This window comes from Polaribacter sp. Hel1_33_96 (assembly GCF_002846595.1).
In the GTDB taxonomy this organism is placed as follows: domain Bacteria; phylum Bacteroidota; class Bacteroidia; order Flavobacteriales; family Flavobacteriaceae; genus Polaribacter.
Map to the genome: position 1 here is coordinate 857,501 of NZ_PJMV01000001.1, position 115,343 is coordinate 972,843.

Here is a 115,343-nt window from a genome sequence, read left to right on the forward strand (position 1 = left end):
ATGAAAATATTTTAAAACGTAATGTTTTGTTATAAATATTTTTTTTGATATTGTAGTAAAGAATATACGCTGGAAATTATTTAATTTAAAAATTACCTTTTTTAAGCAATTTTTATGAATAAATCCATTTTTATAGTAAGTATGATTATCTCTTCAGTTTTTCTCTAGATGACTTGGGAATAAAGTTTTTTTAAAAATAGAAGTAAACACAAATTTTATTTTTTTAAACCTTATTTGGTTTTAAGAATTAAGGAATATTTAAGTATTTGTGAGTTTGTAAAGAAATTTTCCATTTTGGGTTTTTCATTACATATTCAACAATTTGAACTGTCATTTTTTCTTTTTTACTCCATTCAGGTTGCAAAAACAATTGACATTTTTCATCAACTTTAGCAGCTTGTTCTTCAGCAAATTCAAAATCAGATTTGTTATGAATTATCATTTTTAGCTCATCCGCCTCAGGATAAACTTCAGCTAAAGGTAATTTTGTCTTTTTTGGAGATAGACAGAACCAATCCCATTTTCCAGAAAAAGAATATGCTCCAGAAGTTTCTATATGTGTTTTTATGTTGTTTTTTTGAAGTAAATTTGTAATATAATCCATGGACCACATTAAGGGCTCCCCTCCAGTAATAACAACTGTATTCGCATATTTCTTTACATTCTCAACAATAGTATTTGCAAGTGTAGGAGGATGTAAATCTGCGTTCCAACTTTCTTTCACATCACACCAATGGCAACCAACATCACAACCTCCAACTCTTATAAAATAAGCTGCAGTGCCTGTATGAGAACCTTCACCTTGAATTGTATAGAACTCTTCCATTAATGGAAGCATTATGCCTTTGTTTACTAAATCTTTTGTTTCTTTATTCATCTACATTAAAGTCAACCAAAAAGGTTTTTAAAAGATGCAAAGGTAGTTTTTTGATTATCAAGAATAAAATGAATAATAAATTAATTCTATTTGCTTAAAAATCAATGAAATTATGTAAATTTGCACTCCTTTTTACGAGAACAGATTTATAAAAGGAATTAAACAAAACAATTTATAAAAACAACTCTTTTTGTTTTTATCGTTAAAAGTCTGAAAAACAATAAGATACAAAATTAATTTTCAGAAATGTCTGAAGAAACAAAAAACACTGAAGAGCAAGTAGTTGCTACTGAAGTACAAGAAACAACGACTCCAGTTGTAGATCCGAAACAATTTTTAGCTGATTTTAACTGGCACAAATACGAACAAGGTATTGAAGCTGTTGATGAAGAAAAATTAAAAGCATTTGAAAATGCATTAGAAGGAACTGTAGGTTTCGTAAACGAACGTGATGTAATTGAAGGAACTGTAATTAGAATTACAGACAGAGATGCAATTATTGACATCAATTCTAAATCTGAAGGAGTTATTTCTTTAAACGAATTTCGTTACAATCAAGGTTTAGCTGAAGGAGATACTGTAGAAGTATTAGTTGATAAGAGAGAAGATTCTTCTGGTCAATTGGTATTGTCTCACAAAAAAGCAAGAGTAATCAAAGCTTGGGAGCGTGTTAACAATGCTCATGAAACTGGTGAAGTAGTTAATGGTTTCGTTAAGTGTAGAACTAGAGGTGGTATGATTGTAGATGTTTTCGGAATCGAAGCATTTTTACCAGGATCTCAAATTGACGTTAAGCCAATTAGAGATTACGATCAATATGTAGAGAAGACAATGGAATTCAAAGTTGTGAAAATCAATCACGAATTTAAAAATGTTGTTGTATCTCATAAAGCACTTATTGAAGCGGATATTGAATTACAGAAAAAAGAAATTATTGGTCAATTAGAAAAAGGACAAGTATTAGAAGGTATTGTTAAAAATATTACTTCTTATGGTGTCTTTGTTGATTTAGGTGGTGTTGATGGATTGGTACATATTACTGATTTATCTTGGTCAAGAATCAATCATCCAAATGAGGTTGTAGAATTAGATCAAAAATTAAACGTTGTAATTTTAGATTTTGATGATAATAAATCTAGAATTCAATTAGGATTGAAACAATTATCTGCACATCCTTGGGAAGCTTTAAACTCTGAATTAAAAATTGGAGATAAAGTTACTGGTGAAGTTGTTGTTTTAGCTGATTATGGAGCATTCGTTGAAGTAGAGCAAGGAGTAGAAGGGTTAATTCATGTTTCTGAAATGTCTTGGTCAACTCATTTACGTTCTGCACAAGATTTCGTAAAAGTTGGAGATAAAGTTGAAGCTCAAATTTTAACTTTAGACAGAGAAGACCGTAAAATGTCTTTAGGTATTAAACAATTACATCCAGATCCTTGGACAGATATTACAACTAAATATCCTGTTGGTTCAACTCATACAGGTACTGTAAGAAATTACACGAACTTTGGTGTATTTGTTGAGTTAGAAGAAGGAATCGATGGTTTAGTTTATATCTCTGATTTATCTTGGACGAAGAAAATTAAGCATCCATCAGATTTTGTTACTGTTGGTGATAAATTAGAAGTTCAAGTTTTAGAATTAGATGTAGAGAACAGAAAGTTAAATTTAGGTCATAAGCAAACGCAAGATAATCCTTGGGATGCTCATGAAGCTACTTATGCTATCGGTTCTACGCATGAAGGAGTTGTGAAAGAAAAGAATGATAAAGGGGCAGTTGTAACTTTTGCTGATGGAGTAGAAGGTTTTGCACCAAGTAGATTCTTAGAAAAAGAAGATGGTACTAAATTAGGAAAAGGGGAAACACTTAAGTTTGTAGTTTTAGAATTCTCTAAAGAATACAGAAGAGTTGTTGTATCTCATACATCTATCTTTAAAGAGCAAGAAAAAAGAAATGTGAAAGTTGCCGTTAAAAAAGCAGCTGAAGCAGAAAAAACTACTTTAGGAGACATAGGTGGTCTTGCAGATTTAAAAAAGAAAATGGAAGCTGGTAACAAAAAGAAATAATAATTTCTTAACTAGTTGTTCTTTCTGCGAAGAAAGAAATCCATAATACTTAAAAAGCCATTGCTATTTGCAATGGCTTTTTTTATTGTTCAATCGTTTTATAAATTTTATTTCAGTGTATTAGAATTTAGTAAAAACACTGCGTTTGCTAAAAAGAGTTTTCCATTATGCCAAAAAGATCTAAATAAAGGATTGTCTACCATATAAACAATACTTCCACGTCCTTTTTGTTCTTCTCCAAACAATAACGATTCTGGAATATTTTTAATAGCTCTACTGCCAGCATAGCCAGAAACATTTTCTGTGTCTTTATCAAAGTAAGCAACATTTATGCCATTTTCTAAATAGTTAAATGATGTTCCACTTAATTTTAAAGAAAAATAATCACTTTTATATCCAAAAGCTAGAGGATGAGTTACATCAACTTTACTTTTAAATATTGCCCCAGTAATAAGATTTTGAATATTCTTTCTTTCTTGATCAGCATAAGGAATTAAATTATATTTGGTAGAATCTTTTTTAGACTCTTTACTCTTTATAGAATATCCTTTTTTATCAGCAAAACTATTTAAAGCATTTCCAATCACAATTAATGTTCCACCAGCACTTACAAAAGTTGATAATTTATCTAAGGTAGTTTTATGTAAAACATTACTGTAATATCCATTTGGGATAATTATAACATCATACTTGGAAAAGTTCGTTTTACTAAAATAATCTGAATTTAAAATAGTGAGAGGGTATTTTAATTCTGTTTCAAAAAAGTGCCAAATTTCTCCAAAACTTAGAGATGAAGCTCCTTTGCCCGAAAGTAATGCAATCTTCTGTTTGTTAATGGGCTTTACACTATAAGAGCCAAAATCTAATCCAGAATCTACAAAACCTGTAGCAACTGGTTGAATTTTTCTTTGATGTTTATTAGCAATTTTGTTCAATTTTTCATCAAAGTCAGTAGTTCTATTATCATTTCTTAAAATGATTAAAGTTCCAGGGTCATAAGTTTTCCCTTCTAAAGAAAATATTTTTTCAGAAAAACGAGGCGTTATATTTTGTTGCAACAAAGCCCCTAAAAAAGTAGCATCTTCTAAACTATTCCACTTAGAAATGTAGGCATATGCGCTTTTATCTATAGTATTTGTTATACTTTTTACGGTTTTAGATTCAATAGAACTCACTTTTGTTTTTGATGCAATCGCATCAAAACCATGGGCATAAGGTAAGGACCAAGCTGTAATATCATAAGTTAGGGAGTCTGATAATTTAGCTTTAGGCTCAAACAAAACATTTACCATTTTTCCTTTTGGCTGATTGGTATGAATCACTAAATCACCATCAGAAGTTGTAAATTTCTCCTCTTTTTCTGTATTATAACGGTATCCTTTTATAGTTCCTTTGATGGCATATTCGTATTTAATTTCATGAGTATCTAATAGATCTATTAAACGATTTATTTTATCTTCATTATCATTTTTTAAAACAAAACTTTTGTATTCTAAATTTTTATTCTTGAAGAATTTTTTAAATTCTGAATTTAATTTTTCTGCATTTCTTGATGAAATTTCTACGGTTGATAACCCTGTTGTCATATGATGAAGTGCTCTGTCTTTTAATGTTAAAACTTCACCCTCATCAGTCTGTATTCCTAAACCAGCTCTTCCATGACCAGCTTGTTCATAGGTCATTCCAATTGCACCCATAAAAGTAGGGTAGGTGTCTCCATAACTAGGATATAGCAAATCAAAACTTTCTTTTGTAAAATACAGCCAACCTTCTTTGTCAAAATAATTAGCATGATTTTTTCCTATTTGAGTTTGAAAATCACGCTGCCAATCTGTAATAATTTCATGAAAAGGTTCTGCAGCTGGGGCAAAATAGTAAGGGCTATTAATCCCTTGCTCATGAAAATCTACATGAATATGTGGCATCCATTTGTTATAAATTTTTATTCTTTGCTGAGTTTCAATTTGAGTGGCCCAAGCCCAATCTCTATTCAAATCAAATAAATAATGATTTGGTCTTCCTCCCGGCCATGGTTCATGATGTTCTTTTGCATCTTGAGTAATATTAAATGGCGTACTTTTTACCTGATTAAACCAATTTACATATCGGTCTCTTCCATCTGGATTTATACACGGGTCCATTATAATTACTGTATTTTCCAACCAAGATTTTTTAGCAGTAACCAATTCGTATATGGTTAACATTGAGGCCTCTGTGCTAGAAGCTTCATTTCCATGAACATTATAACTTAACCAAACAATTGCAGTTTTGTTATCGGAATTTCCATTTATAATTCCAGTTTGAGAAAGGTTTGTTTTTCTAATATTTTCTAAATTATTAATGTTTTCTTGGGATGAAATATAACTTAAATACAAAGGCCTATGTTCATTAGTTTCTCCATATTTTTCCAGTTTAACATTAGATAATGTATTGCTAACATATTTAAAATATTCTACAACTTTATGATGTCTTGTAAATCGACTGCCAATTTCATAACCTAAAAACTCGGAAGGAGATTTTATGTTTTGCGATAAAATGTTTCCAAAAGTTAGAAAAGCAATTAATAAAAGTGATTTAATTTTCATGAATTAAGTTTTGATTGTTACCAAAAATAAGAAATAAATTTTATTAAATTAACCTCAATTTTTTGAAGCACGTTAAAAATTTGTTAGATTAAATTTGAGGTAACAAAGTGCCATCAAAATTTAGTATTTTTGATGCATGGCAATAAACGATAGTGATTGTAAAATCACAGAAGCAACCATCAACTATAAGGAGCATTGGAATACTGCTTATCTTATTAATAAGAGAGAAAATTTGGGTTGGTATGAAGAAAAATCATTACCAACGTTATCATTAATCAAAGAAACAGGATTGCCTAAAAATGCTACAATTTTAAATGTAGGATCCGGCTCTTCAATTTTAGTTGATAATTTATTAGAACAAGGATTTTCTAATATTATAGCGAATGATTTATCAGATGAATCATTAAAATTATTAAAGAATAAGTATCAAAAAAATAATAAGATTAAATTTATTGTTGATGATTTATTGAATCCGTCAAAATTGAATGAATTGCAAAATATTGATTTATGGAATGATAGAGCTGTTTTACATTTTTTTTTAGAAAAAGAGCAAATAATTTCCTATTTTAAATTATTAAAGAAGGTTGTAAAACCTGAAGGATTTGTTATTATTTCTGTTTTTGCAAAAAATGGAGCTGAAAAATGCTGTGGCTTGCCACTGAAAAGGTATAATGTGAAAATGTTGGAGAATGAATTAGGAAATGATTTTGTGCTTAAAAAAAGTTTTAACTATACATTTATAAATCCTTCTGGTAATCAAAGGCCTTATATTTATGCGTTATTTCAAAGAAAAAGTTAAAATGAAAACAACACAAATTCCTTTTCAAAAGACAGGTTTTTTCTCAAAAATGATGCATCATTATTTAGAAAAAAACGAAAACATAAAACCATTCTACAACAATTTCCCTGATATTTCTGGATTTCATAATCAAATTGAAGAAAAGCAAAAATCATACAACTTACAAACAAGATTAACATTGGTTGATGCTTTGCAAAAACAATATGCATCTTTTAAAATTTCAGGAAATACCTCTGAAAACATTGAATTGTTAAAACAACAAAATACGTACACAATTTCAACTGGTCATCAATTAAATTTATTTACTGGTCCCTTATATTTTCTTTATAAAATTATTTCTACTATTAATTTATGTGAAGAATTAGCAGAAAAATTTTCTGACCAAAATTTTGTTCCCATGTATTGGATGGCATCAGAAGATCATGATTTTGACGAAATCAATTATTTTAATTTTGGTGGAAAAAAAGTAACTTGGAATCGTAAAGATGGAGGCGCAGTAGGACGTTTTTCTACGGATGGATTAGAAGATGTTTTTGAAGTGTTTTCTAATCATTTAGGAAATTCTAAAAATGCGAAATACTTAAAAAATCTTTTTTCTGAAGGATATTTAAAGCATAATAATTTATCAGATGCAACTCGTTTTATTGCGAATGAATTATTTAAAGAATATGGTTTAGTAATTATTGATGGAGACGATACTAAATTAAAACAGTTATTTAATCCTTTTGTAAAAGAAGAATTACAAAATAATACTTCATTTAAGGAAGTTTCCGAAACGATTCTAGAATTGGAAAGGAATTACAAAATTCAGGTAAATCCGAGAGAAATTAACTTATTTTATTTAGGGAATGAATTTAGAGAACGTATTGTTTTTGAAGACGATGTATATAAAGTAAATAATACTGATATCATTTTTTCGAGAGCTGAAATTTTAGCAGAAGTTGATAAAAATCCAACAGCATTTTCTCCAAATGTAATTATGAGACCTTTGTATCAAGAAGTGATTTTGCCTAATCTATGTTATATTGGTGGAGGAGGAGAAATGGCATATTGGTTTGAATTAAAAACATATTTTGAGAAAGTAAAGATTCCTTTTCCTATTTTGCTATTGCGAAATTCTGTGCAAGTTGTCTCAGAAAAACAATCAAAAAAATTGGAAAAACTAAATATTTCATTTGAAGAAATGTTTTTAAATCAGCATGACTTATTATCTAAAAAGGTCAGAGAAAATTCAGAAATAAAAATTGAATTTACTGAGAAAATTCAGTTTTTGATAAATCAATTTTCAGAACTAAAGGAGATTGCTGAAAAAACGGATGTTTCTTTTTTGAATGCTGTAAATGCGCAAGAGAGAAAACAGGTTAAAGGTCTAGAAAATTTAGATAAACGTTTATGGAAGGCTGAAAAAAGAAGGCAAAAGGATTTAGTTAATAGAATAACAGCACTGCAGAATGAACTTTTACCAAACCAAAGTTTAGAAGAACGTCAACGTAATTTTTCTGAATATTATTTGGAGTATGGTTCATCATTTTTAAAAGCAATGAAAGGTGCTTTAATATCTTTACAATTAGAGTTTACAATAATAGAATTATAATGAAAGAAAAAGGTTTACATCCAAAAAATAAGTTTAACAAAGGTTATGATTTTGATGCTTTAATTGTTGAAAATCCGTTATTGAAAGAGTTTGTGTTAGAAAATAAATTTGGTTCTATAAGTATTGATTTTTCAAATCCAAATGCAGTAAAAGAACTCAATAAAGCATTATTGTTTTCTTAAGATAAACTGAATCTTTGGAATTTCTCTGATGAAAACTTATGTCCGCCAATTCCCGGGCGATTAGACTATATCCTTCATTTATCAGATTTGCTTTCAAAAGAAAAAGATATAAAAATTTTAGATATAGGGACTGGGGCAACTTGTATTTATCCTTTATTAGGTGTTGCAGAATTTAATTGGAATTTTATTGCCACCGATATTGATTTAGACTCTTTAGACTCTGCACAAGATATTATTGATGATAACAATTTAGATGCTAATATTAAGCTTCGCCAGCAATTTGATGAACAACAAATTTTAAAAGGAATTTTAGAAGAAGACGATTTTTTTTCTGCTACGATGTGTAATCCTCCTTTTTACAAATCTGCTGAAGAGGCACGGGGTGCAAATAGAAGAAAATCAAGAAATTTAGGGAATAATGCGGTTAGAAATTTCTCTGGAAACAATAATGAATTGTGGTATAAAGGCGGAGAAAAGGTCTTTTTACATAATTATTTATATGAAAGTTCGCTGTTTTCTAATAAAAGTAAATGGTTCACAAGTTTGGTTTCTAAAAAGGAAAATGTAGAAAGTTTACAAAATTCATCTAAGAAATTAGGTGCAGAAGAGTTTAAGGTAATTAATATGAATCAAGGAAACAAAGTTACGAGAATTGTTTGTTGGAGGTTTTAATTTCACTTTTAACTTCGAAAAATAGAAAACAATATTCTTGAAGACTTTACGATAATTGGTTTATTCGTTGGTCATTTTATATGATATAAATAATACTTAGTTAAAAACTATGTCCTTTATTTTATGCTTTTTACATACAAAATGTAAAATGGTGTATACCAACATATGCACAAAGACTAAACATATAAAAGCATATAAAGGAACTCCAAAAATTTGATAAGGCCAATAATACGTCCAAACTCCCAGGTAAATGGTAATAACTTCACCAAAAGCAGGAAGTATCAAGGCCAAAATAATTGCTAAAAGTATTTTATTTTTTTGTGTTTGATTCGATAATAGAGGAATTAAATTTCTTTCTAATTTATACAAATAATGAAAAGCAAGCATCCACGCAAATGGCAACCACAAGGGCAACGCTCTTGTAACTTCATGATATTCCCAATAACCATTCGTTACTCCCCAAGTTTCGCCAACAATTCCTCCAAAACCAGTAAGCATCATGCCAATTAAAAGCAACCAATTTTTGTTCTTTTTTGGTTTTATAATTTCTTTATAAATATTGTGTACAATTTTCAGAAATAACAGAATAGCAATAATCAAATCATATCTTTTTAAGGTACCAATTAAAATACCTGCAATTATGAGTTTTATAAGTGCTTTTAAAATTTCTTTGAAGAATATATTTTTATTGGTTATCACAATTTAGAATTTTTTCAAAAATAAAAAAACCGAAACGATTTGTTTCGGTTTTAAGGTATTCTTTTTTTATTTTAAAGATTTGGAATCACCAATTCTTGACCCGGATGAATTACATCTGGATTTTTTAAGATATTTGTATTCGCATCATAAATTGCTGTATATTTCATTGCATTTCCATAATAATGCTTTGCAATCTTCCCTAATGTATCGCCACTTTTTACGGTGTGATTTGCAAATATTGTTGTGTCTTCAACAGAAATATCTGCAATTATATCGGTCGGATTATCACCACCAATTTCTTTTATTTTATCCCAAATTAAATTTTTTTCGTACTGATTTTTTGCGGTTCCAGCAACATGTAAAATTCCATCTACCTCTTTTACATTGCCATTTTTAATTTCTAATTCTTGACCTAAGTCTAGAACATTTTGATATTTTTCTTTCATTTTTTTTTTTTTTTAATTAACACTATTATCTGACAGTTTGAATGTCATCTATATAATATCCTTGCTGCGTAAGATCTCCATCTACGGATCCAGCTAATTTGGCTTTTCTTCTTTCTAGATATATTTCTTCGTAATCTTTTGTGTAATGTGCAGATGTAACTATACTTACATCGAATTTAACAGAACTAAAGATATCTTTTTCTGTATTTGCAACAATGGTAATATAAAATTCTACATAACCGATATTTTTAGAACTATCATAGTCCACGGTAATAAAGCCAATTTCATCTTTACCAATAGAGGCCGAAGGGAAATCTATTTCTATACAGCCGCAAGACGCTTGAACATCATAAATAATTAAAGGTTGGTTACCTCTGTTGTAAATTTCATATACTGCTGTTAATTCTGATCCACGCAATATTGGGTAGTAATGACGATCTGGATTTATAATTTCCATTTTAGTTCTTTCCACGTTCTCTATACTTGGTTTTCTTAAATCACAAGAAAAAGAAATTATGGATATTAATAAAAGAAAATATATATTTTTCATTAATGTAAATTTAAACTTTTTTAATTAAATATGATTTCATCACAAGCTAAAGCATTTTTTCCAGCAACATTACTTCTACTAATTTTAACGATAAAAGTATCTGGTAATTGTTCATCATCAAATTTTGAGGGCAGATTGATTGACATTTCTTTTGTAGCCAAATTTGTTTTATCTACCAATGGATTTAATTTTTTAATTAACTTATAATTGGTGTCTAATATTTCAATTACACTAGGGTAATAAATAGCATGCTTTGTATCTTGTAAAAAAGAGAACGTAATTTTTTTTGATCCTTTAATATGTTTTTTTTCAATTTTTAAAGTTAAATTATCTATCGAGCAAATATGCCAATTGGTGTTGTAATCTTTGAAACCAAAAGTGCCATTATTTAAAACCGATATATTGGTGTAATCTTCATCTAAATTTGATAAAATTTCAAAGGGTTTTTTATAGAAATAATGCTTTCTTTTATGATATTTATAAATAGTCTCTTTCCAACTTTTAATGTAATCATCTATTGGATATTTTAATTCATTATATGTTTTTATATTAACAGATTTGCTAAAACTTTTTAATTTATCTAGCATTATTCCAGCTTCGTTTTTTACAATTATTTCTTCATTATTATTGATAGTCGCAAAGCCGTATGTGCCTATTCCATAAACTCTCATCACTTCTAATTTTAAAAAAGTAAGAGCAGTTGCAATCTTTCGAAAGTCGATATCATACTTATTTCTTTCAGTATTCGAGTCGAATTCATCGTAAAAACTAAAGAAGACTTTTGGATTTAAATATTTTTTGACGGTTTTGTTAATACCACTATAAATAGCTAATTCTTCTTTATTGATAAAAAAAGAATCGGTTATAAATGAATAATAAGCGGTTAAGGCACTCGCCAATTTATTTGGAAATTTTTCGTGAAAATACGTATAGATTGCCTGATCTACATTAATATCAGTATTCCATAAAAGTTTGGAAAATATGGTTGATTTTAAATCTTGAAATGTGCTATATTGATATTCACTACCATGCAAGAAAACGCCTTTAACACCTAACTTTTTATATAGTTTTAAGTTTTTCTGAGTAACTTTTAAAGAAGGGTAAATATCAAAATAATTATCAAAATTAACAGCATAATCCCAAATATATATATTTTCTAAATAATTTTTCCATCGTTTAATAGCTTCCTCAAAGTTTTCTAAATATTGAGTATCTTCTATAGGTATACCTTTTTGAATATCTATGGTACTATAAAAAAGTCCCACATTCTTTTCTGCCTTAAATCGTGGAATTTCTTTAACAGTAAAATACGAAGCTGTGAAAAATGATGACTTTTTATGATTTTTTGCTAGCTTATTTAAAAAGGTAAAGACAGCAGGAGCGGCATCTGTAGTTGTATTTCCAACTGCTTTACAAGAAGCGCATGTGCATACAATGCTGTTATCATTTGGTAGAATCATGTATTTGTTGAGCGCATGATCACTATCGTAAATAGTTTTTACTTTTTCATTGATATACTTAAATAAGCTGTCGCTGGTAAAACAATATTGACTTTCAATTCTTTTTTTACCTACTTTGGCATAAATGGATTGTGGTAAATTATACTCTTTAACAATCTTAGAAATGTTGTGCCCCCAAATCCCCCATTCTAATTCTAAATAATTAGTTTTGTTCCAAGCCCTAAAATTAGGTTTGAAATTTGAGGAGAAGTAAGGTTCTCTGTATTCAAAGTCTGGAGAAGAACAACTACTAAATTTATCGGGAATTTTAAGTTCTATTATACCATTGTTTTCATTTCTTTTGTTATTTTTTTCTTTAAAATTTAAACTCGTGTATTTTCTGAAAAAAGCATTCACTCCAAAAACTAAATTTGCTGCGGTTGTTGCTTGAATAGTAATATTTCTATCTTTTTTATTCAAACAATAACTCTCTTTTTGAGAGGGGTTTACCCGTAAAATAATATAAGTATAATTCTTATTTAAATTATGACTTCGCTCAATATATAAATACTGTCCTGTAATATTTCTGAAATTATTATTAAATTCATTTGCAGCATTACTTAAAAGAATATCTGCAGAAAGAGGAATATTTATTTTAGGATATATTTTTTGTTTTTTAGAGTATAAAGTTTCGTTCTTTTGAGCGTAAGAAAAAAGACACAAAAAAAACATTCCAATATATGTATACTTTTTTAAATTCATTCAGAGTGGCTTTATCTTCAATGTATTAAAAATGAGTAATAAGCGTAAAAGATAAATTATATTGGTTTGTATATACAGCGTTGAAAACCTCAATAGTATTATCGGTATCATTAAAGATTGTGTTTTGGTTACTTTGAAAATTAATCCAAGTTCCATCTACCAATATTGCGGTTCTTGGTGTCATATTATACTTATAACCAGCACCTATCATTACGTTTGTGAAATTTAAAAAGGTATTTGATTGAAATTCTAATTGTTGGTCAAAGGGTGCACTACCACCAGAGGCAATAATGGAAAAATAATCTTTCCTAGCATTCACATTTATTCGTGCTTGTACCATGAAATTAGTATAAAAAAGACTTTCTGAGTAGGTCTTGTTTTGTATAGTAGCGTTACCATCAGGATCAGTAGGACCGGGTTCAGTAAGAATTTTACCAGAATCGGGATCTCTTTCAAAAAATGTAAGACTAGTGTTCATTAAAGACAATCTAGCATTTACCCAAATATCTTCCCAAGTTCTCGCGACTCCTAATTTTAAGGTAAAATAATTTTGATCATTCTGTAATCTATCATAACTTATTCCAACTTGAGCTTCATATCCGTTCTTTAGACCTTTATAGGCATTTGCATACAATTTAAATTTTGGAAAGAATTTCGAACCCAATAAAATACCGGCGTCCCCATAAAGGGTTTCATTAAAAATCCTTGCAAGGTTTGCGCCTACTTGAACACCAACTCCAGACCTTCTGGCCGCATAATTCATATCTGCGCCATAGGTGTTTTTTCCATCAATTCTGCTGTAATTAATGCTTGCTAAAGAAGTATTATAGGCTACAGAATCAGAGGTGGCGTTTAAATAGCTAACCGCTATTTCATTCTTTAGGTTCTCTGCTTTAATGGTCTCTAAAGTCGTATTCCATTCAATTTGTTCGTATGGATTATCTATTTTTCGAAACTTCTGATAATAGTAGGCAGAATCAAACTTCTGTTGCATTTCAAAAACAACTCCTTTTTTATATTTTAAGAAATTATCATTAGGACTTTTTTTAATCTTTTTATTAATGAATTCTAAAGATTCATCATAAGGTTTTTGATTAATATGTAAATTAATCATTCTCATTAAAGAACCTTCATCCTTCGGGTTTAATGCATATGCAGAGTCATAATTAGTTAGCGCCTCATCGACTAAACCCCTTTCTTCTTGATTTCTAGCTCTAAAAAATAAAATTTCTGCTTCAGCATTTTTAATTTTTCGATCATACACATACGTTTTTTTTAGCGTATCTAAAATAGTTAAAGCTTTATCAAATTCTTTATTTTGAGTGTATAAGTCGGTTAGTTTTAGCTTAAAATTTTTGTTTTTAGGATAAAAACTTAAGGCACTTAAACTATAATTAATGCCTTTTGGGTAATCAGGAATGGCAGATGAGGCATTGATAGCCATGTCTAATAAACGCTTATTGTTGTTTTCTCTTGTTAATCCATCTTCCAGTACGGGTAATACTTTACGATATCTTTGTTCTTTCATTAAAAAAGTAGCGTAGGCTTCTACTTGACTAACATAAACTGATGGATATTTTAAGCTTAACGGGTATTTTTGTTCAAGATCTCTTGTAATATTTAAAGCATCATCAAAGAGCTCCATTTTTTGATAAAGTGTAGATTTTCGTAATAAATGATCTGGATTTTCAGAATCTAAACCTATTAATTTATCTATTTGATCTGTGGCTTCATCATATCTTTCTAATGCTAAAAAGATGCCAAAAATTTGTTGTTCAGATTCTTTTATGAAATCTGGAGATGAAGCTAATTCAGTAAAAATGGGAAGAGCAAGATCGTATTGTTTATTGGTTACATGTACTTTTGCTCTGTCATACATTATTTTGTTATACTGAAATGTAATATCAGTATCATTTGGGAATTTTTCATGATTTTCTAATACCTTTTTTTCAAACCTTTCTTTGTCTTTTATAGGTTTGTAAAGCTCCATTTCTTGAATTAATAATTTTTTATTATTCGGATTTTTCTTGATCGCCTTCTTTATAAAATATTCAGCATCTATATCATAACCTTTCCCTAAAGAATTTTTTATGACATAGTCTTGAGACTCTGAATTACCATTTAATTCAACTAACTTTTTATTTACTTCGTAGGCATCATTATATTCATTAAATCCTGCTGACTGTTGCAATAAATATGGCAAAGTTCTAGAATGGATATCTTTAAATGCATTTTTATCTACTTTCTCTTTTATGTAAGAAATTGCTTGTGCATGTCTTCCCAGTTCTTCTAATAAGCCAATCTTTTTTTCTATTAATTCTCTATCATTAGGCATCTCTAATAAAGATCTATTGGTGTATTGCAGAGCAGCATCAGGATTTCCTTTTAACAATTCATTTCTAATAATACCCAAATAGGCCTCTTTATTAGATGGGTTTTCATCTATGATTGTTTTGTAAATTTCATTGGCATTATCGTAGTTTTTCTCTTTAAAAGCTTCACTAGCGTCATCAAGTCTAATATAATTAAATTGTTCTTTTATATCTGTGTCATTTGGGTATAGTTGATATAGTCTTTGTAAAGCCCTTTCTGCTTCTTCAAAGTTTCCCATTTCCTTGTAGATAGTGATTTTTCGCATCCACCAATCTCTGGCGTACGGTGTTATTTCTAATAATTCATTTACAAAACATATTGCATCTGAGTATCTATTGGTTGCTTGTTCTATGTTCACCAAATACTTTAAGATATCAATATTTTTTCTATTTTTTAAATAAACTTGCTTTAAAACATATCTTGCAGTATCGTATCTACCTAATTCTAGGTTGGCTTTTCCTAAAAGAGTTTTTAAATCTAAGTCGTTCGGAGATATTTTTAAACCTCTCCAGCTCATTTTTGCAGCTTTGGTGAAATTTTTATTTGCAATATCATTTTTTGCTTCTTTAAAGTATAAATCCGAAGAATTATAAACTTGAGCAGCCATATTTAATTGCGATAAAACAATTGCAACAAAAATGTAAATAAACTTATTTGTTTTCATAACGAATAACTTTAGTTATTTTATGTTTTAAAAGGTTTAAAATCATCTGTTTCTTTTTTCTTTTTTAAATTTTCGAAAATACTAGATTTGTTTTCTTTTTTATTGTTATTCGGGTTATTTCCATCATTTATGTTGTCTTTATTTTTTTTCTTTTCTCCTTTTCTCTCTTCAGCGGTATCAAAACCTTGTCTAGTCATGGTTCCCCAAGCAAGCTCTCCTGAGGTAAAATAACTAAAATATCCTTCAATAGAAAACAACATAATCATCCAATGATAAAAAAGGGGTTCTAAAAAAGCGGTAATAAATAACGTTAAAACTTCTCTAGTTGTATTGTAATACTTGAAAGTCATTTGATCCCAAATAATTACTATAGACGAAATCATAATCGCAAAAGTATAAGAGTATACAAAATCTAAAGGAGCAAAGTTCCAATTTACATAACCTGTAATAATTAAGAAAACTGCAAAAATAAGACCAAAAGTTTCAATAATTGGTGCCAAAAACTCAAAAAGGAAGATGTAAGGAAACGTTATTAACCCTAATCTTTTATAACTTGGGTTAAATAGAATTTTTCTATGATCATAAAACATTTGGGCTAACCCACTGGCCCATCTTTTGCGTTGGGCACGTAATATTTTAATATTGGGAGGACCCTCTGTCCAACAGCAAGAAAGAGGAATATATCCAATTTTATATTCCATTTTATTATTCATCATGTAAGCAGCCATCCTTGTTAGCATATCCATATCTTCAGCATGAGAATCTGCACCATAACCACCTGCTTTAATAGCAATCTCTTTATTAAACATACCTAATCCACCAGATACATTTGGTACCGAATTGATCAATTCCCACCCCATTTTTCCTAGAAGGTAAGATCTAATATATTCTAATTCTTGAAAACGTGGTATTAATGCTTTTGGAGGTCTTACACGTGTAATAATACCTTCTTCAATTTCACAATTATTAGACATTCTTAAAGTGGCGCCAACAGCAATTACAGTTACCTTAGAGTTTAAAATGGGTTTAATCATTTTAGTTAGTGTATTTCTAGCAAGAATACAATCTACATCTGTGTTTAAGTAATATGGAAATACTGATGCATTTAATCCCGCATTAAAGGCATCTGCTTTTGTGCCACCATTTTCTTTATCAATGACGGTTAAAATTTCATACTTAGGGTTTTGAGATTTAAAAGTTCTCTTGTAGGGTTGAGTTTTAATTTTTTCAACATAGGCAAAAGGAGCTTCAACCAAATCAAATTCTTCAATTAAAAGATCTAGGGTTTTATCTTTACTACCATCATTTACAATAATTACCTCAAAAAGAGGATAGTTTAGGGTTAATAGAGATTTTACATTTATAATAATTGTTTTTTCTTCATTATACGCAGGTGCAATTACTGAAATACCAGGAGCTAATTTTGAACTTAATAACTCTTCATCATCAATATCTGTATTATAGTTTTTATATTTTGTGATGGATATATATGAAAATACAGCTAAAACAAGGTAGCTAAAAATTAATGCAGTAGCATAGAAGAAAATAAAATATTCATAAACTTTTACGAAAATTTCAAACATATTTATTTAAACTTAATTAGAGGGGTTTCAACATGATTTAAAATTGTAAGATCGAAATCTTTCAATGAATTCTTTAAATTTTGAAAAGCTATTTTTCCTTCATAACTATAATTTAGAATTCCTTCAGCAATAATCTTTTTAGTATCTGTGTTATTTGATTCATGAAATATTTCTTGTAAAAATTTTAAAGATTTACCAGTATTAAATTTTCTTATTGTTTTTACGATTGCTACTTGACAAATTTCTGGTTCTGTATAATATCTGTCAATAAGTGTTTGCTCTGTATCTTTGATTTGTAATGCTCCTAAAGTTAATATAGCTTCTGCTCTTACTTCAGCATTTGTATCGTCTAATTTTTCTAATAAAATTTCATCGATACCTTTTTGCTTAAAAAAACCAACCATTTTTATTAAAAAAACCACTAAAGAGTCATTTTTAGAATAATTTATCCACTTCCCTAAACCCTCTAAGTTCCCTCTTTTATTTTGAAGTTTAAGATATTGCATTAATTCAATCTCATCCCATTTTGAAAGGGAACCTTCAATCTCATCAAAAAAACGATATGGATCATTCATACTTAAAGCTAGATATGAATTTCGTGCCTCTCTTCTAATCCTTTTATTTTTACTGTAGGCATAGACCAGTATTTTAGCATCGAATTTATTTAAATTTAAAACGAAAGCTTCTTGAAAGGCATTCATTTTTTCACTATTCGATCGAGAATCAAATTTTTTCTCTAAATGTCCTACAATATTTAATGCATCTATTATTAAAGGATATTTTTCTGATTGTTTTTCTTTATTCTTAAATTCTATTAAAATACCAATACCAATATCTATAGTTTCCTTATTTACTTCTCCTACAATATTTTCAAACTTATCAAATATTTCTTTCTCTGAGAATTTCTTATCGAAAAATAATACTTCTTCAAACAAAGTCTTTATTTCAGGAACATTCTTTTTAAGTTTCTTTTGAATTCTATTGTAATTTCTCCTAATTACATAAATTGTTATTACTAAAACAATTGTTGAAATTATAAAACCCAATGTTAATACAATTGTCATTTGTATTATTAGAGGGTAAGTCTTTATCTTAAAGACAAAAGAAAGAAACCATTCAACAATACTCATTTGTAAAAGCTTGTTTTTATACTAATTTGACCAAGTGAGGGCTTCTCGTGTCTATTTATACGAAAGTAATAAAAAAAAATATCAAATGTATCTTTTTTTCTGTATAACAGCGTATTTTATAGGTGAATGACTTCGTTGTAGGCATCAGCAACTGCTTCCATAACGGCTTCGCTCATTGTTGGGTGTGGGTGAATTGTCTTTAACACTTCATGACCAGTTGTTTCTAATTTACGTCCTAATACTGCTTCTGCAATCATATCTGTAACGCCAGCACCAATCATATGGCAACCTAACCATTCTCCGTATTTTGCATCAAAAATCACCTTTACAAAACCATCAGGAGTTCCTGCTGCTTTTGCTTTTCCTGATGCAGAAAAGGGGAATTTACCAACTTTTAATTCATATCCAGCTTCCTTTGCTTTTGCTTCCGTCATGCCAACAGAGGCAATTTCTGGAGTTGCATAAGTACAGCCAGGTACATTGCCATAATCAATAGATTCTGTATGTAAACCCGCTAATTTTTCTACACAAGTAATTCCTTCGGCCGAAGCAACATGCGCTAAAGCTTGTCCGGGAACCACATCTCCAATAGCATAATACCCAGGAATATTAGTTTGGTAAAAATCGTTTACTAAGATTTTATCTCTATCAACAATAATTCCAACATCTTCTAAACCAATGTTTTCAATATTAGATTTAATTCCCACAGCTGATAATAAAATATCTGCTTTTAAAGTTATTTCTCCTTTCTTCGTTTTTACAGTGGCCACAACACCTTCGCCAGAAGTATCAACAGACTCTACAGAAGAATTTGTCATTACTTTAATTCCAGCTTTTTTTATAGAACGTTCAAATTGTTTCGAAATATCAATATCTTCGACAGGAACTAAATTGGGCATATACTCTACGATAGTTACCTCTGTTCCCATAGTGTTATAGAAATGTGCGAATTCAACTCCAATTGCTCCAGAACCTACAACAATCATAGATTTTGGTTGACTTGGTAATGTCATTGCTTTCCTATATTCAATTACTTTTACACCATCTTGTGGCAAGTTTGGTAACTCTCTTGAACGAGAACCCGTTGCAATAATAATATTGTCTGCAGCATATTCAGTTACTTTTCCATTTTCTGACGTAACATCTACTTTTTTACCCGTTTTAATTTTTCCAAAACCGTTAATTATATCGATTTTATTTTTCTTCATTAAAAAAGCAACCCCTTTGCTCATGCCATCTGCAACACCACGACTTCTTTTAATCACAGCATCAAAATCTTTATCAATAGCTTCCGCTTTTAAACCATAATCATCAACATGTTTTAAATAATCATAAACTTGTGCAGATTTTAACAATGCTTTTGTAGGAATACATCCCCAGTTTAAGCAAATTCCGCCTAAATTTTCTTTTTCTACAATGGCAACTTTAAAGCCTAGTTGAGAAGCTCTAATTCCTGTTACGTATCCTCCAGGTCCACTTCCAATGATAATGATGTCGTATTTCATACTTATATTTTTTTATCTTTTATTTCTTTACTTTATGCGTTCTAGAATTATTTTAGTTTTGTTCTAACTCTAATTTTACTAAAACTGATAATTAAAAAGGATATCCTTTCAATTTCTCGTGCAATTTACTAACTTTTGTTTTTACTTCCAACTATTTTACATTCTCTCAGGAACATCAATTCCTAATAAATAAAATGCTGATTTTATGGTATCTGCGACTTTCTTTGCTAACTGAACTCTAAATATCTTTTTAACTTCATTTTCTTCTCCTAATATGGATACATTTTGATAAAAAGAATTGAATTCTTTTACCAAATCATAGGTGTAATTCGCAACAATCGCTGGAGAATAATTTGTAGCTGCTTGTTGTATAGTTTCAGGATATAACGCTAATTGTTTTAGTAACTCTTTTTCTTTTTCATGTAATTCAATAGTTACAGATTTTGAATAATCAAAAGCTACTTTTCTAATAATAGATTGAATTCTTGCATAGGTGTATTGTATAAAAGGACCTGTGTTTCCTTGGAAATCTACAGAAGATTTCGGGTCGAATAAGATTCTTTTTTTAGGGTCTACTTTTAGAATAAAATATTTTAAAGCACCTAAACCAATCGTTTTATATAGTTCGTTTTTTTCTTCCTGGGAATAACCTTCCAATTTGCCTAGTTCTTCAGAAATTATTTTGGCTGTTTCGGTCATTTCAGACATTAATTCATCAGCATCAACAACGGTACCTTCTCTAGACTTCATTTTTCCAGAAGGTAAATCTACCATGCCATAACTTAAATGATGCAATTGTTTAGACCAATCAAAACCTAGTTTTTTTAAAATTAAAAATAATACTTGAAAATGATAATCTTGTTCGTTACCCACAGTATAAACCATTCCTCCAACATCTGGAAAATCTTTTACACGCTGAATTGCAGTTCCAATATCTTGTGTCATGTAAACAGCCGTTCCGTCTGAACGTAAAACAATTTTTTCATCTAAACCATCATCTGTTAAATCACACCAAACAGAGCCATCTTCTTTTTTATAGAAAACACCTTTTTGGATGCCTTGAGCAACCACATCTTTTCCTAATAAATATGTGTTGCTTTCATAATATAAAGTATCGAAATTTACACCCATATTTTTATAAGTAACCTCAAAACCCTCGTAAACCCAAGAGTTCATAGTTTTCCAAAGCGAAACAACCTGTTCGTTTCCAGCTTCCCATTGCTGCAACATTTGCTGTGCTTCTAATAAAAGTGGCGCTTCTTTTTTAGCTTCTTCCTCAGTTTTTCCCTCGGCAATTAATTGAGCGATTTCTTTCTTATATTCTTGGTTAAATTTTACATAGTAATTTCCAACCAATTTATCACCTTTTAAACCTGATGATGCTGGAGTTTCACCGTTACCAAATTTTTCCCAAGCCAACATAGATTTACAAATATGAATTCCTCTATCGTTTATAATTTGAGTTTTATAAACTTTTTTTCCTGCAGCTTTTATGATTTCTGCAACAGAATAGCCTAGTAAATTATTACGAACATGTCCTAGATGTAAAGGTTTGTTTGTGTTTGGTGATGAATACTCCACCATTATGGCTTTATCATGCGGTTTAGACGAAACCAAACCAAACGAAGAATTTGAGTAAATTGAATTAAAAAAATTTGTGTAGAAACTATCATCAACAACTAAGTTTAAAAAACCTTTAACTACGTTGTAGTTTTTGATTTCATCAACATTTTCTACAACATATTTCCCTAAATCTTCACCAATTTGAACAGGATTCCCTTTTTTGTAGCGCAATAAAGGGAATACAACAACAGTAATATCCCCTTCAAATTCTTTTCTGGTAGCTTGAAATTCTACTGAAGGAATTTCTATATTGTATAAAGCTAAAAACCCCTCTTTTACTTTGGTTTCTATGATGTTTTGAATGTTCATTTAATCTTGAAAATTGAAATGCAAAATTACATATTTTTATTTGTTTTTTTCAATGATTTTTGGTCAAGAATAATTGTAGTTTTGCACTATGGAAAAACGGTTACAACAACTCCCGAAATTAGCAGAAGAAGCAAGAAAAGAAAATAAAAAATATTTTACACATCTAAAAAAAAGGACACCTAAAAATTTAGATTATGTTATGCAAGATTTGCACGATGCTGAGTTCGCAAAAACGGATTGTTTAGACTGTGGAAATTGTTGTAAAACTTCAAGTCCGATATTTATAGATAAAGATATTGAGCGCATTTCTAAGCATTTAAAAATGAAAGTTGCTAATTTCACTAACACGTTCTTAGAAAGGGATGAGGATGATTTTATGGTGCTAAAAACGGCACCTTGTTCTTTTTTCGATGAAGCTGATAATTCTTGTACAATCTATCATGTTCGCCCAAAAGCGTGTGCAGAATATCCTCATACAAACAGACGTAAATTTATACAAATTACAGACTTAACAATTGCCAATACGGCAATTTGTCCTGCAACTTATAATATTGTGGAAGCTTTAAAAAAGCGATTACCTTATGAGTATAATCTAAAAAAAACCAGAAAATAGTATTATTCATAAATTAAATACTTATTTCTAGTTTTTTCAAATGCTTTCAAGTCTTCTTTCCAAGTTTTTCTAATTTGTTCTTCAGATAAACCTCCTTCTATTTGTTCTTGCAGTTTTGTAGTTCCTGCTAATTTAGTAAAGAAACTATTAAAAAATTCGTCAGAAGAATTTTGTTCGTAAGCTTTAAGTAACCAATTTAAATTAAGTTGATTTAAGTTTTTAGTGCTTTGCAAATTCTCACCAAAACATAGCTTGTTTTTATACTTTGGATATTTTGAGCCTTCATTTTGTTTGGGTATAAATGTAAATTCACTTTTTGCTAAGAAAGGTGATCCATAAATTTGGAATTGCATTTCAGTTCCTCTTCCTGCAGAAACATTAGTTCCCTCAAAAAAACATAGACTAGGGTATAAGTTGATGCTTTTGTCATTCGGTAAATTTGGAGATGGTTTTACTGGCAAACTATAGTCTGTTTTGTGATTGTAATTTTCTAAAGGAATGACAGTTAAATTACAATGAATTCCGTTTTTCAACCACTTTTCCCCATTTATCATTTTTCCATATTCACCAATGGTCATACCATAAACTACAGGTACTTTATGCATACCCACAAAACTTTTATGTTGAAATTCTAAAACGGGGCCATCAATGTAATGCCCATTCGGGTTTGGTCTGTCTAAAATTATAACCGGAATTCCAACTTCTGCACAAGCTTCCATTACATAATGTAAGGAAGAAATATAGGTATAAAAACGCGCTCCTACATCTTGAATGTCAAAAACTACCACATCAATATTTTTCAATTGTTCAGCAGAAGGTTTTTTGTTTTTTCCATATAACGATATAATTGGCAAGCTTGTTTTAGTATCAAATCCGTCTTTAATGGTTTCACCGGCATCTGCTTTTCCACGAAAGCCGTGTTCTGGAGCAAACACTTTTTTAATTTTTATTCCGAGAGAAAGTAAACTGTCGATTAAGCTAACAAACGTTTTTTTCTTTTTAGTTTTTTCTATAATAGAGGTTTGGTTTGCAACAATAGCAACATTCTTACCTCTTAAAAGGTTTAGATATAAACGAGTTCTTTCTGCACCAGTTTTTATAATTACTGATTTTTTTGGGTCGTTTTTATTGTTTTCTGGAGGTTTTTGTGCACAAGAAATCAGCTGAAAATTCAGGAACAGAAACAAGAATAAATATGTACTTTTGAAAGGTTTAAAAAGAATCATCAATTTGAATTACGAGTTATTCATTGCAAAACGCATTATTGCTGGCAAAAAGTATAAAAATAGTATTTCATCGCCAATAATAAAAATTGCCATCACAGCAATTGCGTTAGGAATTATTATTATGCTAATTGCTGTGGCAACAGGTGCAGGTCTGCAGTATAAAATTCGGGATAAAATGGCTGGATTTAAAGGTCATATTCAGATTGTAAATTATGACGCCAATAATTCTGATGTTTCTACAACAGCTATAAAAAAAGAGCAAGACTTTTATCCTACTTTTAAACATATAAAAGGGATAAAAAATGTGCAAATTTTCGCCAATAAAGCGGGTATTTTAAGAACTAAAACCGATTTTGAAGGTATTATTTTTAAAGGGGTTTCTTCAGATTATGATTGGTCTTTCTTTACTGAATACATGGTGGAAGGAAGAGTTCCGGATTTTAATCAGCCAAGAACAAGAGAAGTTTTGCTTTCACAAACAATTATAAATCGTTTGCAATTAAAATTAAACGATACAATTATAGCCACGTTTATAAAAACGGTAAACAGTAAATTACCTTCCAATAAAAAATACATTATTACTGGAATTTATAATACAGGCTTTTTGCAGTTTGATAAAAGCATGATGATTGGCGACATTAGAGAGGTTCAAAATTTAAATAAATGGACAGAAAATGAAGTTGGAGGCTTTGAGGTTTTATTAAATGATTTTGATGAAATTGATGAAAAAGGAGAAGAGGTTTACAATAATATTAGTGCTACTTTAAATAGCAAAACAATTGTTGATGCCTATCCAAACGTGTTCGATTGGATTCAACTTTTTGACAATAATGTTTGGTTTATTATTGCTATTATGATTCTAATCGCAGGTATTAATATGATTACTGCTTTGTTAGTTTTAATATTAGAACGGGTGCAAATGATTGGTGTTTTAAAAGCTTTGGGAAGCAATAATACCAGTATTAGAAAAATCTTTTTGTATAACGCTACTTACCTTATTCTAAAGGGACTTTTTTGGGGAAACATTTTAGGTTTAACGATTATTGGTATTCAACATTTCTTTAAAATAATAACGTTAAATCCAGAGACCTACTATGTGGCTACAATGCCGGTTTATATTTCTTTTACAGCTATTCTATTATTAAACATCGGTACTTTAATTTTATGCTTTTTAATGTTGATAATTCCTTCTTTTATCATCACAAAAATAAGTCCTTCAAAGTCTATTAAGTTTGCTTAGTTGTAAATTTATTGCAAGATTGCTTCATGAAATATCAAAAAAAGAGATAATACATTTTTAAATTTTTAATTTGCTGATTTATAGCTACTCTGCGTTAGCGATTAAAATGGCATCCTTTTTCGAGGAATGAGAAAAAGATATAATTGAAAGCGCGACCTTTAGGGAACGCCCTAAAAATAATTTATATTTGCACCAGAAATTATAGAGATGAACTACGCAGAAAATATATTAGAAACTATTGGGAACACTCCCTTAGTAAAATTGAATGTTTTAACAAAAGAATTACCTTGTTTGGTGCTTTCTAAATACGAAACTTTTAACCCAGGAAACTCGGTAAAAGATAGAATGGCATTGCAAATGATAAAAGACGCAGAAGCAGATGGTCGTTTAAAGCCAGGAGGCACGATTATAGAAGGAACCTCTGGAAATACAGGAATGGGATTGGCTTTAGCCGCAATTGTAAAAGGCTACAAATGTATATTTGTAATGGCAGACAAGCAGTCTAAAGAAAAGATAGATATTTTAAGAGCTGTTGGAGCTGAAGTTGTTGTTTGTCCAACAAATGTTGAGCCAGATGATGCACGTTCTTATTATTCGGTTTCTAAGCGTTTAGGAGAAGAAACTCCGAATTCGTGGTATGTAAATCAATATGATAATCCTAGTAATTGTAAAGCGCATTTTCTAAGTACAGGTCCGGAAATTTGGGAGCAAACCGAGGGGAAGGTAACTCATTTTGTTGTTGGTGTAGGAACAGGAGGAACCATTTCAGGCGTTGGAAGTTATTTAAAGATGAAAGCAAGGGAAGCGGGTTCAACTGTAAAAATTTGGGGAATAGATACCTACGGCTCTGTTTTTAAAAAATATCATGAAACGGGTATTTTTGACGAGAATGAGATTTACCCCTACATCACAGAAGGAATTGGTGAAGATATATTACCTAAAAATGTAAATTTTGGTGTTATTGATGGTTTTACAAAAGTAACCGATAAAGATGCTGCAATTTATACGCAACGTTTAGCAAAAGAAGAAGGAATGTTTTTAGGGAATTCTGCTGGAGCAGCCGTAAAAGGATTATTACAATTAAAAGATCACTTTACAAAAGATGATGTTGTGGTAGTTTTATTTCATGATCACGGAAGTAGATATGTGGGTAAAATGTTTAATGATAATTGGATGCGTGAAAGAGGTTTTATAGAAGAAGAATTTAAAACTGCTGCAGATTTAATTAAAACTCATTCAGAAGAACCAATGATTGTTGCACAAACGGAAGAATTAGTTTCTCATGCAATAGAGCGAATGAAAGCGTTTAAAATATCTCAAATTCCGGTAAAAGATAGTAATGGTTTTGTAGGCTCTATAGACGAATCTGTTTTGTTACATTATTTTATTGCGGATAAACATATAGCAGATAAACCAATTAAAGATATTATGGGGAAACCCTACCCAATTGTAAACAAGACTGCAAAATTAGAAGATATCTCTAAATTGATTACTAAAGAAAATGATGCTGTTTTAGTTGATTTAGAAAATGGCAATCATCATATTATTACAAAATACGATATTATTAGTGCTATTTGATTTTTCGTTTAACTGTAGGATTATGTATTTCATCGAATTAAAAAAGTAATTTAACGAAAAGTTAATTTCTCAATCAATAATAATTGTTTCTTGGGTTCATAACTAGAAAATAGTTATTTTATTTTATAAGTTGGGGGATTTATAAATATAGTTTAAAATCGTCTAGGAAATTTTTTTCTTAGATGATTTTTTTTTAGCTACAAATTTATGACTGAACTTTCAAAAACACTAATTAAGGCTTCACATTATTTATAAGAACTTGTTATAATGATACTAGAAATTCAGATGATTGACAATTATTGAGATTGAAAAAAATGATGGAATCATATAAATAGTTGCTTCTAGTTCTTGTATAAATTACTTAACATGATTCAGGTATAGCAAAATAGAAAAATTTAAATTTAGCTCTTCGAAAATAAATTATAAAGTTTTAAAAAATCACCAGAAAAGACTATTGCAATTTAAATGAAGCTGTCGAATGAAACAAAAGGTTAAATTTAGTTATCTGTTGTTAATTCCTCAAATATTGTTTGTTTTGTAAATCATATATATTATTTATTTGTAGAGATAGAGAGTTAATTATTTATTAATAAGTTCGGTTTCCCAGCATTAGGAAAAGCATAATACTAGAATGAAGCTATTAAAATAGTGAAGATAAAGATAGAATTAGTAAGAAAAATATATACAAAAGAACAAATTTAAACACTTTGTATTGGGAGTATAATTTTTTTAGCCTTAAATAATTAAAACCATCTCTTTAGAGATGGTTTTTTTAAATCAACTAATTCAAATAATTTACACAATGAAAACAGTTTACGAGGTTGTTCTCATTTATTAAACAGCAAGCTTCATGCCAAAAAATATTTAAATTTATTTTTAGAATATTTTAACAATTACTTTGCGTGCTTATGTGCTTTGTATGATGAACGAACTAAAGCTCCACTTTCTACAAACATAAAGCCCATTTCTAATCCTATTGTTTCGTACTTCTTAAATTGTTCCGGAGTAATAAATTCTTTAACAGGTAAATGTTTTTTTGTTGGTTGTAAATATTGCCCAATAGTTAGTACGTCTAAACCTACACCTTGTAGGTCTTTCATCGTTTGTAAAACTTCCTCTTCAGTTTCACCTAAACCTAGCATCAATCCTGTTTTAGAGCGCATTCCGTTTTCTTTTAGGTATTTTAAAACAGCTAAACTTCTATCGTATTTTGCTTGAATTCTTACTTCTCGGGTTAATCTTCTCACTGTTTCCATGTTATGAGAAACTACTTCGGGATGCACTTCAATAATTCTATCTATTTGTTTTGTGTTACCTTGAAAATCAGGAATTAATGTTTCTAAGGTTGTATTTGGATTTGCTCTTCTAATTGCATCGACAGTTTCTGCCCAGATAATAGAACCACCATCTTTTAAATCATCTCTATCAACAGAAGTAATTACGGCATGTTTAATGCCCATGATTTTTATGGAGCGCGCCACCTTTTCAGGTTCATCCCATTCGACAGTTTCTGGTCTTCCAGTTTTTACCCCGCAAAAGCCACAAGAACGTGTGCAGATATTTCCCAAAATCATAAAAGTTGCGGTACCTTCTCCCCAACATTCACCCATATTTGGGCAGCTTCCGCTGGTACAAATAGTGTTTAATTTATACTTGTCAACTAAACCCCTTAATTCAGTATATTTTTTACCAACAGGTAATTTTACACGTAACCATTTCGGTTTTTTTAGCCTTTCAGGAAGGACTGCAGAATCTATTGCCATGTTATAATATAATTGAAATGCAAATTTACAAAGAAAACTTTTAAATGCTTGTTAAAAACCAAACACTAAATCCTATTAAAAATACAATCCCCAGAATACTAAGCGTTTTTAAGTAAATACTTGGCCGATGTTCTTTTGGAGTATGTTTTCCAGTAATTAAAAGATAGTTTAAAACTGCATAAATAGGAGCTGTTAAAAATGATAAAATGGTAGCGATCTTCACTAAACTTCCCATATTTTTAAGAAAGAATTGTAATATGATAAATGTACCTATGAATAGTAAAATAATCCAAAACCAATAACCAAATTTAAATTCTTTATCAAACAACAATTTTGAGCTTCTATTCATTGCTCTTGGTGACGCATCTAAAGAAGTAATCGTAGTACTAAACATTGTTGTGAATGCAGCAATAGCTATAAATATATAAGAAAATTCGCCTAAGTTTTTTGTGTATAAAGTAACTAATTGTGATGCAAATTTCCCTCCTTGGTTAGAAAAGGTTTCTCCCGAATTATACATGACTAAAGCACCTAAAAGTACAAAACAAATTCCTAAAATTAGTGTACTAATATAGCCTACATTAAAATCAAAAATTGCATCTTTTGGTTTTATCTTAATAAAAGTATTTTTGCTTTTCTCTACAGACCAAATAGAATGCCAAATAGAAACATCTAAAGGAGCAGGCATCCAGCCTAGAAATGCAATTAAAAAAGTTATTTCTACTGTTCCGGATGGTAAAATTTGGCGTACATCAAAAGCTTCTTTAGAGCTAAATAAAGCAACTGAAACTGCAATTATGGTGCTCACTGTTAAGATAATTATAATGTATTTCATTAGATTATCTAGCAATTTATATTTACCAACCAATAGGAACAGGAGACTTATGGTCATTAAAAAAGTTGACCAAACGACTAGGTTATTTGTAAATCCAAAAAGTTGTGAAGCTAAACCAGCGGTAACAATAGTAACTGCCGCCTGTATAGTAAACATTGTGGCAAAATTTAGCACATAATAAATTGCTAAAACACTTTTTCCTAATTTTTTATAGCCATCGAGCAGTGTTTCTCCAGTAGCAGCCGCATAACGTGGACCAAATTGAAAGAAAGGATATTTAAAAATATGCACCAATAACAAAGCCCAAAATAAACCAAACCCAAATTCTGCTCCAGCTTTTGTAGATTGCACTAAATGAGATACACCTATTGCTGCGCCTGCAAATAATAAACCTGGACCTAGAGAATTTAAGAATGATTTTTTCATTTAATTTCTAACTTTTTAATCGCTTTTCAAGTATTAACTATATTTTTTTTAATAGTGTATATTTTGGATATCTATGAAATACAGTAAAGGTGTTTTTAATTTTTATTTTCCTTAAACCTGTTAAAATATAATTTTTTAAATGGACTATTAAAAATTCCTAAACATTTTTTTATATAAACACAATTGAGGTAAGTAGTATTAAGAAAATTTTCTTGCTTTTTAAAAGGTAATTTTGCTTAAAATTACTGTAAAAACTAACGTTTAATTACGAAAATCACTTTGATGTACTGCCTATAAACATTTTACCATTCTTGTTTTATGACCTCTTAATAATGGCAGCTAATAACTTTTTTGCACGTAATAATTTTACTTTTACGTTATTTATTGGCTCATTAATTTGTTCAGAAATTTCTTTATAACTTAGTTCTTGAAAATAACGTAACTGAATAACTTCTTGGTATTTAGGTTTTAATTGCTTAATGTCTCTTAATAATTTTGCTAAATTCTGTTCTCTTATAATATTGTCTTCAGGTGTAGGGTTCTCATCAACAACTAAATAAACTTTTTCTTCCTGTTCAATGGTGGTTTCTATAGAAATAGAAGCGTTTTTTTTACGCAATAAATCTATGTGCACATTTTTAGAAATAGAGATTAACCAAGTTTTAAAAACATATTGATCATTAAAAGTATGAATTTTATCAAAGGCTTTAGAAAAAGTTTGAATCGTAATGTCTTCAGCATTATTTTCATTCTTAGTACGTTTTAATTGATAGTTATAAACGCTAGTCCAAAAACTATCTAACAAAAATCTAAATGCAGCCTGATTTCCTTCTTTGGCTTTTGAAATGTTTATTTGAAGTTTTTTTTGGTTTATTTCCAATGATCTGGTTTTGAAATCAAATTTGCACTAAATATACTAATTTGAATCAATAATAAACCAATTTCTAAAAAAGGTAAGAAAAAGATGATTTGTGGTTCTTTTAATTTCTTTGCAGAAATGCCCACGACAATATACTGAACTAAAAAGTAAGAGAGTATAATCGCGAGTATAATTTTCCAGGGATAAAAAAACAATAAGGTTACTGCCAAAACATAAAAAAGTAGTTTAGAAAAATTAAAAAATCCTAAGAGAAAACGATGCTTAAATTGAATTTTTTTGATGATTCGTGTTTCTTCTTTTTTTTCTGTAAACCATTTTGAAAATGATTTTGGGGTATCAGTTTCAATAAAACTGTCCTCGGATATACAAAAAGTTGTATTTTTATTGTTCGCGGCATCCTTTATAAATAAATAATCTTCACCAGTATTTATTTTCATATGATTTATAAACCCGTTTACTTTGAAAAATTCTGATTTTTGATAGGCTAAATTGGAGCCAAAAGCCATATAGGAGGAGCCTAATTTTGTAAATCCAAAGCACTTAATGGCTGTTAACAAGTTTTCAAAACGAGTAAAAATATTTATGATTGAATTTTTCTTTTGATATTTTTTATACCCTAAAATAATGGTCTTTTTCGAAGTAAATTTTTTACTCATTTCAGAAATCCAATATTTAGAAACAGGTTTGCATTTGGCATCAGTAAATAATAAATTGTTGTATTTTGATGCTTTTATACCTAACGTTAATGCATATTTTTTACTTCCCCAAAAAGCTTCATTATTTTCTACATTTAAAATTTTTAGGTTGGCATGTTTTTTTGTGAATAATTCTACAACATCTTTTGTGTTATCTGAAGAAGCGTTATTGATTAATACAATCTCAAATTTCGAATGTTTTTGTTCTAATATTGATGGAAGAAACTGTTGTATGATTTTTGCTTGATTTTTGGTGTAAATAATTACTGAAACTGGGACTTCGGTAATGTTATTTTTATTTTTTTTTAACCCAAAAAGAAAGGTAGAAAAAAGAATATAGTATGTGGTTTGGATTACTGCACAGGCAACAAAAACGCTGAAGACTACAGATAAAATCATTGATTTAAAAGAATATTAATTATGTTGAGGTTCTGTGCATGTATCAAACTTATCTGATGTTTTTCCACAAAAACCACAAGCCTCTCCATTTTTGTTTAGCATTGGATTTTGACTAGCACAAGTGCCTGCAAACTCTCCATCTTTTTTTGCCCAAATTTTAATAGCAATTCCTGCAACACCAAGTGCTAATAAACCTAAAGTTAATAGTAATAATTTCATAATTAATAAAATTTATAAGTAATAAATAAATCTAATTTTTCAATTAAAATAAATGCGTTTAAACGCCTACAAAGATATAATAATACATTCAAAAAGCACCCATATCTCTTGATAAAAATAGATACAGTACCTTTACATATAGGAGCTGTTAAAAAAGGTTATGATATTAAGGTATTTCAAAAAAAGATAGAAAGAAACATAAAAATATATAGTAAAGAGGAGCAAGATAAATTTATAAATAAAGCTATAAGAAATTGAAGGAAATGAGCTCTTTAAAAGTGTCATAAACGATCTTTCAGGATTTTTTTTAAAACTATTTTAATTTTTACAGTTCTAACATAAAGTTAATCATACAAAAAATGAAAAAAAATCAATTTACGAAAGACCTTTTTTTAGTTATTACAACGCTAATTATTTTTTCTTGTAGTTCTTCTGAAGGACAAGAGGATACCACAGATACAACCACAACAACTAATTATGATATTTCATCAATCCTCCCTAAGTTCGATAATATTGATGCAGTTTCTTATTCGGTTTCAGGGAGTACGATCAGTTTTACAACAACAGATTTGCCAAATCATACAAGTCCTTATTGGGATGCTTCTCATCCTTTATATGAAGCCTATAATGGAACAAATTCTAATTGGAATCAGAACCCGAATTCTATTGGCGAGCAAAATATTACGTTTACAATGACTTTAAATCCAGAAGAGGCAACTACTAAAAGTGCCACTCCTTTAGGACCAATAGGAATCTCTAGAAACGGAATTGTTTTTTTTAATCAATATGCAGGGCCAAACAATCAGGCTTTAACAAATGAAATAAATTCTTTTGATCAATGGCTAGGGCACCCGGCGGGAACACAATATCATTATCATATAGAGCCGAGTTACTTAACAGATCAGTTTGGTAAAGATGCGTTTTTGGGATTACTTTCTGATGGATTCCCTGTATATGGGCCAGAGGAAAATGGAACAACAGTTACGAACGCAGATTTAGACGATTATCATGGTCATACATCTGTAACGGCCGATTTTCCTGATGGAATTTACCACTATCACATTACAAACGAAGATCCATATTTAAATGGTAATGGTTTTTTTGGAACAGCAGGTACTATAACAAGATAGTTTTTGAAGTTTGTAAAAATTAACATATTAATTTTTCTTTTTTTCTTTTCTTGTGATGATACAGTTCAAGAAAACGAAAACATTTCTTCAGTCTATAAAATGAAGATTCCATCGATAGAAATTAATAAAGTTAACAATCATTTAAAACTAAAAAATGGCATTTTATATTTTGAGGGAAAACAGTATTCTGGTATCGTAAATGAGTTTTATGAGGATGAAAATATCAAATCAAAATCAGAATATTATAAAGGAAAAAGACACGGCTTTTTTTTGGGTTGGTATAGAAATGGGGAGCAATGGTTTGAACGTTTTTATATAAAAGGTTTAAAGTCGGGTGTTCATAAAGGTTGGTATAAAAACGGAGTACAAATGTTTGAGTATCATTTTAACAATAAAGGCGTTTATCATGGGGTAGTTAAAGATTGGTATACTAACGGAATGCTCACAAAGTATTTTAATTTTGTGCAAGGTAAAGAATCTGGTAGCCAAAAAATGTGGGATTTAAAAGGTAAGTTAAGAGCCAATTTTTATACTATAAATGGAGAAAGGCATGGTTTAATTGGATTGAAAAAATGTGTAAGCGTTTTAAAAACTGAAATTAAATAGTATGAAATTTAATTCAATATTTTTTATTTTTATCTTTTTTGTTTCTTGTAAAAAAGAGACTACTATAGATAAAACAAAAACACTTCCTTTTTATAATTCAGCAGCGTTTACTCCTGAATGGATTGCTGAAGGTGATGATTCATATGCAACAATTCATACAATTGCTCCTTTTCAATTTACAAATCAAAACTCACAAAATATAACTAATAAAGATTTTAGAGGTAAAATTTATATTGCAGATTTTTTCTTTACAACTTGTCCTAGTATTTGTCCGATATTAGCCAAAAACATGAGGTCAATTCAAGAAACTTACAAGGAAGATAAAGACATTCTATTGCTGTCACATTCTGTGATGCCTTGGGTAGATACTGTAGAAAAAATTAAAAAATATGCTTTGGATAAAAAAGTAATCGATACGAAATGGCATTTGGTTACTGGTGATAGGAAGGCTATTTATAAAATAGCAAGAACATCTTATTTTGCAGATGAAGATTTTAAGAAGACTAAAGATGAAAGTGAGTTTATTCATACAGAAAATTTTGTGCTAGTTGATAAAAAAGGAAGAATTAGAGGTGTATATAATGGGACACTCGCTTTAGATATACGGAGATTAAAACGCCATATAGAAATATTAAAAAAAGAAATATAAAATTCTTTAATTGATAATATTTACTTCAATCTCCAAAGAAATTTTAAATTTGTTATACACCATTTCTTGAATTTTTTTAGAAAGCTGATAAATCTCTGTACCAGAAGCATTTCCATAATTTACAAGCACTAAAGCTTGATTTTTGTGGACTCCGGCGTCTCCAAAACGTTTTCCTTTAAATCCAACTTGTTCCACTAACCAACCGGCTGGTACTTTAACTTCAGTGTCGGAAATTACATAACTCGGTATATTTTGATGTTCTGTCTGAAGTGCTGAAAAGTGCTGTTTGGATATTATAGGATTTTTAAAAAAACTACCGCTATTTCCTAATTTCTTAGGATCTGGTAATTTCGAATTTCTGATAGCAATAACGGCATCAGAAATATTTTTTAAAGTAGGATTTATAATTTTATTGAATGCCAACTTATCCTCAATTGCTCCGTAAGAAGTATTTAATTGGTGATTTTTTTTAGTCAGTTTAAAACTTACTGAAGTCAAAATATATTTTCCTTTTGCTTCATTTTTAAAAATCGAATTTCGATACCCGAAATTACACGCTTCATTAGAAAACTGAATCAATTTTCTTGTTTCAATTTCTATGGCTTCAACTTTAGTAATGCTGTCTTTTACTTCTACACCATAAGCACCAATGTTTTGGATAGGACACGTACCAACGTTTCCAGGTATTAGAGATAAATTTTCTATTCCTCCAAAATTATTTGAAACGCACCATACAACAAATTGATGCCAATCTTCACCAGCATTAACCGTTAGATAAACATCATTATTATCTTCTCGATCAATAGAAATCCCTTTAATATCAATATGTACAACTAATTTTTCAATATCTTTTGTGAGTAACATATTACTTCCTCCAGAAATTAAAAAAATATTTTTTTCAGCAATTAGTAATTGCTGAAGTTGATAGACTGAATCAACAGAAATAAAACGTTTGGCATTTACATCAATTCCAAAGGTGTTATATTTTTTTAATGATATGTTTTTTTGAATAATCAATTAACTATTATATTGTTTTAAAGCCTCAGCAATAATTTCAACAGACCTAATTAAGTCTTTTTTATTTAAAACATAGGCAATTCTTACTTGGTTTTTACCTTCACCTTCTGTGGAGTAAAATCCACTAGCCGGAGCAACCATCACAGTTTCATTATTATAATTGAATTCTTCCAACATCCATTGTGCAAAATGATCAGAATCTTTAACAGGCAATTCTGCAACACAATAAAAAGCTCCTTTTGGATTGGCAACTTTTACACCTTCTATCTTGTTTAATTCTGTAATTAAAGTATTTCTTCTTTCAACATACTCTTCTTTTACATCATCAAAATAACTTTGTGGGGTGTCCAACGCAGCTTCACTTGCAATTAATGCATACGTTGGCGGACTTAAACGTGCTTGTGCGAATTTAATGGCAGTTTTTATAAAGTTATCATTTTTTGAAACTATACAACCAATTCTCGCTCCACACATGCTGTAACGTTTAGAAACCGAATCTATGACAATAGCATTCTGTTCGATACCCTCTAAAGACAATACAGAGGTATGATGCAAGCCATCATAGGTAAACTCTCTATAAACTTCATCAGCAATTAAATATAAATCGTGGTTTAAAACAATTTTTTTCAGTTTTTCAATTTCTTCTTTTGAGTATAAGTAACCTGTTGGATTCCCAGGGTTACAGATTAAAATTGCTTTTGTCCTTTTTGTGATGAGTTTCTCAAAGTCTTCAATTTTCGGTAAAGCAAAATTATCTTCAATTTTAGAAATTACAGGCACTACGGTTACTCCAGAAGCAGTAGAAAAACCATTATAATTTGCATAAAAAGGTTCTGGAATAATAATTTCATCACCAGGATCCGTGATACTTCCTATCGTAAAAAGTAATGCTTCAGAGCCACCAGTGGTCACAACGATATTATCTGCAGCAACATTGATATTATTGTTTATATAATAATTGGCAAGTTTCGTCCGGTATTCTTCAGAACCTTCAGATCTTGCATACGCTAATGTTTGTAGCTCGTTATTTTTAACCGCATCTAAGGCAACTTGTGGTGTTTTTATATCTGGTTGGCCAATATTTAAATGAAAAACTTTTGTTCCTCTTTTTTTAGCATCTTCTGCATATGGCACCAATTTTCTAATTGGTGATTCTGGCATTTGTAATCCTTTTTTAGATATAGAAGGCATAATAATTGATTAGATGATTTAGATGCAAATTTGCGAAATATATTTTATATCTGCATTTTAATTTCAGAATCTTTAAAGGTTAAATATTTGCTAAAAGCATAAAAACCAAAGCATATAATTGTATCTTAAGGTTCAATCTTTAATATTTATTTTTTTTGAAAAAAACTCTGATACTTTTTCTTATTTTATTTTTCAACTTTTCTTTGTCAACAAAAGCACAAAAAGGTTTTCATTTTCTGGATAAAAGTAAAAATCATCAACGTGTAAATTTTGAGTTGATTAATAATTTAATAGTGATTCCTTTAAAGATAAATGGCAAAAAATTATCTTTTATTTTAGATTCAGGAGTAAGTAAAACTATTTTATTTAACATCACAAAAAATGATAGTATTGGACTTAAAAACGTTAAAAAAGTGCAGCTGCAGGGTTTAGGGAAAGGGGAGTCTGTAGATGCGTTATTGTCATATAAAAATAGTATTTCTCTTAAAAACATAGTGAATAGTAATGAGACTATCTATGTAATCTTACAAGATCATTTTGATTTGTCTGGCAAAATGGGAAAGACAATTCACGGAATAATTGGCTACAATATTTTAAGCCATTTTATAGTAAAGGTAAATTATAAATTTAAAAAAATTGATTTTTATAACCCGGATACTTATACTTACAAGAAATGTAGAAAATGTGAAGTTTTTCCAATTCAAATGTATAGAAGAAAACCGTATATACAAGCCGAGGTTCAGTTAGATACAATTGGCAGTGAGTTGACGTTTGTTAAGTTATTAGTAGATTCAGGCGGAAGTGATGCTATTTGGCTATTTGAGAATACAAAAAAAGAAATTAAAACACCAAAGCGTTTTTTTAACGATATTTTAGGGGAAGGTTTAAGTGGTGCCATTTATGGAAATAGAAGTAGAATCCCGAAAATTAAACTAGGTGCATTTGAAATTCAAAATCCAACAGTATCTTTTTTAGATTCAGTATCTACCAAAAATGCAAGAAGTTTTCAAGAAAGAAATGGTAGTATTGGTGCGGGTATATTAAGAAGATTTAAAGTTTGGTTTGATTACCCTAATAAAAAAATAATGCTAAAAAAGAATAGTTGGTTTTCTAAGGGGTTTAATTATAATATGACAGGATTAGATGTTGTTTACAACGGAAAACAACTGGTAAAAGAGCAAGTGGCGGTATCTAATTTTGACGGATATCAAAGGCAATCAGAAAAAAAGAATGCAATTAGTTTTATTACTAGCTTTGCTTATAAGTTTAAATCTTCCTACAGAATAAAAAATGTTATTAAAAATTCTCCTGGAGATAAAGTAGGGTTAAAAAAAGATGACATTATTTTAAAAATTAATGACAAACCAGCTCATGAGTTAACGATGAATGATATTATCTTAAAGTTTCAAGAAAGAGACCAAAAGAAAATAAAAATTATTGTGAGTAGAAATGGTAAAAAATTACAATATGAATTTCGTTTAGAAAAAAAAGTTTAACCTAATCTCTAAAATTAGAGAGCATACTTTTCTCCTTTTGTAAAGAAACTCCTTTATTTACAATACCTTTAATTTTAATCACTTTTCGTACATTTTTTGCATTCGAAAAAATTGTGATTGCTTTAGAAAAACCGCCAACTCTTTTCGTATCATAAGAAACTTTAATTTCTCCTTTTTCGCCTGGCATAATTGGCTTTTCAGGTTTTTTAGGCACTGTGCAGCCACAAGAAGATTGAATGTTTTTTATAATTAAAGGTTGAGTACCTGTATTTGTAAAAATAAAAACTCTTTCGCCATTAGACCCTTTGCTAATTTTTCCATAATCAATAGTTTCTTTTTCAAATTTAAACTCTTGTGCGCTTGTGGAAAAAGAGATAAAAAATACTACTAATAAAGTTCCGAAAGTTTTCATAATTACTTTTTTACATGGTAAAATTAACGTTAATAATTTGTTTTAAAAAATCAATCACTAATTTTCTCGACAAAATAGAGTTTTGTATTTTTGCCAACGATATTTAAAAAACCATTCCAAAGTATGACAATTCCATCTAAATATGATGCAAGCCAGGTAGAAGATAAATGGTATGACTACTGGATGAAAAACAATTATTTTCATTCAACACCAGATGAGAGAGAACCTTATACTATCGTAATTCCGCCACCAAACGTAACAGGTGTCTTACATATGGGACATATGTTGAATAATACAATTCAAGATGTATTAATTAGACGTGCTCGTTTGTTGGGTAAAAATGCTTGTTGGGTTCCGGGTACAGATCATGCATCAATTGCTACAGAGGCAAAAGTTGTTGCGAAGTTAAAAGAGGAAGGAATTAATAAAAGCGATTTAACGCGAGAAGAATTTTTACAACATGCTTTTGATTGGAAAGATGAATATGGAGGTATTATTTTAGAACAATTAAAAAAGTTAGGTGCTTCTTGTGATTGGGAAAGAACTGCTTTTACAATGGATCCAGAAATGTCTGAATCTGTCATTAAGGTTTTTGTTGATTTATATAATAAAGGTTTAATTTACCGCGGTTATAGAATGGTAAACTGGGATCCTGAAGCTAAAACTACACTTTCTGATGAAGAGGTAATTCATGAAGAAAGACAAGGGAATTTATACTATTTAGAATATAAAATTGAAGGTTCAGAAGATACGTTAACGATTGCTACCACAAGACCAGAAACTATTTTTGGAGATACTGCAATTTGTATCAACCCAAACGATGAGCGCTTTAGGCATTTAAAAGGGAAAAAAGCAATTGTTCCTTTATGCAATAGAGTTATTCCTATTATTGAAGATGAATATGTTGATGTTGAATTTGGTACCGGTTGTTTGAAAGTGACGCCTGCGCATGATGAAAACGATAAGAATTTAGGAGATAAGCACAAGTTAGAAGTGATAGATATTTTTAATGATGATGCTTCTTTAAATTCCTTTGGATTGCATTATCAAGGAAAAGACAGATTTGTAGTTCGTAAAGAAATTTCAAAAGAATTAGAAGAAAAAGGGTTTTTAGTGAAAACTGAAGTTCATACAAATAAAGTAGGAACCTCAGAAAGAACAAAAGCTGTAATAGAACCAAGATTATCAGATCAATGGTTTTTAAAGATGAAGGATTTAGCAAAGCCTGCTATTGATGCTGTTTTAGGAGAAGATGCTGAGATTAATTTATATCCAAAAAAATTCGAAAACACATATCGTCATTGGATGGAAAACGTTCGTGATTGGAATATATCTCGTCAACTTTGGTGGGGACAACAAATTCCTGCGTATTTCTATGGTGATGGAAAAGAAGATTTTGTTGTTGCGGAAAGTATCGAAGAAGCATTAATTTTAGCACAGGAAAAGACTAAAAACGATGAACTAACAGCGAACAATCTACGTCAGGATAGTGATGCGCTTGATACTTGGTTTTCTTCTTGGTTATGGCCAATGTCAGTTTTTGACGGAATCAGAAATCCAGAAAACGAAGAAATTAAATATTACTATCCCACAAATGATTTAGTTACTGGGCCAGATATTTTGTTTTTCTGGGTAGCTAGAATGATTGTGGCGGGATATGAATATAAAGATGAAAAACCTTTTCAGAATGTTTATTTAACAGGATTGGTAAGAGATAAGCAAAGGCGAAAAATGTCTAAATCTTTAGGAAACTCGCCTGATGCTTTAAAATTAATTGATGATTATGGTGCAGATGGTGTAAGAGTTGGACTACTGTTAAGCTCTGCTGCTGGAAATGATTTAATGTTTGACGAAGATTTATGCCAGCAAGGAAAAGGATTTGCAAATAAAATTTGGAATGCTTTCCGCTTGATAAAAGGTTGGGAAATTGATGGAAGTTTAGCGCAGCCAGAAACTGCAAAAATTGGTTTAGAATGGTATGAAGCAAAGTTTCAAAAAACATTAGCAGAAATAGAAGATCATTTTTCTAAATATCGCTTGTCAGATGCTTTAATGGCAATTTATAAACTAATTAATGATGATTTTTCTTCGTGGTTATTAGAAATTGTTAAACCAGCATATCAACAGCCAATAGATAAGAAAACATTTGATGCAATTATTATTGTATTAGAAAATAATCTAAAAATATTGCATCCATTTATGCCATTTTTATCGGAAGAAATTTGGCAATATATAGCAGATAGAACTCCAGAAGAGGCATTAATTATTGCGAAATATCCAGTAGTTAAAGATTTCAATGCTAATATTATTAGTGATTTTGAATTTGCAACTGAGGTTGTTTCAGGAATTAGGACAATTCGAAAAAATAAAAACATTGCTTTTAAAGACACTATTGACTTGTTTGTAATTGATGTAGAAAAGAATTCAAATAAATTTGATACTGTTATTCAGAAACTAACAAATACGTCAACAATAAAAGCTGTTTCGGAAAAAGTAGATGGAGCCTCATTTAGAGTGAAATCAAATGAATATTTTGTACCAATTTCTATTGAAAATATTGATATAGAAGCAGAAATAAATAAATTAGAAGGGGAATTAAAAAGAGCAGAAGGTTTTTTATTCGGAATCACAAAAAAGTTATCTAATGAGCGTTTTGTAGCAAATGCGCCAGAACAAGTAATTACTTTAGAGCGTAAAAAAGAAGCGGATACAAAGGCAAAAATTGAAACTATTAAAAGTAGTTTAAAATCACTTAAATAAATTGATAGATTTACAAACAAGAGTTTATATTTGCTAAAAATTAAATTAAAACTAATGAAGAAAATAATTATCACTATTACCGTAATGTTTTTATTAGTAGCGTCATGCGTTTCTAAAAAGAAATACTTAGAATTAGATGAAAAATTAATAAATACCAAAGCTAGTCTTCAGAAAACAACAATTGAAAAAGAAAGACTAGAAGCTAAGTTTGGAAGTATTGAGAAACGCGTAGAGAATTACAATAATAAAATTAATTCTTTAAGAGATGAAAACGTAACTTTAGAAAGAAGTAATTTAGGCTTTACAGATGATGATATAACCGTTTTGTCTGAAAAGCAGAAAGTTGAATTAGGAAAAACGTTATCTAAGATTGATGCGAAAAAAGTTGCTCAAGCTAAAACATTGAAGGATTCTATAAATTTGGCTGTAGACTATAAGGTGAAAAAATCGATGCGTTCTGCAGGAATGTACTCAGAAGAAGATATTAATATCAACATAGAAAATACAGTTGTTATGATCTCAGTTTCGAACAAATTATTGTTTGCATCGGGTAGTTTTGACGTAAACAAAAAGGCGAATCCTTTATTGCAGAAAATAGCAGATGTTATTAATTCAGAACCTAGTATGGATGTAATGATTGAAGGTCATACAGACTCTAAAACATTAAATAACCCTACAAATGCTCTGAAAGATAATTGGGATTTAAGTGTAAAAAGAGCCACGGCTATTGTTAGACTTTTAGAAAAAAAATATTTTATAAAGTCCAATAGATTAATTGCTGCAGGTAGAGGTAGTTCTATGCCTTTAGTTAAAAATAACTCTAAAGAAAACAGAGCAAGAAATCGTAGAACACGAATTGTTATTTTACCTAATTTAGATAAGTTTTTTGCAATGTTATCTTCAGACCCGGATACAAAATAATAAAATAAAAAATAGATTAAATTTATAAAGCACTCATTTCGAGTGCTTTTTTTATACATTTTAGCGCACTAATTTATAAATTAAGTAACAAAAATGTTTTCATATTTAGGAACTAAGAATTTCATTAATTTTAGTCAGCTCGTCATCAAAAAAAGAAGTAGTTTCAATGGCTTTTACACTGTCTAAAATTTGTTCAGTTTTACTAGCGCCAATTAAAACAGAGGTAATTCTATTATCCTTTAAAATCCAAGAAATTGCCATTTGTGCTAAAGTCTGATTTCTATTTTTGGCAACTTCATCTAATTCCTTAATTTTTGGAAGCATTTCTAAAACTTGATTCGTATTTAAAAAAGGGCTATCCTTCACCGCTCTTGAATCTTTTGGCAATCCATTAATATATTTATCAGTTAACATTCCCTGTGCTAAAGGGGAAAAGCAAATAGCACCAACTCTTGAGCTTTCTAATACATCTAATAACCCGTCTTCAATCCAACGATTAAATAGGTTGTAATTTGGCTGATGAATTAAACATGGAGTTCCTAAATTTCTCAAGATTTTAAAAGCCTTTTCAGCTTCTTTTGGTTGATAATTAGAAATACCTACGTACAAGGCTTTTCCTTGTCTAACCATTAAATCTAAGGCACCCATAGTTTCTTCTAGAGGCGTATCGTAATCGGGTCTGTGATGATAAAAAATATCAACATAATCCAATCCCATTCTTTGTAAACTTTGATCTAAACTAGCCACTAAAAATTTTTTAGATCCGAAATCTCCATAAGGACCAGGCCACATTCCATAACCAGCTTTTGATGATATAATCAATTCATCTCGGTAATTTTTAAAATCTTTTTTTAATATTTTTCCAAAATTTATTTCAGCAGATCCAGGTGGAGGACCATAATTATTAGCTAAATCAAAATATGTAATTCCATTATCAAAAGCACATTTTAAAAGATTTCTTGCGGTATTTAAATTGTCGTTATCTCCGAAATTATGCCATAAACCAAAAGAAAGTTCAGGTAATAATAGACCGCTGTTTCCGGTTCTTCTATATTTCATTTTTTTATAGCGATTTTCATCAGCTATATATTTGCTCTTTTTACTCATATTATTATATGTTTTCTAAATTACGATAACACAAAAAAATTAATTTTAGGAATATCTATAAACAAATACTAATGCGCTATACTTTCAGTATTTTCTTTTAAAATAGATTCTACGAAAATTAATACAAAATAGCTGATGCGAAATTAACATCTACTTTAGTTCTAACAAAGTACCTGCAAGTTGAATTAATTTTCTTTTAAAGAGCAGCAAAATACAAACTTCTTAAAGATTATGTTCTTAAAGATCTTAATTATTAAAAGGTAATTGTAAAAACAAAAACCGACTATGTTTTAAATACTTCGATATCTAAAAATAAAATAAATTATGTTTAGATATTAAGTTGTTTTATATGCCAAAGATAATTTTCTGAACATAAATTAGAAAATTAAAAGCACTTTTTCCAAATAATTTATTGTTTTAAACTCATTATTTTAGTGAGTTTGTTTTAAAAAGAAGCTCATTTTCTTTTAGATAAGACTTATAAATACCTGAGTAAATAAAATCTCCGAGAGTTAAAACTCTCGGAGACTTTAAATTAATTTTTTAAAAAATTAAATAAGAATAACATAATAAGATTGTCAATTGTACATCTTATTCATTTAATTTTTTACAATTTTCATTGTTTTACTACCGTTTTCGGAGTATACCTTAACAATGTAAACTCCTTGGCTTAAATATTTTGTTTCTATAGAGTTTAAATTTGTTCTAACCTCTTTTATTTTATTACCAAGCAAAGAATATATTTCTACTTTTGTTAATGGCGATTTAGAATTAATATACAAAACATTTTGAACAGGGTTAGGATACATAGCGATACCTTTTTCAAGAGACTCTTCTGCAACTTTAAGGATACCTGTTCCTGCAGATCCAGGACTTGCATAGATATTAACTCCTTCATAGATTCCAACGAAATCTGTAGCATCTCTCCAATTTGCAGGATCACTATTATCAGATAAAGGGTCTATAAGTTCCATAGAATATCCAAGTCCTATAGCACCTTGTGGCCATTCACCACCTATGTTATAGGTTAATGAATCTATCACGATTCCTGAATGATGCTGTGTGTTTTCAATATAAAGTAATTCAGCTTCATCATTACTTAAATTCGCACCTTTCCATTCAAAAGCAGGTACTCCAAAAAAAGCACTGAATGCCGCTGCATCTTTAGCTGTAACCCAATAAGCACCAGGTTCCAAGGTGTATTCTGGTAATTTACCACTAGCGATACCTCCTTTTATTCTAAGACCTCCTAATTCTATAGGTGTCTCCGTAATATTAAACAACTCTATAAATTCAAGTTTATCTTCCTGTTCGGCAGGTGGTTCATCATACATGATTTCTGTTATAACCAATCCTTCTGCTAGCGGGTTATGAATTAATTCAGCAATACTGGTCTCCATAACATTTCCTGCAAGATCTTCAATATTTGCGATTTCGAGTTCGTAATATTTTCCAATACTAATGCCGGGATCTAGGGTAAGGGTTATAATGTCTGAGGCTTTAAGAGTTACGTTACTTACAATTGGCATATCAAAAGCGCCTTCTAAAAAAGTATAGTTATCAGCCGAGAATAGATTGGTTGTAGTACTCACGGCTTCACTAAACTGTACCTCTATTTCAGTGGTACTTATAACTGATGGATCTAGCACTAGAGGAGGATAAATGTCTTCGTCTGCGGCAAAAATAGTTATATCATCAATAAGAACTTTGGGTGGTACTCCTTTTTTAGCACCTGACTTCGCTAAGAATTGCAATACAACATTTGGCTCATCAAAAGCATCAGAATGCAGCGCATAGGTGTATTTCGTAAATTGAGTGTCCTCGTTTGAAAAACCAAGCTCGCCGTCACCCATAAGAATTTTAGGGCCAAAGGTTTCCCCACCATCTGTGGATACTTTTAAATAAAGTTTCAAGTGTTTCTGATCACCTGTGGCTACCGTTGAAGCCCAAAAATCAGCTACAACATTCTCAAGACCTGTAAGGTTAAGATTAACTTGGACAAATACTTCTACTTCTTCTTCTTCCTCACCTTCGGCAGCAACAGGCCAAAGCCCTAATGATGTTCCACCATCTCTGAAAGCTGTGTTGTCTTGGAATATTCTATAATTATCAACATAATTTCCAAACCAATTAGGTATAAAATAGATGCTGTCCCCTTCAGTGAAGACTGGGTCTTCAAATCCTTGCTCGTAAGGAAATTCGGTTATTTGCCCAAAGCTTTTTGGGCTAAAACAACATAAAAGCAATACGAATACTAATAGTGTAAGTTTTTTCATGATTTTTAATTTAAATATTAATTTTTTTGATTTAACAATCTTATATTTCTTTAACAAAAATAAATAGGAAGTTTCAAGTATAAAATGACCCAGATCAGTCACAATATTTTTTTCAAAAGATTAATTTTTAAATGAAATTGAAATATTTTATTGAAGTCGTAAAGACTTTATTGAGAGTAGAAAAGGTTTAATATTTGAGATTCATGTTGATTCTTTTCTCCCTCTTTTGGAAGACATCATACATGACAAAAAGTAGTAAAAAATAGTGTTCATAAAATTATTGATTCTAAACACCTTTTAGGTTTTGCCCTTAAAAGAGGTTTTATAAAATAAAAGAGAATAAAATAGTGAGTCGTAAGCTAAAAATAAACTAAGAAAATGAATTTTTCTTAGTTTAGTATTCTTTTAATTTAAGGCTTCTTTCAACAATGTTATAGGATGTTTTGCAATGCGTTTTGTGCCATCAAAAATTTGATGTCTGCAACTTGTTCCAGCCGCTGCAATTTCTGTTTCCGAACTACAATTTCTAATCTTCGGAAACAAAGTATCTTCACCAACTTGCATGGAAATAGCATAATGTTCTTTCTCGTATCCAAAAGACCCGGCCATGCCGCAGCATCCAGTGTTTAGTATAGTTACAGAATAATTTTTAGGAATGTTCAACATCTGAAAACTGGCATGCGTTCCAGATAATGCCTTTTGGTGGCAGTGACCGTGAACCTTCAATGTTCTAGGCTTTGTTGTAAATAAACTAGTATCTATATTTTTATTTTTGAACTCTTTGGCTAAAAACTCTTCAAAAGTAAAAGTATTTTTAGCTATTTTTTTCGCTGAAAGCGTATCGTCTGCCAAGCGAATATATTCATCTTTAAAAGTTAAAATTGCTGAAGGTTCAATTCCTATCAATGGAGTTTTTTCAGTAATAAGATTTTTAAAAATGCTAATGTTTTGATCACAAACTTTTTTGGCTTCTTTTAAAAAACCTTTAGAAATATAACTTCTTCCGCTTTCTTCGTGATTGATAATTTCTAAATTATAACCTAATTTTTCTAACAAGTGAAAAGCATCTTTACCAATTTCGACATCGTAAAAATTAGTAAACTCATCACAAAATAAATATATGGTTTTAGTGTTTTTTGATTTTGGTTGTTTTAAAAACCATTTTTTTAATGTTTTAGGAGCTAATTTTGGAACAGTTCGTTCTAAAGCAACTCCCATAAAAGATTTTGCGATCGATGTATTTAAAACTAAGTTTGATAAAGCAGGTACTATACTTCCTAGTTTATTGAGTTTTGCATTATTGGCAAACAATTTACTTCTTAATGGATACCCATTTGTTTCTTGATATTGAAATAAAAACTCAGCTTTCATGGTCGCAATATCTACATTACTTGGGCATTCAGAGGCACATGCTTTGCAGCTTAAACAGAGATCTAAAACTTCTTTCAGTTCTTTAGAATCGAATTTGTTTTTAGCCTCATTATTTGTTAAAACTTCCCGTAACATATTTGCTCTTGCCCGTGTGGTGTCTTTCTCATTTTTGGTAGCTCTATAACTTGGGCACATCGTTCCACCTGCTTCTGCAGGTTTTCTGCAATCTCCAGAGCCATTGCATTTTTCAGCTAATTTTAAAATTCCCTCGCTATCAGAAAAATCTTGAATCGTATTTATTTTTGGCTCTGTTCTATCAATTTCATAACGGAGGTTTTTGTCCATCGAAAAAGCATCTGTAATTTTTCCTTGATTAAAAATATTGTTTGGATCGAAAGCTTTTTTAATGCGTCTCAATAACTGATAATTTTGTTCGCCGATCATTAACGGAATAAATTCTGCGCGCACAATGCCATCTCCATGTTCTCCGCTAAAAGAGCCTTTGTATTTTTTTACTAATTCAGCGGTTTCAGTAGTAATTTTTCTAAATAAAACAACATCTTCCTTTTTCTTTAAATTCAAAATCGGACGTAAATGCAATTCACCAGCTCCGGCATGAGCATAATAAACGGCATTTTGCTGATATTTATCCATAATTTTAGTGAATTCTTCAATATAATTTGGCAAATCTTCTAAAGCCACAGCAGTATCTTCAATACATGCAACAGCTTTTTTATCGCCTATCATATTTCCTAGTAATCCTAAACCTGCTTTTCGCAAATGATGTACTTTAGCAATGTCTTTTCCATATACTTTTGGATGATGGTACCCAAAGTTATTTTTTTCTAAATCTGTGATTAAATTACTTGCTAAAACTTCTGCTTCTTCAATAGTATTTGCAGACACTTCTAACATTAAAACTGCTTCAGGATCTCCTTGTAAAAAGAACCTATTTTTTGCTTGTTCTCGGTTACTTTTTGTACAATCTAAAATAGTTTTATCCATTAACTCACAATTATATAAATTGTGATTCATTGCCGTAACAGTGGCTTTTAAACTCTCTTTAATAGTTGTAAAGTGGCTACAAACCATAATACTTTCTTTAGGAGCAACATCATCTAGTTGTAAAGTGATTGCAGTCGAAAAAGCCAAGGTTCCTTCGCTTCCGGAAAGAAATTTTGCGACGTTAATCGTTGGTGATTTTCCTCCAAATAAATCAGATATCAAAAATTCATCAACAGCATAGCCAGTATTTCTTCTATGAATAATCTCTTTAGGAAATTCATTTTTGATTTCATGTTGGTTTTCTTTAGAAGAAAGTTCCGCATAAATACTCTTATAAATCTTGCCTTCTAAAGTGTTTTCTTTTGTTTTTTTAATAAATTCTTCAGAAGTAATTTCTTTAAAATTTGCAGAGCTTCCGTCACTTAAAATAGCATCAATTTCTAAAACTTTATCGCGTGTAACACCGTATTTTATGGATGTACTTCCCGAGGAATTATTACCAACCATGCCACCAATCATACATCTGTTAGAGGTGGATGTGTTTGGACCAAAAAATAAACCAAATGGTTTTAGAAAAAGATTTAATGAATCTCGAACAATTCCTGGTTGTAAAGTGATTTTTTTTGCTTGTTCATCAAATGAAATAATATCTGTAAAATGTTTAGAAACATCCACTACAATTCCGTCTCCAACACATTGTCCTGCCAAAGAAGTTCCTGCTGTTCTAGGAATTAAAGTAATGCTGTTTTTTATAGCAAAATCAATTAAAGTCTTGATGTCTTTTTCATCCTTTGGAAACGCAACAGCCAAAGGAATCTTGCGGTACACAGATGCATCTGTGGCATAGATTGATTTTTGTAAATTATCGAAAAGAACATCACCAGAAAGTGAGTTATGTAAAGTGTCTAAGTTAGAATTATCAATCATTAGTTACCTATAAAAATGAGTGCTATTTATAAATACAAATATGACAATAATAATTTTTAAATATGTAAAAACTAGGGGCTAATCTAAAATTTTATGGATTTTATTATTTAAATCTTTACAAAGCATTTTTTTTTCTATTAATGCATGGTTTTTGCTTTTTTTTCGCAAAGTTCATAATTTGAGAAGGCTTAAATATGAGGCTTTGCTTATTCAATTGAAATATTTCTTTTAAAACCAGTGTCAAAACAGATAAATGTATCAGTACCAGCAACCCCATTGATTAGATGTACTTGTTCATATAAAATATTTTTTAAATGTTCATTATCGCGAGCAAATATTAGCGCGAAAATGGCATAATTTCCAGAAACATAATTACATTCTGTGACTTCTTTAATTTTTTCTAATGCTTCCATTACACTTTTTGCAAAACGTGCTTCCCTTAGTCGGATTCCGGTATATGATTTCGTTTTATAGCCCAGTTTTTTTTCATTAAGAATAAATTCAGCATTTTTTACCACACCTAGTTCAGTCAATTTTTTAATTCGTTGATGCACTAAAGAGTTTGATACTTTTAATTCACTTGCAATTTGGGAGTAGGCTTTTCGAGCGTCTAATTGTAGTTTTTGTAAAATTTGTTTATCGATATAATCAAATTGATTTTCCATGATAAATATTGTGGATTATTTAAAGTTAAATTAATTTTATTTCAATCTATTAAAATTAATTTAACTTATTATGATAAATAAAAAAATAAAATTACTTAAAATTTGTTTATAAATAAAGTAATCTATTTATTTTTGTTCAAAAATTTTATAAACATGGATACTATCCAAATTTTTGAGAAATTGTGGAAGGAATATACAGAAAGAACACCTTCCGCAAAAAGAATTAAAGACTTATTTGAAAGCAGAGGAGATGTGGTTTATAATGATCATGTTGCCTTTAGAACTTTTGATGACGATCGTGCAAATATTAAAGTGTTAGCGGCTCCATTTATAGAGGCAGGTTACATAGAATGTGGCGATTATCATTTTGAAAAGAAAAAATTATATGCTAAACATTATGAGCATGCGACTAATAAAAACTTACCTAGAGTTTTTATAAGTCAATTATTAACTAAAGAGTTTTCTTCAGAATTACAAGAAATAGTAAAGAACATGATTGATAGTATCGCTTTAGAAGAATTACATCCGTCAGAATTGGTCTTTAAGGGACGTTTATGGGAACAACCTTCTTTTGAAATTTATCAAAAACTACAAACAGAAACTGAATATGCAGCATGGCTCTATGTAAATGGGTTTTGCTCGAATCATTTTACAGTTGATGTGAATAGATTAAGTTCTTTTGATACTTTACAAGAAGTGAATCAGTTCTTAAAAGACAATCATTTTAAAATAAATACATCGGGAGGAGAAATTAAAGGAACTCCTTCTGAGTTATTAGAACAGTCTAGTGTTTTAGCGGATAAAATACCCATAGTATTTAAAGAAACCACCAAAGAAATTACGTCTTGCTATTATGAATTTGCATTTCGTCATGCCATGTATAATGGCGAATTATATTCTGGTTTCATAGCAGGTTCTGCAGATAAGATTTTTGAAAGTACAGATATGAAATTACAAGAAGTGTAAATCTTAATTTCATGAAAACAAAAAAAGGCGGATGTTTTAATTTCCGTTTTTTTTGTTTTACATAACAATATCATTCTTCCAAATATAAGGTTCCGGTATATCTTTGTCGTTTATCAACTGACGAATATCTATTTCTATACCTCTACTTAAATCTGTTATTGGTATGTCATTGACGCCGCCTTCAAAAGGATTCTCTGTATTTTCTCCAATTTTTTCCATAGTATGAAAAACCCAAGATAATAAAGCACTGAAGGGTATTGAAAACCAAACAAAATGATTAGCTATAAATTCTTGAATAATATGTCCCAAATTTGTACTAGATGAATGCTCCGATAATTCTTCCATAATATGACTTCCAATAGCTTCAAAACTTTGCATAATTCCAAAGGGTAAAAGAAAGATGAAAATCCAAACAAAAATATAGTTTAATGTTGCATACTGTCTCGGATACGGAAAGTTCTTAATACGTTCAGATTTTCCTTGTAATGTGTAAAACTCAACTAAGATATTCATCATTTCCATGTGCCTGAAATCTTCAATAAAACCTTTGTTCATTAACTCTTTTAAACGTTTAGATTGTATTCCTAAAAGTTGTGATGGTTTGTTCCCTTTGCTAAAAATTTCTTCAAATTCTTCTTCAGAAATGTATGATTTTATAGCCTCCCTAATGGGGATCCTATCTTCAAAAACTAAATAATGGTTTTCTCTAAAAGCTGCATTTTGTTTATCCTTTTTTAAATGAGTTTCCCAAGGTTTGTCTCCTCTCATTTGATAACGTAAAGCTGTTAGCCAGGCAATATGTCTGTGAACTAACTCTTTTTTTACAGCTTGTAATTCATCTGCAGAAAGAAGTGTTTTTGCATGTGTATTGTCAATGAAATCTTTGACCATAATAGTCCAAGATCTAGATGTATTTACAATGCCTCCCCAAATTTTACGAGCTTCCCACAAGCGGTCATAGGACGCATTATTTTTAAAACTGATTAAAAAAGAAATTGCAGTTCCAAAAACGCCTAATGGTAACCAAGGTACATTCAGCCATTTTAACCCAACGATATCATATAAAATAACCGGAATTGTGCCAATTAATATGAACAAGAAGATTTCTCTTTTAGTCCATTTCAGCATCCCTTTTATTGGGAAAATACGTTTGATATACATAATTTTTTATATTATTGTTAAAGAACCAAATATAACCTTTTTGAATTCTTATATTTGGGAGGTAATCAAACTTTTATTAAGATGAAAAAACTAATCGTATTCTTTCTATTTCTATCCATTTCAATATCAGCTCAAAAAGTTGATTTGTCTTACTATTTACCAAATAACGTAACGTATAATAAAAGTGTTCCAACCCCTAAAGAAATTATTGGGCATGAAGTAGGTGAATGGCATGTTACCCATGACAAATTAACAGAATATATGAAGGTTTTAGCATCCTCTTCTGATCGAATTTCGATAGAGACCAGAGGTACAACCTATGAAGGAAGACCATTGTTATTATTAACAATTACTGCACCTGAAAATCATAAAAACTTAGAAGAAATTAGACAAGCACATATTAATGCAACCAATAATAGTTCTGTAGATATTTCAAAAAATCCAATTGTTGTGTATCAAGGATTTTCTATTCATGGAAATGAACCAAGTGGCTCTAATGCAGCTTTAGCTGTTGCTTATTATTTAGCTGCTGCAGAAAATATCGATGATTTATTAAGGAATACTGTTATTTTATTTGATCCATCTTTTAATCCAGATGGTTTGCAACGTTTTGCGTATTGGGCGAATATAAATAAAAGTAAAAATATAAACCCAGATCCAAATGATAGAGAGTATAATGAGATTTGGCCAAGAGGTAGAACCAATCATTATCAGTTTGATATGAATAGAGATTGGTTGCCAGTTCAACTGCCAGAAAGTAAAGCAAGAATTGCTAGTTTTCATAAGTGGTTGCCCAATATATTAACAGATCATCATGAAATGGGTAGCAATGCTAGTTTCTTTTTTCAACCAGGAATTCCTTCCAGAACAAATCCGTTAACACCACAAATGAATCAAGATTTAACCAAAGAAATTGCAACATATCATGCAAAAGCTTTAGATAAAATTGGTTCGTTATATTATTCAGAAGAAAGTTTTGATGATTTTTACTACGGCAAAGGTTCAACGTTTCCAGATATCAATGGAAGTATAGGGATTTTGTTTGAGCAAGCCAGTTCAAGAGGACATGCTCAGGAAACAGTAAACGGAGTTTTAACCTTTCCGTTTACAATAAGAAATCAATTTACAGCAGCATTATCTACTTTAGAAGCTGCAAAAAATATGCGTGTTAAAATCTTACAATATCAGCAAGATTTTTACAAAGAATCTAGAAATTCTGGAGAGAAAAAAGCAATTGTTTTTGGTGACGAAAAAGATGGGGCAAAAAGCTTTCATTTGGCAGAAGTCTTAAAGCGTCATCAAGTAGATATTCATGAAATAAAATCTGATTTTTCGGTTAAAGGTAAAAAATTTAAAAAAGGATACAGTTATGTAGTGCCTATGAATCAGAAAAATCAACGTTTGGTAAAAGCTATGTTTGATGTGCGAAAAACATTTAAAGACAGTCTATTTTACGATGTTTCTGCATGGACTTTTAATCATGCTTTTGGTGTTGATTATGCAGAAAATATATCGCTTGCAAAAGCAGGTAGTGAAATCACAAATTTAAAAATAAAGAATGGAACTGTTTCTTTTAAAAGCGATTATGGTTATTTAATGCCTTGGAATGAATATTACACTCCAAAAGCTTTAAATGCTATTTTGCAAGAAGGTTTGCGTGCAAAAGTATCTATGAAGAATTTTAAAAATGGGGGTAATTCTTATGAATATGGAACCATTTTTATTCCAGTTCAAAACCAAAAATTAAATGCTACTGATTTATATCAATTTTTAAAGAATGCAGCAATTGCAAGCCATGTGCAGATAAAAGGAGTAGCCACAGGTTTAAATGAAGGTATTGACTTAGGAAGTAACAATTTTAGCGCCATTAAAAAACCAAAAGTGGCAATGTTAGTCGGAAACGGAATTGCAGGAAATGATTCTGGGGAAATCTGGCATTTGTTAGACCAGCGTTTTGATATGCATTTAACTCGTTTAGATATGAGTTATTTTACAAATATAGATATCAGTAAATACACACATATAGTGATACCTAGTAGTAAGATTGATAAAGTAGCTATTGATAAATTAAAAACTTGGGTCAAAAATGGTGGAGTTTTAGTTGGCTATAAAAATACTGCAAAATGGTTGTCCAGCAACAAAATGATTAGCTTACAATTTGATAAACAAAAAATGGATACCATTAAGAATGTTTCATTTGAAAATAAATCTTTACAGTCTGGCGCACAATATATTGGTGGAGCAATTTTTGAAGCAAATTTAGATAGATCACATCCTATTAATTTTGGATATAAGAACGATAAAATAGCGTTGTTTAGAAACTCAACATTGTTTATTAAAGCTGATAAAAAGAGTTATAACAACCCAATTCAGTATACATCAAGCCCATTATTGAGTGGTTATATTTCCAAAGAAAATGCAAAAGTTATTAAAAATACAGTTCCCTTTAAGGTGCAAAGGTTAGGTAAGGGTAGCGTCATCGTTTTTACGGATAATACAAATTTTAGAGCTTTTTGGTATGGAACAAATAAGTTATTAATGAATGCTATTTTCTTTGGTGATAAAATGTAAGTTTTTCTTACAAAGAAACAAAGTGTAATAGCTTTGTCTCTTAAACTGTCAATTCGATTTATTTTGTAAAGAATGAAGAAAATTGCATTAAGAAGTTTTTAAAAGCTCAAAAGTTGCAAAGTTAAAATTTGCAACTTTTGAGCTTTTATTATTATAATACCCTCAAATATTTGAAGGTATCGAAACGTAATTATGTAACAAAGTCAATAGTTAAACGTCTTATTGATATAAACAAATAAATATATAAATGAGTTTTTTTAGAGTTTTACTAGCCATTGTTTTTCCGCCTTTATCAGTATTAGGAAAAGGTTGTGGTTCTTTCTTTATTATTCTATTATTAACCCTTTGTGGCTGGATTCCTGGCGTAATTGGTGCTTTGGTAATTTTGAACAATCCTAAAAATTAATTACTTATTTAGTTTTAATTCTAACCTGTGCATGATTATTCTTAAATTAGGTTGATGAGTTTTTTGAAAAAATATTAACAACAAATAATATTATTTTTTATTGAAGTAGTATCACTTGTTAAGCCGTGAAAAAGTTGAAATTTAACAAACCTGCTCTCCGTTTTTAATTCCTTTTGAAGCTTTTAATAAGACAACATTTCTTTCGGTATTATAAACACCCAAGACTAAACATTCGCTCATGAAATTAGCAATTTGTCTCGATTTAAAATTAACGATTGCAGAAACTTGTGCATCTAGTAAATCCTCTTTTGTATACAAATCTGTTATTTGAGCACTTGATTTTTTTATCCCTAAAGCACCAAAATCAATTTTAAGTTGATAAGCAGGTTTTCTTGCTTCAGGAAAATCATTGACATCAACAATAGTTCCTATTCTAATATCAATTTTTAAAAAGTCTTCAATTGTAATTTCGTCTTTCATCGTTTACTTTTTTTTTCCTAATTTTTGAATTACCCATAGAGGACCTATCAATAAAAATTCTAAATCTTTTAAAAAAGATGGTTTTGCCCCTTCTATTTTATGTCCATAAAACTGGCCAATCCAAGCCACCACAAAAATAATGATTGATGTATATAGCAAGTTTACCTGATTACTCAACCAAAAATTCCCAACAATACATACTAGAATTACAAACAACATTTCCATAGCATACCAAAACCCTAAACGTATATAAAAGATAGAAATAATAAGGCCAATAACTACGGCCCAGTTTTCGAGTAGGGGATTAGATAAGTTTAATATTTTTTCTAAAATTACATTTGGTATGCTCATTAGTAGGCCGATAATACTAAAAAAAATTAATGGGACACAAATGTAATGTATGGTTTGGTTTGTTTTATTTTGATGACTTAAAGCGTATTCATCAAAATATTCTTTAGCAGTTCTCATATAGTAAAATTAAAAATTAAAGATAAGTATTTTTATAACAAAAAAACAAAATTGGTAAGGTCTCTTATTTCCAACCTTTATGAATTAGCAACTGATCTATATGTGCAAAATGATGATTGCAATGCCAAGCATATATGCCTATATTTTTTTTTAAACTAACTTCTTTATTTTCTGAAGGATGTATAAATTTTTTTTCTAACTCCTGATCAGTTAATCCTCTTAACAAATACACCCATTTAGCATGCAAAGCTTTTAAGGAATCAAAAGATAGGGAAATAGGGGCAGATTTAGAATCATGCAGTTCTGCCCAACGTTCTTCAAAATAGGCTTTAATAATTGGTGTATCTTCTGTTAAAGCCCATTTAAAGCGAATATAAGAATTGTGATGACTATCATAACAATGATGCACAACTTGCCTAATCGACCAGCCTTTCTCTCTATAAGGGGTGTCTAATTGATTATCGGATAACGATCGTGTTAAGTACTCTAAATTTTGAGGGAAAGTTTCCAATACAAAAATCCAATCCTCAATGTTTTTTTTGGTGATTTGCTTTGGAATATTTGCCATTCCTATGGGATATTTAATAGTGTGTAGGTTCATTTATTATTCACTTATTTTCGTTAAAACGCGCTGAGAACTTCTATTTTCCACATTAATCGATAAGGATTTTTTAAAGATCACAATTGCACTCGCTGTATCTTTCTTCAAAAGATAAACCTCTCCGAAACTATTAAAAATATATGAACTTTTAGGGTGTAAGTTTGTATTTATTTCAAAAACCTCTAAAGCAGCATTAAAATTATTTTTTTTAATAAAAGTGTACTCAAAAGCTTAAAGTCACCTGCTCTAATAAAAGAACTTAAAGCTTAGTCAAATTCTTTCATTTTAAAATATTCATTAGGCATTTTTTCAACATAAAAAAAGCTTTTAAATCATCAAAAAAAGTACCTTTATCATTCTTTTTAATATATGAAAAAATGAAAGTAGTTACGTTGACCATCAATCCAGCTTTAGATAAAAGTGCAAAAGTAACAGAAATGATACCTTTTGATAAATTAGAATGCCATGATATTACATATCATCCAGGAGGTGGAGGTATAAATATCTCTAGAGTTTTGCATAGATTAGGGATAGAAAGTCATTGCTTATTTCCTTATGGTGGTAAAACTGGCGAGCATTTAATCGAATTATTACAAGAAGAGCATGTATCTGTATTTTCAACACCAATTTCAATTTGGACTCGAGAAAATTTTGCCGTTTTTGATATGAAAACAGGTTTGCAATTCAGATTTGGAATGCCAACAGCTTCTTTTTCAGAGGCTGAAATGAAAAATATAGAGCAATTGATAAAAGAGCAAGTGGCAGACGGAGATATTTTTGTAATTAGTGGCAGTTTACCTAAAGGATTGCCAACGGAGTACTATTCAAAAATCATTCAAAATTTAACATCAAAAGGCGTAAAGGTAATTGTTGATACTTCGGGGCCTGTATTTAGTGAGGTTTTAAAAAATGAGTTATTTTTAATAAAACCCAATCAAAAAGAATTGGCACGTTTGGCAGGAAAAGAGTCATTGTCTGCAAAAGAACGAGAAGAATTTGCAATGCAATTGGTAACGTCCAACATTGCAAAATATGTAGTGGTTTCTTTAGGGAAAGATGGTGCATTTATGGCGCATAAAAACGGCATTGAATACATAACAGCACCTGTAATTTCTGTAAAAAGTACAATCGGAGCAGGAGATAGCATGGTAGCAGGTTTAATTTATGGTATTACTCAAAACGAAACTCCAAAAAACATGTTACGTTGGGGAGTTGCTTGCGGGGTATCAGCAACCTTAAGTGAAGGTTCAGATTTAGCGCACAAAGAAAATATTGAGAAAATTTTGAAATTGGTATAAGTTATTTTAAGATCAAACTTGGTCAAACAATAAGTAGGAGTTACCGATTTACAGAAATATAAAAAAATCAAATGCGATAAAACTAGTTGTAATATTTAATTTTCATATTTTTATTTCTCCTAGAGATTAAATTTTTATGGAAAGTCCGATATTCAAGACTTCTCTTTCATCATTGAAAAGAAAATACTCTTAAGTATAAAAAATCACAGTCCTTCAAAATAAATAGACATCGTATTTTTTAACAATTTAATTTGTTGTTAATCAGTTAGATAAAACTTTCTTCAACGGTTGAATATAATGCTTGAATTATTACGAACTACAGCAAAACACAATAAAAACGTTATTTTTGAAAATTGATTATAATTTGAATAGTTAAAGAAGAAACAAATGGCAAATACATTATTTGACAAAGTATGGGATTCACACGTTGTTCGTCAAGTTAAAGACGGACCAGATGTGTTTTTTATAGACCGTCATTTTATCCATGAAGTTACAAGTCCCGTAGCATTTTTAGGATTAGAGAGTAGAGGTAACACCGTAGTTTATCCAGAGCGTACATTCGCAACTGCAGATCATAATACACCTACTATAAATCAACATTTACCGGTAGAAGATGCCTTGTCAGCAAATCAATTAGACGCTTTAGAAATCAATGCTGCAAAACATGGTATTTCTCACTGGGGTTTAGGAGATGAAAATAACGGAATTGTGCATGTTGTAGGTCCAGAAAACGGAATTACTTTGCCTGGTGCCACGATAGTTTGTGGAGATTCTCATACATCTACGCACGGAGCTTTTGGAGCGATCGCTTTTGGTATCGGTACATCGGAAGTAGAAATGGTTTTATCTACTCAATGCATTATGCAACCAAAACCTAAGAAAATGCGTATCAACGTAAATGGTAAATTAGGTTTGGGAGTTACACCTAAAGATGTCGCTTTATACATCATTGCAAAACAAACAACTTCCGGAGCTACAGGTTATTTTGTAGAATATGCAGGAGATGTTTTTGAAGATATGTCTATGGAGGGCCGTATGACTGTTTGTAATCTATCTATTGAGATGGGTGCGCGTGGAGGTATGATTGCTCCAGATGCTAAAACTTTCGAATATATAAAAGGACGCGCTCAAACTCCGAAAGGAGCAGATTGGGACAAAGCCATGAAATATTGGGAAACTTTATATACTGAAGAAGGAGCAGCGTTTGATGTAGAATTTAATTATCAAGCGTCAGATATTGAACCAATGATTACCTACGGTACAAACCCAGGAATGGGAATGGGGGTAACAAAATCGATTCCAACGGCAGAAAGCTTAGAAGGTGGTGTAGAAACTTATCGAAAATCTTTAGGATATATGTCTTTTAATGAAGGCGATTCTATGATTGGTAAAGAAATTGATTTTGTATTCTTAGGTTCCTGTACTAATGGACGAATTGAAGACTTTAGAGCATTTTGTTCTATTGTTGAAGGGCGTCAAAAAGCAGACAATGTTACTGCTTGGTTAGTTCCAGGATCTCATAAAGTAGTAGATCAAATAAATAAAGAGGGCTTAGATAAAATTATTACGCAGGCAGGTTTTGTTTTGAGAGAACCAGGTTGCTCAGCATGTTTAGCAATGAATGATGATAAAATTCCAGCAGGAAAATTATCAGTATCGACATCTAATAGAAACTTCGAAGGAAGACAAGGACCAGGATCTAGAACATTATTAGCATCACCTCTTGTTGCGGCAGCATCTGCGGTGGAAGGAGTTGTAACTGACCCAAGAACATTACTTGCTGGATAACAGTTTAGTAATCGCTTTTAGTGAAAAATGATATCTAAAAAAAAATAAATAAACGAATAAACATTGCCAATTGAAAATGGGTAATGAATACTTAAAAATATGGCTTACGATAAATTTCAAGTATTAACAAGTACAGCATATCCGCTACCAACAGAGAATGTTGACACAGATCAAATAATTCCTGCTCGTTTTTTAAAAGCAACAGAACGTGTAGATTTTGATGTCAATTTTTTTCGTGATTGGAGATACAATCAAGACGGAACACCAAAAGCAGAGTTTCCATTAAATAAAGAGATTTATGCAGGTTCTAAAATTTTAGTTGGGGGTAGAAACTTTGGTTCTGGCTCATCAAGAGAACATGCAGCTTGGTCTGTATATGATTTTGGATTGCGCTGTGTTATCTCATCAGCATTTGCAGACATTTTTAAAAATAACTGTTTAAATGTAGGTGTTTTACCAGTGCAAGTTTCAGCTGAATTTGCAGATACTTTGTTTGCAGCAATTATGGCAGATTCAAAAACAGCCATTAAAGTTGATTTACCAAATCAAACGGTAACTTTAGTAGCCACAGGTGAATCTGAATCTTTTGTAATTAATGCTTACAAAAAAGACAATATGTTAAATGGTTTTGACGATATAGATTACTTAAAAAATATCGAAAACGAGATTACAGCTTTTGCTGAGACAAGACCATTTTAAAAAGTTTTTTTTAGGTTAAAGTATGGGAAGTAGAAAGATTGAAATAATGGATACGACACTGCGTGATGGAGAACAAACATCAGGGGTGTCGTTTTCAGTTTCTGAAAAGTTAACAATCGCAAAATTATTACTGGAAGAATTAAAAGTAGACCGTTTAGAAATTGCATCTGCTCGTGTTTCTGAAGGGGAATTGCAGGCTGTTAAAAAGATTACTTCTTGGGCTTATGAAAATAGTTGTTTGGATAAAATAGAGGTCCTGACTTTTGTTGATGGTGGAAAATCAATTGAATGGATGATCGATGCTGGCGCAAAAGTACAGAATTTATTAACCAAAGGTTCTTTAAATCATTTAACGCATCAACTAAAAAAAACACCTGAGCAACATTTTTCAGATATTAAAGTGGCTATTGACCTAGCAGCGGCAAATCACATAAAAACGAATATATACTTAGAGGATTGGTCTAACGGAATGCGCAACTCTAAAACTTACGTATTTGAATATTTAGATTTTTTAGTAGCTCAAAATATAGAACGTGTTTTATTACCAGATACCTTAGGGGTATTAACGCCTAAAGAAACTTTTTTATATATTGATGAGGTTCGTACAAAATACCCAAAAATTCATATCGATTTTCATGGTCATAATGATTATGATTTAGGAGTTGCTAATGTAATGGAAGCTGTAAAAGCAGGCGTAAATGGATTGCATTTAACCATTAATGGAATGGGAGAACGTGCAGGAAATGCGCCAATGGCAAGTGTTTTGGCGGTGATTAAAGATTTCTTAACAGATGTAAAAATTACAACAAACGAAAAAGCACTTCACAAGGTAAGTAAGTTAGTAGAAACATTTTCAGGTTTTAGAATTCCGGTAAATAAGCCTGTAGTTGGAGCAAATGTCTTTACGCAAACGGCAGGGATTCACGCAGACGGTGATAATAAAAATAATTTATATTTTAATGATTTAATGCCAGAACGGTTTGGTAGAAAACGGAAATATGCATTAGGGAAAACATCCGGAAAAGCCAATATTCAAAAGAACTTACAAGATTTAGGTATCAGCTTAAATGATGAAGAATTAAAGAAAGTTACTCAAAGAATTATTGAATTAGGAGACAAAAAAGAAGTTGTTTCTCAAGAAGATTTACCTTATATAATTTCTGATGTTTTAGATAGCGACACAATTGAAAAACGTGTAGTTGTAGAAAATTATGTTTTAGGGCATGCAAAAGGAATGAAACCATCTACTACTTTACAATTAAGAGTTGAAGGTGTTTTATATGAAGCACACGCTCAAGGCGATGGTCAGTTTGATGCTTTTATGAATGCATTAAAAAAAATGTATAAAATTCACAGTAAAAAAGAATTACCCGCATTAATCGATTATGGAGTAAGAATTCCTCCAGGAAGTAATTCCGATGCACTATGTGAAACTATTATTACATGGAAAAGAGAAGAAAAGGAATTTATAACACGTGGTTTAGATTCAGATCAAACAGTATCTGCAATAAAAGCTGCAGAAAAAATGTTGAATATCATTTAAATAACATTTGCTTTTTAACCGTAGGCGATTTGTTGAAATAAAAAATAAAAGACTATAAATACCAGTCAAAAAATTAAAAAAATGAAATTAAATATAGCAGTATTAGCAGGAGATGGAATTGGTCCTGAAGTAATAGACCAAGCCGTAAAAGTATCTAATGCGATCGCAAAAAAATTCAATCATGAAATCAATTGGAAACCAGCTCTAACAGGTGCTGCTGCAATTGATGCAGTCGGAGAGCCTTATCCAGATGAAACACACGAAATTTGTGAAGCTGCAGATGCTGTTTTATTTGGTGCAATTGGTCATCCAAGATTTGATAACGACCCTTTAGCAAAAGTTCGTCCAGAGCAAGGTTTACTGAAAATGCGTAAAAAATTGGGCTTATTCGCAAACGTAAGACCAACATTTACATTTCCTTCTTTGTTAGACAAATCTCCTCTAAAAAGAGAACGTATTGAAGGAACTGATTTGGTTTTTTTACGTGAATTAACTGGAGGTATTTACTTTGGTGAAAAGGGTAGAAGAGATGCTGGAGAAACTGCATTTGATAATTGTGTGTACACAAGAGCAGAGGTAATTCGTTTGGCAAAAAAAGGTTTTGAATTAGCAATGACACGTTCTAAAAAATTATGTTGTGTAGATAAAGCAAATGTTTTAGAAACATCTCGTTTATGGAGAGAAACCGTGCAAGCAATGGAAAAAGATTATCCAGAGGTTACGGTTTCTTATGAGTTTGTAGATGCAGTTGCAATGCGTTTAGTGCAGTGGCCAAATAGTTATGATGTTTTAATTACTGAAAACTTATTCGGAGATATTTTAACAGACGAAGCTTCTGTAATTTCTGGATCTATGGGCTTAATGCCAAGTGCATCTCTTGGTTTAAAAATAGGTTTATTTGAGCCAATCCATGGTTCATATCCACAAGCAACTGGATTAAATATTGCAAATCCAATGGCAACGATCTTGTCTGCAGCAATGATGTTTGAAAACTTTGGTTTACAAGAAGAAGGAAAAGCAATTAGAGCTGTTGTAAACGATGCTTTAAACGAAGGAATTGTTACGGAAGATTTAGCAGATGGAGGAAAAGCTTACGGAACGAAGGAAGTAGGAGATTGGTTAGCGAAAAACGTCTAAAAATTTAGATCATATAAAACTAAATAAAAGCATTTAATTTCGGATACTTTTATTTAGTTTTTTATTTTTTCCAACTATTTGTTATATAATAAGTCGCTTATTTAATAAAAAATTTGGCAATTATAAAGCGATTACAAATTTTTGCATAATTTTTTAAAATTTGTTTAAAGTTATGATTGAAGACTTTATGAGCTAATGATCTTCATCATTCTGATAGTTTTTTATATATTCTGCTAGAAATTTTGTGTTCAGCTTTTAGTCGCAGGTTTTTTTTGTAGAAAGAGGCTCGTAGAACATGATAAATAGCAGTTTTGTTTTTAAACAAAGAAAGAGCAAAAAAACTAGCATTAGTTGTAGTTTCTAATAAACTAATAAAACAGACTTTTGTCATAGCAAAATTAGTACATTCTTATCATGCAAGCTATGTTTTAGTGCTAAGAATTAAATAACTACTAAAAAAAGTATAGTGCTATGTGTGGCTTGTTGTATTGAAAATAAATCGACATCGGAGATGTATTCTAATTCAACAATGCAAGAAAAAATATTACCAAAACTGAATAAAGAAAAAGGTTGTTTTTTAGCTCAATTCTTTATTTTACGATTGTTTTTCATTTCACTATTGGCAATTCGATAAATGAAATATTGGTCCTATTTCTGTATATCTTGTAGGCAGGAGTTCCTTCCACTGGAACTCTATCAAATGTATCCTTATCCGCACCTGAAATTGCAATCCTGATTGAATGACCTTTTTTAATCAGAACAGAGGTAGGCCATAATTTGAATGAAATCTTTTCAATCTCGTTAAGAGGCATAGATGTCGCATCGGATTGATTGAATGAATGATATGGTACTTCTTCAAACATTTTATGTTCGGATAGTTTGCGGTGTTCAAGCAATAGTCCACCTTCAGTAATATATCTGCTCATCCCATTCTCATCAACATCTTCTAGGTAAACAATAATTCCTCCGTTTTGATGTGTTGAAGACAAATTGAGAGTTATTGCCGGAGTTCCGGTAATTTGAATGTCTTTCTTTAGTGGCTTAGTTGTGTATGTGAGCATTAAAGAATCAGCAGCATTTCTGTTGTTAAGATTCAAAACGTGATTCCCCATTTGAGTTGCCCACCTATTGTTTTTTCCAGTAGTAACTGAAAAGTCAACAAGGTACTCATCCATACCTTTATGTTTAGCTGAAGCCGAGGTCTTTAGCTTTCCTTTATCCCGGAAAAAATATTTAACTCGAGCTTGTCCAGCAGGAGGCCAGACATTTGATTCTTTGAAAGCTTCTTCACCAAAATTGTAGTATTTAATTGCAGGCCAATTTGCTACTCCTTTTTCTATGCCTTTCAGATATTGATCAAAAAAGTCTAGTTGTATTTGAAGTTGTTCATTTACAGAGGGAACAGGGGCGACTACTTTGTCTGAAACAATAAAGGGACTGGCATGAGATCCACCAGCGTGGGAGGTTGGCATCATTACTACTTTCTGTAGATTATCAAAATGTTTTAATCTCAAGAGTGTGCCTTCTGCCGTTCCAGCATCCAACCAACTAGTAAGCACAAGCATTGGTACTTTTGATTCTGAAATCTCCTTCTTCCAATTGATTGGAGAACATTCCAGGTAGGTAAATTCACCAAATTTTGAATCTTTATATCTGGCATTGCTTGTACTTTCAAGAATCACTGGGTTATTCGCATGTTGAGCAATTGCGGCGTCCGGACTACTTTCTGTAACGCGTCTCACACTCGCTTGTAATATGTCTGAAGAATTATTATCTAATAAATTTACATATTGACTCCATAAGGCTATGAATCCTTTAGCGAGCATTCCGTATGGTCTTGTTGGGCTTTCATATACATCAAAATCAGACCATCCGGGAATGACAGCTTTAACTGCTTTGTGCCCTGTGGCGCATAATAACTCAGAAGTAGTGCCTGAATACGAGGTGCCATAAGCTCCAACACTTCCATCAGACCAAGATTGATTGACAGCCCATTCAACAATATATTTAGCATCTTCTACCTCTATAGGAGTGTATTCTCCAAGTCTTGTTCCATAGGAGGCACCTGTACCTCTTACATCTACTTTAACCAGTATGTAATTATTTGTTAAAAAGAATTTATCACGATCACTTAGTGATGGATTAGGCTTACCGGTTTCGGGATTTTCAGATGATCTCCAATACCTTGTAAATTCAAAAAGAGCTGGTAATTTCTGATTTTCATAACTGCTCGGAAAGTGGACATCGACTGCCAATTTTGTTCCGTCGACAGCGGGAACATAGTAGGACTTAGTTGATAAAGAAGACTGTCCATTTACTGTTTGGCCTAACAAGAAGGCAAGCATAGCGAGAATTAGGTTGTATTTCACGTGTTTCAGTTTAATGTTTTTGATTAGACTTATTGTTTATGACGCCTTAAGTTTCTCTTTTACCAAAGAATTTCTTCACACATATTAAAATAGATTTCTTCCGATTCTTTGTTTTCATATTCAACAGATATTTTAACTACTGACAAACATCCCCAGCCCCTATAACTCACCAAAAAACCATTTGATTTATCATTAGACTCTCTGTTTTTAATAATAAATGTGTCATGGCCAAATTGATAGCTCACTTTTGTAATTTTGTTGAGGGTATGTTGACTTGATGTAATCCATACCGTAAAATCATGAACTTGTCTTCCCTTAGAATCAATAATACCCGGAATATTAACTGCTCGAGCATTGGGTTGTATGCTGGGATCTCTTAATTTATTTATTTCAGTAACTAAGCTGTTTACTAGATTTTTATTAGCGCCAATTTCCTTTTTCTGCATGACTATTGTAGAATCTAGAGATTCTAATTTGTCGGTTTTCAATCTAATTGTATCGTTTAATTTGTTTAATTCACTGGCAGCAAAAATGAAAACTAGAATTATAATTACAAAACCAAGGGATGAGATTAAAGCACCTTGTTTTGACTTTCGTTTTAATTGTTTATTGTCCATCTTTTTGTTCTATTACTTTATGAATAAGTTGCATTGCCTCTGACCACATTTTTAAAAGTCTTCCAGAAGAGTATATAATCCCTCCAGTAGAAGTAAAAAGGCCCATAACTGCAATAGTGTTTTCCTGAGTTTCACTTTTAAATAGTAATGAGATAGCTGTCCCTATAAGAACCAAAACAGAAATTAATGTAATTATCAGATACACCATCCTTTCAGTTTTAAACAAAGACACTAATTCTTTGATGGCCTTGACTGTATCGTTTAATGTTTTACTCATAATATTTATTTTTAAATGATTACTATTTTTTGTGAATGTGAGCTAACGTATTCGTGAAAGCAAAGTTACATTTGGTAATGCTCTAAAGTTAGTAAATAAATTACAAGTACAAAGTCATCGAGCACTATTCTTAAATTGGCTAGAACTAGGAGTAAGTTTAATACTCAAAAAGTACAGCTCCTATTGAAAATCCGGCTCCAGTTCCTATCAATAAGCATTTCTGACCTCTTTTTAGCTTTTTTTGTTGGATAGCAGTATGGAGAGAAATAGGAATGGAAGCTGCAATACAGTTCCCGTTTTCGGCAAGCGTGTTTATTGTTTTCTTGGCGCCTTTTGGGTACATTCGTCTAAACATTTCTAAACCTGCACGTGAAGCTTGATGAGGTATTATAACATCTACATCTTCTAAAGAGTATTCTAAATCGCTAAAAAAGGTTTTTATAAAGTAAGAGGTTTTATCTTTTGCTAGACGTAAAAGTTTCTTACCTTCCATTTTAAAAGAATGAAGCGCCTTATTATATGGTGTGTCATCGTAATAATTAACACTTCCTCCTCCTTCAATTATGGAGAAGAAAGCTCCTTCAGAATAGTTTTTAAATTGCCCTTTAATTAAAGCCGAATCACTAGTGGAGTCATATGTTATTACTACAGCAGCAGCACCATCACCAAACAATGTTAAGCTTTCCCAATTGGAAGGGTCAAGTCCCTTTGACGAAACTTCAGATGAAACTAATAAGATACGTTTATAAGTTTTTCCATCTAGCATTCTTGAGGCCATATCAAGTCCGGCAACAAAGCTTAAACAGGTATTGTCTAGGTCGATAGCCGGAAAATCATATTTATCACCATTTTTAAAATTATGCTTTATTATACTTGCTTGATTGGGTAGCGGGTAGTCATAACTACCGCTTGCCGAAATAAGCAAGTCAATGTCGACTAAATTAACAGAAGCAGCCTCTAAAGCAGCTTCTGCGGCTCTCGCTCCCATAAAGCCATTGCTTTCATGGGTAACATTATGTCTGTTTTTTACACCAGAATATTTTTCGCTCCATCCCTTTGGAAGCCCATGCATGGATTCTAACTCTTCCGAAGTTACAATCTTGGGAAGGTACACACCAGTTCCCTCTATTTTAATTTTCTTTTTTTTCATTTTTCACTCTTCTAAGTTTGTTCCCTTTTGTGTGATGTTTTAAGGCTACTTGTTCAATTATAATATCATAAACACCTTGAGATTTTAAGAAATTTTTAAGCCTTTTTTCCGCCAAGCTATAATGTTCAGACTGCTTTAAATACAACTCCAAATGCGAATCAGTTTTTTGCACAATAGTGAAATCATTGATAGATGGATGTGCTAATATTATTTCTCGTCTAAAGAAGTCTGGATAAATAATAACTTTTTCATTTTGGTTTGATTTAAAAGAAAGCACATCATCAGACCGACCTTCAATTTTCTCTATTACTGTCTTTTTACTTCCACATGGGCAATTATTTTTTTCATGGATAATATCATTTAATTCATACCGAATAACAGGTTGAGTGGTTCTTAACAAATCTGTGATAACAGGATGAAAGCGTTTTTTTTCAGCGTCTAGGTATTTTTTTTCTAAAATTAGGAAATCATCATTAAAATGTAAGTTGCCATGGCTACAAGTAGTAGCTAATAAACCTTCTGTGCATTGGTATACTTGATGAATAGTTTGTTTAAAAATATTCTTTAAGTATTTGGAGTCTTCTGGTGATAGGACTTCTGCTACAGAGATTATTTTAGAAGGCGAAATGGATAAGACTCCTTTTTCCATATATGAAGCAAGTTCAACTAATATACTAGGTTGTGCAACAAGAATGGTAGGCTTTAAGGAATTAAGCTTTTCGACATAGGAGTCTAACTGACCAAGTATATCGAAAAATTCAAAACTTAAAATTTTTGAAGTAATGGAACTGTAAAGGTTACTGTTTGCTCTTAAGAAAAAAGCAACACGTCTTTTTTTTAGAGAAAATCCTATTACACGATCTAGAACACAAGCAACCCAATTGGCTCTTTCTTTTTGGCTGGCCATAAAAACACCTCGATTACCGCTTGTGCCAGAAGATAATCCAATGGTAATGTCTTTAATAGTAGGAGAGAAGTCTCGAAGTTGCTCTGCTTTTTCTGCAACTTCCATAGCTTCAGATATAGTGATGCTCATTGTGTTAATCTGGTCAAAATTTAACATAAATTCAGACTTGTTTATCAGGGGGTATTCTTGTAAAGGCTTGTTTTTTAAAGCATTTTCTTTATAAAATGGAGATGTTAATAATATGTGTTGAAGCTTTTTCCAGCGTATGCTTTGTAGTTTATCAAGTCTGTTTTTATACAGCCATTTATAAACCTTAAGTTTAAAAAGGGCGATTAATATTTGAATTTTAAAGTACATCTAAATCAATTTTAGTTTTAACTAAAGGGTCCGTGGTTTTTGCGCAATGCGTTGGAACAATAATAGTTTTTGGATTACTTTTATGGAAACGAATAACCCTCTTTAAACTTGATTTAAAATTAGGCCATGAATCAAAAAACAATCTAACTATTGAGGGGGGAAGTACTCCTTTGGAGTAAGATTCCTTAAGCCAGCAAGCATCGGCTATTAAGAAATACGATTTTTTATTTGTAGAAAGTAGGAGACCCATTTGCCCTGCTGCATGACCAGGTAGCGGTATAGCTGTTAAATATCCGTCATCAAATAAATCATAGGCAATACCTAATATGGGTAATTCAATTTTTGGTTTTTCATCAATTAACGATAATCGATCTGTAAAGTCATCTGGAATAAGATCTTTGAGAATACCTTTTGTGAAAGACAAAGTCTTAGAAATATTTTGCATTTGGTTTACTGCTGTTGAGGATGCATGAAATGTTGCGTTAGGGAAGTCTTTGAGGCCTCCAACATGATCGGCATGAAAATGTGAAATAAAAATATGTTTTATTGAATTAGCAGAAATACCATTTGCTTCCAGTTGCGTTTTTACTTCCTGTTCAGGAGAAATATAGACTTTGGTAATTTGAGCATAAATCTTATTTGGGTAATTACTTGTGGCGTCGTAAAACCGATTAGTATAACCTGTATCAAACAGAAGGTAGCCTCTGGTAGGATGCTCAATTAACCCCCATAGAGCATTGAATACAATATTTTGTTTCCTTCCATTTTTAATAGCATGATTCTCGTGTGAATAGCAGAACCCCGCATAGCCTAAATAAAGTTTACTTTTTTTCATGAGATATATACCAGTTTACAAATTCATTTAAAGCTTCTTTAGTCGTAACTTTTGGTCGATAGCCCAATTGGTTTTTAGCCTTTGAAATATCCATAGTTAAGGATATGGCAAGTGTCCCCACTCCGTATTGTGTTAAAGGAGGTTCGTTATTATTTGTTAATCTAGATTTAAGTTCAAGAAATTTGGCTACCCATTTTACGATTCGAAAAGGAACTTTTTTACTTGGAACCTTTTTACCTAGCCGGCTTAATACTTCAAAAATGGCATCCCATAAAAAAACTGGATCTCCGTTCGAAATGTTATAAATATCATTTATTGCCGTGTTTTTTGCTTTTAATGAAAGTAAGATGGCGTTAGCTATATTTTCTGCAGAAGTAAGGTCTGCAATATTTTTCCCATTACCAATTACTTTTAATCGGCCTTCATCAACTGCTCTTATTAACCGTGGCATAATAACAGTATCTCCTCTACCTATAATTGCACGAGGTCTTAATATTACATATGGTAACCCAGATTTTATTAATAACACTTCTGCTTTTCTTTTAGATTTAGCATATTGATTAACCAATTTTTTAGGCAGATCATCACTTTCTTTTATATTAAACTTGTCTTTGTATTCAAAATATACACTAGGGCTCGAGATAAAAATAAACCTTTTAATATCATGTTCTTTAGAAGCTTTAATTAAATTAATTTGAGTATTTATATTTGCTTTTTTAAAAAGTGATTCACCTCCCCAAGGAGAAGATAGAGCGGCTGCGTTAATAATTGTATCGATGTTTTTTAATAAGTCATTAACAAATACTCTGTCTTCAAGGTTGCCTAGAATATAATTTACCTTTTCATGCTTAATAGTGTGTGTAAGTTTTAGTGTTCGCCCTGTAGCTATAATTTTATTTATATCTGGGTCTCTAATCAAAACTTCTAAAGTTCGCCAGCCTAAAAAGCCAGTAGCCCCTGTTAATAATACATTCATACTAAATATATAGTTCTATGTTTTTATTGTTTACTATTAACTCCTCTCCGGCCATTAGCAGGTCAATATACGGTCTCATAATATCGAGGTATGTACTTTGAAGTTTTAACTCTGTGTTAAAAGGTTTGTTATCATAAATAGCTTTTATTGCTTTTTTATCTTGACGAAGTGCAAGGAGAAAAAATGGTCCTAATACAGAGGTTTTAAGCCATGAAGGGAGCCATCTGTTACTTGCTGTAATCTGAGAAAAGAAATAATTTTCACCTGTTTTAGTGGGGACAATAATAAATCTATTCGTCATTTCTATTCCTCTTTTAGAATGAAATTCTAGATCAATAATATTTCCTTTATATAGTCTGCCGTAGCTATGTGTAATGAAACGGCCAAAAAGGCTTCCAATAATTCCTGATTGGTGAGATTCTTCAACGTACTTAACTTCTACACCGTCTTTAATCCCTTTAATTTCGGCTGTCGTTTTTCTCGGCTTGCTAGAACTTCGTATTAACCCATCGTGTAAAAAAGATGTATGCATTGGATCTAAGAAATTTTCAAGAATGTCTGCCGTATTGCCAATTATTGTAGTTTTATAAGAAAATATTTTTCCATTAGATAAAGTCTTTAAATGCTCATAAAAAGGAGTATTTCTTTCTAGGCAAACCCAAAGAAGACCATCATGTTTGTGAGTGCCGTAAGTAGAAAGAATACAAGATTTCCCTTTGTACTGTTTTTTTAACCCAGGTAATTTAGTGGCAAAGCCGTCATTATTAAATTGCCATCCATGATAGCCGCATACCAGCATTCCATCAATAACTTTTCCTTTTGATAAAGGGTAGTTTCTATGAGGGCAGTGGTCTTTTTGCGCTACCCAACCATGCTCACCCTTATAAACAACAATAGCCTCTCCTAGCAAAAAAAAGCGTTTTGGTTTTTTGCTTAGTTTTTTAAGAAGAGAAATGGGGTACCATTGTTTGTGCATATCTAGGAATTATATTTATTACAATTTATATTTTTTAATTAGAGGAACTCCAAATTTATTAGAAATAAATTTGAGTACTTTCCAACGAAATTTCCTTTTTTTAGAAAGGTGATTTATAAAGAGGGCAGAATATTCAATAGAAGGTTCGCCGCCTCTCATTCTTTTAAACTCTGGCGCACCAGAACTTAAATTGAGTAGTAAGTTTAATTTAAATTTAGATAAGATAGCTAATTGTGCGGCATGAATATACAAACTTTTTTTTCTAGGAGCGCTTGTATCATAACCAACAAGTGGAGACGTTATAGTATTGTCTAAAGTAAACTGACCAGAAAAAGCTTTTAAAACCCCATGCTTATCTGTGTAACCTTGAAAATCTATTATTCCGTTCTCATAACATTCTTGAAAATACTTAATTGTGAATTGCGGATTTAAAGTGGAGTATTTCTCTATATAAAGTTTGTGATATAATTGCAAAGCTTCTGGAAGTAGAGGCTCCATGTTTTTATGTTCTATATAATTAAGTCCGGTTTTTCTAATTAGTTTATTATCATGTTTATTATTTCGGTGTTTAAGCCATGCTTCTTTGTTGAGGTCGAAAATATAGACTTGTCTACTGCCAATGGTGTCATATTGGTTGGTGTTAAATAAGTCTAATAAGTTACTATGCTGGTATTCATTTAAAGATCTGAAAATAATTGCATGATCGGGGTATTCGGACTTAAGAAAGGTAGTTATTTCTGGAATTTCTTTACCATTCCACTCTGGGAAAGGGTTGGTAGATAAAAGAAAATTATTAACATGTACATTCTTATTTAACATGCCATGTTTTAACCAACCAGAAATACCTTTAATAACGAAGAGAAGAAAAAAACGTAAAATAATGTTTTTAATTGTCCATTTTACTTCTTCTTTGGAGTATTCGGCATATGCAGAATAGGGAGAGCAAACAAATGAGTTATCCCACTCGGTATTATTTATTGTAACAGGAAAGAATAAGTCATCATTTATATACAAGACACGGTATTTTGTATTTACATTTTCAATTAGTAATTGAGATTGGGATTCAAACATTTTACTAAAGCTCCCTACTTTACCTTTTATATCCTCCTGCTTAGCCCATCTAACTTTCATGACCATTCCATTCTATATCATAGGTAGTTGCTTCTAACAAGCTTATACCTTTAGATAATTTTATAAAAACTAATTCTAAAACACTTAGTAATTGTGCGAATGCAGGTACAGGATCTTTTAAGCTAAATATTACCCCTTTAGAATTTCTTATATTTTTTGATAAAAATTTAAAAGGATGTGTTAAAAGCATTAAGCTTGTTAACATGAAATCACCTGTTTTTATTGTTGCTTTTTTGTCTTCATTAAAAAAGCAGTCGGCTAAATTGTTATTTATTATATGAGCGCCACTCGTGCCTCTAGGGTTACATTCAATAAAATAAGGAGTGTTATTAGAAATAATAACATCGAAACTTAGTTGACCCGTATAGTTAAGGGTGCTGCCAAAATTCTCAACCTGTCTTTTTGCTTCAATATTTTTAACTGATTTAAAATAAATACCAGCCCCTTTTCCTGCTCTATAAACAGGTTCGTAAGAAGTATATCCTTTTAATTTTCCAGTGTCCCAAATGGAATAGATACATATTTCTTTTCCCTCAATTTTCTTTTGTACTATCCAATTTTTAGGTTTTTTAAACGCATCTAGAGTTAAAGATTGATTCATAAAAACTTGAGAACCAAACCTAGAATATTTAGCCTTAAAGACATAACGATTGCTTTGCGACCAATTGGAAAAACTTTCTAAAGAAAGGGTTTCAGGAATGTTTAGATAATTTTTAAACTCCTGTGAAAAGGTTTCTTTGTTATGTAATAAATCTATGAGTTCAAACTCGGGAGTCCATACTTTACAATTCCAATTTTTTTTATAACGAGATATGTAGAAAGTCTCTTCACATGTTGGTATTATATGGTTAATGTCATATTTTGAGACCAGTAGAGAAATGGCTTCAATGTACTTTAAAGTTAATTGTCTAGCACATGGAAGTCTTTCGTATGTTACAATTGTATTGGACCATCTACCGATTGGAAACCTCAAAGAGTCGGCAAGAATTATAAGATACCCCTTTTTATGAAAACTACGGGCAAGCTCAAGAGCAATTGGAGCTCGTGCTCCTAATAATAGTATGGTATTATTTATCACAGTAGTTTTAATTAATTGTCTTGTCCTGAAATATGGCTACAGGTTAAAATTGAATTAAGCTGATAATTTATATACCATATTAGGTGTTTTATAATCTAAAGATAAATGTAATCTTAATTCATTGTATAAATTAATTGCATTTTTTGCAGCTCTCTTTGCGTGACTCACGTTATCAAAGGTTTGGTCTAAATAAAATTCATCTTTTAAAATTCCATTTACTCTCTCTGCCATTGCATTTTCGTAACAATGATTTTCTTCTGTCATACTAATATCTATCTTTTTTCTTTTGAGTATTTGTGTGTACACATTACTGCAATATTGTATACCTCTATCAGAGTGGTGTATGAGTCCTTTAATGTTTTTAGCTTGATAAATGGCCTTATTAAGTGCCCTCACACATCCTTTAAGTTCCAAGCTATCACTAATATCATAACCCACTATTTTTCTGGAATGCATATCTGTTATTAAAGCCAGGTAGCAAAAGCCCTTTATGGTTCTAATGTATGTAATATCAGATACCCAAACTTGGTTAGCTCTAGTGATTTCTAAGTCTTTTATGATGTTATTATATTTATAAAAACGATGATAAGAGTTCGTAGTTCTAGCACTGGTTTTCCTTCTAAGTGTCAGCATTTGATGTTTTCTAAGGACACTAAATAGAGTATCTCGACCGACTTTAATATTGGCTTTATTAAAATCTGCATTTAATGATTTCACAAGTTTTCTCACGCCTTCTCTAGGAAGGGATTTGCGTCTTTTTCTAACGATATTAATAATCTGTTGTTCTCGGTTTAAACGTATATCAGCTCTATTTTTATGCTTGTAATAAGCATCACGTTTAAGTCCAAAACAATGGGTTATAGTTGTCAAAGAAGCAAATCCCTTAGATATTTTTTTGGCCTTGCTTAAGGCTTTATAGGTAGCTTTTTTTTTAGTTCATTAACTGATTTATAGCCAAGATCTTCAGCTGCTACTTCAAGATAACAATCCTGTACCATAGCGTCGAGATCTTTTTTAAGTAGTAGTTTTTTTAGCTGTTCAATCTCTTTTTGAAGTGCCTTAATTCTAGATATTTCGTCTTTTGTTTCCACTTTTACTCTGGTGTTCATTAAGTCTTTACGATTGTACTTTTTAATCCACACATTTACTGTTGTGGGTGCAATAGAGTAGAGTTTACAAAGCTCACTCTTTGTGTGTTTTCCGATTGTAAGTTCGGCTAAAATTTTTAATTTAAAAGGTTCACTGTAACGTCTAATTACTTTGTCATTTCTATACATAATGTTTAAAATTATGTAGCCTTATTTCAGGACGGGTCAGCATTATGCACAACGTTTAGTATAATAGCAGTAGCGAATTAAAACACACCTACTTTTCGACAAGCAATATACTTAATTAAACCCAAAAACGGTTTGAGTATTCACCCAAACCGCTATTGTTTTTATACCTTGTTGGCATTAGTTATTCTTTTATGAATTTTGAAGAATAGATGCCTTTGTCATTATAGACTTTTATAATCAGTATGCCTGTATTTATATCCTCAACATTCACGGTTTTTGAATTTTTAATACTTTTTACTAACTGACCAGTTAATGAGTATATTTCAATAAGACTTACATTCTCGACATCTACAGTAACAGTTCTTTTTACCGGGTTTGGGTAAACATTAATACTAAAAGAATCAGAATTTAGATCATTTACACCTAATGCTGAATCATCCCAAACAATTGGTGTACCTCTAAATGAACGTCCATTTTCCATAGTTAAATGTTCTAGAACACTTAATGTTGAATTTGTAAGATCAAAGACTACTAGAGTTCCATAGCCATTCATTCCTCCTGTTCTGGAAGTAGAGTATAACTTGTCATTGTAAAGTGTCCAGCCTGCGCTAAAACCGCCTCCATCTTGATCTCTATCAAAACTATATTCAATGCTATAAACATTCGTTGTCATATCATACGAAAATAAGTGTCCGTGGTTATTTGATCCAAGGAAATTTGTAGAACCATATAGCTTTCCATTATACTCGGTAAGTATGCTATTTGTAGTTCTAACATCTGATTCAAAAATATGTTCTACTTGAAAAGTAAATGTTGTTGTATCCAATGAATAAATAACAGCTCTGTTTTCACCTGCTCCAGTTCCTAGCACGCTAGCATCCGTCATACCGTAGATTCTTCCATTAGATGCAAGCATAATATTATCCGTCATATGACCATATTGATTGGTGGAATGTGTATTTGTGAATGATGTTAACGTTGTTGTATTTAAATCATACACTTCAACATTGCTTACTGCAGCCATAACAATTTTTTGACTAGGTAATTCGATAACTCCAGGAGTAACTTTTATTTCAGTGATTGAAGATGTATAATCATAAATACTTTGCGCAGGATTGGTTAAATCATGCTCCATTAAACTTAAATCGTTAAACGGGCCGTTGGTTGAATAAGTTGTATAATAAACATTTCCATTAGAGGCTAAAAGAGGTCTATTCATCCATTGACTTTGAGCATATTCATCATTGAGATGCGCTGCAAAAGGATCTTCTAAATATTGAACTGTACCTGTAACAACGTTAAAAAGAGCTAAACTTCCATGTTCATTTTGAGCAACAGGGTTTCCGGCAGTATTTGGACCACCTTTACCAATATATCCAATAAAAGTAGTTTCATTAAGCTGAGTAAGTTCGCCAATAATTGTTCTTCCTTCTCTGGAACCGTGAGATTTTAATATTGTGTTTTGACCTGTTGCAATGTTGTGAGAAAAAATCGCCCCAGCACCACCCTCTGATCCATTTCTAGTAGATCCAATAACATTTCCATTATCCACTAATATTCCAAACTCAGTATTGTAACCTGGTTTTGTTGGATCCGTATCATCGCCCGTCAATATACTTTCGAACATATTAGTGGTGTATTCAAAGGACCACATTTGAGTTCCACTCACTGAGAATGAGCACGTACCGAAAATCTTACTTCCACTTACTTGCATTCCAGTACCAGAAGCTAGAGCAAAACCAGCGGGAAAATCAAAGACTTTAAGGTAAGCACCTGTTCCAGTATTATATTGAATAATAGTACCAGTATTGTTGGCCCCTCCAAAACGTGTAGTGACATACATTTTGCCATCGTTAGCTTGTAAAATACCAGCAGGTTCACTTCCTAAAATCGCTATGTCTGTGAAGAGAATACTCCATTCATTTACTTGCGTGTTAGTTGTTAAATTGTAACTCCATACGCCACCACCCCAATTACTTGTAGCGTTAAAACGGTCTTTTGTACCATAAATAGTATTAATTGAGGGGTTATAAACCATTTGTCCATGTGCATGAGCCATTACCCAACCTGCAGCGTTTAAGGCATCTACATATGATAATTGATCTGTGTTGGTGTCAATTTTGTACAGGTATCCCTCTTCATTATTCGTTGCGTTACTATTCCTTTTACAAAGACCATAAATGTTGCCCCCATCACCTTTAAGTAAGGCCGTAACGGGTAGATGACCAACATCGTTTAGCGGGTCTTTAAAACTACCAATCACTTTATATCCTCCTGTGTTGGTGTCAAATTTCCAAATACCGCCTCGATTGGCTACGCCACCCATTAAGGCAATTCCATAAAAGACACCTGGGCTCGCTTCAAGAACAGTATAGCCAGGAGCATTTAAATCATTATCAAAAGCATCAGAGGGTACTAGTAAATCACTGTGCCATTCTTGGTTTCCAATAAATGAATGTAAGATGTCCACTTTTCCTGTTGTGGGGTCATAACTATAGAATGCGCCTCTTGATCTTCTTGTTGGGTAGTAAGCAGCAGAGCGATTACCACTCGTTGAAGTATTTACGCCATAGTATTTACCATCAGAGCCTAGTGTCAAGCCTCCATTGTATTCATCAGTTCCGAAGGCAGTTTCTAGTAAAAGGTTAAAACCATACAAAGGATTACCTTCTAAGCTTAAATCGTTGTTAGTTGAATTAGTATTAAGATCATAACTAACAATAGATCCATTGGAGTTGTCTCCTCCAAATTCGGAGGTCCATAATAGTTTTTGACTAAAGCCTTTAGTTAAAAGGGAAATTAGTAAGATAAAAAGTAATTTTGTTTTCATACGATATCAAATTAAAAGGTTCACAATCTTTGTAAATTTACGCATTTTTTTTTATTAATGCCAACGGTTTTGTGTATGATTTCGTTGCGTGTTTAAGCACTAAAGTTAGCAAATAAATCACAGATAGAAAGTCCGCGAGGACTTTCGTAAGTAGGCTAGAATTAGCAATGAATTATAAACGTTGTTGTGCTTTCGTTATTTTAAATTATAAATTTCCTTTTTAATTTCTTTTCTCAAATCACCGTTCATTACCACAGCTCTATTCATTAAATTAATAGAAAATCTTTTGACGTTTATTTGATATTTGGCTAATTGTAAAAGATTGGTTGTTGTAATTTTTTCTTTAACGAGTTTTTCGTCAACTAGTAAGTTTTCACTGTATTCTAGATGAGATAGAACAAATGGGATTATTCTGTTGTTAGTGAAGTTTTCTCCATATTCAGAACTAGTTTTTAATCGTTCATACATTTGTTCATAATATGCTGTCAAATTATTTTTTAGATTGTCATTTTTAAATGACGAAAATAAACCACTCGATTTTAAGCTTGAATAGGAGTTATTGCTCTTATAAAAGAAGAAGTAGTTGTCCAAATTATACATTATTGAATCTAACCTAATAGTGTTGTAAGTTCCATTTGAAAGAGCCAATAAATACTCAACTCTTCTGGAATCACCTCGTAAGAAGCCATTTAAAACAACTTCGTCTTGCTTCAAGTCTTGTGCAATCTGTTTAAGGGCTTCTTTTAGGACAATATCTTCTTTACTTTTTTCATTCCAGTTATTTACTTGAAGAGCTAATAGAATTCCGATCATAACCAATATTATTTCACCAATAGCATACTTCAAATACTTTCCAGTTTTATTTTTTTCCATGAGGTCGTATCTAATTCTTCTAAAGAACTTAATCATATTTATAGTTTATATTTTTCCCGCAAGCGGCTATCTTCACCAAATGTCCACAGGACATTCGATTTTGCTTTGCAAAATTGTGTTTCGATAATCTAAAGAATTTTATCATTGGATAGATGTTTGTCTAATGAAGCACAACGGTCTCGGCTATGAGTAGTTGCGTGGGCTAGCACTTAACTTTGCAAGTACACACCAAGTTGGAAATTCCGCAGGAATTTCCAAAGTAAGCGAGAACAAGCAATTACTTATAGCCATTGTTGTGCTTTCGTTATTTTTTATATTCTAATTCCAAATTAATTTGCTCGATTAAATTTTCGTTCATTTCTAATAATTGTTTGTTGTTCGTAAGTAGATTATTATTAATCGCTATACTCCATCCAGCACTCTGTTTTAGCTTTCTGTAAGCTGGCGAATCTTTATCACTAAAAAAATTTTTGGCGAAAGGGAATCTATCATCTTCAGTTTTCCAAAACCAAAAATCAGTAAAATCAGGTCCATAAAATAAGGCTCTAAATTCTTTCCTACCTTCTCTATGCTGATAGATACTCTCATCTAGATATTGATAATATTCTAAAATACTATTAACTAAGCTGTCGTTTGATAAATTATAAATTCTACCAGAATTTAGCATTTCATTATAGGTTGTTTTTCGCGGGTTTAAATCTTTATGCTCTGCTCCACCATAATACATTACTTCTTTTATTTCATTATCCGATAATAATGAGTTTTTAATAATTATATTCTTAGCACCAACTAAATAATCATTACGTTTAATATAAAACTCTATGTTTTTTAAATACCGTCTATTATCGCTTTTTAAATCTTGTGTTAGTTTTTGTAAAGTTGCTTTTTCTTCTGATTGGATTCGCTTTTCATTTTTCCATTCGTTAATTGTTAAAGCCAACATTATTCCAATAACAACAAGAATGATTTCTCCGATGGCATAAATCAGATACTTACTGAACTTATTTTCAGAGAGTAATTTCTGTCTAATTTTCCTAAAGAATTTTATCATTGGTTAGCGGTTTATCATAATGAAGCACAACGGTCTCGGCTATGAGTAGTTGTGTGGGTTAGCACTTAACTTTGCAAGTACGCACCAAACTGAAAATCCACAAGGATTTTCAGAAGTAGGCGAGAACAAGCAATTACTTATAGCCATTGTTGTACCCAGTTATTCATTTTTAAGTGCAGGGATTAATCTGTCTTGTAAAACTCTAAAAGTAGACTTTTCAGCCCTGTCATTAATATTCCATCCGTTAAAAATGACTAATAATTCATATTCAGGTGCTACCATTAAAAATTGACCACCGAAACCGTTAGCAGAATAAATAATACTTTTACCATTAGTATGTTCTGGAATCCACCATTGATAACCATATCCTATCTTGCGCCTATCACCTCGATTTGTGTCTTGGACTATGGGGCTAGTCGAATCGGTAATCCAATTTTCAGATACAATTGATTTTTCATTCCATCTCCCTTTATTAAGAAATAATAAGCCAATCTTTGATAGATCTTCAGACGAAAGATACAATCCTCCTTCGGTATCAATTTCACCATCAGGTGTCTCTTTCCAATAATAATCGCTTATGCCAAGTGGGGCAAATAGTTTTTCTTCTGCCCATTTATCAATTCGCTTTCCTGTTATAACCTGAACAATTTTACCTAATAAGACACTTGCTCCACTATTGTAATTGAACTTTGTACCTGGAATTGTATCCAAAGGTTTATTCAGAATAAACTTTACCCATTCATCACTTTCCTCCAATAAAACGCAATCATTTAATGGGTCGGTGTAGTCTGCCTCGTTCCATTTAAGTCCACTTCTCATAGTTAGTAAATCTTCAATAGTCATCCCTTGCTTTCTATTATCCCAAGATTGAACATTATAATTGCCAAATAGTGATACGACTGTTGTGTTAACATCAAAATCTTTATTAGAATCTAAAGCTATACCTACAAGAATTGATGTTATACTTTTGGTCGCTGATTGAAGTGTATGTAAGTTAGTCTTCTTGTAATAAGGATGCCAATTTGGATGATTGTAATTATATTGATGATTAGTGGTGTCAAATTTTTGAGCGATGGTTTCATAGTCCTGCTCGTATTTAAAATCTGCCAATAATTTTTCGTTTTGTATGACCATAAAACGGTCAATCAGTCCGTATTTTCCATTATTGATTTCCAAATTAATAGAATCCGCTACCGCTGAAATAACTTTTTGAACAGATAGGTATTTAGAAGTAGGGATCACTCCTTCAGTGGATTCTTTACTCTTATTTTTTGATTCACACCCGAAAACCACTATCGCTATTAAAACTAATAATGGAAGCAATTCTATCTTAATCTTGAGTATTTTCATAATCTATGTTTTAATTGGGTACAACGGTTCGATGTATGGTTAGTTGCGTGGTTAAGCAACTAATTTAGCAAATAAATCATGTATAGAAAATTCCAGCGGAATTTTCGTAAGTCGGCTCGAACCTAGCAATTAATTATACACGGTGTTAGACACTTTTTTTAGGACGGTAATCTTTTTGTAATAAATTTCATTTGCCCTCGATGATTAGACTCATGCTCACAGACATGAAACCATTTACAGTAATTATTAGTGGGACCCCATGGCCAATCTTGATCAATTTCCATAAGCCACTTATCTCCTCTTTTGGCAAATTCCTTTTTTGTATGCTCTCTTACATCTTTAAGCTTTTCTAGGTAGTAGCCAACTTCATTTCCAATTATTTGTTCTCTTCCAAGCTTCCCAAGCCCTGAGGGAATATCCCATTCAGCCTTAATATCCTCACCCCATGCTCCCCATTCAAGGCCATCAAAAGTATGCAGTTGATAATACTTCTCTGTTGCTGCTAAATGCAATAACATCGCTCCAATAGAATTTGATTGTTCATCGATTTGAAAGTCAAGTTGCTCAATTGTTAAATCTTTTACACTGTTTATTAACCAAGCTCGCATCATGTTCATAGTGGAGAGTAGAGTTCCAACCTGTGGATCATATCCATCCATTGGCCCAATAATATACAGACTATCTTCAGTTTGATTAGGTAATTCATTTGCAATTCCAACGAATGGAATAGAAGCTAATCCGAAAGTTAAAAGTGCAGAATTTTTCAAGAAATTTCTTCTGTTGTTATTCTCTGATTGATTCTTCATATTAGTATTTATTTAGGTTGTATTAATTGTGTCTAACGTGATTGTGTATGGTTAGTTGCGTGGTTAAGCACCTAATTTAGCAAATAAATCACAGATAGAATATTCCGAAGGAATGTTCGTAAGTCGGCAGTGAACCAAGCAATTAATTATACATGGTGTTGTGCGTTCGTTATTTTTATTGTTTAAATTTCCTTTAACCTTGATTCTTTAGTTGTTTTAATATTTTTTCGGTTTTACTTAAGACATTTTGAGTAAGTTCAATGTATCTGTGTATAGTGTATCCTCTTTGCCCTAAATACGAAGTTACATCTCTTGGTAATTCATCCAAATTTACGCCTTTCCATAAAAGTTCATTTATCCCTTCAGGATTAAATGGATTGTCCGAATTAGGATATTTAATGGATATTCTTTCCATGAAACTAAAGAAGTAATCTCTATTAGAAGTAGTTATTTCCTTTTGATATTTTTGAAGCCTATTAAGTTCCATGATATCCTCTCTGAGTTGTTTGTCTAATAAATCAATATTGCCACTAGATATTAATAAATTAAAAGTATTAGTATTATAGGTATTGATAAGTCTAACGCTTGTTCCAATGTTACTTTCAAAAAGTATAATAAAATCTTCTTTGGTTCTTATATTTCCATTAGTGATATCATCTCTAATTAAAGCTAAATCTTTAAGCATTTGTTTGTTCAAACTAAGCCTTCTATTGAGCTGTATTGTGTCTTTGGTTAAGTCATTTTTCAGAGAAACGACATATTCATTTTTGAGTTTACTTTTCTTTTGCTGTTCATTCCAAGTATTAAGCTGAAGCGCAATCAAAATCCCAATAACTACAAGGATAATTTCTCCAATGGCATATTTAAAATACTTCCCAGTTTTGTTTTCCATAAGCAAGTTTTGGCGAATTTTTCTAAAGAATTTTATCATTTGTTAGCGGTTTGTGGAAATGAAGCACAACGGTTTGTGTATGTGGCGTTGCCAGCTTTTGCTGGCAATGAAAATTATAGACGTTGTTAGCCTCTCGTTTTTATCTATTTTTTAAAATCAACTGAAATTGTCATTTCATCCTTTATTTTATTTCAGAAAGCATTTCATCCAGTTGCGTTAATCCAACTTTTAAATCATTTATAAGAAATTGTGATCTTTTATACCGGTATATCAAGACTGCATAAATTTCATTGTTTCGAATCAATAATTCATAATCTACCGGAAATTTAACTTCGTTGGGTTTGTCGAAAAATATCCACCAACTGGGAATTCCTAATTTTATTAATGCATTTTTCATATCTTCTTCTCTATTAGCTTCAATTAATGAGTAATCAGCCGATATTCTTCCAGCGAAGTGTTTCCAGTTAATTAAATTATTAATGAGTAGAGTATGTTTTTGCTTTTGAATTGGTTCAAAATCTACTTGTGTCTCAAAGGTTAGTCTCTCCGCAGTAATCAAATCTGTATTTAATGTAGTAGCTAATAATCTATGTATTGAATCTGGTGAAATTGTTAAGGTGGCATCTGGTCTCATCAATTCCAATAAGGTCTCATTTCCTTTTATTGAAGTTTCTAAAACGTTTGTGTGAAATTTTAAGAATTCTTGCATTGATTTTATTTCTATTTTCAAGTCAGATAATTGGGTTAACTGAATTTCCTTTTTCTTATTTTTTTCATTCCAATTGTTGACTTGTAATGCAAGCAATATTCCTATCATCACCAATAATATTTCTCCAATTGCATAAATCAAATACTTGCTGAATTTATTTTCAGAGAGTAGTTTTAGTCTAATTTTTCTAAAGAATTTTATCATTGGTTAGCGGTTTCTGATAATGAAGCACAACGGTCTTGTGTATGATTTCGTTGCGTGTTTGAGCACCTAATTTAGCAAATAAATCACAGATAGAAAGTCCGCGAGGACTTTCGTAAGTAGGCTATAACTAGCAATGAATTATACACGTTGTTACCACACGTATTTTTTTAACAGCAAGCCCATCCAAATCCTAATTCTTCATCATTATCAGGACTTTGAGTTAAATGACCTATTCCAGAATCTCCAAACATATATGGTAAATTGTCTTCCGAGTCAAATTGAAATAATAGTTCCATTTGCTTTTCAGTTTTTCGGTCAAATGGATATTCTACTGATTGTATCCAATATGGCCAACCATATAATTTATCATTTTCAATTGGTAATCCAACACCTTTTTCTTCCATTAATTCATAAACGTTATCTTCTAAATCTATTTCTATTCCAAGTTTTTCATATTCCTCTGGATGAGGATAATCATCTTTTGAAGTCCATCCAGTAATTAATTTTTCATTGAATATTTCATCAACTAAAGGTTCGATTGAAGCCGAAATTCCATTAGTTTCAATTTTTCTGCATTCTACTGATTTTGAAAATGGGAAAAATGCCTCCAAATCTGATTCACATAAAGGCTCATTTGTTGTGCAATAAAATAATTGAATTAGTCCTTGCTCTTTTTTTTCAGGTAATTGTTGAAGGTTTAATTGAAGGAAGAGTTGCATATTCTTCTCGCAGTTAGGACATTTAGGCCAATCGTTTTCGTTTCTTAAATATGGAAATCCTCCAATTTTAGATTTTTCAGAAAAAGTATTTTTATTTTCTACTGTAATTGGCAAAAAGGCTTTCTTTTTAAATTTTTCAAGAATTTTCATATTCTTTTCAAATTCTTTTTCAGTCTCAATAGGATTTGAATGATTCTCAATCTCTTCTTTACTCTTTTTAGAATATGAAAAATATATAATAATTCCAACTATTATTAAAAGTACTATGTTAATTGCAATGCTCATTTTTTATGTGTGGTAACGGTCTAGTATAACCGTCAGTTACGGGTTAATATGCGTTAATTTTCGGTTTGTCACAGACTTTAGCAATTCCGAGTGGATTCGGACTTAGTCGAATCCGCCGTAATTGCGGTTATACATTGTTGGCAAATCGTTTTTTATTTCCATTTTTTATCAGTCAGTCATAGACTTTTCAATTCCGATTTCATTCAGCTTTTCAGTTTTCAATACAAACCAATTATTCATAAATCTACACTTCTTGTTTCGGATGAAATAGTTGTGGTTTTCTTATGTATGAAGCAAATATTGTTGCCATTACAATTAAAATCGCCACTTCGTAAGGTTTTCCTTTATACATATGAATAAATACTATAAAAGTCATATAAAGAGCTAAAAGAGAAGTTCCGATTAGTATTGTTTTATTGTACAAGAACATTCCCGTTGAAACTAAAAGAAATACTCCAGTAGCAATCATTATACTGCTATTAGCTACAATTTTATCCGTTTGACTTGAGTTAAGAATTTTATCCAAAGCGTTTGGAACAAAAAACAATGTAATTATCACTGAAGGCAACCACATTAGTAATGTTCTTAATGTTTTATTCATTTTCATTCAGCTATAATTGATTATTAGGTTCGTTTTAAATGTTTGCCAACGTTGAGTATAAGAATAGTAGCGGATTTACACGCACTAACTTTTCGGTTAAACACAGACCTTTTTTATATTTACTTACTTTAGTTTTATCGATTAAACCGCTATTATTTTTATACATTGTTGTAAGCTGGCTTTTTTCATTCAGCTTGGTTTTCAGCTTTGGCAAGACATACTCTTTTGCAATTTTTGGCGTAGCGTTGGCTTTAGCGAATTGCAAATGTGTATGGCTTATGCAGTGGCTTCTTCCACAATGTTTATTTCTTCTTCTGTCAATCCGTACAATTCATAAACCATTTGGTCAATTTCGTTGTCTGTTTTATCAATTTCTGCTTTTAATTCCTCTGCCTTTTGTTTTTGCTCATTAAAGTACTCCATCCATTCCGACTCTTCGCTAAGTGTAAGTTTTATTTTATGTATTTTAAAGTATTCAAGAATATTATGACCACCAAGTATATCGAAATTGTCGCTTGTTTCAAATTTGTTACAAATAAGATTATTGAATTTTGAAATAATTAAATCAATCCTCTTTGCTTCTTGGATTATATTCATTGAAAGGTTAATTAGCTTTTGTTCAATACTATTAGGAATTTCTTTTGGAACAGGTAGAGAACGCAAGCCCTTAATTCTAATTTGAGGTGTACCACCTTTCTGATGTTCAATAATATTCATTTCCCAAGCATAGTAGTTCAATAGCTTTGAATTAATTATCGCTAATGTAAGTAATAATGGTATTTTTGAATTATCAACAGAAGAGTTTTTGTTAGAAATTGAGAACAAACTATAATCTAAATATAGTTCACGCTCAAAATAAGTTGCACATAATTTAGCACCCGCTTGTCTAACAATTATTTTCGGGTTAAGAAAAACAATTTCATCACCTAGTCCACCAACTTTACCTTGCTTATTTTTTTGAGCAATTATCTCTTTGTCATTTTCGTGATTTATACTGTGGATTATACTTGGGTCATAATTAATATAGGTTTTTATTTGTGGAGGGAAATATCTTTTTGATATAGAGTTACTACCTTCCGCCAAAGGTTTGGCTATACTTGAATTTTTAGGAACTATAAAATTGTTTTTCTGTGCCCCAAAATTAATCGATGTTCGAATGAGTTTTTTTGGATACCAATTGCTAAGTAAATTAAATTGGTCTGATGCTAATTTTTGTACTATCGAAGAAGATTGATTTCCTTTTGTGAAAAAATTAATTAAATCCTCTTGATTTACGTTTTCAGATTCCCTAGCAAAAAAACTTTGTTTAAGTAATGTTTTTGTGTCATTACTATTTTTCGAATAAGTAACTAATATCTGACCTGAGCCAACATCACTCCATCCTTTAATGTTCAAGATAATTTCTTTTATGTGGCTATTTTTTGCGAGATACTTTCTTATATCTAAATATGGTAGTTTTGAAAAATTCAAGTCAATAATTAAAGAAACATTATTTCCTATTTTGTAGGAAAGTTCCAAGAAGAACATTATTGTATTAAACTTTCCTTTAATTTGATTGGTTTCTATTTTTCTATTTTCTTCTCCAATGAAGTCATATTTATCTTTGTAGTATTGTTCAGTTACCTTATTCATAGGGTTCTTAAATCGACCATAGTATGATACATAAGGCGGATTTCCAATTACAACATCAAAACCTCCATTTGTAAAAACTTCTGGAAATTCGTTTTTCCAATTAAATGCTTTGTCTCCTGCAACAGTTGGGTCGTCAATTAAACTGTTACCGCATTTTATATTGTTATTTAAAGATGTTAGTTTTCTGCCTTTTTGTGCGGTTCTTAACCATAATGAAAGTTTAGCAATATCAACACTTTCTTCGTTTATATCTACTCCGTAAATGTTGTTCTCTAAAATGGCATTTTCAACTTCACTCAATACCATTGCATCTCCAAAAAGTTTGGCTTGTAGTTCGTCAATGTATTGATGTTCTGCAATTAGAAATTCTAACGCTTGGTTTAGAAAAGCACCACTTCCACAAGCTGGGTCGCAAATGGTAATTTGCAATAGCCATTTTCTGTAATCTTCTAATTTTTGAGATAGTTTTTTTAAAGTCGCTTTTTGTCTTCCTTTGCGTTCTTTTTCGTATTCGGTTTCTTGTATGTCAAGTTCCGTTTTCTTTTCCTCACAAAGTTTACCAACTGTATTATCTACAATGTATTTGGTAATGTATTTTGGCGTGTAAAAAACACCATCTTTTTTACGCTTGGTCTTGCTTTGTTCAGTCGCAACTCCCTGAATTTCTGCTTGTATTTCGTCAATGTCGTTTAACGAATGTTCAAAGATGTGTCCGAGAATATTAACGCTTACTTCGCTTTCAAAATCGTAGTTACTTAGATTAATTGTGTGTTTATGAAGTAAGTCGTCATTTATTTTGATGTTGTCTAAAATTTCGTCTGGTGCAAAAAGACCACCATTGTATGCAAAAATATCGTGTTGCTGTCCTTTGTGTCCTGTGTTCATATAACCGAAATATTTTTTAAATCGGTCGTATAAAGGGAAATACTCATCATATTTATCACGTAAATCAGTCCATTGGTTTACGATTGAACGTATTGAGTTTGGTGGTAACAACAATCTATCTTCTGCAAAAAAGATAAATAGAAAACGGTCGAGTAGTTTCTGTGTTTTCTTGAATAACGTTAGTTTGTCGTATTCAGGATTTTCTTTTTGGATGGCATCAAAAATCTCGTTTCTAAAAGAAGCGTAATCTTTGTAAAGTTTTTTAGTAACGTTTTCTTCTTGTGTTAAAGATTTGTCTTTAATCTTTTTCGGAATGTCTTTTAACAGATATTCAGATGAAAGACAAAGCCAAAGAATATCAAAACGCTCTTTTGAAAGTTGAAACAAATTAAATTCCTCAAAGTCAACTGCGTTGTCAATGTAAAAACGCAACTTTTCAAAGTTTGAAGTAATCACATAATTACAACCTGGTTGGTTGTTTTTATATCCAAACGCTTGCGTTTCTACTTTACTTAAATCAGTTGTATTTGTTCCTTTCAGTTCAATTACTGCAAGTGCTTTGTCGCCTTTTAGAATTGCTCCATCTGTCTTTTTTGAGCCTTTTATATTTTTTAATTCCGTTGTCAGATTAAAGTCAGGCGTTGGGTTTTTGGTGTAGCCCAAAACATTTACAAAAAGGTCAATCAGAAATTCACCTTGATATTGTTCCTCTTTCGAGTTTCGAATGTTTTCTTGAATGGTCGGATTATGGAAATGACTTGTAAATCGCTCGTATGCTTGCGTAACTTTTTCGGACTCCAATCCTTTTAAATATTTGTTTAGAACAGAGTTCTGAAATAAGCTCATATATATTTTATGTTTTTTCTCAAATTTAATGTTATTCCGAGCGTTGGCAAAAAAACAATGTGTGCCTTTTTTGGCACTCTTTGTTTTGTGCGGTTGGCTCTTTTTTCAGCTTGCTTACAACGGTCTTGTATATGGTTTGTTGCGTGGTAAAGTAACAAATTTAGCATGTACAAACCGAATAGAAAATCCGCGAGGATTTTCGTAAGTAGGCTAGAACTAGCAATAAATTATATACGTTGTTGTGCTTTCGTTATTTATTTCTTAGTTCAATAACTTGTTTTAATTTTTTAGCTTCTTTTTGTAGTTCACTGATATAATTATATTGCCAATGATCTAAATGATATACGTGCTCCAATTCTGCTCCAAACTGCGTATCGGTTTTAGCAAGTTCAATAAGTTTGTTCAGCTCGATCGAAGTATATGTGCCTAATCCTAGCCTGTGTTTAGAATTAACAATAATCCGCCAGTTACTTTCAATTGCTTCTCCTTTCTCTTTTAACTCATCAATACTCTCATAATACCTCTGTATTTCTTTAGTAAGTGATTGGTTTTCAATCAAATAGAATTCACCAGAATTAATAAAACTGTTATAGGTAGACATATTTCCGTCAAAGGTTGCATTCTGTGATATTATTGCATTCGGATTTTTAAAATTATCACTTATTTCATCTGGATAAATAGTGTCTGTATTTCTAATACTTCCCAATATATCAGATCGTCTAAGTATAGCTTGATTAATAATAATTCTATTTTTTGTGATTGATAGAATCTCATTAGTTTCATCAATGTCAGATTGTAAATCCTGAATCATGTTTGTTAAACGAATTTCGATTCTTGCTTGAGCAACACTGTTTTCATTCCAATTATTAATTTGAAGTGCAATTAAAATTCCAATTACAACAAGGATAATTTCACCAATGGCGTATTTAAAATACTTGCCAGTTTTGTTTTTCTCCATAAGATCGTAGCGAATTTTTCTAAAGAATTTTATCATTGGTTATTTTGGTTCAGTTAATCGGATAATCTGGTTGATGTGATTATCAATGGATTCTTCCTCAAAAGCTCTGATAACATTTTTGAGATAATTCCTTCGGTTCATGACTATGTTCTGAAATATTATTGATGACATTGCTTTAGAATTCTTATCACTGTCTTTTAATGAATAATCAAAGATTTCTAAAAAATAAGGCCAGTAATCATTACTCATCATTTTATGGTAAGAGTTCTCTTCTTCTTGGAAATCGAGCAGAACGTCTTTCCAAGACATCAGATATCCCTGTAATTCTTCGTTTTCAATCAGCTCAAGTGAATTAGAACTGATAACAGTCTCGACCGTACTTGAATATGCATTGTATCTAATTTCCTCAATATTCTTATTGTGTTTCCAATACGCCTTTCGCTTGACAGAATCTTTATCTATAGGGAATAAGGCAATCATACTATCTAAAGCTGCCACATTTCGATAGTTGAAGACCTTGAGCGAATCGAAATTCACTTTATTGGCAATGAAGTCTCTATGAATATTATCCAATAACTTACGCTCGTTGATGCGGTCCTTGCGATCGCTATTCCAATTGCTCACTTGGAGCGCCAGCAGAATGCCTATCATCACTAATAGGATTTCACCAATTGCATATTTTAAATACTTTCCGGTTTTGTTTTTTTCCATAAGGTCGTAGCGTATTTTTCGAAAGAATTTAATCATTGGTTATCGGTTAGTCATAATGTCTTGTCCTGAAATATGGCTACAGGTTAAAATTGAATTAAGCTGATAATTTATATACCATATTAGGTGTTTTATAATCTAAAGATAAATGTAATCTTAATTCATTGTATAAATTAATTGCATTTTTTGCAGCTCTCTTTGCGTGACTCACGTTATCAAAGGTTTGGTCTAAATAAAATTCATCTTTTAAAATTCCATTTACTCTCTCTGCCATTGCATTTTCGTAACAATGATTTTCTTCTGTCATACTAATATCTATCTTTTTTCTTTTGAGTATTTGTGTGTACACATTACTGCAATATTGTATACCTCTATCAGAGTGGTGTATGAGTCCTTTAATGTTTTTAGCTTGATAAATGGCCTTATTAAGTGCCCTCACACATCCTTTAAGTTCCAAGCTATCACTAATATCATAACCCACTATTTTTCTGGAATGCATATCTGTTATTAAAGCCAGGTAGCAAAAGCCCTTTATGGTTCTAATGTATGTAATATCAGATACCCAAACTTGGTTAGCTCTAGCGATTTCTAAGTCTTTTATGATGTTATTATATTTATAAAAACGATGATAAGAGTTCGTAGTTCTAGCACTGGTTTTCCTTCTAAGTGTCAGCATTTGATGTTTTCTAAGGACACTAAATAGAGTATCTCGACCGACTTTAATATTGGCTTTATTAAAATCTGCATTTAATGATTTCACAAGTTTTCTCACGCCTTCTCTAGGAAGGGATTTGCGTCTTTTTCTAACGATATTAATAATCTGTTGTTCTCGGTTTAAACGTATATCAGCTCTATTTTTATGCTTGTAATAAGCATCACGTTTAAGTCCAAAACAATGGGTTATAGTTGTCAAAGAAGCAAATCCCTTAGATATTTTTTTGGCCTTGCTTAAGGCTTTATAGGTAGCTTTTTTTTTAGTTCATTAACTGATTTATAGCCAAGATCTTCAGCTGCTACTTCAAGATAACAATCCTGTACCATAGCGTCGAGATCTTTTTTAAGTAGTAGTTTTTTTAGCTGTTCAATCTCTTTTTGAAGTGCCTTAATTCTAGATATTTCGTCTTTTGTTTCCACTTTTACTCTGGTGTTCATTAAGTCTTTACGATTGTACTTTTTAATCCACACATTTACTGTTGTGGGTGCAATAGAGTAGAGTTTACAAAGCTCACTCTTTGTGTGTTTTCCGATTGTAAGTTCGGCTAAAATTTTTAATTTAAAAGGTTCACTGTAACGTCTAATTACTTTGTCATTTCTATACATAATGTTTAAAATTATGTAGCCTTATTTCAGGACGGGTCATAATGAAGCACAACGTGTTTGTGTATGGTTAGTTGCGTGGTTTAAGCACTAAAGTTAACAAATAAAAACTGAATTAAAAGTTAACGAGTACTTTCGTAAGTAATTAAAAGACAAGTAATTAATTATACACGTTGTTGTAAGTAGTGCTTTTTTCATTCAGCTTTTTTTTTCCGATGTTTCTTATTTAGTTCAAATGTGAGCGTTGGCAAGACATACTCTTTTGCAATTTTGGGCTTGTGTTTGGTTGTAGCGAATTGCAAATGTGTATGGCTTTGAGCGTTGGCTATTTCATTCCGCTTAATATATCTAATATTTCAGGAATTGTTTTTGCTCCATCTAATTTTTTAGATTCAAATACCATAAAATATCGATATTCGTCACCAGCTTTACTTGCCCATTTTTGTCCTAAATTCAATTTGTTTTGACTGTCAGAACCGTCTAAATGGTCTCCTTTTGTTTCTATTACAATTGTTTTTCCGTTTTTCATTTTCACAATGAAGTCAGGATAATGATTTATAAATCCGTTTAATTCAAATCCTTTTCCTCTTTCAAGGTTTCTATGCCAAAATACAACACTATCTAAATTCGCAATTTCATTAATAACTTTTTTCTCAAAGTCATTCATTTCGCCTTCCTCAATGTAAAGGTTTTTTGTGATTCCTTGTAGCGTATTTTTCGGTTGAATAGATTTCGAAAACTTAAATGTTGGTTTACAGACAACTTTTCCTTTGTCTAACATTTTTATGAAATTCTCTTGAGCATATTTTGTTGATAGTTCTTTTATTTTCGTCTTAAAAATGTCCGAGTAAATAAGTTCGTTATTCGCAATTTCAGCAATTTTTTCGCTGTCTAATGGTACAAGAACTTTCTTTATGTAAGTAGTAATTTGTGGTAAAGCAATTTCGTCAACTTTTTTAATCAGTTTTGTCAGTCGTCTTGAAATTTGGTCGATTTTTCCTTCTGGACTTAAAGTTGAAATGTATTTTACAAATGCTTCTTTAACAAGATTATTTTCTTTTCTGTATTCAGGAACATATTCGCCTTCTCGTATTTCTGTTAGGTCAACGCGATATAGTTGGGAAGATGTCCTTGTTAGCTCTATTTTGCTGTCTTCTTTGTCTAAATCAAAATCTTTTAATAGCAGATTTTTGGTAAGAGAAACATAGTTTTCTTTTTCAAGCAATGAAGGTGCTGATTTGATATAAAACGTTGGTAAATGAACTTTTTTTGATTCTTCTTTGAAAGTGTCCTTGATTTCAAAGGTTGGTATTTTATCTTTCAATTCTGTTGGTATTAAATGTTCTGATTTATCTAACTCCTCAATTTTCTTTTCAAATTCTGTATTTGTTTTTTGAGCCAATTCAATTATTTCGTTCAATTGATTTTCTCCTTTTTCAGAACCTGAAATTTCATTCACTTGTTTTGTGTCAATTTCAATTTCTTCTGTACCATCTGTAGTTGGTGATTCATCAAATGGTTTTCCAAACAAATCTTCAAAGCTTTCTGAACTAGTCTCTTTCTTTTCTTCAATTTGATGCTCTTGAATTCTGTAATCTTTAGAACTGAAACCAGATTTATTTAAACCTAAAATAATTTTGTCTAATGTGTTTAAGAAATTATTTGAAGATGTAAAAACATATGAGTAATTGAGTAACTCTTGTTTGTGTTTGGTTACATAAGGCAAACGTAAAACACGACCTAAAATCTGTTCTACATCAACAGCTGATGATTTATTTGCTAATGATGCAAGAATATATGCAAAAGGACAATCCCAACCTTCTTTTAAAGCATTTACAGTTATTATATAACGCACTTCACATTCTTTGCTTAATAAGTCTTCGTTTTTGATTTCATCAATATTTGCAGTCTTTATTCTGATTTGATTTTCAGGAATTCCAATGTCAGTTAAACTTTCCTTTATTTTTTCAAAAGTAATATTGTCGTCTGCTGTTTTTGGTTGTGCTTGAAACAAAACAATTGGACGAATATATTTTCCGCCTTCTTTTTCTTGCTGAATTGCTTTTTGTTCAAGAGTTTTTTGAAGTTGTATTGCACTATTTATTACTTCGTTTGTGTCTTGGTGATTGTAAACAATAACAGGTAATTTTACCATATTATTTTTTTTGAGCTGAATAGCATCAACAAAGCTTACAATGTTACTTTTATTTCTTGGTGTAGCAGTTAAATCAAATACAAAACTAGGATTGATATTGTTAAGCATATCAATTCTTAAATCTGCTTCAAAATTGTGGCTCTCGTCAATTACAATTACTGGATTCAAATATGCAATTACTTGAATCAATGCTGAATCTTCAACATTTTCTAAATCTCCTTGAAGGCTTTTGTAATGTTTTGCAAATTCTACCAAGTTTTCATTTTCTCTATATGCTCTTGGCAAACCTTTTCTAACTGTTTCTACAAAAGACTGAACACTCAAAACCAAAATACTCACTTGCTCTTTAACTTCAGTTGGATTGAATCCTTGACCGAAAAGCAAAGCTTCTTTATCATAAACTTTTACCCGAGAGTTAAAATGAGCATCAATTTTTTGTCTGTAAGGATGACTTGTATCGTTTAAGTTTTTATAGGTCTGTTTTAAAATTGTATCTGAAGGAACAAACCAAACAACCACTTTTGGTTTATCCAATGGGAAACTGTCAAAAATTGGTTTTAATGCGTTACACGCAATAAAAGTTTTACCACCAGCAGTAGGTACTTTTACAGTAACTCTTGGAACTCCTTTTATGGAATTGTCATAAGGTTTCAAAAAATCATTTTGCAAGTTGTTTATAGGAAAACCTTTTTTATCCCAAAAATTAAAGAATGCTTTATCTATTTGGTTGGTTTGCTCTAATTCTTCAATGAATTCAGACAAATGATTTATTACATCTTGTTGGTATTCTTTTAATTCCATAGCTTAAAATCGTGTTATGTCTCTAGGTATTTTTTTGAAAATAATATTTTTCTTTTGCATATATTCTGGGTCAAGAAGACATATATCTGCATAAATTATATATTGTTCTTGTGGTTCAATTACAATATTTAAAGTGTCTATTTCTAACGTTGTAAGTTTGTTTTTTTCATAATAAAAGTAGTAACCTGTTTCATTGAAATTGTCTAATAAATATTTGCCATTTTTTGACTGTTTTCTTTCTAGTTTTGTTTTTGTCTCTGTGTAATAGATATAATTTCTAATTTGGTGTTCGCCAACTTCTTCATTTAAATTATCATCTTTTTTGAAAACAGGTTTGCCTAATTCATAAAAATCAAATTCACCTCCAGTAGCTTCTACTTCTTTTTTTTCTTCTCCATAACCTTTAATAACTCTTTTAACTCTTTCAGCAGTTATGGTATTTGCATAATCCTCCATTTCTACCAAAATAAATTTCCTGTTTCCGTTATCTTGTTTATTTAGATTTAAAATTGCGTGAGCTGTTGTACCTGAACCTGCGAAAGAATCCAGCACAATAGCATCTTTTGAAACAGAAGCTTCTACTAAAAACTCTATTAAATTTTTTGGTTTTGGAAAGTCAAACATTTTAGCATTGAAGATATTTACTAATTCTGCACTAGCATCTTCGTTTGTTTCAATTTCATAAGTTCTATAACTCAAAAAATTATGTATTTTTTTTTCTTCTCCGCCAGTTTTAATATGGTTTGGTCTAAAAGGTATTTTAGAGATAACTATTTCTTCATTATTTTCTACTATTTCATCTAATTTAGTTTGTGAATATCGCCATTCTCCCTCTAGTTTGAATTCATTTACATTATAACCATTTTTAATAGTTATATCATTTAATAATTTAGTTACAATATTACCACCTGACATATCTTGAGCTGTAACAATTTTATTCTTGTAACCAAATTTTACAGATTTAGGTGGAAAAACTAATGTTTTTATACCATTTCCAGCATTATTAAATGGATACTTTTTTCCTTTAGTAGTTTTAAATTTGGATGAAGTAAATGCACCTAAATTATTGTAATTTTTTGAAAAACAAACTACGTATTCTGTTATAGAACCTACTTGTTTACTTAAAAAAGCAGGTTTCTTTTTTCTTTCCCATATAAAATTTGTCACAAAATTCTTTAATCCAAAAATTTCATTCAATAACAATTTCAAATTTGTTTGTTCGTAATCATCAATCGAAATAAAAATAACTCCATCATCAGCTAATAATTTATGAAGTAATTTTAGCCTTGGATACATCATACACAACCATTTATCGTGTCTTGTAAAATCTTCACCATCTTTTCCAACAACCTCACCAAGCCATTTTTTTATTTTTGGGTGATTAACATTATCATTGTAAACCCATTTTTCATTACCAGTATTATAAGGTGGGTCAATGTATATACACTTTATTTTTCCTTCATATTCAGGTAATAGACTTTTAAGGGCTTCTAGATTATCTCCGTGAATTATTTTATTTCCGCTGTTTGTCTCTGCTTGTTGTTCTCCTTTTTCTGTAAATCCATATTTGTGTTCCAATACTCTGTATGGTACTTCTTGGTGATGGTTTACAACTTTATCTTTTCCTATCCAGTCAAGTGTTGGCATATTAGTTTAGTTCTTTATTAGATATTATCAATTCTTTCACGTCCACATCTAAAATATTGGCAATATCCATTAAGGTTTCCAATCTTGGTTGTCTTTTGTTTTGAGCGTAAGAGTGAACCATATTGTAACTCTTTCCCAATTTTTCAGCCAACCAGATTTGTTTAATTCCTTTCTGTTCTAAAACCTCTTTTATTCGGTTCATTTTGAATTTTTTTAATTCAGTTCACTAATGTAAATAAGATTTTTCATATACTCACTAAATGAGTATTAAAATTATCATTTTGTAAAAGTGTGTGGTGGGAAAAGGCAAGCTCTTTTTATTTTTTGAGGCACGAGAAAAATGAAATGTGCTTGACTGTGCGGTTGGCTTTTCAGCACGAAATTTTACTGTTTTGCTCGATTTTCCGCATTACTTACAACGTGTTTGTGTATGGCTCGTTGCGTTGGTTTGGTACTAATTTAGTAAAAGAAAACTAACCATTAAATAATCAGTAAGATTTTCCAAATAGGCGAGAAGTAGCAATGAGTTATACACGTTGTTGGCTACAGGTTGTTTTTATTCAGATAATTTATCAATAATGGTTTGTAACCAATTTTTAAACCTTGGACATTTATCCATTATTGATTGTACATCTAGCATATCAAAAATCATTTCACTATCAGCAACTTTGTCGTATTTGTATATTCTATCTAGTCTTTTAGATGGTGCGTTTTCTGGATTACTATTAATGTCCTCAGGATTAGGGAATTCATTTATTATTTCATTAATAGTTTCTAATTTATCACTTTCGTCAATGACAATTTCAAAACCATCAATTTTGGAAAACATTAAGGCCTCTAATTCATGTCTTTGGATATAGGGAATTAAGTTTTCGTTATTATCAAAATCGGATAATACCCCTTCTTCAATTTCGTGAATTAATTTGGAATCAGTAGTGAAATTTGGAAAATTTGTAGGTAATCGAAAAAAATCAATAAACGTAGTTATTATTACATTTTCTTGAGCAAAAACTCTATTTATATCATTTTTTAAATATTGATAATTGATAACACCACCTTTTTTATGTTGTTTTCTATTAGTTAAAATTGTCTGAGCATACATTGGATTTTCAAAGCCAAGACTATATAGATAGGGAATTATAGATTTATTTACAAATATTACTTCAGTATCACCTTCAACAATAAAAACTAATCTTTTCATTCTATTGATTAAAAGGTTGTCCTCCAAATACATTTTTACCCCAAACATCACCTAAACTATAATCCTCTAACCAACTATCCAATTCTTCATTATTTAGCCTATTAAAAACAGTTTCATTATTTTTTCTATCTGCTACAATTATATCATTTGGCTCAAAATTATCTATTAAGTTTATAGACTGTGTTGAAACTATAAGTTGGGTTTTTCCAGCAACCTTTCTCATAAGACTTGCTAGTTTATTTATTGCTACTGGATGTAAGCCTAATTCTGGTTCATCAATAATAATAGTCTTAGGAGGTTTAGGTTGCATTAATAAAGTTGCTAGGCAAATAAACCTTAATGTACCATCAGATAAATTATAAGCATCAAAATAAGCATCATAACTACCAACTTCTTTCCACTTTAGTTTTATTTGATTTTCATTTCTCCCTGACGGTTCTAAAATAAATCCATCGAAGAAAGGAGCTATCGATTTTATAGTTTTTTCAATTCTAGTAAAGTGCTTAGGGTGTCTATTTTTTAAAAAATATAAAAAAGAAGCAATATTCGACCCATCTTTTTTTAAAAAAATGTCATCATCTATATTGCTGAATCCTTTCATTGGTGAATCATCACTAGTGTCGTGAAAATGATAAACTTCGAATTCTTTTAACCTATCATTCACATAATAAGCTTGTCCACGAAAATTGTTTTTAAAATCTGATTCTGCAACGCTTTGCTCATGATTTTGAAAATGCCAATAAGATGTTTTAAAAGCTGTGTCAATTGATTTAATATACAAAGAGTCTTGTCTGTTTGCTAGAGTTAAAATAAATCTATTTTTGCTTTTTGTTTCATTGCCAAAATAAAAATCAAAGAAAATTTCTTGAGTATTTTTTTTTCCAAAATACAGAAAACTATCTGCTCCACCTTTACGAATTACATAGTCAGCTAGATTCTGTTCATAAACAGTTCTAACTAATGAAAATATAGATATAAAATTACTTTTTCCAACACCATTACCTCCAATTAAAATATTTAATGGAGTTAAAGAAACATCTTGTTCTTTAATTGATTTATAACCTTTGATTTCTATTCTAGTAATCATAATTTCATTTAACAAAAACAAATATAGTTAAATGTTTAGTGAAAACTGTATTAACTAATATTTGAGGATTATGGTGTGTGCTCTTTTTCAATTAATATGTTCTTTAAACTTGTTGCCAACGTGTTTGTGTATGGTTATTTGCGATTTCGTGAGTGCAGATTTTCGATAGAAAATCAACCGATTGAAAGCGAAACTAAGTTTTCAATTTTAGTTTAAATATAGCAATTAATTATACACGTTGTTGTGCAAAGTTATTTTCCTTGAATATTCCATTCAGGATTTAATTTTTTAATCATTTCCAATTCGATTGTCGTTCTCAAGTTGTCTGGTTCAATAAGTATTGTCTTAAAACTAATTTCATTTCCATCGTCAAGTTCTTGTTTTACTAAATGCCATTTCGATATTGTTCCGTTTTGTTTTCCATTTTCGTCAACGGAGTATGATTTACCAAATAAATGTTGGTCAAGTCGAGTTTTAATTCCTTTAGACTGTCTTTGCCCGATATATTTAAGTTTCTTATTTGAAAACAAAAAATAGATATTTCCAATAGCACTTAATCTATTTTCATTTGTTAGTTCTTTCAGTTCAGCATTTTTAAATTCCGTAATGGCTTTTTCAGTCATTTCATTTATTTGCTGTTGGAAATTCAAAGTCATTTACAATATTTTTCAGATTTAGTTGAGCGTAATTTTGCACAACGTGTTTGTATATGGTTTGTTGCGTGTTTTAAGCACCTAATTTAGCAAATACAAACCGAATAGAAAATCCGCGAGGATTTTCGTAAGTAGGCTAGAATTAGCAATAAATTATATACGGTGTTGTGCTTTCGTTATTTTTCTATTTTGTCTCGTTATATTGACGTAAATTTTCTATCAAATCTTCAATTTCATTCGCGCAAGCTTCTAAGCTGACTCTAAGTCGTTTTTTACCGCTTATGAACAACTTTGAGTTTAGAATATATTCTTTTTTTACGGGTTCTAATTTTTGCAGAATTACATCTGTATCTCTATCCAAGTCCATTAAATCATTTGGGGTTAGGAAATTTAGTCTGCAAAATGTCCCATATTCGGTTAATTTGTCAAAAGAAACACCTACTCTTTTAAGACGAATACGATACACCTTGTCGATTTGTTTGGTCAAACTATCTGGTATTTGCTTCCAAAGGTTTGTAGATGATAGTCCTGAATAAATAGGTGAACTTTGATTTTGAAAATATCTGTCAATTCCCAGTATTTCAAGATTTCTCTTTAGACTTGTAGTATCGATTTTTTCTTCATAATCCCACATATCAGTTGACCTTTGAAATCTTTGGATAATTCCGTCACTATTTTTCAAATCTGATATATTCTCATCTTTCTTTTCTTCTAAATCCGTAATTAGCAAATTAATGAGTTCTTTTTCTAAAGACTTTTCTTTTCTTTGCTCATTCCAATTATTAATCTGCAAGGCAATTAAAATTCCGATAACTACAAGTACTATTTCTCCGATTGCGTATTTAAAATACTTTCCAGTTTTGTTTTCCATTAGTAAGTTTTGTCTAATTTTTCGAAAGAATTTTATCATTGGTTAGCGGTTTCTGATAATGAAGCACAACGGTCTTGTATATGAAAAGTAGCGCTGAAAATAAGCGATTACTATTCGGATTAAACACAAGCCGAATTTTTAAATTTTATTTATTATTTTATTTTTGAAAATTTGTCAAATATAAAAATTTGGCGACTTTCCAAAAATACCCGAACCTCAGTTTTAGCAATGACTCGCGCTATTTTTTATATACGTTGTTGGCAAATCGTTATTATCATAAATTCCTTTTATAAAATTTATCTTTTCTCTTTGAGCCATCTCCGTATTCCTCAATAATATAGTATGCATTATTAGTTTCAGTATAAGAAATATTATCATATCTCCATCTACCATCATCAGCACCCCAAAATGCTTTATTATTTTCAAACTTGACTTTGTATGAATAACTCTTACCAGCATCACGACTGTAATAACTGACAATAAATACTCCTGGTTTATCTTTATCTTCTTTAACTTTCATTATAGAAGGGGATGGTCCAAAAATACTTGAGATTACTGCTTTAGAAATGTGTATTTCTTTAATTGAGTTTTGTTTTATTTTTCTTGAAATCTTTTTTAGGAGTTTAACTTTTTTATCATAAAACGGGCTTTCGTCAGATATTTTTTTCAATAAATCGGTAGATTTTTCCAAATAATTTGTTGAGTATTTTTCAAATGCTAACTGATAAGATATACTATCTTTTTCAAATGTTATTTGTTTTAAGATACTATCTTTTTTATTTGATATTTGTTCTAAAAGCGCAGTTTTTCTTTTAAATAATGAACTTTGAGAACCAATATTTTGTAATAAGTCATTTGAATTAGTAAAATCGTTTTTTGAATATGATTCAAAAGCCTGTTGAAAGTATGAACTATCTATTTTTTCAATTAGTAGTTTAGATTCTATAAAATCTGAATCGGTTTCTTTTATTTTTTCTATTTCTTTTTTTGCTAATTCGAGTTGACCTAATAGATAATAATCCTCTGCTGATTTATAATGGTCGTTGCAAGAAATTGTAATCACTATTATTAAAGCATAAGTATAAATTTTTTTCATAAATTTTATTTAGATTTTTACTGTTTAAAAAAGATTGCCGCTAGTGAAACCCCAATAGCAATTATAGATAACCAAAAAGCAAATTTATCATACCTAAACTTTTCGATTGTTTTTTCTCGAATTGTTCCTTCTTGCGTTTCTTTTTTATCTAATGCAGAATAACCTCCTTTTCTTTTAAATTCTTTACCTTCTTCTTTTATATACAAATTTCCTTCTTCGTCAATTTCTATATAATTCTTATGTATTAACTCTTCTTGGAATGATGATTTCATCCAATCTTCAAGTTCAAATTGTGGCATTAGTTCGAATAATGAATCCATTGTTGAATTCCCAACATTTTCTGTAAACAATTTATCATAAATCGGAACATCTCTATACATTAATAATGTAAGTATATTATCTAGTATTTCGTTTCTTATATCCATTCTGCTTTAATGTTTGCCAACTCGTTATATGGAGAATAAACCTCCTGTTTATAGGTTTCTGTTTCCGGATAACAGGAACTTTTGTTCTCGTTTATCGTTTTTATCCAAATTTAATAAAATAGTGTCTAACGGGCTCTGAATATCTAGTAAATCTTTCTTTGCAACATGTGTATAAATCATGGTAGTTTCTGGTTTAGCGTGTCCTAATAACTCTTGTATATGCCTTAAACCAACACCATTTTCTAATAAATGTGTAGCATAGCTATGTCGTAAAGTATGTGGGGTTACTTTTTTTGAAATACCAGCTTTTTGTACACTCTTAAATAGAAACTTTCTAATACTACTCTCAGAGTATTTTTTACCTGTTGGCCCCTCTATAAAATAAAGTGCTGGTTTAAAAGTGGTTAGGTAATTATGTAAAAGAGGTAAATAACTAGTTGCTAAAACAACAAATCTGTCTTTTCTGCCTTTTCCTCCTTCAACTTTAATCTGCTTTCTTAAGATATCAATATTTTTTAACAATAAACCCGTAACCTCTCCAATACGCAGTCCAGAAGAATAAAGTAATACAATAATGGCTCTATGCTTTAAGTTTTTAGTTAATTGAATAATACGTAATACCTCTTCTTGAGACAATACATTGGGAAGTGTTCTAGATTTTTTGGGTCGCTCTAAAGACAAATCATTGATTTTTGTTTGCGGATAAAAAACAATAAAAATCTTTAAGGCACTTATAAATTGTCTTTGAGAGCTAATAGAATATTTCCGCTCTATAAATACGGTCTCAATAAAAAGTTCTACATCTCTGTTTGTAAGTTCAGCTAAGGGTGTTTTTGTATGAAAGTTTATAAAATCAGCAATAAATAAAGTATAAGTTTGTATCGTACTTTTACTATATCTCTTGCCTTTTAAGTACAAGTAGAAATTATTTAGAAGTGTTTTTTCACTGTCAGTTAAATTTCGCTTAAAATTTTTTTTTTTAGTAAGCTTACTAGAATCAATGGTTGTAATACCCTTAAAAGTACTTATAATTAAGTTTAAATTTTCTTTGGTGTCTTTTAAATACCATGTTTTTAACGAAGTACTCCAAGTAGCAGCAGGTATTTTTCTTAACAAATTAAGTAAGTAGTCGTTATATTTAAATTTAACGAGTAGTTGAGGAGTCTTTTTGTAATCCTTGTATTCTAAAAAGATAGTAGGGATTTTTTTCATTCTTTTAATATAGCACCTAAATCTAATGAAAATAAAATAAATAAAGAGCTATTTTAGAAAGTATCTATTTAATAGATAGTAAAAAAACGCTTTAACACCTGGGGTCACTGGCAATACTCATTTTTTTAGATGTAAGAACATTCATACTACAAAACCCAAATCTGTTGGTAATTTTTCCATAGCATCCATAAATGCCCATACCGTTTATTGGATACAGCTGCACAACATCTGTAAAATGAACAGCATCAAAATAGTTGCCATCTGCATCAATAAACGTACTTAACCGCATTAGTTTTCCTTGTGAAGTTTTATTAAAGCGCGTTGCTACCAATTGGCCGTATAAGAGTACATTTTGGTTTGTAAACAGCGCCATTTCTTTGGCTTTTATATGGGGTAGAAATGCTTCTGTAACTAATGAAAAATAGTTGTGAATGGTAAACCCTAATAAAGCTATTTCATCGTACACATTTTCTAACCAATGAGAATTTAGTTTCGGAATCTCAAAATTTTGATGTTGTAATCGAAACAACTTTACCTGTTGTTCAACTTTTTGCGTTTTTGTTTTATGTAGTTTAAAAGTAGCTTCCCAAAGTAGTTTGGTTTTCGGTTTTTTTGTAAATCGAAAAGCATCAATACGAATTAAAACGCTTAGTTGTTCTATAGATATTGCAATACGGTCTATAAAATTATCCAAAGAAAGAAACGGGCCATATAATTGGCGTTCTGTTAAAAATCTTTGCACCAATAAATGCTCTAAATTTTTAAGATATCCAAATCCTAAATAAATTGTTTTTTCTTTTATACGATTTGCGTGATCACTTTTATTAATACAAGGTAACGCTATAGTTGCTCCACACATTTTAGCTTCATGTATATAATGTTCTGTCGAATAAAAACCACCACCATTATTTAATACTGCCGTCATAAATTCGATAGGGTAGTAGCACTTTAAAAAGAGACTTTGGTAGCTTTCTACTGCATAAGAAGCAGAATGTCCTTTGGCAAAAGCATATCCTGCAAAACTTTTAATCTGATTCCAAACTTCAAAAATCAATTTATCTTCGTGTCCTTTTTTTCTGCAATTAGAAATAAATTTATCTTCAACAGCTTTAAATTCTTTTACAGATCTGTATTTGCCACTCATACCTCTTCGTAAAACATCTGCCTCACCCAAGGTTAAATCTGCAAATTTATTAGCAACTTTCATTACATCTTCTTGATACACCATTATGCCATATGTTTCAGGCATAATTTCTAGTAAAATAGGATGTGCTTCTTTTCTTTTTTCTGGAAAACGATGTCGTTTTATAAACTCTTCTTTCATTACAGAGCCAGAAACGCCTGGTCTAATAATAGAACTTGCAGCAACCAGACCTAAATAATCTTGTGTTTGTAATTTTTGCATTAACCCTCTCATGGCTGGAGATTCTACATAATAGGCGCCAATTGCACCGCCCGTTTTTAAAAGGTTATTAATGTTTTTGTCTTTTTTAAAACTTTCAACATCTGTAATATCAATTTCAGGAGCATCTGGGTTGTTTTCTTTGATAATTTGTAAAGCATCTTTAATTTTTGCCAACCCACGTTGCCCTAAAATATCGAACTTAAAAACACCAACATCATCGGCAATATTCATGTCAAACTGAACGGTAGCAAATCCTTTTGGAGGCAAACTGGTTGCAGAATAATAATGAATGGGTTTGTCTAAAATTAAAATTCCAGCAGAATGAACACTCACATAATTAGGGAAACCTTCAATGAGTTTTCCGTATTTTAAGACCAATTTAGAAAGCTCATCTAACTTATTTTGAGGGCCTCCTTTACTTAATTTATCTATTTCTTCTTTCGGTAAGCCAAAAACTTTACCTAGCTCTCTAACAATAGCTCTATATTTAAAGGTGTTGTAAGTTGCTAATAAGGCAACATTATCAAAACGATTAAAAATATACTGAGTAACGGTATTTCTATCTTTCCAAGAAAAATCAATATCAAAATCTGGTGGCGAAGCTCTAAAAGGATTGATGAAACGTTCGAAATATAAATCCAATTCAATAGGATCTACATCTGTAATACCTATAATATAAGCCACAATACTATTAGCACCACTTCCTCTACCTACATGAAAAAAGTTGTTTTTTTTAGCATAATGGATAATGTCGTAATTGATTAAAAAAAAGGAAACAAATTTTAATTTGACAATTACTTTTAATTCTTTTTGAAGTCGGGCATGTACTTTTTGTGTTGGATTTGGATACCGCTTATAAATATTGTTATTGCACAAGCGTACGAGCGATTCATAATCTTCTTTAAAACTATTACAATACAATTGTAAATTCTGATTTTTACGGTCAATATCATACCCAAAACTTATACTACAACTTTGTAATAGTGCTTTGGTATTTGCAATAATAAAAGTAAATTCTTTAAAGTATTCTTGCAGGCTTGTTGCAGTATGCATGGTGTCTGTTACCAAACATTCTTCTGTTTTTGGCAGTTTGCTTAGCAAAGTGTTGTTAGCTATTGCACGCAATAGTCTATGCGCATTAAAATCTCTTTTATTACGAATGGTAACTTGTTGCTGTATCACAATTTTATCTTCGTATTTTTTTAAATATGAAAACCGAAGTTTATTAATCTCTGCAATCGATACTCCTATAAATTCATTTTCAGCAAAAGAAGTAAGATTTAATTCTAAAGCTTTTTCAAAAGGATAGATGATAAATACTTCGTCTAAATAGGTCGGTATATCCGGAATAATAGTTTTTGTCTCTAAAAAAGAAGACAAGTAACTATTAATATTTTTAAAGCCGGTATTATTTTTTGCGATTGCAACAAACTGTTGGGTATTGCCATTTCTAAAATCAACACCAACAACAGGTTTAATTGCGTGTTTTTTGGCTTGTTGAATAAAGTTTAAGCATGCAGAGGTATTGTTGATATCTGTTAGCGCAATCGTCTTAATATTGTTTGCTACGGCAAGTTGCAATAGCTCAATTTCAGAAAATGTGCCATAACGTAGCGAATAGTAGGAGTGACAATTTATATACATAGTACTATTGTTTTCTATGTGCTAAAACTAAAGGCGGTTCACCGTTAAACGGATTGCTAAACCTTCCAATAGATTTTGCCCCCATAGCAGACGCTCTCATAATACTTAATTCACCATATTTATTACGAACGTTATCCATAGCGTTGTATAGATCTAACATTTGTTCGGTGTCATCAAAAAGATTAATTTGATAATTACCACTTACAATATCAGATACTTTTACACCAACCAATCGAATTAACAATCTTCGTTGGTATAATTTTTTAAACAATTCTAAAACTTTAGGAATTATAATATGATCTGCACTTGTATATGGTATTTTTATTTGTTTGCTGTACGTATTAAAATCTGAATACCGAATTTTCACGCTTAAAGTACCCGTTAATTTATCCCCTTTTCTTAATTGATATGCTAAGTTTTCTGCCATTGCAAATAGGGTTTCTTTTAATTTTATCATATCAATCGTGTCTTTATGATAGGTTCTTTCTGTAGATAAAGATTTACGTTCGTGAAACGCAATAATTGGCGAATTGTCAATACCGTTTGCACGCTTCCAAATTGTTTTTCCATTAGCCCCCAAAACGCTTATCATCATTTCTAAAGGCATTTCTTGAATCACTTTTACTTTATCGATACCAAGGTTTCTTAACGTTTGATATGTTTTAGTACCCACAGATGGAATTTTTCGGATTGATAAAGGTGCTAAGAATGATTTTTCAAAACCTTTGTCAATCAATAATTGATTGTTGGGTTTTGCTTCTCCAGTAGCAACTTTAGACACAATTTTATTTTGCGACATTCCAAAAGAAATAGGCAATCCTGTTTCTTTGATAATTTTACAACGCAATTCTGACGCGTATTTATAGCTTCCAAAAAAAGCATCCATACCGGTAAGATCTGCATAGAACTCATCAATACTTGCTTTTTCAAAAAGTGGTACTTTTTCTTTGATAATTTCTGTTACTAAATTTGAATATTTAGAATAAGTACCTGTATTTCCTCTAATAGTTATTGCTTCGGGGCAGAGTTTCTTCGCTATTTTCATAGACATACCAGAATGCACACCAAATCTTCTAGTTTCATAACTGCAAGCCGCAACAACACCTCGGTCTCCAGTTCCGCCAACTAACAAAGGTTTTTTTTGTAATCGGCTGTCAATCAAACGTTCACAGGAAACAAAAAAAGTATCTAAATCGAGATGTAAAATATTTTTTTTCACACCGTAAAATTAGCTACAAATTCATACATTTGTTGCTCAATATTGTAGCATTATGAGTAATTTATCAAAAAACATTAAACATTTAAGAACTCTTAAAAAGTTAACACAAGAATCTTTGGCAGAAGAATTGTTGGTCACTAGATCAAGAATTAGTTCTTATGAAGAGAATAGATCTTCACCTACAATAGACTTTTTAATAGACTTTTCTGCTTACTTTAGAATTCCTATAGACGTCATTATAAAAAACGATTTAACAAAAGCAAAAGACGTTTCTTTTATTGAAGTTGGTAATAAAAGAGTTTTGTTTCCAATAATAGTTGATGCTGATAATGAGAATTTAATTGAAGTTGTTTCAGCAAAAGCATCTGCAGGATATCTATTAGGATATGATGATCCGGAATATATAGAGCAATTAGAAAAAATAAAGTTGCCTTTTTTACCTACTGGTAAACACAGAGCTTTTCCGATAAAAGGAGATTCTATGTTGCCAATGAAAGATGGTTCGTATGTAGTCGCAGAATTTGTTGAAGATATAAAAGAAGCAAAAAGCGGATGTTCTTATATTGTGGTCACAAAAGATGATGGAATGACCTATAAAAGAATTTATAATCAAATAGAAGAGAAGCAATCTTTTTTATTAAAGCCAGACAATTCAGGGTATCAATCTTATAATGTTCCTGTTTCTGAAGTCTTAGAATTGTGGAAGTTTACGTGCAGTATCAACACACAAGAATATGAAGAACACGAATTAAAATTAAGCAGTATTATAAATATGTTTAATGGGTTAGGAGTAGAGTTGGCAGCTTTAAAAAAATCATTAATTTAAATTCTGAAATATTTTATAACCTAGTTTTTTTTGAAAATTGACTTTAACATAAAAAATCTTAACAAGTTATCCTTAAAAATGGCTAGATGCTCAAATATTTTTTTGCAAATAAGTTTCTTTTTTAACTTGAAAACGTTGTGTTTTTTTTAATGGCGAGGATTGTGAGCCGAAGATTCAGTGAATATAATATTTCAATTACTCATGTTTTAAGTTTTTTTTATCTGGTTCTAAATATAATTAGGAGCACTTATTTCTTTTAAAATAACATCACATAAAAAAAGAGGAACTTTTCAGTTCCTCTTTTTTTATTTACAGCTATTATTTACCTATTTGAATAAAATCTTTTTAGTTCCAAAGTTGGTGTTATCTGTATACACCTTTAGAAACAAAATACCTGTTTGCACATTTACATGTAAGTTCATTGTATTGTTCCCTGCAGAAAGTAATTGTTTCTTGTTATACACCACTTTGCCAGTAACATCAAATAGTAGTACAGAAGCTTGTTCTGGCTTTTCACTATAAACTAATACTTTAAAAGCACCTTTTGACGGATTAGGATATACTTGAAGGTCTTTGATTACTGCGTCAGTAGTTACAATCCCTGAAGACTTTGAAGAAGTAACATTAATAGTTACTTGTGCCGTTGACGCATCTCCGGTTGCATCAGTAAGTATATAATTAAATTTATCTACTCCTGAAAAACCATCGGCAGGAGTATAGAGTACAGTGTTTCCATCTAATTCTAATTTACCTCCTAAATCTGTATAAGTTCCAGAAAGTGATATTGGGTGGGTTGCATTAGGACCATCTGTTCCGTAACTATCTACACCAGATCCATTATCATCTAATATATAGATCACATTTTCTGAGCTATTTAGGATAACCGAAACGATGTCATCTTGCGCTATTGGTAAACCATTTGTGTTATCTGAACTTACTATTACCGTTACAGTAGCTGTCGCTGTATCACCATTTCCATCTGTAATTGTATACGTAAAGCTATCTGTTCCACTATAGCCACTTGCCGGAGTGTAATCTACCTTTGCTGTATTAACATTTATAGTTGCTCCATTAGTGTTGGTATTAATAGTTAGAGCATTTGCGTTTGCTGCTCCATCGAATCCAAAACTATCATTAGCTAGCACATCGATACTAGTTATACCACTGTCTTGTGCTACGGTTGCAGTATCATCATTTGCTGTTGGTGTATCTATTTCTATTACCGTTACCGTAACAGTAGCCTTGTCTGCATCTCCGTTTAAGTCTGTAATTAAATAACTAAACGTATCTATACCAACATAACCAGCCATTGGTGTATACTTTACAGTTGTTCCGTCTAATTCTAATGCTGCTCCTTTATCTGTATAAAATGCTACAAGTGATATGGGATGACTAGCATTAGCGCCGTCTGATCCGTAACTATCTGCTCCCGATCCATTATCGTCTAATATAAAGATTACATTGTCTACACTATCTTGTATAAAGGTTACTGAATCGTCTTTTGCTGTTGGTAAACTATATGAGCCAACCGTTACCGTTACGTTAGCCGTAGATGCATCGCCATTTCCGTCTGTAATTGAATACGTAAATATGTCTGTTCCACTAAAACCAGTTGCTGGAGTGTAATTTACCTTTGCATCATTTACAGCGATGGTTGCTCCATTTGTATTGGTAGCATTATTAATGGTTAACGCATTTATCGTTGCTTGGCCATCTGAACCAAAACTATCATTTGCTAGCACGTCGATAGTTGTTGCAGTACTGTCTTGTGTTACACCTACAGTATCGTTTTGTGCCGTTGGTGTATCTATTTCGGTTACGGTAATTGTTACTTGTGCAATCGAGGTAGCACCATTTGCATCGGTAATCATATAATAAAAATGATCGACTCCTACAAAACCTGTATTTGGTGTGTAAACAATCACATCATCTAATGGACTATCTGTTGAATTAGTGTCTACAATTATTATTCCTTGTTCACTTAGGCCGGTTAGCGTTCCATCTGTCATGGTTAATCCATTATCTATTGCGCCATCTATTCCAAAGTCATCAGCTCCAGATCCGTTGTCTGCCAGAATATCAATATAGTTAGCGGTACTATTTTGTGCTACCGTTACTGCATCACTTTTAGCCATTAACAAACCATCTATTAGAACTGTTGGAGCTACGATTATCGTTACAGTTGCGCTTGCTGTATCACCACTGCCATCTGTAATTGTGTAGCTAAAGGTATCTGTTCCGCTAAAACCAGAAGCTGGGGTATAATCAACTTTATTATCATTAACAACCAGCACTCCTGATTCAGCAGTTATTCCTGGAACAGTAATTGAATTTGATCCTGCTGGTCCATTTGAACCAAAACTATCATTGAATAATACGTCAATAGGGTTTGATGCACTATCTTGTATTACATCTACTGTGTCTGCTAGCGCTGTGGGTGTTGAAATTTCTTCTACTGTTATTATTACCTCTGCATTTGCTGCATCACCATTTAAATCTGTAATGATATATTTAAAACTATCTATTCCTACGTAACCCTTTTTTGGTGTATATTTTACTACATCTCCAACTAATTCTAATTTTCCTCCTAAATCGGTATAAAATCCTGTAAGTGATATTGGATGAGTTGCGTTAGGTCCGTCTGTTCCATAACTATCATTAGTGACAACCGTAAAAAGATTATCTTCACTATTTTTCATCACTATACCTGTATCATTTTGAGCTGTTGGAAAATTATTTGTATCCATAATATATACAGTTCTACTTTTAATTGTTACGTTATTACTGCTATCTGTTGCCGTATAAGTTACTGTGTAGTCTCCAGGAATATTTACATTCAGGTTATCTGTGGTAACTAAGGTAGCTGAACAATTGTCTGCAGTAGTCGCACCCAAATCTTTATATGCTGTGAAGGCAGCATGGTTTACATTATCTGTACCATTTAAAGTAATGCTTGGGGCAATATTGTCTTCAACGGTTACAAAAGCTGTTGCTGAAGATGAATTACCTGCAGTGTCAGTAATTGTTAAAGTAACTTTGTTTCCTGAACCTCCAGAAATTCCACCTGCCAAATCAACAGATGAGCTAGTCCAAGTTGATCCTTGAATAGCACCCACATGATCATTCCCTGAAACATCTGTAAGATAAGTTCCTTGACCTTCTTCCATATTGTAATAAGCAACTAAACCATTTTCAGTGCCACTTAATCCAATATTGTAATTATTAAAAATTTCTTGATCTGTTCTAGCCACATTCCAAAGCCTTACTTCATCAATTTGACCTCGATGATATGCGTGGTATCCTGCATAACCGATTGTTAAAGGATCAACACTTGTTGCTGGATTTATACCTCCATTAGTTGTTGCAACTAAAACACCATCAATAAATAATTTAGTTAAAGCTCCCTCTTTAGTGGCCGCAAAATGATACCATTGTCCTTGATTAACTGTCTGATTTAATCTGACGGAAACACCGCTTCCATATTGCTGAAATAAGAACTCACCATTTGGATGATACCATAATCCATAGTTTCTTGGTCCTGAAGCTCCTTTTCCTACAACTCTAACCCAATCTCCGGGGTTGGTATCCATTTTAAACCAAGCTTCAAGACTCATATCTCCTGTGATTCTTAGGTCTTGATTGTCTTGAATGACTACATTATCATTTCCATTATAGTTTAAAGCAAAATTATTTGAACTAGAACCAGCAATATTTTCACAATCAAAATCAGTATTATCTAATGTCATTGTGTTCACGTTACAATTATCAGATGACCCGTTGTCAATCATATTTGGGGTAATAGAGGCATTACCAGATGCATCTAATTGTACAGTAATATTTTTTGTAATTGCAGTTGGCAGTTCAGAATCTTCTACAATAACATCAAATGTACTTGAAGAAGTTCCAAGTGTATTGGTTGCTGTCGCTGTTACGGTAGTAGTTCCAACTCCAAAAGTAGTACCAGGTTGGATGTCATATGTAATTACTGAAGCTGGAATAGCGGTAGTTTCTGTAGCGGCATAATTTACAATCGCACCACATACTCCTAAATCATTGTTTACTGTTATATTGGCAGGAACTGTTATGTTGGGAGCAAGACCAGATACAATAACGTTAAAGGAAGCCGAAGCTAAAAGTCCTGCGCCGTCTGTTGCAGTATGTGTTACAACCGTTGTTCCTATTGGGAAAGTAGCACCATCTGCAAAACCTGCAGTTAATGCAGTTATTACTGTACAATTGTCCGTTGCAACAGGTGTTGTATAATTTACTAATGCACCTGCTGTACTTGTAGCAATTACACTAATGTCGGCTGGAGGTGAAATTACAGGTGCAATTATATCAATCACAGTAATATTTGCTGCTGCTGTTCTGATATTTCCGTTAGAGTCGGTAACTGTTAGTGTTACTGTATTTGTATTTCCTAAATTATTACAGTCAAAATCTGTTTTATCTAGAACAATTGTATCAATGCCACAAGAGGCAGTGGATCCATTATTAATAGTATTTATCGTTATTGAAGCTTGACCATTTACATCTAATTCTATAACAGCATCCATTGCTATTGCATTAACGCTGCAGTTATTAACTGTGATATTGAATAATTGATTAATTACCCCTCTAGCATCCATGTGATGATGTAAGTCTTCTGATACAATTTTTACAGCGTTAATACCTACATCTGATGGCGTTGGAGTACCTGATAGTGTTGCAGTTCCATCGGCATTATCGGTTACACTTAACCAAGAAGGTAAATTAGTTCCGAAGATCATTAAAGAATCTCCATAAGGTAAATCTGGATCGGTTACTTTAATAGTGTAAGAATAAGGTACGCCTATATCTGCTGTTAGTACTGGTGTAGAGGCAAAAACGGGAGGTGTATTTACTAATTGACTCACTTCGTGGGTTGCTTGATCACCATAACTGTCTTCTGCTGTAAATATAACATGCCTATGACCCCATTGATCTTGTGTTGGTGTCCAGCTGAAAGTACCTGATGTAGGGTTATTGGAAGCAGTAGGTATAGGATTTAAAGAGGCGCCTGTATAAACTGAAACAAGATTTCCGCTCATGTCTTTACCTTGCATAGCAATAATACGCACTAAATCTGTTGGATCTGGATCTGAAGCCTGCACGGTGTACTGAATTAATTCGCCAGGGCTAACAATCGTATTATGTACGCCAGAAACTGGCGTAGGTGGTACGTCGAAAACAGGTTTTAAAGAAATGTTTATTGAAACACTTGAAGAAACTGTAACATTATTATTGTCTTTTGCTGTAAAATTAATTAAGAATTGTCCATACTGATTGGCATTTGGTGTCCAACTAAATTGATGATTTATTGGATTCGAAGTAGTACCAAATTCTGGAGAAACTGTTGAGTTAGACGGCATGCCTGAAGCTGAAATGCTTACAGAACTTCCTGAATCTGTATCAAATGCTTCAACAGGAAATGTAATGGTTTGTCCAGGAGAGATTTGATATGCAGTGTCATTAGCAGGTGTTTTTCCCGCGCTATAATCCCATTGAGGAGGAGTAGACTGCTTTGTAATTTCTAGAATAAAATCTACAAGAATTTCTGCTCCATCAGAATCGGTTATTACAACTGCGGCATTATATAATTTACCAATTGTTTTTCCAGTAGTATTAAATGTAGCTTCTCCATTTGAAGAGACTAAAAAATTCAAAGGTTGATTTCCTTCAAAACCATCTGCATTTGTTGCGAGCCTATACGTTAAAGCATTACCATCTGGATCTACCGCTGGGATATTAAATTTAGCTATTGTATTTTGTTGCACATATTGCACTGCGGGTAGCGAAGTTACAGGAGAACTATTTCCTGAACCAACATTCACCTTTGTATACACATACCATGGCTTATCTTTGTTATTCTCAAGTGTACTTATTTTACAGCAGCTACCGTAATAAACTTTATATTCTCCATTCGTTTTAAAAGTATAAGAAATTTCACCTGTGTAATAGTTTACACCGTTAGAACTCCCAGTTAAGTTTTCTGGAATTTTACCAATAAGTTCAGCTTTACCTCCACCTGTTGGCTGAAAACGAAGTTCAATATTTAAAGATCTGGTCCATGTACTTCGCCATCCACTATTTACTTTAAATATTACCGTTCTTCCTGTTGGGTCATTTGTGTCTACTCGATAACTAATATCTCCGTATCTAAAATGAGTGGCCAAAGCAGAACTCGTGAACAGAAAAAAGCAACATATAATTAAAAGGCTTTTTACGCTTTTAAATTGTTTTAATTTTTTAGTCATAGTAATTTTTTTTTTTTTGATTTTTTCTTAGTTACAATTCATATCTACTTTATTTTTTTTGTATACAAAAAGAGTAGTAAGACATGTTTATCATGCTGTATTTCTCTAGAAAATAATTTTAAGAGTGCATCATGAAAAACAAAAATGCTGCGAAATCAATGCTGTTTGGAATATATTCGTTAAAATTTGTGTAAAGTTTCGATTAATAACTCCGTTATAACGTTAAAAGAAAGCGATGTTGTAAAAAATAAAATTTGAATAAATTTTTTTCTATTATTTTTTTTAAACGCTCTTTTTTACAATAAGAAAATGCTATTTAATTGTAGTTTATAAAATTTAAATAGTACTTTTTCAAAAACCTTTTTCTGAGAATTTATTTTTACTAAACAGATAGATGTTTCTTTTCAATATACTCTTTTTGAAACAGATAGTTAAACATTAAAGTTTATTTTATAGGTTTCCACCTATTAAAATTAGTTGTTTAATTATTACATCTAAGTTGATAAGAAAGTTTAATTTTTTTTCCTTTTTTTTCTTTTATTAAATATAATCTTTTTGATAAACTCTTATCATAATGGAAAAAGAAACCTGATTTCTTTCATTGTTAAAAACAAAAAAAACCAAGAACTTACGTTCTTGGTTTTTTTAAAGGTTTTGTAGCGAGAACGGGATTTGAACCCGTGACCTCAGGGTTATGAATCCTGCGCTCTAACCAACTGAGCTACCTCGCCATTGTTTTTGCGAGTGCAAATATAATTACTTTTTATAGATTGGCAACATGTGTTTTTAATTTTTTTTACATAGAATTAATACCTATATTGCCCGACTAACAAAACAAATAATGGAAAAAGTACAATTTGAATTAGAAATCCCTATTCATGCATCTCCAAACATGTTGTATCAATATATTTCTTCACCATCTAATTTACAAGAATGGTTTGCAGACAAAGTAAATTCTAGGGGTAAAGTGTATAGTTTTGTTTGGGAAGGTACCGAAGAATTAGCAGAGTTAATTACAAAAAAAGCCGGAGAAAGAGTTCGTTGGAAATGGTTAGAAAGCGAAGGAGATAATAGTTTTTTTGAAATTAAAATTCAAGTAGATGCCCTTACTAAAGATGTTTCATTAATTGTTACCGATTTTGCAGATGATGAAGATGAAGTTGAAGAGTCAAAACAACTTTGGGAAAATCAAATAGAAGAATTAAGACATACAATTGGTGCTTAAAAAATAAAGTATTATAGAAATTTAAAACTCAGCAAATTGCTGAGTTTTTTTTTGCATTATTTTTATTAAAATGTATTAATTTTGTAAATCTAAAAATAGATAGATGATTAATTTTAATGGTGAATTATTGTTTGAAGAAAATGTAAAATTATCTTCAGAGAATAGAGGATTTAAATATGGAGATGCAGTTTTTGAAACCATAAAAGTTAGTCATAAAAGAGTGGTTTTTTGGGAAGATCATTATTTTAGATTAATGGCTTCTATGAGAATGTTGCGTATGAAAATTCCGATGCAATTTACTTTAGAGTTTTTAGAGAAAGAAATTTTAAAAACTGTTGCTGTGCAGGAAGAAGCTTCATCTTTTAGAGTTCGATTAAATGTGTACAGAAAAGATGGAGGTTTGTATACACCAAAAACGAATGAAATAGATTATTTGATTGATGTTAAGGTAAATACGTATCAAACAAAAAATACGTACACGGTTGATGTTTTTAAAGATTTTTATAACTATTCTGGGTTATTGTCAACGATAAAGACTAATAATAGAATGGTAAATACCCTCGCAAGTATTTATGCCCAAGAAAATGACTTAGATAATTGT

General features: G+C 31.1%; 91 protein-coding genes, 1 tRNA gene and 1 pseudogene (1 of these 93 cut by a window edge). 24 read left to right on the forward strand and 69 right to left on the reverse strand.

The window, feature by feature from the left end; translation table 11 throughout:
- Positions 1 to 247: 247 nt before the first annotated feature.
- Complete coding sequence (locus ATE90_RS03860) at positions 248 to 877, reverse strand: 7-carboxy-7-deazaguanine synthase QueE (protein WP_036787085.1); 630 nt, start codon at positions 875 to 877, stop codon at positions 248 to 250.
- 246 nt (positions 878 to 1,123) lie between these two features.
- On the opposite strand from ATE90_RS03860, the gene rpsA reads away from it, so the two are divergent.
- Positions 1,124 to 2,944, forward strand: coding sequence for a 30S ribosomal protein S1 (gene rpsA / locus ATE90_RS03865; protein ID WP_036787083.1), 1,821 nt, complete (start codon positions 1,124 to 1,126; stop codon positions 2,942 to 2,944).
- 107 nt (positions 2,945 to 3,051) lie between these two features.
- On the opposite strand, the gene ATE90_RS03870 is transcribed toward rpsA, so the two are convergent.
- Entirely contained in the window at positions 3,052 to 5,529 is a 2,478-nt protein-coding gene (locus tag ATE90_RS03870) for a M14 family metallopeptidase (RefSeq protein ID WP_036787080.1), read from the reverse strand.
- Between the two features lie 136 nt (positions 5,530 to 5,665).
- On the opposite strand from ATE90_RS03870, the gene ATE90_RS03875 reads away from it, so the two are divergent.
- From ATE90_RS03875 to rlmF, 3 genes and pseudogenes are all read left to right on the forward strand, one after another.
- A complete protein-coding gene (locus ATE90_RS03875; protein WP_052107568.1) occupies positions 5,666 to 6,328 on the forward strand; it encodes a class I SAM-dependent methyltransferase in 663 nt (220 codons plus the stop codon).
- A gap of 1 nt (position 6,329) precedes the next feature.
- Positions 6,330 to 7,922, forward strand: a complete 1,593-nt coding sequence (gene bshC / locus ATE90_RS03880) for a bacillithiol biosynthesis cysteine-adding enzyme BshC (RefSeq protein ID WP_101451507.1) — start codon at positions 6,330 to 6,332, stop codon at positions 7,920 to 7,922.
- Positions 7,922 to 8,776, forward strand: a pseudogene (gene rlmF / locus ATE90_RS03885) (23S rRNA (adenine(1618)-N(6))-methyltransferase RlmF). The gene bshC and the pseudogene rlmF overlap by 1 nt, the downstream one beginning before the upstream one ends.
- 96 nt (positions 8,777 to 8,872) lie before the next feature.
- Here rlmF and ATE90_RS03890 read toward each other — a convergent pair.
- The 9 genes from ATE90_RS03890 to argS form a co-directional block, all read right to left on the reverse strand.
- The gene (locus tag ATE90_RS03890; protein ID WP_036787074.1) at positions 8,873 to 9,475 is read right to left on the reverse strand and encodes a hypothetical protein; all 603 of its coding nucleotides are present in this window, start codon (positions 9,473 to 9,475) and stop codon (positions 8,873 to 8,875) included.
- A gap of 71 nt (positions 9,476 to 9,546) precedes the next feature.
- The gene (locus ATE90_RS03895) at positions 9,547 to 9,921 is read right to left on the reverse strand and encodes a LysM peptidoglycan-binding domain-containing protein (RefSeq protein ID WP_036787071.1); all 375 of its coding nucleotides are present in this window, start codon (positions 9,919 to 9,921) and stop codon (positions 9,547 to 9,549) included.
- Between the two features lie 25 nt (positions 9,922 to 9,946).
- Entirely contained in the window at positions 9,947 to 10,471 is a 525-nt protein-coding gene (locus ATE90_RS03900; RefSeq protein ID WP_036787068.1) for a DUF1573 domain-containing protein, read from the reverse strand.
- 20 nt (positions 10,472 to 10,491) lie between these two features.
- The gene (locus tag ATE90_RS03905; RefSeq protein WP_036787065.1) at positions 10,492 to 12,672 is read right to left on the reverse strand and encodes a DUF4838 domain-containing protein; all 2,181 of its coding nucleotides are present in this window, start codon (positions 12,670 to 12,672) and stop codon (positions 10,492 to 10,494) included.
- A 25-nt stretch (positions 12,673 to 12,697) separates the two neighbouring features.
- Positions 12,698 to 15,709 (reverse strand): tetratricopeptide repeat protein, encoded by a 3,012-nt coding sequence (locus tag ATE90_RS03910; RefSeq protein ID WP_036787059.1) that lies wholly within the window; start codon positions 15,707 to 15,709, stop codon positions 12,698 to 12,700.
- A 20-nt stretch (positions 15,710 to 15,729) separates the two neighbouring features.
- Entirely contained in the window at positions 15,730 to 17,292 is a 1,563-nt protein-coding gene (locus ATE90_RS03915) for a glycosyltransferase family 2 protein (protein WP_101450851.1), read from the reverse strand.
- Between the two features lie 2 nt (positions 17,293 to 17,294).
- Complete coding sequence (locus ATE90_RS03920) at positions 17,295 to 18,356, reverse strand: HEAT repeat domain-containing protein (protein ID WP_101450853.1); 1,062 nt, start codon at positions 18,354 to 18,356, stop codon at positions 17,295 to 17,297.
- Between the two features lie 182 nt (positions 18,357 to 18,538).
- Positions 18,539 to 19,927, reverse strand: coding sequence for a dihydrolipoyl dehydrogenase (lpdA, locus tag ATE90_RS03925; protein ID WP_081958180.1), 1,389 nt, complete (start codon positions 19,925 to 19,927; stop codon positions 18,539 to 18,541).
- Positions 19,928 to 20,083: 156 nt separating this feature from the next.
- A complete protein-coding gene (gene argS / locus ATE90_RS03930; RefSeq protein ID WP_101450855.1) occupies positions 20,084 to 21,859 on the reverse strand; it encodes an arginine--tRNA ligase in 1,776 nt (591 codons plus the stop codon).
- An 88-nt stretch (positions 21,860 to 21,947) separates the two neighbouring features.
- Here argS and ATE90_RS03935 point away from each other — a divergent pair, with 88 nt between their 5' ends.
- The gene (locus ATE90_RS03935; protein ID WP_036787046.1) at positions 21,948 to 22,472 is read left to right on the forward strand and encodes a YkgJ family cysteine cluster protein; all 525 of its coding nucleotides are present in this window, start codon (positions 21,948 to 21,950) and stop codon (positions 22,470 to 22,472) included.
- A gap of 2 nt (positions 22,473 to 22,474) precedes the next feature.
- On the opposite strand, the gene ATE90_RS03940 is transcribed toward ATE90_RS03935, so the two are convergent.
- Positions 22,475 to 23,698, reverse strand: coding sequence for an exo-beta-N-acetylmuramidase NamZ family protein (locus tag ATE90_RS03940; RefSeq protein WP_036787043.1), 1,224 nt, complete (start codon positions 23,696 to 23,698; stop codon positions 22,475 to 22,477).
- Between the two features lie 4 nt (positions 23,699 to 23,702).
- On the opposite strand from ATE90_RS03940, the gene ATE90_RS03945 reads away from it, so the two are divergent.
- Positions 23,703 to 24,938, forward strand: coding sequence for an ABC transporter permease (locus tag ATE90_RS03945; protein WP_036788302.1), 1,236 nt, complete (start codon positions 23,703 to 23,705; stop codon positions 24,936 to 24,938).
- 207 nt (positions 24,939 to 25,145) lie between these two features.
- Positions 25,146 to 26,516, forward strand: coding sequence for a pyridoxal-phosphate dependent enzyme (locus tag ATE90_RS03950; protein WP_036787041.1), 1,371 nt, complete (start codon positions 25,146 to 25,148; stop codon positions 26,514 to 26,516).
- An 893-nt stretch (positions 26,517 to 27,409) separates the two neighbouring features.
- Here ATE90_RS03950 and lipA read toward each other — a convergent pair.
- The 5 genes from lipA to ATE90_RS03975 form a co-directional block, all read right to left on the reverse strand.
- Positions 27,410 to 28,279, reverse strand: coding sequence for a lipoyl synthase (gene lipA / locus ATE90_RS03955; RefSeq protein WP_036787039.1), 870 nt, complete (start codon positions 28,277 to 28,279; stop codon positions 27,410 to 27,412).
- Between the two features lie 40 nt (positions 28,280 to 28,319).
- The gene (locus ATE90_RS03960; RefSeq protein ID WP_101450857.1) at positions 28,320 to 29,540 is read right to left on the reverse strand and encodes an NRAMP family divalent metal transporter; all 1,221 of its coding nucleotides are present in this window, start codon (positions 29,538 to 29,540) and stop codon (positions 28,320 to 28,322) included.
- A 316-nt stretch (positions 29,541 to 29,856) separates the two neighbouring features.
- Complete coding sequence (locus tag ATE90_RS03965; RefSeq protein ID WP_036787029.1) at positions 29,857 to 30,420, reverse strand: RNA polymerase sigma factor; 564 nt, start codon at positions 30,418 to 30,420, stop codon at positions 29,857 to 29,859.
- Positions 30,411 to 31,514 (reverse strand): glycosyltransferase, encoded by a 1,104-nt coding sequence (locus tag ATE90_RS03970; protein WP_052107567.1) that lies wholly within the window; start codon positions 31,512 to 31,514, stop codon positions 30,411 to 30,413. The genes ATE90_RS03965 and ATE90_RS03970 overlap by 10 nt, the downstream gene beginning before the upstream one ends.
- Positions 31,515 to 31,529: 15 nt before the next feature.
- Entirely contained in the window at positions 31,530 to 31,733 is a 204-nt protein-coding gene (locus ATE90_RS03975) for a hypothetical protein (protein ID WP_036787024.1), read from the reverse strand.
- A gap of 359 nt (positions 31,734 to 32,092) precedes the next feature.
- On the opposite strand from ATE90_RS03975, the gene ATE90_RS03980 reads away from it, so the two are divergent.
- The 3 genes from ATE90_RS03980 (at position 32,093) to ATE90_RS03990 (ending at position 34,118) form a co-directional block, all read left to right on the forward strand.
- The gene (locus tag ATE90_RS03980) at positions 32,093 to 32,863 is read left to right on the forward strand and encodes a YHYH protein (RefSeq protein WP_036787021.1); all 771 of its coding nucleotides are present in this window, start codon (positions 32,093 to 32,095) and stop codon (positions 32,861 to 32,863) included.
- Positions 32,864 to 32,962: 99 nt separating this feature from the next.
- A complete protein-coding gene (locus ATE90_RS03985) occupies positions 32,963 to 33,469 on the forward strand; it encodes a toxin-antitoxin system YwqK family antitoxin (protein WP_036788297.1) in 507 nt (168 codons plus the stop codon).
- A 1-nt stretch (position 33,470) separates the two neighbouring features.
- Entirely contained in the window at positions 33,471 to 34,118 is a 648-nt protein-coding gene (locus ATE90_RS03990) for an SCO family protein (RefSeq protein ID WP_036787019.1), read from the forward strand.
- Positions 34,119 to 34,124: 6 nt separating this feature from the next.
- Here ATE90_RS03990 and murB read toward each other — a convergent pair whose 3' ends face one another.
- Together murB and ATE90_RS04000 are read right to left on the reverse strand one after the other, a co-directional pair.
- Positions 34,125 to 35,135: a UDP-N-acetylmuramate dehydrogenase gene (gene murB / locus ATE90_RS03995; RefSeq protein ID WP_101450859.1), complete on the reverse strand. Its 1,011-nt coding sequence runs from the start codon at positions 35,133 to 35,135 to the stop codon at positions 34,125 to 34,127.
- On the reverse strand, positions 35,136 to 36,326 hold the full coding sequence (locus ATE90_RS04000) for a pyridoxal phosphate-dependent aminotransferase (RefSeq protein ID WP_036787013.1): 1,191 nt from the start codon (positions 36,324 to 36,326) through the stop codon (positions 35,136 to 35,138). It lies immediately after the preceding gene.
- Between the two features lie 203 nt (positions 36,327 to 36,529).
- On the opposite strand from ATE90_RS04000, the gene ATE90_RS04005 reads away from it, so the two are divergent.
- On the forward strand, positions 36,530 to 37,822 hold the full coding sequence (locus ATE90_RS04005) for an aspartyl protease family protein (protein WP_231959974.1): 1,293 nt from the start codon (positions 36,530 to 36,532) through the stop codon (positions 37,820 to 37,822).
- 1 nt (position 37,823) lies between these two features.
- Here ATE90_RS04005 and ATE90_RS04010 read toward each other — a convergent pair whose 3' ends face one another.
- Positions 37,824 to 38,234: a DUF1573 domain-containing protein gene (locus ATE90_RS04010; protein ID WP_101450861.1), complete on the reverse strand. Its 411-nt coding sequence runs from the start codon at positions 38,232 to 38,234 to the stop codon at positions 37,824 to 37,826.
- A gap of 123 nt (positions 38,235 to 38,357) precedes the next feature.
- Here ATE90_RS04010 and ATE90_RS04015 point away from each other — a divergent pair, with 123 nt between their 5' ends.
- Positions 38,358 to 40,994: a valine--tRNA ligase gene (locus tag ATE90_RS04015; protein WP_101450863.1), complete on the forward strand. Its 2,637-nt coding sequence runs from the start codon at positions 38,358 to 38,360 to the stop codon at positions 40,992 to 40,994.
- A 54-nt stretch (positions 40,995 to 41,048) separates the two neighbouring features.
- Positions 41,049 to 41,915: an OmpA/MotB family protein gene (locus ATE90_RS04020; RefSeq protein WP_036787001.1), complete on the forward strand. Its 867-nt coding sequence runs from the start codon at positions 41,049 to 41,051 to the stop codon at positions 41,913 to 41,915.
- A 105-nt stretch (positions 41,916 to 42,020) separates the two neighbouring features.
- Here ATE90_RS04020 and ATE90_RS04025 read toward each other — a convergent pair whose 3' ends face one another.
- The 4 genes from ATE90_RS04025 to ATE90_RS04040 form a co-directional block, all read right to left on the reverse strand.
- Positions 42,021 to 43,022, reverse strand: coding sequence for an aldo/keto reductase (locus ATE90_RS04025; RefSeq protein WP_101450865.1), 1,002 nt, complete (start codon positions 43,020 to 43,022; stop codon positions 42,021 to 42,023).
- Positions 43,023 to 43,621: 599 nt separating this feature from the next.
- Positions 43,622 to 45,268: a T9SS type A sorting domain-containing protein gene (locus tag ATE90_RS04030; protein WP_162178850.1), complete on the reverse strand. Its 1,647-nt coding sequence runs from the start codon at positions 45,266 to 45,268 to the stop codon at positions 43,622 to 43,624.
- Between the two features lie 435 nt (positions 45,269 to 45,703).
- On the reverse strand, positions 45,704 to 48,601 hold the full coding sequence (locus ATE90_RS04035) for an FAD-binding and (Fe-S)-binding domain-containing protein (protein WP_036786995.1): 2,898 nt from the start codon (positions 48,599 to 48,601) through the stop codon (positions 45,704 to 45,706).
- Between the two features lie 206 nt (positions 48,602 to 48,807).
- Positions 48,808 to 49,266, reverse strand: coding sequence for an Lrp/AsnC family transcriptional regulator (locus tag ATE90_RS04040; protein ID WP_101450867.1), 459 nt, complete (start codon positions 49,264 to 49,266; stop codon positions 48,808 to 48,810).
- A 153-nt stretch (positions 49,267 to 49,419) separates the two neighbouring features.
- Between ATE90_RS04040 and ATE90_RS04045 the strand changes: the two genes are divergently transcribed.
- The gene (locus tag ATE90_RS04045) at positions 49,420 to 50,232 is read left to right on the forward strand and encodes a DUF1338 domain-containing protein (RefSeq protein WP_101450869.1); all 813 of its coding nucleotides are present in this window, start codon (positions 49,420 to 49,422) and stop codon (positions 50,230 to 50,232) included.
- A gap of 57 nt (positions 50,233 to 50,289) precedes the next feature.
- Here ATE90_RS04045 and ATE90_RS04050 read toward each other — a convergent pair whose 3' ends face one another.
- Positions 50,290 to 51,393 carry a bestrophin family protein gene (locus ATE90_RS04050; RefSeq protein WP_036786985.1) on the reverse strand — a complete coding sequence of 368 codons (1,104 nt, stop codon included), beginning with the start codon at positions 51,391 to 51,393 and terminating at the stop codon, positions 50,290 to 50,292.
- A gap of 81 nt (positions 51,394 to 51,474) precedes the next feature.
- Here ATE90_RS04050 and ATE90_RS04055 point away from each other — a divergent pair, with 81 nt between their 5' ends.
- Both ATE90_RS04055 and ATE90_RS04060 read left to right on the forward strand, forming a co-directional pair.
- Positions 51,475 to 53,964, forward strand: a complete 2,490-nt coding sequence (locus ATE90_RS04055; protein WP_180335167.1) for a M14 family zinc carboxypeptidase — start codon at positions 51,475 to 51,477, stop codon at positions 53,962 to 53,964.
- Positions 53,965 to 54,211: 247 nt separating this feature from the next.
- A complete protein-coding gene (locus ATE90_RS04060; protein WP_081958178.1) occupies positions 54,212 to 54,370 on the forward strand; it encodes a YqaE/Pmp3 family membrane protein in 159 nt (52 codons plus the stop codon).
- 141 nt (positions 54,371 to 54,511) lie between these two features.
- Here the strand turns inward: ATE90_RS04060 and ATE90_RS04065 are convergent, their stop codons facing one another.
- The 3 genes from ATE90_RS04065 to ATE90_RS04075 all read right to left on the reverse strand — a co-directional run bounded on the left by ATE90_RS04065 (position 54,512) and on the right by ATE90_RS04075 (position 55,919).
- Complete coding sequence (locus ATE90_RS04065) at positions 54,512 to 54,850, reverse strand: tRNA-binding protein (protein WP_036786983.1); 339 nt, start codon at positions 54,848 to 54,850, stop codon at positions 54,512 to 54,514.
- A gap of 3 nt (positions 54,851 to 54,853) precedes the next feature.
- Entirely contained in the window at positions 54,854 to 55,318 is a 465-nt protein-coding gene (locus tag ATE90_RS04070; RefSeq protein WP_036786980.1) for an Mpo1 family 2-hydroxy fatty acid dioxygenase, read from the reverse strand.
- Between the two features lie 64 nt (positions 55,319 to 55,382).
- On the reverse strand, positions 55,383 to 55,919 hold the full coding sequence (locus ATE90_RS04075; RefSeq protein WP_036786977.1) for a YfiT family bacillithiol transferase: 537 nt from the start codon (positions 55,917 to 55,919) through the stop codon (positions 55,383 to 55,385).
- 377 nt (positions 55,920 to 56,296) lie between these two features.
- On the opposite strand from ATE90_RS04075, the gene ATE90_RS04080 reads away from it, so the two are divergent.
- The 5 genes from ATE90_RS04080 to leuB all read left to right on the forward strand — a co-directional run bounded on the left by ATE90_RS04080 (position 56,297) and on the right by leuB (position 62,384).
- Entirely contained in the window at positions 56,297 to 57,217 is a 921-nt protein-coding gene (locus ATE90_RS04080) for a 1-phosphofructokinase family hexose kinase (protein WP_036786975.1), read from the forward strand.
- 387 nt (positions 57,218 to 57,604) lie between these two features.
- Positions 57,605 to 59,005: a 3-isopropylmalate dehydratase large subunit gene (gene leuC, locus ATE90_RS04085; RefSeq protein ID WP_036786972.1), complete on the forward strand. Its 1,401-nt coding sequence runs from the start codon at positions 57,605 to 57,607 to the stop codon at positions 59,003 to 59,005.
- 99 nt (positions 59,006 to 59,104) lie between these two features.
- Positions 59,105 to 59,704 (forward strand): 3-isopropylmalate dehydratase small subunit, encoded by a 600-nt coding sequence (leuD, locus tag ATE90_RS04090; protein ID WP_036786969.1) that lies wholly within the window; start codon positions 59,105 to 59,107, stop codon positions 59,702 to 59,704.
- A gap of 22 nt (positions 59,705 to 59,726) precedes the next feature.
- Positions 59,727 to 61,247 carry an alpha-isopropylmalate synthase regulatory domain-containing protein gene (locus ATE90_RS04095; RefSeq protein ID WP_036786967.1) on the forward strand — a complete coding sequence of 507 codons (1,521 nt, stop codon included), beginning with the start codon at positions 59,727 to 59,729 and terminating at the stop codon, positions 61,245 to 61,247.
- Between the two features lie 81 nt (positions 61,248 to 61,328).
- Positions 61,329 to 62,384 (forward strand): 3-isopropylmalate dehydrogenase, encoded by a 1,056-nt coding sequence (gene leuB, locus ATE90_RS04100; protein ID WP_036786966.1) that lies wholly within the window; start codon positions 61,329 to 61,331, stop codon positions 62,382 to 62,384.
- 608 nt (positions 62,385 to 62,992) lie between these two features.
- On the opposite strand, the gene ATE90_RS04110 is transcribed toward leuB, so the two are convergent.
- From ATE90_RS04110 to dinB, 39 genes are all read right to left on the reverse strand, one after another.
- Complete coding sequence (locus tag ATE90_RS04110; RefSeq protein WP_143741100.1) at positions 62,993 to 64,753, reverse strand: CocE/NonD family hydrolase; 1,761 nt, start codon at positions 64,751 to 64,753, stop codon at positions 62,993 to 62,995.
- Between the two features lie 59 nt (positions 64,754 to 64,812).
- Entirely contained in the window at positions 64,813 to 65,370 is a 558-nt protein-coding gene (locus ATE90_RS04115) for a pYEATS domain-containing protein (protein ID WP_036786962.1), read from the reverse strand.
- Positions 65,360 to 65,647 (reverse strand): hypothetical protein, encoded by a 288-nt coding sequence (locus ATE90_RS04120; protein ID WP_036786961.1) that lies wholly within the window; start codon positions 65,645 to 65,647, stop codon positions 65,360 to 65,362. Before ATE90_RS04120 ends, ATE90_RS04115 begins: the two co-directional genes overlap by 11 nt.
- Positions 65,648 to 65,804: 157 nt before the next feature.
- On the reverse strand, positions 65,805 to 66,797 hold the full coding sequence (locus ATE90_RS04125) for a 3-oxoacyl-ACP synthase (protein ID WP_036786959.1): 993 nt from the start codon (positions 66,795 to 66,797) through the stop codon (positions 65,805 to 65,807).
- Positions 66,778 to 68,061: a F390 synthetase-related protein gene (locus ATE90_RS04130; RefSeq protein ID WP_036786956.1), complete on the reverse strand. Its 1,284-nt coding sequence runs from the start codon at positions 68,059 to 68,061 to the stop codon at positions 66,778 to 66,780. Before ATE90_RS04130 ends, ATE90_RS04125 begins: the two co-directional genes overlap by 20 nt.
- Positions 68,051 to 68,896, reverse strand: coding sequence for an MBL fold metallo-hydrolase (locus ATE90_RS04135; RefSeq protein WP_036786955.1), 846 nt, complete (start codon positions 68,894 to 68,896; stop codon positions 68,051 to 68,053). The genes ATE90_RS04130 and ATE90_RS04135 overlap by 11 nt, the downstream gene beginning before the upstream one ends.
- Complete coding sequence (locus ATE90_RS04140) at positions 68,883 to 69,872, reverse strand: NAD-dependent epimerase/dehydratase family protein (protein ID WP_036786954.1); 990 nt, start codon at positions 69,870 to 69,872, stop codon at positions 68,883 to 68,885. Before ATE90_RS04140 ends, ATE90_RS04135 begins: the two co-directional genes overlap by 14 nt.
- A 1-nt stretch (position 69,873) precedes the next feature.
- Positions 69,874 to 70,848, reverse strand: coding sequence for a Rieske 2Fe-2S domain-containing protein (locus tag ATE90_RS04145; RefSeq protein WP_036786951.1), 975 nt, complete (start codon positions 70,846 to 70,848; stop codon positions 69,874 to 69,876).
- Positions 70,849 to 70,866: 18 nt separating this feature from the next.
- Positions 70,867 to 71,979 (reverse strand): hypothetical protein, encoded by a 1,113-nt coding sequence (locus ATE90_RS04150; RefSeq protein WP_052107566.1) that lies wholly within the window; start codon positions 71,977 to 71,979, stop codon positions 70,867 to 70,869.
- Positions 71,969 to 73,057 carry an ATP-grasp domain-containing protein gene (locus ATE90_RS04155; RefSeq protein WP_036786948.1) on the reverse strand — a complete coding sequence of 363 codons (1,089 nt, stop codon included), beginning with the start codon at positions 73,055 to 73,057 and terminating at the stop codon, positions 71,969 to 71,971. Before ATE90_RS04155 ends, ATE90_RS04150 begins: the two co-directional genes overlap by 11 nt.
- Positions 73,058 to 73,111: 54 nt before the next feature.
- Positions 73,112 to 73,927, reverse strand: coding sequence for an IS3 family transposase (locus tag ATE90_RS04160; RefSeq protein WP_101450871.1), 816 nt, complete (start codon positions 73,925 to 73,927; stop codon positions 73,112 to 73,114).
- Positions 73,928 to 73,962: 35 nt separating this feature from the next.
- Positions 73,963 to 74,334, reverse strand: coding sequence for a transposase (locus tag ATE90_RS04165; protein ID WP_036786922.1), 372 nt, complete (start codon positions 74,332 to 74,334; stop codon positions 73,963 to 73,965).
- Between the two features lie 181 nt (positions 74,335 to 74,515).
- Positions 74,516 to 77,164, reverse strand: a complete 2,649-nt coding sequence (locus tag ATE90_RS04170; protein WP_101450872.1) for a T9SS type A sorting domain-containing protein — start codon at positions 77,162 to 77,164, stop codon at positions 74,516 to 74,518.
- Between the two features lie 195 nt (positions 77,165 to 77,359).
- Positions 77,360 to 78,037 carry a DUF6090 family protein gene (locus tag ATE90_RS04175; protein ID WP_036786918.1) on the reverse strand — a complete coding sequence of 226 codons (678 nt, stop codon included), beginning with the start codon at positions 78,035 to 78,037 and terminating at the stop codon, positions 77,360 to 77,362.
- A gap of 304 nt (positions 78,038 to 78,341) precedes the next feature.
- Positions 78,342 to 79,088, reverse strand: coding sequence for a DUF6090 family protein (locus tag ATE90_RS04180; RefSeq protein WP_101450874.1), 747 nt, complete (start codon positions 79,086 to 79,088; stop codon positions 78,342 to 78,344).
- A gap of 159 nt (positions 79,089 to 79,247) precedes the next feature.
- Positions 79,248 to 80,222 carry a serine hydrolase domain-containing protein gene (locus ATE90_RS04185; protein WP_180335168.1) on the reverse strand — a complete coding sequence of 325 codons (975 nt, stop codon included), beginning with the start codon at positions 80,220 to 80,222 and terminating at the stop codon, positions 79,248 to 79,250.
- 374 nt (positions 80,223 to 80,596) lie between these two features.
- Positions 80,597 to 81,244 (reverse strand): DinB family protein, encoded by a 648-nt coding sequence (locus tag ATE90_RS04190; protein ID WP_101450875.1) that lies wholly within the window; start codon positions 81,242 to 81,244, stop codon positions 80,597 to 80,599.
- A 193-nt stretch (positions 81,245 to 81,437) separates the two neighbouring features.
- Complete coding sequence (locus ATE90_RS04195; protein WP_101450876.1) at positions 81,438 to 82,136, reverse strand: DUF6090 family protein; 699 nt, start codon at positions 82,134 to 82,136, stop codon at positions 81,438 to 81,440.
- A gap of 181 nt (positions 82,137 to 82,317) precedes the next feature.
- Positions 82,318 to 83,049 carry a DUF6090 family protein gene (locus ATE90_RS04200; protein ID WP_101450877.1) on the reverse strand — a complete coding sequence of 244 codons (732 nt, stop codon included), beginning with the start codon at positions 83,047 to 83,049 and terminating at the stop codon, positions 82,318 to 82,320.
- 167 nt (positions 83,050 to 83,216) lie between these two features.
- Entirely contained in the window at positions 83,217 to 84,053 is an 837-nt protein-coding gene (locus ATE90_RS04205) for a DUF1963 domain-containing protein (protein WP_101450878.1), read from the reverse strand.
- Positions 84,054 to 84,297: 244 nt separating this feature from the next.
- Positions 84,298 to 84,660 carry a hypothetical protein gene (locus ATE90_RS04210; protein WP_254712294.1) on the reverse strand — a complete coding sequence of 121 codons (363 nt, stop codon included), beginning with the start codon at positions 84,658 to 84,660 and terminating at the stop codon, positions 84,298 to 84,300.
- A gap of 28 nt (positions 84,661 to 84,688) precedes the next feature.
- Entirely contained in the window at positions 84,689 to 84,919 is a 231-nt protein-coding gene (locus tag ATE90_RS13625; RefSeq protein ID WP_101450879.1) for a hypothetical protein, read from the reverse strand.
- An 11-nt stretch (positions 84,920 to 84,930) separates the two neighbouring features.
- A complete protein-coding gene (locus ATE90_RS04220; RefSeq protein ID WP_101450880.1) occupies positions 84,931 to 88,017 on the reverse strand; it encodes an Eco57I restriction-modification methylase domain-containing protein in 3,087 nt (1,028 codons plus the stop codon).
- A 250-nt stretch (positions 88,018 to 88,267) separates the two neighbouring features.
- On the reverse strand, positions 88,268 to 88,975 hold the full coding sequence (locus ATE90_RS04225; protein WP_101450881.1) for a DUF6090 family protein: 708 nt from the start codon (positions 88,973 to 88,975) through the stop codon (positions 88,268 to 88,270).
- Between the two features lie 39 nt (positions 88,976 to 89,014).
- Complete coding sequence (locus ATE90_RS04230; protein WP_101450882.1) at positions 89,015 to 89,686, reverse strand: hypothetical protein; 672 nt, start codon at positions 89,684 to 89,686, stop codon at positions 89,015 to 89,017.
- Between the two features lie 94 nt (positions 89,687 to 89,780).
- Positions 89,781 to 90,596 carry an IS3 family transposase gene (locus ATE90_RS04235; protein ID WP_101450884.1) on the reverse strand — a complete coding sequence of 272 codons (816 nt, stop codon included), beginning with the start codon at positions 90,594 to 90,596 and terminating at the stop codon, positions 89,781 to 89,783.
- Positions 90,597 to 90,631: 35 nt separating this feature from the next.
- Positions 90,632 to 91,003 carry a transposase gene (locus tag ATE90_RS04240; RefSeq protein ID WP_036786922.1) on the reverse strand — a complete coding sequence of 124 codons (372 nt, stop codon included), beginning with the start codon at positions 91,001 to 91,003 and terminating at the stop codon, positions 90,632 to 90,634.
- Positions 91,004 to 91,325: 322 nt separating this feature from the next.
- Positions 91,326 to 93,956 (reverse strand): DEAD/DEAH box helicase, encoded by a 2,631-nt coding sequence (locus ATE90_RS04245; protein WP_101450886.1) that lies wholly within the window; start codon positions 93,954 to 93,956, stop codon positions 91,326 to 91,328.
- Positions 93,957 to 93,959: 3 nt separating this feature from the next.
- Positions 93,960 to 95,603 carry a site-specific DNA-methyltransferase gene (locus ATE90_RS04250; RefSeq protein WP_101450888.1) on the reverse strand — a complete coding sequence of 548 codons (1,644 nt, stop codon included), beginning with the start codon at positions 95,601 to 95,603 and terminating at the stop codon, positions 93,960 to 93,962.
- A 1-nt stretch (position 95,604) separates the two neighbouring features.
- Positions 95,605 to 95,805, reverse strand: coding sequence for a helix-turn-helix domain-containing protein (locus ATE90_RS04255; protein ID WP_101450890.1), 201 nt, complete (start codon positions 95,803 to 95,805; stop codon positions 95,605 to 95,607).
- Between the two features lie 354 nt (positions 95,806 to 96,159).
- Positions 96,160 to 96,804: a DUF4276 family protein gene (locus ATE90_RS04260; protein WP_101450892.1), complete on the reverse strand. Its 645-nt coding sequence runs from the start codon at positions 96,802 to 96,804 to the stop codon at positions 96,160 to 96,162.
- Between the two features lies 1 nt (position 96,805).
- Positions 96,806 to 97,891: an AAA family ATPase gene (locus ATE90_RS04265; RefSeq protein ID WP_101450894.1), complete on the reverse strand. Its 1,086-nt coding sequence runs from the start codon at positions 97,889 to 97,891 to the stop codon at positions 96,806 to 96,808.
- 251 nt (positions 97,892 to 98,142) lie between these two features.
- Entirely contained in the window at positions 98,143 to 98,547 is a 405-nt protein-coding gene (locus ATE90_RS04270; protein ID WP_101450896.1) for a hypothetical protein, read from the reverse strand.
- A gap of 181 nt (positions 98,548 to 98,728) precedes the next feature.
- On the reverse strand, positions 98,729 to 99,415 hold the full coding sequence (locus tag ATE90_RS04275) for a DUF6090 family protein (protein WP_180335158.1): 687 nt from the start codon (positions 99,413 to 99,415) through the stop codon (positions 98,729 to 98,731).
- A 274-nt stretch (positions 99,416 to 99,689) separates the two neighbouring features.
- Positions 99,690 to 100,511: a hypothetical protein gene (locus tag ATE90_RS04280; RefSeq protein ID WP_101450900.1), complete on the reverse strand. Its 822-nt coding sequence runs from the start codon at positions 100,509 to 100,511 to the stop codon at positions 99,690 to 99,692.
- Between the two features lie 17 nt (positions 100,512 to 100,528).
- Positions 100,529 to 100,936: a hypothetical protein gene (locus tag ATE90_RS04285; RefSeq protein ID WP_101450902.1), complete on the reverse strand. Its 408-nt coding sequence runs from the start codon at positions 100,934 to 100,936 to the stop codon at positions 100,529 to 100,531.
- A 48-nt stretch (positions 100,937 to 100,984) separates the two neighbouring features.
- Positions 100,985 to 102,148: a tyrosine-type recombinase/integrase gene (locus tag ATE90_RS04290; RefSeq protein WP_101450904.1), complete on the reverse strand. Its 1,164-nt coding sequence runs from the start codon at positions 102,146 to 102,148 to the stop codon at positions 100,985 to 100,987.
- Positions 102,149 to 102,239: 91 nt separating this feature from the next.
- Positions 102,240 to 105,197 (reverse strand): DNA polymerase III subunit alpha, encoded by a 2,958-nt coding sequence (locus tag ATE90_RS04295; RefSeq protein ID WP_101450906.1) that lies wholly within the window; start codon positions 105,195 to 105,197, stop codon positions 102,240 to 102,242.
- Positions 105,198 to 105,201: 4 nt separating this feature from the next.
- A complete protein-coding gene (gene dinB / locus ATE90_RS04300) occupies positions 105,202 to 106,416 on the reverse strand; it encodes a DNA polymerase IV (protein ID WP_036786862.1) in 1,215 nt (404 codons plus the stop codon).
- A 52-nt stretch (positions 106,417 to 106,468) separates the two neighbouring features.
- Between dinB and ATE90_RS04305 the strand changes: the two genes are divergently transcribed.
- Entirely contained in the window at positions 106,469 to 107,242 is a 774-nt protein-coding gene (locus ATE90_RS04305; protein WP_036786859.1) for an XRE family transcriptional regulator, read from the forward strand.
- Between the two features lie 326 nt (positions 107,243 to 107,568).
- Here the strand turns inward: ATE90_RS04305 and ATE90_RS04310 are convergent, their stop codons facing one another.
- Positions 107,569 to 113,517, reverse strand: coding sequence for an Ig-like domain-containing protein (locus ATE90_RS04310; protein ID WP_101450908.1), 5,949 nt, complete (start codon positions 113,515 to 113,517; stop codon positions 107,569 to 107,571).
- A 657-nt stretch (positions 113,518 to 114,174) separates the two neighbouring features.
- Positions 114,175 to 114,248 (reverse strand) — tRNA-Met (locus ATE90_RS04315).
- 110 nt (positions 114,249 to 114,358) lie between these two features.
- Between ATE90_RS04315 and ATE90_RS04320 the strand changes: the two genes are divergently transcribed.
- Positions 114,359 to 114,742: an START-like domain-containing protein gene (locus tag ATE90_RS04320; RefSeq protein WP_036786856.1), complete on the forward strand. Its 384-nt coding sequence runs from the start codon at positions 114,359 to 114,361 to the stop codon at positions 114,740 to 114,742.
- Between the two features lie 103 nt (positions 114,743 to 114,845).
- Positions 114,846 to 115,343, forward strand: partial view of an aminotransferase class IV gene (locus ATE90_RS04325; protein WP_101450910.1) — the 5' portion only. It continues 336 nt past the right edge of the window; the window shows 498 of its 834 coding nt (coding positions 1–498); it begins with the start codon at positions 114,846 to 114,848; its stop codon lies off the right edge, out of view.

Excerpts from the sequence above, each read along its gene's own strand:
- ATE90_RS03860 (WP_036787085.1), bottom strand. The coding sequence starts at position 877 with ATGAATAAAGAAACAAAAGATTTAGTAAACAAAGGCATAATGCTTCCA.
- rpsA (WP_036787083.1), top strand. The coding sequence starts at position 1,124 with ATGTCTGAAGAAACAAAAAACACTGAAGAGCAAGTAGTTGCTACTGAA.
- ATE90_RS03870 (WP_036787080.1), bottom strand. The coding sequence starts at position 5,529 with ATGAAAATTAAATCACTTTTATTAATTGCTTTTCTAACTTTTGGAAAC.
- ATE90_RS03875 (WP_052107568.1), top strand. The coding sequence starts at position 5,666 with ATGGCAATAAACGATAGTGATTGTAAAATCACAGAAGCAACCATCAAC.
- bshC (WP_101451507.1), top strand. The coding sequence starts at position 6,330 with ATGAAAACAACACAAATTCCTTTTCAAAAGACAGGTTTTTTCTCAAAA.
- ATE90_RS03895 (WP_036787071.1), bottom strand. The coding sequence starts at position 9,921 with ATGAAAGAAAAATATCAAAATGTTCTAGACTTAGGTCAAGAATTAGAA.
- ATE90_RS03900 (WP_036787068.1), bottom strand. The coding sequence starts at position 10,471 with ATGAAAAATATATATTTTCTTTTATTAATATCCATAATTTCTTTTTCT.
- ATE90_RS03905 (WP_036787065.1), bottom strand. The coding sequence starts at position 12,672 with ATGAATTTAAAAAAGTATACATATATTGGAATGTTTTTTTTGTGTCTT.
- ATE90_RS03910 (WP_036787059.1), bottom strand. The coding sequence starts at position 15,709 with ATGAAAACAAATAAGTTTATTTACATTTTTGTTGCAATTGTTTTATCG.
- ATE90_RS03915 (WP_101450851.1), bottom strand. The coding sequence starts at position 17,292 with ATGTTTGAAATTTTCGTAAAAGTTTATGAATATTTTATTTTCTTCTAT.
- ATE90_RS03920 (WP_101450853.1), bottom strand. The coding sequence starts at position 18,356 with ATGACAATTGTATTAACATTGGGTTTTATAATTTCAACAATTGTTTTA.
- lpdA (WP_081958180.1), bottom strand. The coding sequence starts at position 19,927 with ATGAAATACGACATCATTATCATTGGAAGTGGACCTGGAGGATACGTA.
- argS (WP_101450855.1), bottom strand. The coding sequence starts at position 21,859 with ATGAACATTCAAAACATCATAGAAACCAAAGTAAAAGAGGGGTTTTTA.
- ATE90_RS03935 (WP_036787046.1), top strand. The coding sequence starts at position 21,948 with ATGGAAAAACGGTTACAACAACTCCCGAAATTAGCAGAAGAAGCAAGA.
- ATE90_RS03940 (WP_036787043.1), bottom strand. The coding sequence starts at position 23,698 with ATGATTCTTTTTAAACCTTTCAAAAGTACATATTTATTCTTGTTTCTG.
- ATE90_RS03950 (WP_036787041.1), top strand. The coding sequence starts at position 25,146 with ATGAACTACGCAGAAAATATATTAGAAACTATTGGGAACACTCCCTTA.
- lipA (WP_036787039.1), bottom strand. The coding sequence starts at position 28,279 with ATGGCAATAGATTCTGCAGTCCTTCCTGAAAGGCTAAAAAAACCGAAA.
- ATE90_RS03960 (WP_101450857.1), bottom strand. The coding sequence starts at position 29,540 with ATGAAAAAATCATTCTTAAATTCTCTAGGTCCAGGTTTATTATTTGCA.
- ATE90_RS03970 (WP_052107567.1), bottom strand. The coding sequence starts at position 31,514 with ATGATTTTATCTGTAGTCTTCAGCGTTTTTGTTGCCTGTGCAGTAATC.
- ATE90_RS03975 (WP_036787024.1), bottom strand. The coding sequence starts at position 31,733 with ATGAAATTATTACTATTAACTTTAGGTTTATTAGCACTTGGTGTTGCA.
- ATE90_RS03980 (WP_036787021.1), top strand. The coding sequence starts at position 32,093 with ATGAAAAAAAATCAATTTACGAAAGACCTTTTTTTAGTTATTACAACG.
- ATE90_RS03985 (WP_036788297.1), top strand. The coding sequence starts at position 32,963 with ATGAAGATTCCATCGATAGAAATTAATAAAGTTAACAATCATTTAAAA.
- ATE90_RS03990 (WP_036787019.1), top strand. The coding sequence starts at position 33,471 with ATGAAATTTAATTCAATATTTTTTATTTTTATCTTTTTTGTTTCTTGT.
- ATE90_RS04000 (WP_036787013.1), bottom strand. The coding sequence starts at position 36,326 with ATGCCTTCTATATCTAAAAAAGGATTACAAATGCCAGAATCACCAATT.
- ATE90_RS04010 (WP_101450861.1), bottom strand. The coding sequence starts at position 38,234 with ATGAAAACTTTCGGAACTTTATTAGTAGTATTTTTTATCTCTTTTTCC.
- ATE90_RS04015 (WP_101450863.1), top strand. The coding sequence starts at position 38,358 with ATGACAATTCCATCTAAATATGATGCAAGCCAGGTAGAAGATAAATGG.
- ATE90_RS04020 (WP_036787001.1), top strand. The coding sequence starts at position 41,049 with ATGAAGAAAATAATTATCACTATTACCGTAATGTTTTTATTAGTAGCG.
- ATE90_RS04025 (WP_101450865.1), bottom strand. The coding sequence starts at position 43,022 with ATGAGTAAAAAGAGCAAATATATAGCTGATGAAAATCGCTATAAAAAA.
- ATE90_RS04035 (WP_036786995.1), bottom strand. The coding sequence starts at position 48,601 with ATGATTGATAATTCTAACTTAGACACTTTACATAACTCACTTTCTGGT.
- ATE90_RS04040 (WP_101450867.1), bottom strand. The coding sequence starts at position 49,266 with ATGGAAAATCAATTTGATTATATCGATAAACAAATTTTACAAAAACTA.
- ATE90_RS04045 (WP_101450869.1), top strand. The coding sequence starts at position 49,420 with ATGGATACTATCCAAATTTTTGAGAAATTGTGGAAGGAATATACAGAA.
- ATE90_RS04050 (WP_036786985.1), bottom strand. The coding sequence starts at position 51,393 with ATGTATATCAAACGTATTTTCCCAATAAAAGGGATGCTGAAATGGACT.
- ATE90_RS04055 (WP_180335167.1), top strand. The coding sequence starts at position 51,475 with ATGAAAAAACTAATCGTATTCTTTCTATTTCTATCCATTTCAATATCA.
- ATE90_RS04060 (WP_081958178.1), top strand. The coding sequence starts at position 54,212 with ATGAGTTTTTTTAGAGTTTTACTAGCCATTGTTTTTCCGCCTTTATCA.
- ATE90_RS04065 (WP_036786983.1), bottom strand. The coding sequence starts at position 54,850 with ATGAAAGACGAAATTACAATTGAAGACTTTTTAAAAATTGATATTAGA.
- ATE90_RS04070 (WP_036786980.1), bottom strand. The coding sequence starts at position 55,318 with ATGAGAACTGCTAAAGAATATTTTGATGAATACGCTTTAAGTCATCAA.
- ATE90_RS04075 (WP_036786977.1), bottom strand. The coding sequence starts at position 55,919 with ATGAACCTACACACTATTAAATATCCCATAGGAATGGCAAATATTCCA.
- ATE90_RS04080 (WP_036786975.1), top strand. The coding sequence starts at position 56,297 with ATGAAAGTAGTTACGTTGACCATCAATCCAGCTTTAGATAAAAGTGCA.
- leuC (WP_036786972.1), top strand. The coding sequence starts at position 57,605 with ATGGCAAATACATTATTTGACAAAGTATGGGATTCACACGTTGTTCGT.
- leuD (WP_036786969.1), top strand. The coding sequence starts at position 59,105 with ATGGCTTACGATAAATTTCAAGTATTAACAAGTACAGCATATCCGCTA.
- ATE90_RS04095 (WP_036786967.1), top strand. The coding sequence starts at position 59,727 with ATGGGAAGTAGAAAGATTGAAATAATGGATACGACACTGCGTGATGGA.
- leuB (WP_036786966.1), top strand. The coding sequence starts at position 61,329 with ATGAAATTAAATATAGCAGTATTAGCAGGAGATGGAATTGGTCCTGAA.
- ATE90_RS04115 (WP_036786962.1), bottom strand. The coding sequence starts at position 65,370 with ATGGACAATAAACAATTAAAACGAAAGTCAAAACAAGGTGCTTTAATC.
- ATE90_RS04120 (WP_036786961.1), bottom strand. The coding sequence starts at position 65,647 with ATGAGTAAAACATTAAACGATACAGTCAAGGCCATCAAAGAATTAGTG.
- ATE90_RS04125 (WP_036786959.1), bottom strand. The coding sequence starts at position 66,797 with ATGAAAAAAAAGAAAATTAAAATAGAGGGAACTGGTGTGTACCTTCCC.
- ATE90_RS04130 (WP_036786956.1), bottom strand. The coding sequence starts at position 68,061 with ATGTACTTTAAAATTCAAATATTAATCGCCCTTTTTAAACTTAAGGTT.
- ATE90_RS04135 (WP_036786955.1), bottom strand. The coding sequence starts at position 68,896 with ATGAAAAAAAGTAAACTTTATTTAGGCTATGCGGGGTTCTGCTATTCA.
- ATE90_RS04140 (WP_036786954.1), bottom strand. The coding sequence starts at position 69,872 with ATGAATGTATTATTAACAGGGGCTACTGGCTTTTTAGGCTGGCGAACT.
- ATE90_RS04145 (WP_036786951.1), bottom strand. The coding sequence starts at position 70,848 with ATGCACAAACAATGGTACCCCATTTCTCTTCTTAAAAAACTAAGCAAA.
- ATE90_RS04150 (WP_052107566.1), bottom strand. The coding sequence starts at position 71,979 with ATGAAAGTTAGATGGGCTAAGCAGGAGGATATAAAAGGTAAAGTAGGG.
- ATE90_RS04165 (WP_036786922.1), bottom strand. The coding sequence starts at position 74,334 with ATGTATAGAAATGACAAAGTAATTAGACGTTACAGTGAACCTTTTAAA.
- ATE90_RS04170 (WP_101450872.1), bottom strand. The coding sequence starts at position 77,164 with ATGAAAACAAAATTACTTTTTATCTTACTAATTTCCCTTTTAACTAAA.
- ATE90_RS04175 (WP_036786918.1), bottom strand. The coding sequence starts at position 78,037 with ATGGAAAAAAATAAAACTGGAAAGTATTTGAAGTATGCTATTGGTGAA.
- ATE90_RS04180 (WP_101450874.1), bottom strand. The coding sequence starts at position 79,088 with ATGATAAAATTCTTTAGGAAAATTAGACAGAAATTACTCTCTGAAAAT.
- ATE90_RS04185 (WP_180335168.1), bottom strand. The coding sequence starts at position 80,222 with ATGGTCATACAAAACGAAAAATTATTGGCAGATTTTAAATACGAGCAG.
- ATE90_RS04190 (WP_101450875.1), bottom strand. The coding sequence starts at position 81,244 with ATGAAGAATCAATCAGAGAATAACAACAGAAGAAATTTCTTGAAAAAT.
- ATE90_RS04195 (WP_101450876.1), bottom strand. The coding sequence starts at position 82,136 with ATGGAAAACAAAACTGGGAAGTATTTTAAATATGCCATTGGAGAAATT.
- ATE90_RS04200 (WP_101450877.1), bottom strand. The coding sequence starts at position 83,049 with ATGATAAAATTCTTTAGAAAAATTAGACTAAAACTACTCTCTGAAAAT.
- ATE90_RS04205 (WP_101450878.1), bottom strand. The coding sequence starts at position 84,053 with ATGAGCATTGCAATTAACATAGTACTTTTAATAATAGTTGGAATTATT.
- ATE90_RS04210 (WP_254712294.1), bottom strand. The coding sequence starts at position 84,660 with ATGAAAATGAATAAAACATTAAGAACATTACTAATGTGGTTGCCTTCA.
- ATE90_RS04220 (WP_101450880.1), bottom strand. The coding sequence starts at position 88,017 with ATGAGCTTATTTCAGAACTCTGTTCTAAACAAATATTTAAAAGGATTG.
- ATE90_RS04225 (WP_101450881.1), bottom strand. The coding sequence starts at position 88,975 with ATGGAGAAAAACAAAACTGGCAAGTATTTTAAATACGCCATTGGTGAA.
- ATE90_RS04230 (WP_101450882.1), bottom strand. The coding sequence starts at position 89,686 with ATGGAAAAAAACAAAACCGGAAAGTATTTAAAATATGCAATTGGTGAA.
- ATE90_RS04240 (WP_036786922.1), bottom strand. The coding sequence starts at position 91,003 with ATGTATAGAAATGACAAAGTAATTAGACGTTACAGTGAACCTTTTAAA.
- ATE90_RS04245 (WP_101450886.1), bottom strand. The coding sequence starts at position 93,956 with ATGGAATTAAAAGAATACCAACAAGATGTAATAAATCATTTGTCTGAA.
- ATE90_RS04250 (WP_101450888.1), bottom strand. The coding sequence starts at position 95,603 with ATGCCAACACTTGACTGGATAGGAAAAGATAAAGTTGTAAACCATCAC.
- ATE90_RS04255 (WP_101450890.1), bottom strand. The coding sequence starts at position 95,805 with ATGAACCGAATAAAAGAGGTTTTAGAACAGAAAGGAATTAAACAAATC.
- ATE90_RS04260 (WP_101450892.1), bottom strand. The coding sequence starts at position 96,804 with ATGAAAAGATTAGTTTTTATTGTTGAAGGTGATACTGAAGTAATATTT.
- ATE90_RS04265 (WP_101450894.1), bottom strand. The coding sequence starts at position 97,891 with ATGATTACTAGAATAGAAATCAAAGGTTATAAATCAATTAAAGAACAA.
- ATE90_RS04270 (WP_101450896.1), bottom strand. The coding sequence starts at position 98,547 with ATGACTTTGAATTTCCAACAGCAAATAAATGAAATGACTGAAAAAGCC.
- ATE90_RS04275 (WP_180335158.1), bottom strand. The coding sequence starts at position 99,415 with ATGGAAAACAAAACTGGAAAGTATTTTAAATACGCAATCGGAGAAATA.
- ATE90_RS04280 (WP_101450900.1), bottom strand. The coding sequence starts at position 100,511 with ATGAAAAAAATTTATACTTATGCTTTAATAATAGTGATTACAATTTCT.
- ATE90_RS04285 (WP_101450902.1), bottom strand. The coding sequence starts at position 100,936 with ATGGATATAAGAAACGAAATACTAGATAATATACTTACATTATTAATG.
- ATE90_RS04290 (WP_101450904.1), bottom strand. The coding sequence starts at position 102,148 with ATGAAAAAAATCCCTACTATCTTTTTAGAATACAAGGATTACAAAAAG.
- ATE90_RS04295 (WP_101450906.1), bottom strand. The coding sequence starts at position 105,197 with ATGTATATAAATTGTCACTCCTACTATTCGCTACGTTATGGCACATTT.
- ATE90_RS04305 (WP_036786859.1), top strand. The coding sequence starts at position 106,469 with ATGAGTAATTTATCAAAAAACATTAAACATTTAAGAACTCTTAAAAAG.
- ATE90_RS04310 (WP_101450908.1), bottom strand. The coding sequence starts at position 113,517 with ATGACTAAAAAATTAAAACAATTTAAAAGCGTAAAAAGCCTTTTAATT.
- ATE90_RS04320 (WP_036786856.1), top strand. The coding sequence starts at position 114,359 with ATGGAAAAAGTACAATTTGAATTAGAAATCCCTATTCATGCATCTCCA.